Source organism: Rhodococcus sp. B7740 (assembly GCF_000954115.1).
In the GTDB taxonomy this organism is placed as follows: domain Bacteria; phylum Actinomycetota; class Actinomycetes; order Mycobacteriales; family Mycobacteriaceae; genus Rhodococcoides.
Window position 1 is genome coordinate 4706930 of record NZ_CP010797.1, and the last position, 113060, is coordinate 4819989.

Annotated in this window: 112 protein-coding genes and 3 pseudogenes (2 of these 115 running past the window's edge); 77 read left to right on the forward strand and 38 right to left on the reverse strand. The window is 64.5% G+C overall.

Going from position 1 to position 113060, the window contains the following annotated elements; translation table 11 throughout:
* The 3 genes in view from aspA to NY08_RS21995 are tightly spaced (at most 4 nt apart) and all read left to right on the forward strand, a layout consistent with a single transcriptional unit that may run on beyond the window.
* A protein-coding gene (gene aspA / locus NY08_RS21985; protein ID WP_032393800.1) for an aspartate ammonia-lyase crosses the window boundary here: on the forward strand, positions 1-103 show its final stretch. It extends 1337 nt beyond the left edge of the window; only the last 103 of its 1440 coding nucleotides appear in the window; its start codon lies beyond the left edge, outside the window; it ends in the stop codon at positions 101-103.
* A gap of 4 nt (positions 104-107) precedes the next feature.
* Positions 108-1547: an amino acid permease gene (locus tag NY08_RS21990; RefSeq protein ID WP_045198795.1), complete on the forward strand. Its 1440-nt coding sequence runs from the start codon at positions 108-110 to the stop codon at positions 1545-1547.
* A complete protein-coding gene (locus NY08_RS21995; protein WP_230596608.1) occupies positions 1540-2460 on the forward strand; it encodes an asparaginase in 921 nt (306 codons plus the stop codon). Before NY08_RS21990 ends, NY08_RS21995 begins: the two co-directional genes overlap by 8 nt.
* A gap of 54 nt (positions 2461-2514) precedes the next feature.
* Here NY08_RS21995 and NY08_RS22000 read toward each other — a convergent pair whose 3' ends face one another.
* Complete coding sequence (locus NY08_RS22000) at positions 2515-3321, reverse strand: MOSC domain-containing protein (protein ID WP_045198797.1); 807 nt, start codon at positions 3319-3321, stop codon at positions 2515-2517.
* Between the two features lie 21 nt (positions 3322-3342).
* On the opposite strand from NY08_RS22000, the gene NY08_RS22005 reads away from it, so the two are divergent.
* On the forward strand, positions 3343-3915 hold the full coding sequence (locus tag NY08_RS22005) for an isochorismatase family protein (RefSeq protein ID WP_045198798.1): 573 nt from the start codon (positions 3343-3345) through the stop codon (positions 3913-3915).
* Here the strand turns inward: NY08_RS22005 and NY08_RS22010 are convergent.
* Entirely contained in the window at positions 3912-4514 is a 603-nt protein-coding gene (locus tag NY08_RS22010; protein WP_032394139.1) for a hypothetical protein, read from the reverse strand. The two genes, NY08_RS22005 and NY08_RS22010, sit on opposite strands and share 4 nt — an antisense overlap.
* Positions 4515-4574: 60 nt before the next feature.
* On the opposite strand from NY08_RS22010, the gene NY08_RS22015 reads away from it, so the two are divergent.
* A complete protein-coding gene (locus tag NY08_RS22015) occupies positions 4575-5981 on the forward strand; it encodes a glucose-6-phosphate dehydrogenase (protein ID WP_045200952.1) in 1407 nt (468 codons plus the stop codon).
* Between the two features lie 157 nt (positions 5982-6138).
* Entirely contained in the window at positions 6139-6294 is a 156-nt protein-coding gene (locus NY08_RS26145; protein ID WP_155290781.1) for a hypothetical protein, read from the forward strand.
* Between the two features lie 57 nt (positions 6295-6351).
* Here the strand turns inward: NY08_RS26145 and NY08_RS22020 are convergent, their stop codons facing one another.
* Positions 6352-6555 carry a PspC domain-containing protein gene (locus NY08_RS22020; RefSeq protein ID WP_032393804.1) on the reverse strand — a complete coding sequence of 68 codons (204 nt, stop codon included), beginning with the start codon at positions 6553-6555 and terminating at the stop codon, positions 6352-6354.
* A gap of 298 nt (positions 6556-6853) precedes the next feature.
* Between NY08_RS22020 and ppk2 the strand changes: the two genes are divergently transcribed.
* From ppk2 to NY08_RS22035, 3 genes and pseudogenes are all read left to right on the forward strand, one after another.
* Positions 6854-7798, forward strand: a complete 945-nt coding sequence (gene ppk2 / locus NY08_RS22025; RefSeq protein WP_032393805.1) for a polyphosphate kinase 2 — start codon at positions 6854-6856, stop codon at positions 7796-7798.
* 972 nt (positions 7799-8770) lie between these two features.
* The gene (locus tag NY08_RS22030; protein WP_045198800.1) at positions 8771-9604 is read left to right on the forward strand and encodes an alpha/beta hydrolase family protein; all 834 of its coding nucleotides are present in this window, start codon (positions 8771-8773) and stop codon (positions 9602-9604) included.
* A 197-nt stretch (positions 9605-9801) separates the two neighbouring features.
* A pseudogene (locus NY08_RS22035) lies at positions 9802-10801 on the forward strand (alpha/beta hydrolase).
* Between the two features lie 3 nt (positions 10802-10804).
* Here the strand turns inward: NY08_RS22035 and NY08_RS22040 are convergent.
* Positions 10805-12838, reverse strand: coding sequence for a prolyl oligopeptidase family serine peptidase (locus tag NY08_RS22040; protein ID WP_045198802.1), 2034 nt, complete (start codon positions 12836-12838; stop codon positions 10805-10807).
* 139 nt (positions 12839-12977) lie between these two features.
* Here NY08_RS22040 and lpdA point away from each other — a divergent pair, with 139 nt between their 5' ends.
* Positions 12978-14393, forward strand: coding sequence for a dihydrolipoyl dehydrogenase (gene lpdA, locus NY08_RS22045; protein WP_032393809.1), 1416 nt, complete (start codon positions 12978-12980; stop codon positions 14391-14393).
* A gap of 77 nt (positions 14394-14470) precedes the next feature.
* Here the strand turns inward: lpdA and NY08_RS22050 are convergent, their stop codons facing one another.
* Positions 14471-15520, reverse strand: a complete 1050-nt coding sequence (locus NY08_RS22050; RefSeq protein WP_045198804.1) for a M48 family metallopeptidase — start codon at positions 15518-15520, stop codon at positions 14471-14473.
* A 233-nt stretch (positions 15521-15753) separates the two neighbouring features.
* Here NY08_RS22050 and NY08_RS22055 point away from each other — a divergent pair, with 233 nt between their 5' ends.
* From NY08_RS22055 to NY08_RS22095, 9 genes are all read left to right on the forward strand, one after another.
* Positions 15754-16596: an MlaE family ABC transporter permease gene (locus tag NY08_RS22055; RefSeq protein WP_082073912.1), complete on the forward strand. Its 843-nt coding sequence runs from the start codon at positions 15754-15756 to the stop codon at positions 16594-16596.
* A 94-nt stretch (positions 16597-16690) separates the two neighbouring features.
* Entirely contained in the window at positions 16691-17470 is a 780-nt protein-coding gene (locus NY08_RS22060; RefSeq protein WP_094629802.1) for an ABC transporter permease, read from the forward strand.
* 2 nt (positions 17471-17472) lie between these two features.
* Positions 17473-18510, forward strand: coding sequence for an MlaD family protein (locus NY08_RS22065; RefSeq protein ID WP_045198807.1), 1038 nt, complete (start codon positions 17473-17475; stop codon positions 18508-18510).
* The gene (locus tag NY08_RS22070; RefSeq protein ID WP_032393813.1) at positions 18507-19514 is read left to right on the forward strand and encodes an MlaD family protein; all 1008 of its coding nucleotides are present in this window, start codon (positions 18507-18509) and stop codon (positions 19512-19514) included. Before NY08_RS22065 ends, NY08_RS22070 begins: the two co-directional genes overlap by 4 nt.
* On the forward strand, positions 19511-20521 hold the full coding sequence (locus NY08_RS22075; RefSeq protein ID WP_045200954.1) for an MlaD family protein: 1011 nt from the start codon (positions 19511-19513) through the stop codon (positions 20519-20521). Before NY08_RS22070 ends, NY08_RS22075 begins: the two co-directional genes overlap by 4 nt.
* Positions 20521-21630: an MCE family protein gene (locus NY08_RS22080; RefSeq protein ID WP_141214788.1), complete on the forward strand. Its 1110-nt coding sequence runs from the start codon at positions 20521-20523 to the stop codon at positions 21628-21630. Before NY08_RS22075 ends, NY08_RS22080 begins: the two co-directional genes overlap by 1 nt.
* Positions 21621-22664 carry an MlaD family protein gene (locus tag NY08_RS22085; RefSeq protein ID WP_045198809.1) on the forward strand — a complete coding sequence of 348 codons (1044 nt, stop codon included), beginning with the start codon at positions 21621-21623 and terminating at the stop codon, positions 22662-22664. Before NY08_RS22080 ends, NY08_RS22085 begins: the two co-directional genes overlap by 10 nt.
* Entirely contained in the window at positions 22661-23605 is a 945-nt protein-coding gene (locus NY08_RS22090) for an MlaD family protein (RefSeq protein ID WP_045198811.1), read from the forward strand. Before NY08_RS22085 ends, NY08_RS22090 begins: the two co-directional genes overlap by 4 nt.
* Before the next feature lie 55 nt (positions 23606-23660).
* Positions 23661-24176 (forward strand): hypothetical protein, encoded by a 516-nt coding sequence (locus NY08_RS22095; RefSeq protein WP_141214787.1) that lies wholly within the window; start codon positions 23661-23663, stop codon positions 24174-24176.
* A 7-nt stretch (positions 24177-24183) separates the two neighbouring features.
* Here NY08_RS22095 and NY08_RS25690 read toward each other — a convergent pair whose 3' ends face one another.
* Positions 24184-25290 (reverse strand): DUF4873 domain-containing protein, encoded by a 1107-nt coding sequence (locus NY08_RS25690; RefSeq protein WP_158462607.1) that lies wholly within the window; start codon positions 25288-25290, stop codon positions 24184-24186.
* Positions 25287-26072 carry a TetR/AcrR family transcriptional regulator gene (locus NY08_RS22105; protein ID WP_045198814.1) on the reverse strand — a complete coding sequence of 262 codons (786 nt, stop codon included), beginning with the start codon at positions 26070-26072 and terminating at the stop codon, positions 25287-25289. Before NY08_RS22105 ends, NY08_RS25690 begins: the two co-directional genes overlap by 4 nt.
* Positions 26073-26233: 161 nt before the next feature.
* Between NY08_RS22105 and NY08_RS22110 the strand changes: the two genes are divergently transcribed.
* Genes NY08_RS22110 through NY08_RS22125 form a run of 4 tightly spaced genes read left to right on the forward strand, consistent with a single transcriptional unit; the run spans position 26234 to position 30382 of the window.
* Positions 26234-27163, forward strand: coding sequence for an AurF N-oxygenase family protein (locus tag NY08_RS22110; protein ID WP_045200960.1), 930 nt, complete (start codon positions 26234-26236; stop codon positions 27161-27163).
* Positions 27160-28023: a diiron oxygenase gene (locus NY08_RS22115; RefSeq protein WP_045198816.1), complete on the forward strand. Its 864-nt coding sequence runs from the start codon at positions 27160-27162 to the stop codon at positions 28021-28023. Before NY08_RS22110 ends, NY08_RS22115 begins: the two co-directional genes overlap by 4 nt.
* Entirely contained in the window at positions 28020-29534 is a 1515-nt protein-coding gene (locus tag NY08_RS22120; protein ID WP_045198818.1) for a flavin-containing monooxygenase, read from the forward strand. Before NY08_RS22115 ends, NY08_RS22120 begins: the two co-directional genes overlap by 4 nt.
* A complete protein-coding gene (locus tag NY08_RS22125; RefSeq protein WP_045198820.1) occupies positions 29531-30382 on the forward strand; it encodes an SDR family NAD(P)-dependent oxidoreductase in 852 nt (283 codons plus the stop codon). The genes NY08_RS22120 and NY08_RS22125 overlap by 4 nt, the downstream gene beginning before the upstream one ends.
* A gap of 10 nt (positions 30383-30392) precedes the next feature.
* On the opposite strand, the gene NY08_RS22130 is transcribed toward NY08_RS22125, so the two are convergent.
* On the reverse strand, positions 30393-31778 hold the full coding sequence (locus NY08_RS22130; protein ID WP_045198822.1) for an ABC1 kinase family protein: 1386 nt from the start codon (positions 31776-31778) through the stop codon (positions 30393-30395).
* A 3-nt stretch (positions 31779-31781) separates the two neighbouring features.
* On the reverse strand, positions 31782-32330 hold the full coding sequence (locus NY08_RS22135; RefSeq protein WP_045198824.1) for a carboxymuconolactone decarboxylase family protein: 549 nt from the start codon (positions 32328-32330) through the stop codon (positions 31782-31784).
* Between the two features lie 115 nt (positions 32331-32445).
* On the opposite strand from NY08_RS22135, the gene NY08_RS22140 reads away from it, so the two are divergent.
* A complete protein-coding gene (locus NY08_RS22140; protein WP_200893244.1) occupies positions 32446-33345 on the forward strand; it encodes an iron-siderophore ABC transporter substrate-binding protein in 900 nt (299 codons plus the stop codon).
* Between the two features lie 6 nt (positions 33346-33351).
* Here NY08_RS22140 and NY08_RS22145 read toward each other — a convergent pair whose 3' ends face one another.
* From NY08_RS22145 to urtA, 6 genes are all read right to left on the reverse strand, one after another.
* A complete protein-coding gene (locus tag NY08_RS22145) occupies positions 33352-34020 on the reverse strand; it encodes a GntR family transcriptional regulator (RefSeq protein ID WP_045198829.1) in 669 nt (222 codons plus the stop codon).
* 11 nt (positions 34021-34031) lie between these two features.
* A complete protein-coding gene (urtE, locus tag NY08_RS22150) occupies positions 34032-34724 on the reverse strand; it encodes an urea ABC transporter ATP-binding subunit UrtE (RefSeq protein WP_045198830.1) in 693 nt (230 codons plus the stop codon).
* Positions 34717-35547 (reverse strand): urea ABC transporter ATP-binding protein UrtD, encoded by an 831-nt coding sequence (urtD, locus tag NY08_RS22155; protein WP_032393822.1) that lies wholly within the window; start codon positions 35545-35547, stop codon positions 34717-34719. The genes urtE and urtD overlap by 8 nt, the downstream gene beginning before the upstream one ends.
* Positions 35544-36635 carry an urea ABC transporter permease subunit UrtC gene (gene urtC / locus NY08_RS22160; RefSeq protein ID WP_045198832.1) on the reverse strand — a complete coding sequence of 364 codons (1092 nt, stop codon included), beginning with the start codon at positions 36633-36635 and terminating at the stop codon, positions 35544-35546. The genes urtD and urtC overlap by 4 nt, the downstream gene beginning before the upstream one ends.
* Positions 36632-37516 (reverse strand): urea ABC transporter permease subunit UrtB, encoded by an 885-nt coding sequence (urtB, locus tag NY08_RS22165; RefSeq protein WP_045198834.1) that lies wholly within the window; start codon positions 37514-37516, stop codon positions 36632-36634. Before urtB ends, urtC begins: the two co-directional genes overlap by 4 nt.
* A 72-nt stretch (positions 37517-37588) precedes the next feature.
* Positions 37589-38866, reverse strand: coding sequence for an urea ABC transporter substrate-binding protein (urtA, locus tag NY08_RS22170; protein ID WP_032393825.1), 1278 nt, complete (start codon positions 38864-38866; stop codon positions 37589-37591).
* Positions 38867-39047: 181 nt separating this feature from the next.
* On the opposite strand from urtA, the gene NY08_RS22175 reads away from it, so the two are divergent.
* The 3 genes from NY08_RS22175 to NY08_RS22185 all read left to right on the forward strand — a co-directional run bounded on the left by NY08_RS22175 (position 39048) and on the right by NY08_RS22185 (position 40432).
* Positions 39048-39260, forward strand: coding sequence for a helix-turn-helix transcriptional regulator (locus NY08_RS22175; protein WP_032393826.1), 213 nt, complete (start codon positions 39048-39050; stop codon positions 39258-39260).
* Complete coding sequence (locus tag NY08_RS22180; protein WP_045198837.1) at positions 39257-39784, forward strand: hypothetical protein; 528 nt, start codon at positions 39257-39259, stop codon at positions 39782-39784. Before NY08_RS22175 ends, NY08_RS22180 begins: the two co-directional genes overlap by 4 nt.
* Before the next feature lie 321 nt (positions 39785-40105).
* Entirely contained in the window at positions 40106-40432 is a 327-nt protein-coding gene (locus NY08_RS22185) for a hypothetical protein (protein WP_045200962.1), read from the forward strand.
* Positions 40433-40442: 10 nt separating this feature from the next.
* On the opposite strand, the gene NY08_RS22190 is transcribed toward NY08_RS22185, so the two are convergent.
* Positions 40443-41489 (reverse strand): agmatine deiminase family protein, encoded by a 1047-nt coding sequence (locus NY08_RS22190; protein ID WP_045198839.1) that lies wholly within the window; start codon positions 41487-41489, stop codon positions 40443-40445.
* Complete coding sequence (locus tag NY08_RS22195) at positions 41486-42472, reverse strand: nitrilase-related carbon-nitrogen hydrolase (protein ID WP_045198841.1); 987 nt, start codon at positions 42470-42472, stop codon at positions 41486-41488. The genes NY08_RS22190 and NY08_RS22195 overlap by 4 nt, the downstream gene beginning before the upstream one ends.
* Before the next feature lie 81 nt (positions 42473-42553).
* On the opposite strand from NY08_RS22195, the gene NY08_RS22200 reads away from it, so the two are divergent.
* Positions 42554-43171, forward strand: a complete 618-nt coding sequence (locus NY08_RS22200; protein WP_045200964.1) for a TetR/AcrR family transcriptional regulator — start codon at positions 42554-42556, stop codon at positions 43169-43171.
* 52 nt (positions 43172-43223) lie between these two features.
* Here NY08_RS22200 and NY08_RS22205 read toward each other — a convergent pair whose 3' ends face one another.
* The 4 genes and pseudogenes from NY08_RS22205 to NY08_RS22220 all read right to left on the reverse strand — a co-directional run bounded on the left by NY08_RS22205 (position 43224) and on the right by NY08_RS22220 (position 48989).
* Positions 43224-44741 (reverse strand): APC family permease, encoded by a 1518-nt coding sequence (locus NY08_RS22205; protein WP_045198843.1) that lies wholly within the window; start codon positions 44739-44741, stop codon positions 43224-43226.
* Positions 44734-45588 (reverse strand): universal stress protein, encoded by an 855-nt coding sequence (locus tag NY08_RS22210; RefSeq protein WP_032393831.1) that lies wholly within the window; start codon positions 45586-45588, stop codon positions 44734-44736. The genes NY08_RS22205 and NY08_RS22210 overlap by 8 nt, the downstream gene beginning before the upstream one ends.
* Positions 45589-45616: 28 nt before the next feature.
* Entirely contained in the window at positions 45617-47554 is a 1938-nt protein-coding gene (locus tag NY08_RS22215) for a primary-amine oxidase (RefSeq protein ID WP_045198845.1), read from the reverse strand.
* A pseudogene (locus NY08_RS22220) lies at positions 47551-48989 on the reverse strand (gamma-aminobutyraldehyde dehydrogenase). The gene NY08_RS22215 and the pseudogene NY08_RS22220 overlap by 4 nt, the downstream one beginning before the upstream one ends.
* Positions 48990-49148: 159 nt before the next feature.
* Here NY08_RS22220 and NY08_RS22225 point away from each other — a divergent pair.
* The 3 genes from NY08_RS22225 (at position 49149) to NY08_RS22235 (ending at position 52139) form a co-directional block, all read left to right on the forward strand.
* Positions 49149-50159 (forward strand): MBL fold metallo-hydrolase, encoded by a 1011-nt coding sequence (locus NY08_RS22225; protein WP_235386996.1) that lies wholly within the window; start codon positions 49149-49151, stop codon positions 50157-50159.
* Between the two features lie 62 nt (positions 50160-50221).
* Complete coding sequence (locus NY08_RS22230; RefSeq protein ID WP_082073914.1) at positions 50222-51037, forward strand: NADPH-dependent oxidoreductase; 816 nt, start codon at positions 50222-50224, stop codon at positions 51035-51037.
* 4 nt (positions 51038-51041) lie between these two features.
* Positions 51042-52139, forward strand: coding sequence for an LLM class flavin-dependent oxidoreductase (locus tag NY08_RS22235; RefSeq protein ID WP_045198847.1), 1098 nt, complete (start codon positions 51042-51044; stop codon positions 52137-52139).
* Here the strand turns inward: NY08_RS22235 and NY08_RS22240 are convergent.
* Positions 52126-52899: an LLM class flavin-dependent oxidoreductase gene (locus NY08_RS22240; RefSeq protein WP_045198849.1), complete on the reverse strand. Its 774-nt coding sequence runs from the start codon at positions 52897-52899 to the stop codon at positions 52126-52128. The two genes, NY08_RS22235 and NY08_RS22240, sit on opposite strands and share 14 nt — an antisense overlap.
* An 18-nt stretch (positions 52900-52917) precedes the next feature.
* Positions 52918-54330: an acetate metabolism transcriptional regulator RamB gene (ramB, locus tag NY08_RS22245; RefSeq protein ID WP_032393837.1), complete on the reverse strand. Its 1413-nt coding sequence runs from the start codon at positions 54328-54330 to the stop codon at positions 52918-52920.
* A 147-nt stretch (positions 54331-54477) separates the two neighbouring features.
* On the opposite strand from ramB, the gene NY08_RS22250 reads away from it, so the two are divergent.
* Entirely contained in the window at positions 54478-54882 is a 405-nt protein-coding gene (locus tag NY08_RS22250) for an SPW repeat domain-containing protein (protein ID WP_032393838.1), read from the forward strand.
* A gap of 181 nt (positions 54883-55063) precedes the next feature.
* Here the strand turns inward: NY08_RS22250 and NY08_RS22255 are convergent, their stop codons facing one another.
* Complete coding sequence (locus tag NY08_RS22255) at positions 55064-55972, reverse strand: DUF559 domain-containing protein (RefSeq protein ID WP_082073915.1); 909 nt, start codon at positions 55970-55972, stop codon at positions 55064-55066.
* Positions 55973-56504: 532 nt separating this feature from the next.
* Between NY08_RS22255 and aceA the strand changes: the two genes are divergently transcribed.
* The 4 genes from aceA (at position 56505) to NY08_RS22275 (ending at position 60337) form a co-directional block, all read left to right on the forward strand.
* Complete coding sequence (aceA, locus tag NY08_RS22260; protein WP_027498404.1) at positions 56505-57794, forward strand: isocitrate lyase; 1290 nt, start codon at positions 56505-56507, stop codon at positions 57792-57794.
* Between the two features lie 164 nt (positions 57795-57958).
* A complete protein-coding gene (locus NY08_RS22265) occupies positions 57959-58834 on the forward strand; it encodes a 3-hydroxybutyryl-CoA dehydrogenase (protein WP_032393839.1) in 876 nt (291 codons plus the stop codon).
* An 84-nt stretch (positions 58835-58918) separates the two neighbouring features.
* Complete coding sequence (locus NY08_RS22270; protein ID WP_371828351.1) at positions 58919-59200, forward strand: hypothetical protein; 282 nt, start codon at positions 58919-58921, stop codon at positions 59198-59200.
* A gap of 96 nt (positions 59201-59296) precedes the next feature.
* A complete protein-coding gene (locus tag NY08_RS22275) occupies positions 59297-60337 on the forward strand; it encodes an NAD(P)-dependent alcohol dehydrogenase (RefSeq protein WP_032393841.1) in 1041 nt (346 codons plus the stop codon).
* 66 nt (positions 60338-60403) lie between these two features.
* Here the strand turns inward: NY08_RS22275 and NY08_RS22280 are convergent, their stop codons facing one another.
* The gene (locus tag NY08_RS22280; protein ID WP_045198853.1) at positions 60404-61261 is read right to left on the reverse strand and encodes a polyphosphate kinase 2 family protein; all 858 of its coding nucleotides are present in this window, start codon (positions 61259-61261) and stop codon (positions 60404-60406) included.
* A 33-nt stretch (positions 61262-61294) separates the two neighbouring features.
* Here NY08_RS22280 and NY08_RS22285 point away from each other — a divergent pair, with 33 nt between their 5' ends.
* Positions 61295-61756: a PPOX class F420-dependent oxidoreductase gene (locus NY08_RS22285; protein ID WP_032394153.1), complete on the forward strand. Its 462-nt coding sequence runs from the start codon at positions 61295-61297 to the stop codon at positions 61754-61756.
* 24 nt (positions 61757-61780) lie between these two features.
* On the opposite strand, the gene NY08_RS22290 is transcribed toward NY08_RS22285, so the two are convergent.
* On the reverse strand, positions 61781-62764 hold the full coding sequence (locus NY08_RS22290) for an iron-siderophore ABC transporter substrate-binding protein (protein ID WP_045198855.1): 984 nt from the start codon (positions 62762-62764) through the stop codon (positions 61781-61783).
* Between the two features lie 16 nt (positions 62765-62780).
* Positions 62781-63326: a type 1 glutamine amidotransferase domain-containing protein gene (locus NY08_RS22295; protein WP_032393844.1), complete on the reverse strand. Its 546-nt coding sequence runs from the start codon at positions 63324-63326 to the stop codon at positions 62781-62783.
* A gap of 62 nt (positions 63327-63388) precedes the next feature.
* Here NY08_RS22295 and NY08_RS26150 point away from each other — a divergent pair, with 62 nt between their 5' ends.
* Positions 63389-63565: a hypothetical protein gene (locus NY08_RS26150; RefSeq protein ID WP_155290782.1), complete on the forward strand. Its 177-nt coding sequence runs from the start codon at positions 63389-63391 to the stop codon at positions 63563-63565.
* Here the strand turns inward: NY08_RS26150 and NY08_RS22300 are convergent.
* Complete coding sequence (locus tag NY08_RS22300) at positions 63562-64299, reverse strand: TetR/AcrR family transcriptional regulator (RefSeq protein WP_045200971.1); 738 nt, start codon at positions 64297-64299, stop codon at positions 63562-63564. The genes NY08_RS26150 and NY08_RS22300 overlap by 4 nt on opposite strands.
* A gap of 74 nt (positions 64300-64373) precedes the next feature.
* Here NY08_RS22300 and NY08_RS22305 point away from each other — a divergent pair, with 74 nt between their 5' ends.
* From NY08_RS22305 to NY08_RS22325, 5 genes are all read left to right on the forward strand, one after another.
* Positions 64374-65648, forward strand: coding sequence for a DUF445 domain-containing protein (locus tag NY08_RS22305; protein ID WP_032393845.1), 1275 nt, complete (start codon positions 64374-64376; stop codon positions 65646-65648).
* Positions 65649-65720: 72 nt separating this feature from the next.
* Complete coding sequence (locus NY08_RS22310; RefSeq protein WP_045198858.1) at positions 65721-66188, forward strand: helix-turn-helix domain-containing protein; 468 nt, start codon at positions 65721-65723, stop codon at positions 66186-66188.
* On the forward strand, positions 66181-66969 hold the full coding sequence (locus NY08_RS22315) for a heparin-binding hemagglutinin (protein WP_045198860.1): 789 nt from the start codon (positions 66181-66183) through the stop codon (positions 66967-66969). Before NY08_RS22310 ends, NY08_RS22315 begins: the two co-directional genes overlap by 8 nt.
* Positions 66970-67041: 72 nt before the next feature.
* A complete protein-coding gene (locus tag NY08_RS22320; RefSeq protein WP_371828356.1) occupies positions 67042-67329 on the forward strand; it encodes a DUF2516 family protein in 288 nt (95 codons plus the stop codon).
* Between the two features lie 79 nt (positions 67330-67408).
* The gene (locus tag NY08_RS22325) at positions 67409-68434 is read left to right on the forward strand and encodes an alpha/beta fold hydrolase (RefSeq protein WP_032393847.1); all 1026 of its coding nucleotides are present in this window, start codon (positions 67409-67411) and stop codon (positions 68432-68434) included.
* A 1-nt stretch (position 68435) separates the two neighbouring features.
* Here NY08_RS22325 and purU read toward each other — a convergent pair whose 3' ends face one another.
* Complete coding sequence (gene purU, locus NY08_RS22330) at positions 68436-69320, reverse strand: formyltetrahydrofolate deformylase (protein ID WP_032393848.1); 885 nt, start codon at positions 69318-69320, stop codon at positions 68436-68438.
* Positions 69321-69333: 13 nt separating this feature from the next.
* A complete protein-coding gene (locus NY08_RS22335) occupies positions 69334-70176 on the reverse strand; it encodes a class I SAM-dependent methyltransferase (RefSeq protein ID WP_045198862.1) in 843 nt (280 codons plus the stop codon).
* 59 nt (positions 70177-70235) lie between these two features.
* On the opposite strand from NY08_RS22335, the gene deoC reads away from it, so the two are divergent.
* Complete coding sequence (gene deoC, locus NY08_RS22340; protein WP_045198864.1) at positions 70236-70889, forward strand: deoxyribose-phosphate aldolase; 654 nt, start codon at positions 70236-70238, stop codon at positions 70887-70889.
* A 61-nt stretch (positions 70890-70950) separates the two neighbouring features.
* Here the strand turns inward: deoC and NY08_RS22345 are convergent, their stop codons facing one another.
* Positions 70951-71697 (reverse strand): LmeA family phospholipid-binding protein, encoded by a 747-nt coding sequence (locus NY08_RS22345; protein ID WP_045198866.1) that lies wholly within the window; start codon positions 71695-71697, stop codon positions 70951-70953.
* A 109-nt stretch (positions 71698-71806) separates the two neighbouring features.
* Between NY08_RS22345 and NY08_RS22350 the strand changes: the two genes are divergently transcribed.
* Positions 71807-72394, forward strand: a complete 588-nt coding sequence (locus NY08_RS22350; protein WP_032393851.1) for a type IV toxin-antitoxin system AbiEi family antitoxin domain-containing protein — start codon at positions 71807-71809, stop codon at positions 72392-72394.
* Here NY08_RS22350 and NY08_RS22355 read toward each other — a convergent pair.
* The 3 genes from NY08_RS22355 to NY08_RS22365 form a co-directional block, all read right to left on the reverse strand.
* A complete protein-coding gene (locus NY08_RS22355) occupies positions 72391-73098 on the reverse strand; it encodes a class I SAM-dependent methyltransferase (protein WP_045198868.1) in 708 nt (235 codons plus the stop codon). The two genes, NY08_RS22350 and NY08_RS22355, sit on opposite strands and share 4 nt — an antisense overlap.
* A gap of 143 nt (positions 73099-73241) precedes the next feature.
* The gene (locus NY08_RS22360; protein WP_032393853.1) at positions 73242-73745 is read right to left on the reverse strand and encodes a DUF2505 domain-containing protein; all 504 of its coding nucleotides are present in this window, start codon (positions 73743-73745) and stop codon (positions 73242-73244) included.
* A gap of 11 nt (positions 73746-73756) precedes the next feature.
* Positions 73757-74266: a DUF2505 domain-containing protein gene (locus tag NY08_RS22365; protein ID WP_032393854.1), complete on the reverse strand. Its 510-nt coding sequence runs from the start codon at positions 74264-74266 to the stop codon at positions 73757-73759.
* A gap of 57 nt (positions 74267-74323) precedes the next feature.
* Here NY08_RS22365 and NY08_RS22370 point away from each other — a divergent pair, with 57 nt between their 5' ends.
* From NY08_RS22370 to NY08_RS22380, 3 genes are all read left to right on the forward strand, one after another.
* Entirely contained in the window at positions 74324-75340 is a 1017-nt protein-coding gene (locus tag NY08_RS22370) for a UDP-N-acetylmuramate dehydrogenase (protein WP_045198870.1), read from the forward strand.
* A gap of 62 nt (positions 75341-75402) precedes the next feature.
* Positions 75403-76953, forward strand: coding sequence for an MBL fold metallo-hydrolase (locus NY08_RS22375; RefSeq protein WP_045198872.1), 1551 nt, complete (start codon positions 75403-75405; stop codon positions 76951-76953).
* Between the two features lie 118 nt (positions 76954-77071).
* Positions 77072-78268, forward strand: coding sequence for a L,D-transpeptidase (locus NY08_RS22380; RefSeq protein WP_045198874.1), 1197 nt, complete (start codon positions 77072-77074; stop codon positions 78266-78268).
* A gap of 67 nt (positions 78269-78335) precedes the next feature.
* Here the strand turns inward: NY08_RS22380 and NY08_RS22385 are convergent, their stop codons facing one another.
* Complete coding sequence (locus NY08_RS22385; protein ID WP_032393858.1) at positions 78336-79091, reverse strand: SDR family NAD(P)-dependent oxidoreductase; 756 nt, start codon at positions 79089-79091, stop codon at positions 78336-78338.
* Positions 79092-79429: 338 nt separating this feature from the next.
* Between NY08_RS22385 and NY08_RS22390 the strand changes: the two genes are divergently transcribed.
* The 10 genes from NY08_RS22390 (at position 79430) to NY08_RS22435 (ending at position 91863) form a co-directional block, all read left to right on the forward strand.
* Positions 79430-80704 (forward strand): ROK family protein, encoded by a 1275-nt coding sequence (locus tag NY08_RS22390; RefSeq protein WP_200893145.1) that lies wholly within the window; start codon positions 79430-79432, stop codon positions 80702-80704.
* 11 nt (positions 80705-80715) lie between these two features.
* On the forward strand, positions 80716-81597 hold the full coding sequence (locus tag NY08_RS22395) for an alpha/beta fold hydrolase (RefSeq protein WP_045198878.1): 882 nt from the start codon (positions 80716-80718) through the stop codon (positions 81595-81597).
* A 38-nt stretch (positions 81598-81635) separates the two neighbouring features.
* Positions 81636-82964, forward strand: coding sequence for a D-inositol-3-phosphate glycosyltransferase (gene mshA / locus NY08_RS22400; protein WP_032393860.1), 1329 nt, complete (start codon positions 81636-81638; stop codon positions 82962-82964).
* Positions 82961-83458 carry a YbjN domain-containing protein gene (locus tag NY08_RS22405; protein ID WP_045198879.1) on the forward strand — a complete coding sequence of 166 codons (498 nt, stop codon included), beginning with the start codon at positions 82961-82963 and terminating at the stop codon, positions 83456-83458. The genes mshA and NY08_RS22405 overlap by 4 nt, the downstream gene beginning before the upstream one ends.
* Before the next feature lie 58 nt (positions 83459-83516).
* Entirely contained in the window at positions 83517-84977 is a 1461-nt protein-coding gene (locus tag NY08_RS22410; protein ID WP_032393862.1) for a nucleobase:cation symporter-2 family protein, read from the forward strand.
* 75 nt (positions 84978-85052) lie between these two features.
* Positions 85053-86144 (forward strand): BMP family lipoprotein, encoded by a 1092-nt coding sequence (locus NY08_RS22415; protein WP_230596611.1) that lies wholly within the window; start codon positions 85053-85055, stop codon positions 86142-86144.
* 22 nt (positions 86145-86166) lie between these two features.
* Positions 86167-87669: an ABC transporter ATP-binding protein gene (locus NY08_RS22420; protein WP_045198881.1), complete on the forward strand. Its 1503-nt coding sequence runs from the start codon at positions 86167-86169 to the stop codon at positions 87667-87669.
* Complete coding sequence (locus tag NY08_RS22425) at positions 87662-88900, forward strand: ABC transporter permease (RefSeq protein ID WP_045200973.1); 1239 nt, start codon at positions 87662-87664, stop codon at positions 88898-88900. Before NY08_RS22420 ends, NY08_RS22425 begins: the two co-directional genes overlap by 8 nt.
* Positions 88897-90174, forward strand: coding sequence for an ABC transporter permease (locus tag NY08_RS22430; protein ID WP_045198883.1), 1278 nt, complete (start codon positions 88897-88899; stop codon positions 90172-90174). Before NY08_RS22425 ends, NY08_RS22430 begins: the two co-directional genes overlap by 4 nt.
* A gap of 99 nt (positions 90175-90273) precedes the next feature.
* The gene (locus tag NY08_RS22435; RefSeq protein ID WP_032393865.1) at positions 90274-91863 is read left to right on the forward strand and encodes an AMP-binding protein; all 1590 of its coding nucleotides are present in this window, start codon (positions 90274-90276) and stop codon (positions 91861-91863) included.
* Positions 91864-91932: 69 nt separating this feature from the next.
* Here NY08_RS22435 and NY08_RS22440 read toward each other — a convergent pair whose 3' ends face one another.
* Both NY08_RS22440 and NY08_RS22445 read right to left on the reverse strand, forming a co-directional pair.
* The gene (locus NY08_RS22440) at positions 91933-92898 is read right to left on the reverse strand and encodes a glucosyl-3-phosphoglycerate synthase (RefSeq protein WP_045200975.1); all 966 of its coding nucleotides are present in this window, start codon (positions 92896-92898) and stop codon (positions 91933-91935) included.
* A 35-nt stretch (positions 92899-92933) separates the two neighbouring features.
* Positions 92934-93956 carry an alpha/beta hydrolase gene (locus NY08_RS22445; protein WP_045198885.1) on the reverse strand — a complete coding sequence of 341 codons (1023 nt, stop codon included), beginning with the start codon at positions 93954-93956 and terminating at the stop codon, positions 92934-92936.
* A gap of 259 nt (positions 93957-94215) precedes the next feature.
* Here NY08_RS22445 and NY08_RS22450 point away from each other — a divergent pair, with 259 nt between their 5' ends.
* The 11 genes from NY08_RS22450 (at position 94216) to NY08_RS22500 (ending at position 106641) form a co-directional block, all read left to right on the forward strand.
* Positions 94216-95670 carry a condensation domain-containing protein gene (locus NY08_RS22450; protein ID WP_045198887.1) on the forward strand — a complete coding sequence of 485 codons (1455 nt, stop codon included), beginning with the start codon at positions 94216-94218 and terminating at the stop codon, positions 95668-95670.
* Positions 95667-97118 carry an MFS transporter gene (locus tag NY08_RS22455; RefSeq protein ID WP_052683911.1) on the forward strand — a complete coding sequence of 484 codons (1452 nt, stop codon included), beginning with the start codon at positions 95667-95669 and terminating at the stop codon, positions 97116-97118. Before NY08_RS22450 ends, NY08_RS22455 begins: the two co-directional genes overlap by 4 nt.
* Positions 97119-97210: 92 nt before the next feature.
* Positions 97211-98419 (forward strand): lipase family protein, encoded by a 1209-nt coding sequence (locus NY08_RS22460; protein WP_045200979.1) that lies wholly within the window; start codon positions 97211-97213, stop codon positions 98417-98419.
* Between the two features lie 26 nt (positions 98420-98445).
* Entirely contained in the window at positions 98446-100167 is a 1722-nt protein-coding gene (locus tag NY08_RS22465) for a CocE/NonD family hydrolase (protein ID WP_052683912.1), read from the forward strand.
* Positions 100167-101402, forward strand: coding sequence for a lipase family protein (locus NY08_RS22470; RefSeq protein WP_442970852.1), 1236 nt, complete (start codon positions 100167-100169; stop codon positions 101400-101402). The genes NY08_RS22465 and NY08_RS22470 overlap by 1 nt, the downstream gene beginning before the upstream one ends.
* A gap of 158 nt (positions 101403-101560) precedes the next feature.
* Entirely contained in the window at positions 101561-102103 is a 543-nt protein-coding gene (locus tag NY08_RS22475) for a DUF3558 family protein (RefSeq protein WP_144407416.1), read from the forward strand.
* A 19-nt stretch (positions 102104-102122) separates the two neighbouring features.
* Positions 102123-102524 carry a hypothetical protein gene (locus NY08_RS22480; protein ID WP_045198893.1) on the forward strand — a complete coding sequence of 134 codons (402 nt, stop codon included), beginning with the start codon at positions 102123-102125 and terminating at the stop codon, positions 102522-102524.
* Positions 102525-102750: 226 nt separating this feature from the next.
* Positions 102751-103893 (forward strand): low temperature requirement protein A, encoded by a 1143-nt coding sequence (locus NY08_RS22485; protein ID WP_045198896.1) that lies wholly within the window; start codon positions 102751-102753, stop codon positions 103891-103893.
* Entirely contained in the window at positions 103890-104645 is a 756-nt protein-coding gene (locus NY08_RS22490; protein ID WP_045198898.1) for a phosphoglyceromutase, read from the forward strand. The genes NY08_RS22485 and NY08_RS22490 overlap by 4 nt, the downstream gene beginning before the upstream one ends.
* Before the next feature lie 137 nt (positions 104646-104782).
* Positions 104783-105955 (forward strand): sensor histidine kinase, encoded by a 1173-nt coding sequence (locus tag NY08_RS22495; protein ID WP_032393873.1) that lies wholly within the window; start codon positions 104783-104785, stop codon positions 105953-105955.
* Entirely contained in the window at positions 105952-106641 is a 690-nt protein-coding gene (locus NY08_RS22500; protein WP_032393874.1) for a response regulator transcription factor, read from the forward strand. The genes NY08_RS22495 and NY08_RS22500 overlap by 4 nt, the downstream gene beginning before the upstream one ends.
* A gap of 70 nt (positions 106642-106711) precedes the next feature.
* Here NY08_RS22500 and NY08_RS22505 read toward each other — a convergent pair whose 3' ends face one another.
* The gene (locus tag NY08_RS22505; RefSeq protein WP_179272857.1) at positions 106712-107473 is read right to left on the reverse strand and encodes a hypothetical protein; all 762 of its coding nucleotides are present in this window, start codon (positions 107471-107473) and stop codon (positions 106712-106714) included.
* A 111-nt stretch (positions 107474-107584) separates the two neighbouring features.
* On the opposite strand from NY08_RS22505, the pseudogene NY08_RS22510 reads away from it, so the two are divergent.
* The 8 genes and pseudogenes from NY08_RS22510 to NY08_RS22540 form a co-directional block, all read left to right on the forward strand.
* Positions 107585-107839, forward strand: a pseudogene (locus tag NY08_RS22510) (Ppx/GppA phosphatase family protein); the annotation flags it as partial.
* The gene (locus NY08_RS22515; protein WP_045198900.1) at positions 107836-108990 is read left to right on the forward strand and encodes a hypothetical protein; all 1155 of its coding nucleotides are present in this window, start codon (positions 107836-107838) and stop codon (positions 108988-108990) included. The pseudogene NY08_RS22510 and the gene NY08_RS22515, both read left to right, overlap by 4 nt.
* A gap of 12 nt (positions 108991-109002) precedes the next feature.
* Positions 109003-109845 carry a sugar phosphate isomerase/epimerase family protein gene (locus NY08_RS22520; protein WP_045198902.1) on the forward strand — a complete coding sequence of 281 codons (843 nt, stop codon included), beginning with the start codon at positions 109003-109005 and terminating at the stop codon, positions 109843-109845.
* 22 nt (positions 109846-109867) lie between these two features.
* Positions 109868-110725: a thioesterase family protein gene (locus NY08_RS22525; protein WP_045198904.1), complete on the forward strand. Its 858-nt coding sequence runs from the start codon at positions 109868-109870 to the stop codon at positions 110723-110725.
* A 19-nt stretch (positions 110726-110744) separates the two neighbouring features.
* Positions 110745-111560: a pyrroline-5-carboxylate reductase gene (gene proC, locus NY08_RS22530; RefSeq protein ID WP_045200984.1), complete on the forward strand. Its 816-nt coding sequence runs from the start codon at positions 110745-110747 to the stop codon at positions 111558-111560.
* A gap of 127 nt (positions 111561-111687) precedes the next feature.
* Positions 111688-111924 carry a helix-turn-helix domain-containing protein gene (locus tag NY08_RS22535; RefSeq protein WP_008713658.1) on the forward strand — a complete coding sequence of 79 codons (237 nt, stop codon included), beginning with the start codon at positions 111688-111690 and terminating at the stop codon, positions 111922-111924.
* 204 nt (positions 111925-112128) lie between these two features.
* Positions 112129-112230, forward strand: coding sequence for a 30S ribosomal protein bS22 (locus tag NY08_RS25695; RefSeq protein ID WP_003402602.1), 102 nt, complete (start codon positions 112129-112131; stop codon positions 112228-112230).
* A 144-nt stretch (positions 112231-112374) separates the two neighbouring features.
* Positions 112375-113060, forward strand: partial view of an NAD-dependent epimerase/dehydratase family protein gene (locus NY08_RS22540; protein ID WP_256981153.1) — the 5' portion only. 442 nt of this gene lie beyond the right edge of the window; the window shows 686 of its 1128 coding nt (coding positions 1-686); it begins with the start codon at positions 112375-112377; the stop codon falls past the right edge of the window.

Genomic DNA, 113060 nt, shown 5'->3' on the forward strand with positions numbered 1-113060 from the left:
GGCCCGGGACGAACTGGATCGACTCCTGAGCCCCGAGCACCTCGCGAATCTGCGGGTGGCTCCCACCGAGCATTCCGTTGCTCCCGAGACGTCGACGAGGTAACGCGATGAGTACAGAGAAGAGGAGTGTCGACACCGCCAAGGCCTTCAGTGAAGAAGACCTGGGCTACCGGAAAGAGCTGGCCCCTCGCCAGATCCAGATGATCGCCATCGGCGGCGCGATCGGCACCGGACTGTTCATGGGCGCGGGCGGGCGACTGCGCGACGCCGGACCTGCCCTGGTTCTGGTGTACGCGCTGTGCGGATTCTTCGCCTTCCTGATTCTGCGCGCACTGGGTGAACTGGTGATGCACCGCCCGTCGTCGGGATCCTTCGTCTCGTATTCGCGCGAATTCTTCGGCGAGAAAGTCGCTTTCGCGGCCGGCTGGCTGTACTGGATGAACTGGGCGATGACAGCGGTGGTCGACGTGACGGCCGTGGCGCTCTACATGAACTTCTTCAAGAAATACTGGGCTCCACTCGGCAACGTCGATCAATGGGTCTTCGCGCTCGCAGGCCTGGTGCTCGTGCTCGGGCTGAACCTGGTGTCGGTCAAGGTGTTCGGTGAGCTGGAGTTCTGGTTCGCGCTCATCAAGGTCGTCGCACTGGTGACTTTCTTGGCCATCGGCACCTATTACGTCATCTTCGGCACTCCCATCGACGGACAAGAGCCGGGTCTGAGCGTGCTCACCGACAACGGCGGGCTGATTCCCAACGGACTGCTGCCTGCCATCGTGGTGATCCAGGGAGTGGTGTTCGCCTACGCCTCGATCGAGCTGGTCGGCACGGCGGCCGGTGAGACGCAGAATCCCGAGAAGGTGATACCGAAGGCGATCAACACCGTCATCATCCGTATCGTCGTGTTCTACGTCGGCTCGGTGCTGCTGCTGTCACTGCTGTTGCCGTACACCGCCTATCGGGCCGGTGAGAGTCCGTTCGTGACGTTCTTCGGAGCGATCGACGTCGAAGGCGCGGACGCGATCATGAACCTCGTCGTCCTCACCGCAGCGTTGTCCTCCCTCAATGCCGGGCTGTACTCGACCGGACGCATCCTGCATTCGATGGCGGTCGCCGGCTCGGCCCCCTCGTTCGCCGCGCGGATGAACAAGTCGGGTGTGCCGTACGGCGGCATCGCACTGACGTCGGTGGTGACGCTGCTCGGCGTCGTGCTCAACGCCGTGGTTCCGGCGCAGGCATTCGAGATCGTGCTGAACCTTGCTGCTCTGGGCATCATCAGCGCCTGGGCCGTCATCGTGGCGTGTCAGTTGAAGTTCTGGTCGCTGTCGAGAACCGGTGCGGTCACCCGACCTGCGTTCAAGCTCTTCGGTGCCCCGTACACCGGATACGCAACGCTAGGCTTCCTGGCGTGTGTACTCGTGCTGATGGCCTTCGACAAACCGGTCGGTACCTGGACGGTGGCGTCGATCCTGCTCATCGCGCCGATGCTCGTCGGAGGATGGTTTCTGTGCCGCAAGCGAATTCGAGAGGTGGCGGCGCGCAGTGACTGAGGAGTGGAGCCTGCAGGAACGACCGGAGAGCGCCGAGCATGTCGCCTTGTTGACCACAGGCGGCACGATTGCCAGCAGTCGCGACGAGCACGGTGTCTCTCGTCCGGTCGCCGGCATCGGGGTCGATGTCGACGGTGTTCGGGTGCACGAGGTGATGTCGAAGGACAGCTCGGCGTTGGACTTCGCCGATCTCGACACCATTCGCACTGCGGTCGCGGACGCGCTGGCCGAGGACGGATGCGCCGGAGTGGTGGTGTTGCACGGCACCGACACCATGGAGGAGTCGGCGCTCTACGTCGATCTGTTCCACGACGACGAACGTCCGGTGGTGTTCACCGGTGCACAGCGCACGGCCGATCATCCAGATCCGGACGGCCCGAGCAACATCGCCGCGGCGGTGGCGGCCGCGCAGTCCGAGCCCGGTGTTCTGATCGCGTTCGGCGGTCGCTTGCTGCCGGCGCGCGGCGCGATCAAGAAGCACACCACCGAACTCGATGCCTTTCGGTCGGCGGCGCTGCCTCGGCCGAAACCCCTGCAGTGGAAGCCCATTGCCGGGATTCGCGTCGACATCGTCGCCCTCTATCCCGGGGCCGACGGACTGCAGATCGACACGTGCCGCGAGGCCGGGGCGTCGGGCATCGTGCTCGAGGCGACGGGTTCGGGCAACACCAACGCCCGCGTCGTGCATGCGGTGAAGGAGGCAGTGGCCGCCGGGGTGCACGTGGTGGTAACGACGCGGGTTCCGTTCGGCGAGACCTCGCCGACGTACGGCGGCGGTGGGGGTGGCCACGATCTCCTCGATGCGGGTGCGGTGTTCTCCCGCGAACTGCGGGCGGGGCAGGCGCGGATCCAGTTGGCGGCGCTGATTGCCACCGGAGCGAGTGACGTGGTTGTCCACAATTCCTTCGCGTGAGCGGAAACCCGCCCACGGAACCGAAAAGTGGACACTCAGCACACCACAGCCGAGCTACAGCTCCGACTCGCCCCAACTCGCGACGTGTAGCTCGTCCCCGACGGTCACCGTGCCGTCCTGCACCACCGAGAACTTCGACCCGAAAGCGACGCCCTTCTGCCGACCGCGGCGGTAGTCGCCGAGCGTGCGCAGCGGTTCCGGACCGGTGCGTACACCGGTGGACTGCTCGACCGTGGTGACGGCGCAGCGGATGGCGAGTTTGGTGTAGGCCAATCGCGCCCCGCCGATGGTCACCTCCCGCACCTCGTCTTCCCGGTGCGGGGAGTCCCAGCCGTCGACGACGATGTTGGGGCGGAAGCGATCCATCGGCAGCGGGACGTCGAGGCGGGAATTTAGCCCGGCCAAGGTGGCGGTCGAGAGGATGTGCACCGCAGAGCTGTCGGCGAATTGTGCTGATCCTGGCCGGGTTCCATCGGTGACGCGGTCGAGGTCGCGCGGTGCGGCGACGAGGCGTGACGGTTCTCCGATGACGTCGGTGAGCCAGTCGGCGACGTCGTCGCCCTGATCGATCCCGCGCATCGGGCTGCGGAACATCGTGATGTCTCGCGCCTCGGAATCGCGGTCCACCGACACGGTCACCGAGCCGGACGTGTCGTGCTCGAGCGTCAACGTTCCGTCGCCCACCGAACAGCGGACGACCGCGAGCACGGGGTCGGTGCGTTGACTGCGGAATGCGCCGTCCGCATCGACGATCATGAACGATCGATCGTGTTCGAGGCCGGTGGCACTCACCTGGGCCGCATCGAGCACGGCACCGGCACATCCTTTGACGGGGTAGGTCACCAGAGACGACACGCGCACCCGTCGAGGATACTGGGATCCATGACTCGTGCTCTGTTGGTAGTGGATGTGCAGAACGACTTCACCGAGGGCGGCGCGCTTGCGGTGACCGGCGGCGCGGAAGTCGCGCGCAGGATCAGCGCGTACCTCGCGCGCCACGGTGACGAGTACGACCTCGTGGTCTCCTCGCGAGATTGGCACGACGCGGAAGGCGACAACGGCGGGCACTTCGCCACCGACGCCGCCCCGGACTTCGTCACCACGTGGCCGGTGCACTGCGTCGCGGGCACCGTCGGAGCCGAGTATCACCCGGATTACGCGACCGGTTCGGTGGACGTCCACGTCTACAAGGGGCAGGGCAAACCGTCGTACTCGGCGTTCGAGGGTGTCACCGACGACGGGACGTCCCTCGCCGAGATACTCACCGCCAACGAGGTCACCGACATCGACGTCGTCGGGCTTGCGACCGACTACTGCGTTCTGGCTTCGGCGAAAGACGCTGTGGCCGAGAAGCTCGACGTCCGTGTTCTCACGGACCTCGTCGCGGGAGTTGCGCCGGAGTCGTCGGCCGCTGCCCTCGACGATCTGCGGGCGTCCGGCGCCGTGGTGGTCTAACTGTCGATCGTCGTGGTGATGGATGTGACCGACGGTGCCGCCGGGGTGCTGCCGAATCCGAAGGTCACCGGGGGAGTGACCGGGGTCAGTGAACCGAGGTCCTCGCCCTGCCACGAGGCCTGCACGTCGGTGACGCGGTGTTGGTGCCTGGCACCGTAGTACTCACGTCGGCCCCCGCCCGCGCTGCCGCGGGTGCGGACTCCGCGCAGTATCACTCGGGCGATGGGATCGCTGATCGCGCAGAACCACGGTGCTGTCGACACCACGTCGGGGACGAGGCTCAGCGCGCGGCCGAGCACGGTGGGTCCGGCAACGCGGATTCTCACGGACAGGTCACCCGCTGTCACCGACCGCCAACCGTCCTGCTGAGCGGTGAATGTCACCGGTACGAGTTCGGTGGCGTCGAAGGTGTATGTGGCGGTGACGAATTCCCGAACGTCCTCGTCGGGCGCGACGAGCAGGCGTCTGCCGTCCGCGAATTGGATCATGACGTCGGTGAATTCGCCCAGCGGCGATCGCGTCCAATGCCCGACGACGATGCGCACGCCGGACGTTGTGCCTACCCCGTAGATCTCACCGTGAAACCGTGATCTGGTCATCATGCACTCTCACTCGTCGGCACTGTGCGCGCCCAAACTGTGCGGTGCATAGTGGAGGTCATGGCGTCCTCGCAACCCACTGTATTCGTCCTTTTCGGCGCAACCGGAGACCTCGCGAAGCGAATGGTCCTGCCGTCGTTCTACCAACTCCATCTCGAAGGCCTGCTCCCGGAGAAATGGGTCCTGATCGGCAACGGCCGCAAGGACACCTCCGACGACGAGTTCCGCGATCACGTACGCAGCGTTCTCGACGAATTCGCCGAGAACGTGGCCGAGGACGATTGGACGACGTTCTCCGAGCGAATCCGCTTCGCGGGCAACGGCTTCACCGTCGACGATCCCGGTAAGTTGCCCGAGGTCGTCGCGGACGCGAAGAAAGACGTCGGCGACGACGCCCAGCTGGTGCATTACATCGCTCTGCCGCCGAGCACCTTCGTCGACTACACGAAGGCCTTGGGAGCACACGATCTGGCCGACGGCTCCCGGGTGGTCTACGAAAAGCCCTTCGGTACCTCGCAGAGCAACTTCGAGGAACTCGACAAGGCCGTGCACGAGGTGGTCGAGGAAAACCAGGTCTATCGCATCGATCACTTCCTCGGCAAGGAGGCGACGCAGAACCTCCACGTGCTGCGGTTCGCGAACGGCATGATCAGCGGAATCTGGAACTCCGAACACGTCACGCAGGTTCAGATCGACGTCCCCGAGACGCTCGACATCGACGACCGCGCCGAGTTCTACGACGCCACCGGTGCCGTGTTGGACATGCTCGTCACCCACCTGTTCCAGGTCGCCGCGGAGGTCGCGATGGAGCCGCCCGCATCGCTGAAGGCCGAGGATCTGCAATCGGCGCGTGAGACCGTGATCGGGCGGTTCCGGCCGCTGGACACCGGCGAGGTGGTACTCGGTCAGTACGACGGCTACCGCGATGTCGAGGGCGTCGCCGACGATTCGAAGGTCGACACGTTCGTCGCGGCGAAGTTGTGGGTCGACACCGACCGGTGGCGCGGAGTCCCGTTTCTGCTCCGCACCGGAAAGATGTTGGGCGTGAGCCAGCAGCGCGTGTCGTTGGTGTTCGGTAAACCGGCCGACAGTCCGCTCACCGAACTGCCCGAGGACGGCACTGTGCTCTCGCTCGACCTCTCGGGTGACGGCAGCATCGACATCGCCGTGACGGTCAAGGAACCGGGCCCGGATTTCGATCTGTCGGTGGGGCATCTGACGCTGCCGCTGAAGTCGGTGCCCGACGCCGAGCCGCTGAGCCCGTACGCGCGCTTGATCCTCGATGTGCTCAGTGGAGACCGGTCGTTGTTCACCAGGCCGGACGGTCTGGCGCACGTCTGGGACGTCGCCGCCCCGTTGCTGAGCAACCCGCCCGAGGTGAAGAGCTACGCGCCCGGTTCGATGGGACCCGCCGAGGCCGACGAGCTCGCCGGACCGTGCGGCTGGTTGATCACCGGACAGGAGTAGTTCGCGCGCAACCGCGCGGAAGTTTTTTCCGGCAACAAACGGGGAGTGGGACTTTTTCGGGCAAACGGCGGATCGGACAGAACGGGCGCGTTATATTTCTGCCGCCCGGTCCAATCTTCAACCAGGCCTCGTCGTTTCTCCGAAAGGTGCTCACTCCATGCTTCTCGATCTCATCACCGGTCTGCTCGGCGGCGGCACCGAAGGCGGCGGCCTCGGCGGAATCATCACCGACGGCATCGCTGCAGGCATCTCCGACGCGATCACCGAACTCTTCACCGGAAGCGCCGAAGGACTCTCCAGCGTCGCCGAGTAGTCGGTCGCGGGGCCCCGGACCTGTTGTCGAGGTCCGGGGCTTCGTCGCGTTCGGGCTTCATCGGAGCGGCATCAACATCAACGCCGCGAGGTAGATCAGCACGACGGTGCCGCCGGTCAGGACTGCGCCGGCAACGGTCGCGAGTCGGACGATGTTGACGTCCCAGCCGAAATATTCGGCAACTCCGCCGCATACACCTCCCATCATCTTCTGCGAACTCGACCTGGTGAACTCTCTGGGGGAACCGCTCTCGAATGTCATGCTGAAAAGTCTGCATCAGCAACACCTTTCGGCGCATCGGGGATTTCACCCATATCGACCCCGACAAACGAACGGTCCGAAAACGGCGCTCGAACAAGATCGTCGACTTTTCCGGGTAGACCCCTGGACCTACCGCTGTGACGGCCGATACGGTCGCACGAGATCGGCGAGTTCACGAGCAGGCACTACCCGGTCCGTCCCCCTTGCGGACCGGGTAGTGCCTGCGGTGAAACCGGATGCATCGGGTGTTCACCGAACCGACATGGATCGGTCACCGATGAGCACTAACTTTCGGCCCATGACCGACAACGATCTCCGCAACGGAACGGCTGCGCGTACCAACCTGAGCGACCTGCTCGACATCACGACAGCCGTGGATCTTGCCGACACGTCGGGCTTCACCGTCGACGACTCCGATGACGATGATCCGGTACTGCTGACCGTCCCCGACGGCCACGTCGTCGACACCTGGCGCGAGAACTACCCGTACGACGAGCGTATGACGCGTGCCGAGTACGAACTGGAGAAGCGTCTTCTGCAGATCGAACTCCTCAAGTTGCAGATGTGGACCAAGGAGACCGGGCGACGGCACGTCATCATCTTCGAGGGCCGAGATGCCGCCGGTAAGGGCGGCACGATCAAGCGATTCATGGAACATCTCAACCCGCGCGGTGCCAGCGTGGTCGCGCTGGAGAAGCCGTCGGCTCGTGAGTCGACCGAGTGGTACTTTCAGCGCTACATCGCACATCTGCCCGCGGCCGGGGAGATCGTCATGTTCGACAGGTCCTGGTACAACCGGGCGGGCGTCGAGCGGGTCATGGGGTTCTGCACCGACGAGCAGCACGCTCAGTTCGTTCGGCAGGCACCGCTGTTCGAGCAGATGCTCGTCGACGAGGGCATCAGCTTGACCAAGTTCTGGTTCTCGGTGTCGCAGCACGAGCAACGCACCCGCTTCGCCATCCGGCAGGTCGACCCGGTACGGCAATGGAAGCTCTCGCCCATGGACCTTGCCTCGCTGGACAAGTGGGATGCCTACACCGCGGCGAAGGAGGAGAACTTCCGTGCCACCGACACCGATGTCGCGCCGTGGACGGTCGTCAAGAGCAACGACAAGAAGCGGGCTCGCATCAACGCCATGCGCTTCGTGCTCAACAAATTCGACTACGCGAACAAGGATTCCGAAATAGTCGGTGAAACAGACCCTCTGCTCGTGGGGCGCGCGAAAGACGTGATCGGCGAGTAGTTTTGCCGCGTAGTATGGTGCAATCTCCGGTAAGTCGTTGCGGTAGTGGATCTTCGATGTCTCGAGTTGGTACCGGGCTATGCACCGTCATCGTCGGTGCGGTAGGAACGAACGAGGTCGTATTGCCTACGGCTGTCCTTGCACACGAGTAACAGGAGTTCTCATGGGTTCAGCAGCGCAGTTCATCTCCGACATCGCCACCGGCGTCTACGACGGCATCGTCGACGCGATCGTCGATCAGATCGTCGGCGTGCTGACGTCGGGTAGCGCGGCGTAGTTCGTCCGTGTCGACCGTGGCCGTGACCGTTCGTCGGGGGCGGCCACGGTCGGTACCGTCACCGTTTTGTGACACCGCACCAAGATTTTCGACTTTTACTGTTGTTTCCGTGTACAAACCGAGACCGACTGCGGTACAAATCTTCTTGCAGAGATCATCGCGTGACATCCGTCACAGGCGATCTGCACACCCCCCTCGAAGAAGGAGTATTTCGCATGTCCGCTGAACTCGGTGACCTCCTCGCAATTTTCCTCCAGCTCTTCTCGGGAATCAGCTCCTCCTCGGACTGACCGACCGCCGCGCCGTTGGGCCTGCGGCCCAACGGCTGCACGGATCTCTACGTCCGATGAACTCGTGACGGTTCGCGATGCTGTCCAGGCATCGAATCCCCCTCTCTCGAAGGAGTTTTCATGGAGTTGCTCGCAATCCTGCTGCAGTTGCTCGCTCTCGGTAGCTCGGAAGGTAGCGGCTCGGCCGTCGAAATCCCCGGCCTGCCCTCCTGACTCATGACTTCCTGATTCACGGCTTCGAGCCGGGTCCGCATCGTCGGGCCCGGCTCTCGTCGTTCGACGTGCATTCGTTGGAGATGTCATTCGTTCGACCGAAAAGATCTGCACCACTCGATGATTGGCCGGCGATCCGGTGAACACGAGCCCTGGGGGGAGGCATGGGTGCACCCGTCATAGGGTGAGCCGATGCAGACGGTTCCGATTCAGATGCCCGACGGTTCGACCGTGCCGGTGTCACTGTTCCCCGGTGAGGGCCGTGACGATGCACCCGTGATCGTCGTTCTTCCCGGCCTCGGCATTCCCGGTGGCTACTACCGGCTGTTCGCCGAGGCTCTCGTCGCGCGCGGTTTCCATGCTGCGATCGGCGACCTCCGGGGTCAGGGGGACAGCGTGCCGAAGCCGAGTTCGGCGAGTCGCTACGGCTACCAGGAACTGGTTTCGGTCGACTTCCCGGCGATATTCGAGGTGGTTCGCGAGCAGTTCCCGGAAGCGACGCCGTTCCTGCTCGGCCACAGCATGGGCGGCCAGCTCGGTGCGATGTACGCCGCCCGCATCAGGGGCAGGCTCGGCGGACTGATCCTGGTGGCGTCGGGTTCGCCCTACCACCGCGGATTCGGCACCACCCGCGGCGTCCCGCTCTACGTGGGTGCCGCAGCGATGGCGATCACCAGCAGCATCGCCGGGTTCTGGCCGGGAGATCGGATCGGTATCGGCGGCTTCGGCCGTCAGTCGAGGGTTCTGATCGACGACTGGTCCCGGTTCGCGCGGAACGGGACAATCGAACCGACGGGAGCGGACATGGACTACGAGGAACGGATGGGCCGTCTGACGCTTCCCGTGCTCGCAGTCACCATCGAAGGTGACGACCTCGCACCCCGTGGCTCGATGGACAACCTCGTACGCAAGCTTGCCCGTGCCGAAGTCACCTCGGTGCACGTCGACGAGCCACTCGGACACAACGGGTGGATCCGTAGCCCCACGGCGGTCGCCGACCTCGTGGCGGAGTGGATGCATCGCTGACGGGTTCGGATCCGAACTGGGTAATGCACAGGTTTTCGTACGTTTGCACATGCTACTGGTTCGTTTTGGTGTACAAAGTTTTTGAACCAACAATTGTGTGAACGACGATAGCGAGCACGACTATGAGCGGCCTGGGGGATTCTGTTCGTCGAATAGGTGGTGGGGAGCAGTTTCTCCGATCGAGGGCGCTGCGCAGAGTGGTCGTCGTATGCGTGGTGGCCTGCGCCGCGGCGGTGGCGCACCCGCTCGCCTCCGCGACCCCGGCCGAGGAGACGTCCGGTCCGACGGAGTCGTACGTGGTGCGCACCGAGGTGACCGACGACGCCGCCATGACGGCATTCGTTCACTCGGCCGCGATGGACCGGACGATCCCACTGAAGATTCTGCGATCTCCCGATCGGACGGCTCCGAGCCCCACGCTGTACCTGCTCAACGGCGCGGGCGGCGGACTCGACGGAATGGACTGGTACACCCAGACCGACCGATGTCGTGTCGTTCTTCGCCGACAAGAACGTCAATGTGGTGACTCCGGTCGGAGGGGCCTACTCCTACTACACGGACTGGCAGCAGGACGATCCGAGGCTCGGGCGCAACAAGTGGGAGACCTTCCTGACCGCCGAACTCCCACCGCTCGTCGACGATCTGCTCGATACCAACGGCCGCAACGCAATTGCCGGTATCTCGATGGCCGCGACCTCGGTCCTGAACCTGGCCGCTCACCACCAGGGGCTCTACCGTGCCGTCGGTTCCTACAGTGGATGCGCGTCGACCACCGACGCGTTGGGCCGGGCATACGTCAAGACGGTCGTGTCCATGGCGCTCGGCGCGAACGTCACGAACATGTGGGGGCCGGACGATCATCAGGACTGGGTACGCAACGATGCGGTGATCAATGCCGAAAAGTTGCGTGGCACAGCGCTGTACATCTCGAACGGCAGCGGGTTGGCGGGGGCGTCGGACACCCTCGACGGTACGAACCCCAACGGAACCGGCTTCGTGTTGCTCAACCAGATGGTCGTGGGCGGTGCTATCGAGGTGGCAACCGGAGACTGCACTCGCAGGCTGAAGACGGCCCTCGAGCAACTCGACATCCCGGCCCACTTCGAGTTGCGTGACCGCGGCACCCACTCGTGGGGTTACTGGCAGAACGATCTGCACGATTCCTGGCCGATGTTCGAGGACGCTCTCGCTGCCTGACCGTCAGCTACGAGCGAGGTGTCGCCACAGAAACTCGTAGGTCAACGCGGTCTTGAACGCCAACTGCGCGTTGTCCGACGCCCCGCCGTGCCCACCTTCGATGTTCTCGTAGTAGCTGACGTCGTGGCGGAGTTCGGCCAATCGAGCCGCCATCTTGCGTGCATGTCCGGGATGGACGCGATCGTCGCGGGTCGACGTGGCGATCAGAATCGGCGGATACCGACGTTCGGATGCGGCGACGACGTTCTGGTAGGGGGAGTACTGCGAGATGAACTCCCACTCGTCCGCGTCGTCGGGGTTGCCGTACTCGGCCACCCAGGACGCCCCCGCGAGCAACAGGTGGTACCGCTTCATGTCCAGCAGCGGGACCTGACATACCAACGCGCCGAACAGTTCCGGGTACTTCGTCACCATGATGCCCATCAACAGACCGCCGTTGCTCCCGCCTTGCGCGGCCAACTGCTCGGTGGTGGTGATGCCGCGGGTGACGAGGTCGCGCGCGACGGCGGCGAAGTCCTCGTGCACCAGATGGCGTCCGGCGCGCAGGACCTGGGTGTGCCAGGACGGCCCGTACTCTCCGCCGCCGCGGATGTTCGCGACGACGTAGGTGCCGCCACGTTCGAGCCACGCCCGTCCGGTCGCACCGCTGTAGCCGGGCGTCATCGAGATCTCGAAGCCGCCGTAACCGTAGAGCAGTGTCGGTCCGGGACCGGAATCGGCGCGTCGGACGACGAAGTAGGGGATGTCGGTACCGTCGTCGGACCGTGCGAAGAACTGTTCCACCGTCAGGCCGTCGGCGTCGAAGAACGCCGGAGCCTGCTTGAGAACTTCGAGTTCACCGCCCACGGTGCCCACCAGCAATGTCGCCGGAGTGAGATAGCCGGACGAGGAGAGGAAGAACTCGTCACCGTTCTCCTCGGCGTCGGTTCCGATGATCTCGGTGGAGGTCAGATCCGACAACCCGTCGATCGTGCCGGTTGCCCACTCCTTCTCGCCGGGGGTGAGGACGTGCAACTGCGTCCGTACGTCCTGCAAGGTCACCAGCAGCAGGTGATTCTCGGTCCAGGCGTACTGGTGCAGGGAGGTGTGCGCATCGGGAGCGAAGAGAACGGTGAGAGCGATCGTGCCGGAGACGAACTCGTCGAAATCCGCAGCGAGCAGTGCGCCGGCCGGATAGGTTTCGTCGCCCACCGTCCACGGCGTCATCGTGCGAACCAGCAACCAGTTCTCGTGCACCGAGGTCGACGCGTCGGTGGGCGTCGGGATCCGGGTCAACGTGGACCCGTCGAGCACGTAGGTCTCGGAGTTGTAGAAGTCGGTGGCGCGCTGGACGAAGTCGCGTTCGAAGCCGGGGGTGCGATCGTGCCAGGCGGAGATCGAGATGTCCTGTGCCGCACCCTCGTACACGGTCTCGGCCTCGTCGACCGAGGTACCGCGATGCCACCGCTTCGTGATGCGCGGATAGCCCGACTCGGTGAGCGAGCCCGGTCCGAAATCCGTTCCGACGAAGACGGTGTCAGCGTCGATCCACCCGATGTCCGTCTTTGCCTCGGGTAGGGCGAATCCGCCGTTCTCCGGGGCGCGGAAGGTGCGGGAGTCCAGATCGAACTCGCGGACCACCGTTGCATCGGCGCCGCCGCGAGAGAGCGTCACCAGAGCCAGCCGTTGATCGGGGCGCAGCACCTGAGCGCCACCCCACACCCAGTTCTCGTCCTCGCTCGCGGCCAGCGTATCGAGATCGAGCAGCACGTCCCACGCCGGATTCTCGGTTCGGTACTCGTCCATCGTGGTTCGACGCCACAGGCCGCGGACGTGTTCGGCGTCGCGCCAGAAGTTGTACAGAAATCGCCCGCGCCGACGGGCGTACGGAATGCGCGCGTCGGTGTCGAGAATTTCTCGGATGCTCGCCTCGGTGGCCTCGAACGCCGTCCCGCTCAGCGCCTCGACCGTCACCTCGTTCCTCTCGCGCACCCACGCGAGCGCAGCGTCGCCGGTGACGTCTTCGAGCCAGAGGTACGGGTCGTCCGAGATTGCCATTCCACAGTTCTAGCAGCACTCGGGCCGTCGGGGTGGTCGGCGCTCGCGTGGCTACCGGCTGGTAACGAAGACCAGGTCGAGACAGCGTCGGACGGCACGACTACGCTGGGGACTCGTGACCTCACACTATGACGTCCTCGTGACCTCACACTATGACGTCGTTGTCCTCGGAGCCGGTCCCGGTGGGTACGTCGCTGCTATCCGCGCGGCACAACTCGGACTCAGCACTGCCATCATCGAGAAGAAGTACTGGGGCGGTGTGTGCCTGAACGTCGGCTGCATCCCCTCGAAGGCCCTTCTCCGTAACGCCGAGCTGGCGCACCTCTTCACCAAAGAGGCCAAGCTGTTCGGCATCTCGGGTGAAGCCTCCTTCGACTTCGGCGCAGCCTTCGATCGGAGCCGCAAGGTTGCCGACGGCCGCGTCAAGGGCATCCACTTCCTGATGAAGAAGAACAAGATCCCCGAGTACGACGGCAAGGGCACGTTCACCGATGCCAACACCATCGAGGTCGAGCTGACCAAGGGTGGTACCGAGACGATCACGTTCGACAACGCGATCATCGCGACGGGCAGCACCACCAAGCTGCTTCCCGGCACGGAACTGAGCGAGAACGTCGTCACGTACGAAGAGCAGATCATGACGAAGGATCTGCCGGGTTCGATCCTCATCGTCGGTGCCGGCGCGATCGGCATGGAGTTCGGCTACGTCCTCAAGAACTACGGAGTCGACGTCACCATCGTCGAGTTCCTCGATCGCGCGCTCCCCAACGAGGACAAGGACGTCTCGAAGGAAATCGAGAAGCAGTACAAGAAGCTCGGCGTCAAGGTCATCACCGGCGCAGGCGTGCAGAGCATCGACGACGACGGCTCCAAGGTCACCGTCGCGATCAAGCACAACAAGTCCGGTGAGAGCGAGACCTTCACCGTCGACAAGGTGATGCAGTCCGTCGGCTTCGCGCCTCGCGTCGAAGGATTCGGCCTGGAGAAGACCGGCGTCGAGCTCACCGATCGCGGTGCCATCGGCATCACGAACACGATGCAGACCAATGTGCCGCACATCTACGCCATCGGCGACGTCACCGCCAAGCTGCAGCTCGCCCACGTGGCCGAGGCCCAGGCCGTCGTGGCTGCCGAAACCATCGGCGGCGCAGAGACATTGCCGATCGACGACTACCGCATGATGCCGCGTGCGACGTTCTGCCAGCCGCAGGTCGCCAGCTTCGGTCTCACCGAGGACCAGGCCCGCGAGGAGGCTCAGGCCCGCGGGTCCGACATCAAGGTTGCGAACTTCCCGTTCGCCGCCAACGGCAAGGCACACGGACTGGGCGACGCCACCGGCTTCGTCAAGCTCATCGCCGACACCGAGCACGGCGAACTGCTCGGCGGACACCTCATCGGACCGGACGTCTCCGAGCTGCTGCCCGAGCTGACCCTCGCCCAGAAATGGGACCTCACGGTCAACGAACTGGCACGCAACGTGCACACACACCCGACGCTGTCGGAGGCACTGCAGGAGGCCATCCACGGCCTCGCGGGGCACATGATCAACTTCTGATCCCAGCCGAACGACGACGAGGGCGGCGACCACTTCGGTGGTCGCCGCCCTCGTCGTTCTTGGGTCCTGCTCCGGCGCTACGACTTTCGCCAGTGATCGAAGCGTCCCTTGATGTCCGACGCCACGTCGCCGATTCCGTTGCCGACGGCGTCGACGGCTCCGGTGAAGCCACTTCCGATGTCTCGCACCGTCTTGATCAGCGGGTCCTCGGAGGTGTCGAAGTTGTTCTTGTACGTGCGCGCTGCGTTACGGAACTCCTCCGAGACCTTGGCCTCGTGGTCGGTGGACCTGCGTGGGTAGTCGCCGCGAAGTACGGCCGCGTACTCGCCGTCGTCGACCCACTTCTTCAACTCTGCGGCGCGGAGCACCGAGAACGGGTGCGAGAGGAGTTCGAGATTGAGCAGCTTGAGTACGCCGTCGCGCAGATCTCCGCTGGCCTCGTACTCGGCGGCCTGAGCGAGGAAGGCATCGACGTCGATTTCGCTGATGCGTGCGCCGCCGGCCAGCTTCAATTGCAAGCGGATCGCGGTGTGCACGTCCTGTCCGCACAGCAAACCTGCTCTGTCACCGGATAGTTCGGACTTTCGCTGCCATTCCATCAATCCTGCGATGACCGCGCGTAGGGCCCAGCCGCCCACCGGAACCCAGCCGACCGTGCCGGCGAGCCGCATCAGATGCATGAGCACGGTGCGATACACCGCGTGCCCGGACAGCGCGTGGCCCAGCTCGTGACCGACGACGAAACGCTGCTCCTCGTAGGTCATGATGTCGAGCATGCCCGTGGTCAGCACGATGAACGGGCGGTCCATTCCGATGGTGAACGCATTGACCATCGGTGACTGCACGACGAACAACTCGGGTGTCTCCTCGGCACCGAGAATGTTCACGCAGTCGGTGCGCAGGTCGTTCAGGTCCTTGAACTGGCGCTCGTCGACGCGTACCGCTGTGGCGAGGTACATCAGGCGATGCTGCCGTTCGCGTAGCAGCCCGGACAGCGTGCGCAGAACGGTGTCGAAACCTTTGAGGGTGCGCAGGGTGACCAGCGCAGCTCGATCCGACGGGTGTTCCCACGTGCGAGAGGAGATGTCGGGGAATTCGATGCGGGTGCGATCCGGAGCGCTTGTCAATCTTTTCTCCCAGCGTCGATGAGAATCCAAAGTATCAGTAAAGCGGGGCGAACGGTCCGTACTGGAGGCGAGCGACGCCCGTACGACGCTGCGCGCACCCGAGCGCTCGGTCGCAACGGAACCTCAGGCAGCCCGGCCGAAGTCTGTGATTTCTCATAGGTCGGTAAGTGAGGAAAACGTCACTTGGTCGACTGGCGGCTGGTACTTTTCGTTTTCGGCGCGGGGGAGTCGCCATGAACACGAGTTTGGGGGGTGGGGAATTGTCGTCGCCGGTATCGACGCTCGCACGCGTCAGCGACGGGGTTTCCGGTGGATTCAGGACTTTCGGTCAGACACTGGAGCTGGGCGTGCTGGCCTTCGTTCATCTCTTTCGCGACATCGTCACGCTTCGTCATCCGTGGCGTGACACCATCGATCAGGCCTGGTTCGTCGTGACTGTCACAGTGATTCCCGCGGTACTGGTGTCCATCCCGTTCGGCGTCATCGTCTCCGTCCAGGTCGGCAGTCTCACAGATCAGATCGGCGCGACATCCATCGCGGGAGCCGCAGGCGGTCTCGGAGTGATCCGCCAAGGTGCCCCCATCGTCGCAGCGTTGTTGTTGGGAGGTGCCGCGGGCGCGGCGGTTGCTGCCGATCTGGGTGCGCGCACCATTCGGGACGAGATCGATGCGCTCTCGACCATGGGAATCGACCCGGTGCGCAGGCTCGTGGCCCCGCGGCTGGCGGCCATCCTGCTGGTGGCGCCGTTTCTGTGCATTCTGATCATCTTCATGGGTCTGGCCGCCGGCTACGCGATCAACGTCGGCTTCCAGAGTGGCACGCCCGGCAGTTACATCAGCTCGTTCGCCTCCTTCGCCTCGGTGGCAGACCTCGTCGTCGCCTTGGTGAAGACCGAGATATTCGGGGTCATCGTCATCGTTGTTGCGTGCCACCGCGGTTTGTCCGCCTCGCACGGTCCGCGTGGGGTGGCCAACGCGGTCAATGCGTCGGTGGTACTGGGGGTGGTGTCGGCGTTCGCGGTCAACGTGGTGATCACCCAGCTGGTCGCCATGTTCATGCCGCAGAGATTGGGCTGACGTGGCCACTCCTTCTCGATACACAGTGCACGGCACCGCTCATCTGACCCGCGGTGCCAGATACCTCGGACGTAAGCCGTTCGAGGTACTCGAGATGCTGGGCCATCAGCTGACGTTCTGCGTCAAGGTGCTCGTGGCGATACCTCACACGGTTCGTGCCTACCGACGTCAGATGCTGCTGATCCTCAGTGACATCACCTGGGGCAGTGGACGACTGATCGTCGGTGGCGGAACGGTGTCGGTTCTCGTCGTCCTGGGTGTCGCGGTGGGTGCATCCGTGGGAATAGAAGGGTTCAATTCACTGGGCATGGTGGGGATGGAGCCGCTGACGGGCTTCATCTCCGCGTACGCCAGCACTCGTGAGCTCGCCCCGATGATCGCGGCCATCGGGTTCGCGACGCAAGCAGGATGTCGGATGACGGCCGAGATCGGCGCAATGCGGATCTCCGAGGAGATCGACGCCCTCGAAGCTCAGGGAATCCAGTCGATGCCGTTCGTGGTGACCACCCGGGTGATCGCGGGAATCGTCACGATCGTGCCGCTCTATCTGCTGACGCTGATCCTGAGCTACCTGTCGTGCGCGTTCGTGGTCCGGGTCGTCGGTGGACAGTCGTCCGGCACCTACGACCACTACTTCAGTGCCTTTCTGCAACCGATCGACGTGCTGTTCTCCCTGCTCAAGGCTGCTGTGTTCGTCGTGACGATCATTCTGATCCACGGCTACCAGGGGTACTACGCCTCGGGCGGTCCGGAAGGTGTGGGGCGAGCGTCGGGCCGCGCCATCAGAGCCAGCCTCGTCGCGGTGGTGGTGCTGGACATGATCATGACCTTGGTTCTGTGGGGATTCGACTCGGGGATAAGGATTTCGGGGTAGAGATGGCAGTGTTCGATGATCTGACCGGTCGATCGGCCGGTCCTGCAACCCTTCGCATGCGCGGACTGGCGGTTGCTGTCGCCGCTGCCGTTCTCGCCTGCGGCCTCACTGCGTACGCGCGGGGTACCTTCGAGTCGCCCTTCGAGCTCACGCTGGACGCGGCGTCGGTCGGCGACGGTCTCACCCCCGGCTCGGAGGTGAAGTTCCGGGGCCTGTCGATCGGCACGGTGGACCACATCGAGACCGTCGGCTTCGGCCATCAGAGGCTGGAACTGGAGATCGACCCGAGCCAGGCGGGCGAGCTGACCGACACCATGCAGGCCCAGTTCTCCTCGTCCAACGTATTCGGTTCCACTGCAATCGAATTGGTCTCCGACGGTACCGGCAATCCACTCGCCTCGAATTCGACCCTGGTAGTGTCGAGCGAACTGCGCGGTGCAACGGTGACCGGAGTGTTCCGGCGAGTCGCCGAACTGACCGAGGTACTCGACTCCGAACAAGTGCAGAACCTTCTCGATCTCATCGCGAACACGTCCGTCGAGGTGAGTCGAAACCTGAAGCCGTACTTCGATACTGCGCAAATGATGGCGAACAATCAGATCGATCCGCTCGCCTGGAAGCTGCACCGAGGGGCGGAACTCGGTGACGGTATCGCCAACTTGATTCCACCTCTTCTCGATCTGGTGGTGGGAGTGGTGGACAAGAGTGCGTACGTCGAAGCGCCCGCCGACAGGGCCAGGACCATCGCGGCCAACGACGGTCTGAGCGATCAGCTGATGGTTCCGGTGGGCGACCTGCTGAAGAAGAACAATCCGAACCTGACTCCGCTTCTGTCGACCGTGCTCGATCTGCTGGTGCCGATCACGGCATCGATCGGCACGTTCGCGCCCAGCTACAACAGGGTCCCGCAGGTGATCGACGGCATTTCCGACGCATTCCCCATCGTCGACGGCAAGCCGCAACTCCAGCTCGACCTGATAGTTCGGACCATGCCCAATCTGGCCGGAGCCGTTGCCGCGCACGAGGAGGCGAACGGGTGAAGAAGGTAACCGGACCTGTGCTCAAATTGCTCGTCTTCTTCACGGTGACCGCGGTGTGCGCCGTGATCATCGTGGCTGCACTCCGTACCCCGGTCGGTGGTCCGCTGTCGTCGTACGGCGCGGAGTTCGACGACGTATCGGGTCTGTACGTGGGCGACGATGTGCGCATGTCCGGGGTGCAGATCGGCAAGGTCTCCTCGGTCGACCTCGACGGAGGCATTGCGCGCGTCGGATTCGAAATCGAGGACAGGCGACCGATTTTCGCGAACACTCAGGCAGCTGTCCGCTACCAGAACCTTCTCGGCCAGCGTTACGTCGAGTTGATCCAGAAGGATGCGGCTACCGGTGCTCCCCTGGCGTCGGGTGAGACGATCCCGGTGGATCGCACGATTCCGTCGTTCGATATTTCCACGCTGTTCAACGGATTCAAACCGATCTTCGACACGCTCGACACCGCACAGCTCAATCAGTTCACCGAGAACATTCTGCGCATGGTGCAGGGCGACGGGTCCGGCCTGGGTCCGGTGCTCCGCGACGTGGATCGCATCACCCAGTTCGCGGTTCAACGGGAGTCGATCATCGGTCTGCTCATCGACAATCTCGGCCAGATCTCGGATTCGATCGGCGGCCAGTCCTCCTCCGTGGCCGACCTGCTCGAACAACTACACGGTCTGGTGTCCAAGCTCAGTACACAGATGGACGGGGTCTTGGCCTCGTTGGATCAGGCGAACTACGGGCTCACTCCGTTGGTCGGTTTGATGGAGGGACTGGAAAGCGCGTACGACAACAGTTATGCGCCGGTCGACGGAGCGCTGCGGCGAATGCTTCCGCAGACGGAGCAGGTGACCGAGATGCTCGCCCTTGCCCCCGCATTGTTGACCGGCCTCAACGCGAGTATTCCCGCGCCGGGTGCCAAGACCTACACGTGTAGTCAGGGCCAACAAGATATCCCGGGGATCGGGCAGATCGTGCTCGGCGGACAGAATTTGGTGGTGTGTCGATGAAACGCGTGCTGCGCCGGGGCGTTCGTGACGAGCAGTCGGAGAACAAGACACATTTCTTCTGGGGTGCAGTCGGTGTCGCCTTCTCCTTGGTACTCCTCCTCGTCGCGGCCGTTCTGTACACGGTTCCGTTCGGCGATCGCACCTACACCGCGGAGTTCGGCTCGGCCGCAGGGGTGAAGCCGGGTGACGAAATCAGGATCGCCGGAATTCCCGTCGGCTCCGTGCGCTCGGTCGAGCTCGCGGGCGATCACGTCGATGTCGAATTCAGTGTTCGATCGGACGTTTTCGTGGGGGACGCATCGACGCTGACGGTCAAGTTGCTCACGCCGATCGGTGGTCATTACGTGATGCTCAGCTCTCATGGCGACGGCGCGCTCGACTCGGCACCGATTCCGTCGGAGCGGGTCGCGCTTCCGTACGAGCTGTCCGACGCGATCCAGCAGGCAACTCCGTTGGTCCGCGATATCGACGGACCGACGTTGCGACAGACCGTGGCCGAACTGGACCGGGCAGTGAGTACGCAGCCGCAGTCGACCCGTGCCATCGTGGACAATCTGTCTTCGCTCACCGACGTCATCGCGACCCGCTCCGAACAGCTCGAACGTGGGCTCGTGGTGTCGGACGAGTACGTCGGCGCGTTGGCAGCCGATCGAGTGATGCTCGTGGAGCTGGTTCACGAACTCGGCACTTTGACAAAGGGATTCGGAGACAAGCGCGCAGAAGTGGTCAATGCCTTCGACCTGCTCGGGCGGATGTTCAAGCTCTTCCATCGGCCTGTGGTCGCATTCGAGAAGGGGCTCGAGCCGTCGATCGTCCAGCTCGAGGAGATCACACAGAAGCTCTTCGCGCAGTTGGGTGATTTCGACGGGGCGATCACGACCATGAAGCAGAGTACGGACGGTCTCGCCGCACTGATCGGGGGCGGTCAAGGTCCGGTGATCGATCAGTCGCAGGACACGGTCGTCGGTGTCGGTGTCTGCATTCCGCTGCCGGGGAAGGCGTGCTGATGAGGCGCAGAATCGTGAAGGTCGCTGTGGCAGCGGCTGTGGTGATCACTCTCGTCGGTTCCGTCGCGTCGGCTACCGCCGTCATCGATTCGGGGGCGAGCAGCTCGTCGGTGTGCGCCGAGTTCACCGATACGGTCGGGTTGTACGAGGGCAATTCGGTCATGATGTTGGGTGTGGTCGTCGGGACGGTGACGCACATCGAGAACACCGACGCCTCCGTGATGGTCACGATGGATGTCGACGACAGCCTGGTGTTGCCTGCGGAAGTCGGTGCCGTGACACTGTCGAGTTCGATCGTCACCGACCGGCACGTGGAATTCACCGAGCCGTACACCGGCGGAGCCGAATTCGATCGCGCGCAGTGCATTCCGTTGGAGCGCACCAGAACTCCGTTGGGAATCAGCGATACTCTCGATGCCGTATCGGGCCTCACTGCTGATCTGCTGGGCCCGGCCGACGCCGACGGCAAGCACGACGAAGTCCTGGGCGACACACTTCGTTCGGTCGACGGTTCGCTCCGTGGGTCCGGTGCCCAGCTGAACGAGAGCCTCCAGCAGTTGGCCCAGCTGGTCGGCGATCCGGCCGACCGAGACACCACCGTGCGACGCCTGATCGACAATCTCGACGGCCTGATCGACACGTTCGTGGTGAGCTGGCCCGAGGTGGCGAAGCTACTCGACAACCTGAAGCGGGGAATGATCACGCTGTCGGAGTTCACCCAGTCGTTCGGGACCACGGTCGCTTTGACCACCGAATTCATGCCGCCACTCGCGCGCAACGTCGCGAAGTACGACGACAAGGTCTACGCATTTCTCGACCAGGCGGCCCCTGTGGTCGACGTCCTGCTCGGGCGAGTGGGCGATATCAAGGACATTCTCGAGCAGGTGCCGACCGTCGGGCAGAACCTGATGACGATGTACGACAACGATTCCAAGAGCGGGCGCCTGATCTATCACCCGCCACAGTTCGAGATCGACACCAACTCGCCGAACGAGGTCTGCGCTCTGCTCAACAAGTACCGCCCGACGTGTTCGGCCGATCAGCAACGAGGCGATGTCATCGACGTCGGATTGGTGCAGCTGGTACTCGGTTCGGCGGGATGGCGATGAGGCGGGCGGTGATCGGCTTGTGCTGCGTCGCTCTGCTGTCGGCGTGCAGCGTCGACCCGGCCGAACTTCCGATTCCCGGCAGCTACGTGTCCGGTGAGAAATACTCGCTGAAGATCGAATTCGCCAGTGTGCTCAACCTTCCCGAGAAGGCGAAGGTCATCGTCGAGGGCGTGGACGCCGGTGTTCTGGACACCGTGGATTTGGTCGGTTCCACCGCAGTGGCGACCGTCGATCTGTCGGCCGATGTTCAGCTGCCGACCGATACCGTCGCCGAGCTTCGACAGTCGTCGATCCTGGGCGAGATCTACATCTCGCTGCAACCGCCGTCCGACGCGAACGCGAGTGCGGGTTCGGGTTCGAGTTCGAGCGGGCCTTATCTTCGCGACGGTGACGTCATTCCCGTGGAGCGGACGGTACCGGCAGACAACGTCGAGGACGTGCTGCGAGGATTGTCGAACATCGTGACCGGCGGTCACTATGTGGAACTGCAGGAGGCGGTGAACAACGTCAATGCGGCCATTCCTCCGGATCCGGCCCAGGTCGACAAGATCAATTCCGCCGCTCGGGCTGCGCTGACCGACATCGGCGACAACACCGGCGAGATCGATCGGATTCTCGCGGCGGCGGAGAGTGTGTCGAATACCGTTGTGACGCAACGTGACGGCGTCGAGCGTGTTCTCGAGCTGGGCCCGAGACGATCGGACGGGTTGTCCGAGGTCCTGTTCAGCGTCGTACACATGATCTTCATGCTGGGATACATGTCGCAGAACGTCGGTGACGTTCTCGCCGGCCCGTATCCGGAACTCAGAGGTGCCGTCGACATCATCGCGCCTGCATTGATCACGATTTCGAATGCCGACACCACGGTGCCCATGAACATGGAGAAAGCGAACACCCTCTTGCGCGAGCGCCTCATCCCGTACTTCGAGTCCACTCCGAACATTGCGGTGCGGTCGGTGTCGACCGATCAGGGGGCCGGCGCATTGGCCGACGACATGATCGGGATCCTGCGCGGCATCGGTATCGTCCGATGAAGCGGGGCACACTCGTCTCCCTCGTGGCACTGACGGCCATGACCGTTGCGAGCATCGGGTACCTGGTCGTTGGCGTGCTCGACGTGAACCCGACCAGAACGATCGATCGTGTCGTGGTGCACATGGAATCCTCCGGCGGGCTGATGGATACCTCGCAGGTCACCTCGAGAGGCATCAAGGTGGGCCGGGTCGAGTCCATCGCGGTGGTGCCGGGCGGCCTCGACGTCACACTCGCGCTCGACGCCGCGAACCGGATCCCGGCCGACTCCGAGGTCGTGGTGGCGAACCTGTCCGCAGCAGGCGAGCAGTTCCTCGACCTTCGGCCTCGAAGCGTCGGAGGGCCGTATCTCACGGACGGAGATGTCCTCGGCAGCGAGCACGTACGCCCGTCGGTCACCGTCAGCGAGGCCCTCAGCCTGGGTGATTCGCTCGCCTCGCAACTCGATACGAATGCTTTGAGGGGTTTGACCGATACCGCGTCGGCAGCCGTCGAAGGCCGTGGTGCGGATATCGATCGTCTCGTGGAGGCATTCCGATTCCTCGCAGCGACGTTGCGGGACAAGAGCGGAGAGATTCGTCGCCTGTACGACAATGCGCAACAAGGTGGGCGCCTCGCCTACGGGTACGGTCCGGTGATGACCGACGCGGCACCGTGGGTCGGCGCGACGGGTTCGGGTGTGGCAAACCTGCTCGAGGGCTTCAACGACTACTCGTACGTCGGCGCGGACGTCTGGGACGATCCGCTGGGCAAGATCGGGCCGAAGATCGATCAGTACCTCACGCCGCTGTCGCCCGATCTCGAACTGATTGCGACACTGCTCAAGCCGTACACCGCACCGATCAAGCCGATGCGGATCGACGCAGGCTCGATCGTCGACGTGATGCAGACCGTCTTCCCTCCCGGCGGGCCGGCGAGGCTTTCCGTAGAAATTCCGAATTGATTGGAGTGACCCCCTCATGGTCGAAGTAGAAGAATCCCGGACCGAGGAGACACCGGTGTCCGCCGAGACCCCCCGGCGGCGCCGCATTCGGTGGTCCGTGGTCGCTGCCGCGGTACCGGGCATCGCGCTCGCGGCGGTGTTCGGAGTGCTGTGGCATTCCGCAGCAGGCGATCTGGCCGACGAGCGTGCGCACGATCAGGATCGACAGATGGCGTTGAACACCGCCACCGACTACACGGCGCGGTCGCTGACCTACGATTACCGCAACCTCGACGCGTTCTTCGACGGCGTCGACCAGGGCGCATCGCAGTCGCTGCAGGATCGCTACAGCGGTGTTCGTGAGGCCCTCACTGCCATCATGAACGAGTCCCAGGTGGTCGCCAACGGCGAGGTACTTTCTGCCGCAATCGATTCCGAGTCCGGAGGCGAGTACAAGGTGGCGGTGTTCGCGCAGCAGACCACGCAGAACGTGCAGCAACCGGACCCCGGCAAGGTGCCCAACCTCCTGCTCGTGACGGTCACCGAGCAGGACGGTCAGTGGATCGTCAGCGACTACGGCCCCAAGACCTGACCCGGGGTCAGGAAGCGTTCGTGGCGCTGACGAACTGGGCGAGCCCGCGCACCTCCTGTTCGATTTCGGTCATCCCACATGCCTCGAAGATCGACGTGAACTGTTCTTTCTCGAACATGCGGACCCCGATACGCCCCGACGCTGCACCCACCACCGACCGCACCGGAGCGGTCTCACGGCCGTAGCTCGTCATGATCGCGATTCGACCACCCGGCCGGAGCACCCGGACGAGTTCGTCGACCACGGTCAGCGGGTTCGGGATCAGGTACAGGGCGGCGAAGCAGCACACGGCGTCGAAGGCGTTGTCGGCGAACGGCAGTGACTGAGCATCACCGCGCATGTACGCGGCGTGGGGCCCGCGGTTGTCTCGAACGGCGCGGCGAATCATCTGCTCCGAGATGTCGAATCCGATGGCGATGCCGTCTCCGCTCAGGTGCTCCGACAGGTTCCTGGTGAAGTTTCCCGGTCCCGATGCCACGTCCAGCACCTTCATGTCGCCGGTCAGTCGCAGGTCCGAGGCGGCCTTGGCGCGTTCGGCGGACATGGACAGGCCACCGACCCCCATCATGGCGATACCGGCGGGACGCCAGAGCTTTTCGTAGATCGAGGCAACCAGGCTGTTGTTCATCGCCTTGCTCGCGGTGGTCGGTGACGGCGCAGGCGTACCGCCGAGCAGTTCCACGTAGCCCTCGGTCGTGTCCGCGCTCGCGCGGAATTCGGGTTCGAGCAGTGCGGCCGCTCTCGCGAGCGCTCGGTCCTCGGCCGATGGTGTGCTTGCGGCCGGTGTGTCGTCCCAGTCTTCCTCGGGTTCGAGCGGGTAGGGCGGATTTCCTTTGCCCTGCAGCCGGTATCGACCCCAGAAGTCCACGTCGTCCACCGTGACGGGTGCGGTACCGCTGTCGGTGCTCAGCAGGCCCTTGCGGCTACTGGCCGCGGCCTCCATGAATTCCTGGAGTCCTTCGTGTGGCCGGACGCGTCCGTACCAACGGAAGATGCCGTCGATGGGTTGGGAGTGCCCGCGCAGATCGATCCGGACGTCGAATTCGGCCGCCGGATCGTCGAAAGTCAATGTGGCAGGACCGCGGTAGTCGGGCTTGCCGGAGAGATCACTCACGGGTTTCCTCTTCCCTCCTCGCGTACGAACGCGACATGCATGGGTTGATCGGATTCGATGCGGACGCCGACGAGCGCACACGAGGATTCGACGATCCCCCGCACGATGGCTGCCAGATGGGCGGTGAAAGCTTCGATCGGTATGACGAGCTCGTGGTCGTCCGAACTGCCGAGCCACCAGTCCGTGGCGGTGGCCACCGCGCCGAATGCAGAATAGGAAACCATCTCGACCGTCGAATTGTCCACTGCTGGTCCGTGAATGGCGCCGGCGAGCATCTGAGCAACCGTGTCGGATGCGGCACGCGCAGAGGCCAGCGCTGGGTCCGTTGCGGACTCGGTCGTGGTCTGCCGGCCACTCGTGCGGGCCAGGAAGTGGCCGTGGACGAGAAATCGGAACAGGTTGGGATGTTCCGACACGACTGCCGCGTATCCGGCGGCGCTGCGATCGATGAGGTCGGTCACCGAATCCTCGAACAGGTTGACCGTGCCGACTATCCGATCCCACAGCATCTGTTGGACGTGCTCGACGATGGCCGAGTACAGATCGGACCGGTCGGCGAAGTGTCGATAGAGCTTGGGTTTGGCGGTACCGGCCGCTTTCGCGATATCGCCCATGCTGACGCTCGGGCCGTGCATGTCGATCGCGACCAGTGCCGCCGCGACGAACTTCCGTCGCACCTCGAGGCGGTGTTCGCGCCAGCGTTCGGTGCGAGCATCGATCTTCTTGCACGGGGTCGAGTGCCGCCCATCCTCGGGGTTGACACGTCCGGTGAGTTGAACCACACTCGACACAGTACCTACTACCGCCGGTACTGGCTACCGTGAGTTCGGGGTAGTCGGAGGGGCCGGGGGGCCGTCGATCACAAGGGGGATCGGTTGTGAAGCGTGCAATTGTCGATGAGCGAGTCGGTGGCGGGGATGCCGGATCGTCGCCGGGTCGGCTGATGACCGAGGACCAGTCGACCTCGCGTGCGAAGACAGTCGGACCGAGAGACAAAACGGCGCGAAGACTGCTGAAGTCGACTGCGAACAAGTTCTACGACGGCGAGGCCGACATCGATTGGGATGCTCCGATGGTCGACGGTATGCGCTGGATGCCCGAGCACCGAATCTCGCTGTATCGAACCAAGTTGTGGGACAAACTGACCGAAGAACAGCGTCGCGAACTGGGCCGCCACGAGATCGTCAGCATTCTGTCGTTCGGGATCTACGCCGAGGGCATTCTCAGTGCGAACCTGCTCCGGGTGTTCGGCAAGGGCACGTTCTCCGATCATTCGATGTACTCGATAGCCGAGGTCGGCGAGGAATCACGGCACTCGATCATGTTCGGCAAGCTCATCGAGAAGACCGGCTTGAAGCCGTACACGATGCCCAAAGCGGGTCTGCTGGTCTCGAAGATCGCGCAGTTCCTTCCGCTCGGTCCTGCCTCCTACGGCGGGACGCTCCTCATCGAGGAGGTTCTCGATCGTGCGCAGCGAGAGGCGCAGAACGATCCGGAGATGCAGCCTCACCTGCGCCAGATGATGCGAATCCACGTAATCGAGGAATCTCGGCACATCACGTACGCCCGCGAGGAAATGGTGCGGTCGATGCAGGCGACGAACCGGATCAATCGCGCGATCCATCGGGTGATCCTGGCGACCGTTGCCAACTTCACGTACATCGCACTGATCAATCCCCGGGTGTACCGATCGGTCGGAATCAATCCGATTCGTGGGATCGTGACCGCGATGGCGAGTCCCACCTACAAGACCAACATGCAGTTCTTCTCCGAACCGATGATCCGTTTCTTCGCCGAGGCCGGCATGTGCGAGGGCGTGGTGACCAGTCGCCTGTGGAAGATGACCCGTGCCATGCCGGACGATCTGGCATGACCGCACGCTCATCCGCTGTACAGTACGATCCGCATGTCGACATAGATTGGGAATCGTCCTGGGGCAGCGATGAATTCGCGCTTCCCCTCGAATCCGTGACCCTGTACGGAACACGCCGGTGGGAGAGGCTGTCCGACGAGAGTCGTCGCACCCTTGCTCTACACGAGGCAGTGAGCAGATGGAGCACCGTCGCGTACCTGACCGCGATGTTGACCGGGAATCAGCTCAGGCGCGTAGCGGAGGACGGTCTCAACACCGAGGCATGTCGCAATGCTCTCGAGGAGGTGGCCGGAAGTTCGCGCACCACGATCACCTTCGGGCGACTCGTTCGTGCCACGGCTCTCCCACCGTACAGGCCCCCGAGGGGAACGACGACGGCCGTCAAACTGCTGGGATTCCTGCCTCTGGGTGCGGCGTCGCATGCGTCGATCCTGCTGGTCGAAGAGACCTTCGCGCGGTCGATGCAGGGCGCGGTGACCGACCCGGGTATCGAAACCCATGTTCGCCAGGCCGTGAAATTGCATCGACTCGAGAGTGTCGGCCGTTTCGCTTCCGCTCGATCGGAAGTGCTTGCGGCCCAGCAGGGATCGAATAGAATCGTCCGTGCGTACAACCGATTTCTGCTGGCTATTCTTGCGAACGCGATTCTCCGTCTCGGTGTCTCGTTCGAGGTGTACCGAGCCGTCGGGATGAGTCCGCTTCGTGGTGCGCTCGCGTCCCGTCACCGGCGGGCCGCGCTCAGACGGCGGGATGCCGCCAGTGCCGTCGCGTTCTTCGAGTCGGCCGGGTTGCTCGAGGGGACGATCACCGCTGTGTTGTGGAGGATGACCGGCGTCGTGCCCTCGGAGGATCGGCGATGACGGTCCATCACACCGGGGTTCTGGTCATCGGCAGTGGCTTCTCCGGGTTGGGGATGGCGATCTCGCTCCGCACCCGCGGTCGCGACGACTTCCTCGTTCTGGAGAAGGCACAGTCCGTCGGGGGCACCTGGCGAGACAACACCTATCCGGGTTGCGCGTGCGACGTCCCGTCGCACATGTATTCGTACTCGTTCGAGCCCAACCCCGAATGGTCGCAGATGTGGTCTGCCCAACCGGAGATCCTGAGCTATCTACAACAGCTCTCGGTCAAGTATCGCCTGGACGACAACATTCGGTTCGGTGTCGAGTGCGACGGTGGCTTCTGGGACGAGAACGAGCACCGATGGCACATCACGACGACGAACGGTGACGAATACGTCGCTCAGTTCATCGTCTCCGGCATCGGAGCGCTGCACGTTCCCAACACTCCGGAGCTGCCGGGCATCGAGTCGTTCACGGGCACGGCCTTTCACTCGGCGCGGTGGGACCACGAGGTGGATCTGACCGGCAGGAAAGTGGCAGTCATCGGAACCGGTGCGAGCGCAGTGCAGTTCGTCCCGCAGATCGCAGAGACCGTCGGCGAACTACACCTGTATCAACGATCTCCCGCGTGGGTGCTCCCGAGGCGGAATTTTGACATCCCGACCGGTCTCCGACGACTCTTTCGTCGATCGGCGCTGGCGCGCAAGGTGTTCCGAAATTCGATCTACTGGTCTGCGGAGTCTCTCGCGATAGGCCTCAACGGGCATTCCAATCTCCTGCGTCCGGTCGAGGCAGCTGCACGCAGGTTCATCGAGCGAGAGGTATCGGATCCGGAGCTGCGCAAGAAATTGACCCCGAACTATCGCATCGGGTGCAAGCGATTGCTCGGATCCAACACGTATTACCGGGCGTTGACTCGGCCCGACACGGACGTGATCACCGACTCGATCGCGGAGGTACGCGAACGGTCGATCGTCGCCGCAGACGGGACCGAACGCGAGGTGGACGTCATCATCTACGCCACCGGTTTTCATGTCACCGATGGGTTCGACGGTCTGAACGTGGCCGGTATAGGTGGCCGGAAGCTGGTGCAGCACTGGCAAGAACACGGAATCGAGACTCATCTGGGAATCGTGGCCGCGGGATACCCCAACGCATTCTTCCTGCTCGGTCCCAACACCGGGCTCGGGCACAACTCCGTGGTGTTCATGATCGAACAACAGATCCGGTACGCCCTCTCGGTGATGGACTTCGTCCGGTCCAGTGCCGCCGACGCGGTGACGGTTCGGCAGCAGACACAGGACCGCTTCAACGCCGAGATCCAGGCGAAGCTGAACAAGGGCGTATGGAGCACGGGCGGCTGCACCAGTTGGTACCTCGATTCGCACGGTGCCAACCGGACGGTGTGGCCCGGATTCACCTGGCAGTACTGGCTTCGCACAAAGAAATTCGATCCGGCACAGTACGAATTCCTGCTCCCGACCGGAGCAGGAACCGACAGCGAGAATGTGGAAGAAGTGCGTATATGAAGAATTTCGAGAACAAGGTCGCCGTCGTGTCCGGTGCCGGTTCGGGGATCGGTCGCGCCCTCGCGCTCGATCTGGCGGAGCGTGGAGCGCAGCTTGCGCTGTCCGATATCGACGGCGAAGGACTCGGCGAAACCCTCGTTCTGTGCGAGAAGGTCGGAGCCCGCACGGTGACGTACGAGCTGGACGTGTCGGACCGGTCCGCCGTCCACACGCACGCGGATGCAGTGCTGAGCGAATTCGGACGCGTCAATTTCGTCGCCAACAATGCCGGCGTCGCGTTGGGTGCCGATGTGGTCGACATGACCTGGGACGATTTCGAGTGGGTCATGAACATCGACTTCTGGGGAGTTGCCAACGGTACCAAGGCTTTTCTGCCTGCCCTGATCGAGTCGGGTGAGGGTCACCTCGTCAACGTCTCCAGCGTGTTCGGCCTGATGGGCATTCCAGGTCAGAGTGCCTACAATTCCGCGAAATTCGCTGTTCGGGGATTCACCGAAGCATTGCGTCAGGAAATGAAGATCGCTCGACACCCTGTCGGAGTGACGTGCGTGCATCCGGGCGGCATCAAGACCAACATCGTGGCCAACGCCCGCGGAATGGACGACCTCGGCACACCCGACGAAGCCTCGCGTCGATTCCAACAGATCGCGCTGACCACACCGACGAGGGCCGCCAAGGTGATCCTCGCGGGAGTGGAGAAGAACAAGCCGCGCGTTCTGATCGGCCCCGACGCCCGCGCTTTCGATCTGATTCCGAGACTCGTGGGTCCGCGCTATCAGGACATCCTGGCCCCGCTCGGTCGGCTCGGCCGGTCGGCGGGAAACAAGCGCGCCGGGGTGACGAAGTAGCGGCGCAGCGTCAGCGGTTCTGCTCGCCCCGCCACCGCAACTCGGCAACACCGAGTTCGGTGACCGGGGCGTCGCCGTAGATCCATTCGCGAGCGATTCCGTGCCAGTTGGCCGTCGCCTCGAGCTGCCCCAGAACGCCGAACGTCATGAAATCGGCTCGACGGGAGAACAGGTGCTCGGCAGGAAGGTTCTGCCGCTTCATTCCGGTGAATTGTCCACCGCGTGGGTCGATCGCGAGCATCAGCCCACTCGACGCCAACGACGGTGTCACCGTCATGACCCGATCGACGAGATTCCATTCCGACGCCGCGAAGACGTACTCCAGACATTCGTCCGCGGTGACGCCGGCGGTGGCGTCGACGATACCCCGGGCGATCATCGCGGCGAGCAGGTCCACGCCGCGTTCTTCCGACGCCATCCTCAGACAGTCGAGCTCGAACTCGACGTGCTCTCGTCGCATGCGGTTGAAGAGACCGAAGTCGATGAACCCGACGCGACCGTCGTTGCCGAGCAACATGTTTCCCGGATGCGGATCACCGCAGAATTCGTCGTACCGATACAGCGAACCGATGTAGAAGCGGTAGACGATCTCGCCGATGCGATCGCGTTCGGCGGCGGGTAGTGACCGAATTCGATCGAACGCGATGCCGTCGAAGAACTCGGTGACGAGAACTCGGCGGGTACACATGCCCTCGATCGCGTCGGGCACAGCGAGAAACGGGTGGTTGCGGAATCGATCGGCCAGGATCGATTGGGTGCGCGCCTCTTCCAGGTAGTCGAGTTCGCGTTCGAAATTCAGACGCAATTCCTCGACGAGCTCCGGCTCGGCCACCGCGGGAAGAGCGTTGCGCCAGAACTTCAGAAACAGTGCGAGGTTCTTCATGTCGGCGCGCACCGCGTCGTCGACTCCGGGGTACTGGACCTTGACGGCGACGACTCGGCCGTCGTGCAGGCGAGCGCGGTAGACCTGGCCGATCGAGGCGGCGGCGATCGGATCTCGGTCGAACTCGGCGAAGAGGTTGGCGACGGTGTCGCCCAGATCCGTTTCGACGACGGCGCGCATCGCGTCGAAGTCGACTTCCGGGGCTCGGTCGCGAAGTGCGGCGAGCTTGTCCTGGAACCGTTGTCGATGGTGCTCGGGGACCAGGGCGGGATCGAGTACCGAGAACATCTGGCCCAGCTTCATCGCTGCGCCCTTCATGCTGCCGAGCACGGTCACCAGCTGATCGGCCGCCTGCACCGAGGCTTTCTCCGAGATCCGATCGCGCACCGCTTCCGACCGTCCGACCATCGACATGCGGGCTCCCGCGGTGCGGACCGCCTGGCCGGCCGCTGCGCGTCCCAGCGCGGCACCCCGTGCGGTACGCGAGGTGGGGATCGGGCGGTCGGCGGACACCCTCTACCGTTCGGTGTAGTCGCGTTCGACGCGCAGGGTCGCGAGAGTGGTTGCCAGCCCGTCGTATTGGGTGACCAGCAGGACGAATTCGATGAGCCTGCGCTCGTCGAACTGGGTGGCGAGTTCGTTCCAGGTCGCGTCGGAGAGAATCTTGGTGGCGATGAGTTCGTCGACCGCGGTCAGGATGGTCCGATACCGCGTCGACAGGCCTGGTGCGTCGGGTCCGGTCTTGATCAGCTCGAGCAGATCGCGGTCGATACCCGCGCGCTTGCCGAGCCGGATGTGATGATCCATCTCGTAGGCGGACTCTCGTATGTGAGCCACGCGCAGGATCACCATCTCGGTTTCCTTGCGGGAGATCTTGCCGGCCGGCATCAGGTGCCCGCTGTAGAACAGCCAGGCTCGGAACAGTCCGCCGGTGCGCCCGAGGGTGGTGAACAGATGAGGATTGGGCACCCCCGCACCTTTGGCGATCACCTTGCAGATGACCCAGTTGACGGGTCCGAGAGTTCTGGCGGTACCGGACGGAATGCGTGGAGTGGTCACAGCCACACCGTACCCACTGGACGGCCGGGCGTCACCGGGTCGACAAAGGATAGGCTAGCCTCTTTGTGATTCCAGACAATGCAGCCATGGAGGACCCTTGACCAAGTCTCACAACCGCATCATGACCCTCGCTCTGGCCGTCGCCCTCGGCGTGGCTGCGACGGCGTGTTCGTCCACCGAGGCCGGCTCCGACGCCGACGGCGGCGCGACGCGCTCGGTCGAGACCGTCCGGGGAACGGTCGAGGTTCCCGAGAACCCGCTGCGCATCGTCACGCTCGAGCCGGTCGAACTCGACACCACCGTCGCCCTCGGCGTCGTACCCGTCGGGACCGCGGTGCTCAGCGAGGCGAGCGGCGTGCCGTCGTACCTCGGTACCGAAGCCGCGAACATCGCCACCGTCGGCACCGTTGCCGAACCGACCATCGAGGACATCGCGGCTCTGCAACCGGATCTCATCCTGGGCACGGAGACTCGGCATGCCGACTACTACGACCAACTCGCCGCCGTGGCGCCGACGGTGTTCATGGCCTCCCAATCCGATCCGTGGCGCGACAACGTCCGGTTCGTCGGACGCACTCTCGGCAAGGAGGACACTGCGGAGCAACTGCTCACCGCGTACGACGATCGGTGTGCCGAGATCGCCGAGAAACACGACACCGCTGGGAAAACGGCACAGTTGATCCGCCCCCGCGCGGGCGAACTGACCCTCTACGGGCCGACGTCGTTCGCCGGGAGCACGCTCGAGTGCGCAGGCTTCACCACCCCGCCGAGGCCGGAATGGGCCGACGAGATCTCGGTCGACCTCTCGCCCGAGCTGGCAGCTCAGGCGGCCGCGGATCTGATCGTCGTCACCGCCTCGGACCCGTCGGACCCCGCAGCGATACCGGAGTCGATCACCGCCAACGCGGCCGTACTGCCGAATCCACACGCGGTGGACCTGTCGTACTGGATCACCGGCGTCGGACCCAAGGGCGGACAGACCGTGCTCGACGACATCGATCGGATTCTCTCGGAGAATTGATCCGAGTCACATCCGGACCGCGCCCGCCAGCGCCGCAGCTTGCTCGGCCCGCTCGACCACCAGGTCGCGTGAGGAATCGATATGTGCCAGTAGCAGTTCCAGTGCCGAGTCCAAGGTCCCGGCGAGGACACGTTCGACGATGTCGATGTGTTGATCGATCGCCGAGACGACGGCTGCGGCGGTGAGTCCGCCGAGTATCCGAACCGGACGCACCTTGGCATTCACGGTGCACAGTGCCTCGGTCAGAGCAGGGTTGCCCGAGGCAGCCAACAAGGTGACGTGGAAGTTCTCGTCGAGCGAGACCAGATCGTCGGTGGTGTCGGGTGGGTCGGCCCGCAAACCGATCCAGGTGTCCAACAGGTGCGACAACGACGACCGATCGACCGGGTGCGACATCGATCGGATGATGCCCCGGGCTTCGAGAGTCGACCGGAGCTCGTAGAGATCGGGGAGATCGCCGATCCGGGGGCGATAGGCGTGCAGGCCGGCCTCGTCGCGGGTGACGAGGCCGTCGGCCTGCAGCCGCGCCAGCGCCTCGCGCACCGGAGTGCGTGAGACACCGTACAGCTCGGCGAGACGCTCCTCGCCGAGCCGTTCGGTGGAGCTGATGGCACCGGAGATCAGATCCCGGCGCAGTGACGAATAGACCTTCTCGCGAAGGTCCTTGCGCGGCACGATGGGTCCGGTCAGATCGCCATGGCTGCGCGGACGTCCGCCTCGGACTCGCTCCCGCCCACGCCGGTGGACGTGATGCGGCCGGCCTCGAGGATGTAGTAGTTCTGCGCCGACTCGAGGGCGAAGCCGATGTGCTGCTCCACCAACAACACTCCCAATCCTCCGCGTCGAGTGAGTTCGATGACGGTTCGTTCGATCTCGGCGACGACCGACGGCTGAATGCCCTCGGTCGGCTCGTCCAGAATCAACATCCGCGGTTCGGTGATCAGTGCCCGTGCGATCGCGAGCTGTTGGCGCTGACCACCCGAGAGCAATCCCGCTCTGCGACCGAGCAACTCCTTCAACGCCGGAAACAGATCGAGTGCCTCGTCGACGAGTGCCTTGCCACGCTTGCGACCGTCGGCGACGACCTGCAGATTCTCGGCCGTCGTCAACTGGCCGAACGACTGCTGACCCTGCGGCACATACGCGAGTCCGCGGGCGACGCGGGCGCTGGGACGCAACGCGCTCACGTCTTCGCCGTCGAACATGACCTTGCCGGAGTCGACCTTGAGCAACCCCACCGCAGCCCGCAGCAGAGTGGTCTTGCCCGCACCGTTGTGTCCCATCACCGCCGCGACACCGTCGGCCGGAACCGTCAGCGACGCACCGTGAATCACTTCGCTGCGTCCGTAGCCGGTACGCACATCGACCAGTTCAAGCATGGTCGGCTCCTTCCTCTGCGATCTGGTCGAGTTCCTCGCCCGCAGCTGCGGTGCCGAGATAGACCTCTTGGACTTTCGGATCTGCCTGTACCTCGGCCACCGTGCCCTCGGCCAGAACACGTCCGGCAGCCAACACCGTCACCGAGGTGGCGAACATACGCATGAAGTCCATGTCGTGCTCGACGACGACGACGGTCCGCTCACCACCGATTCGCTGCAGCAGTTGGCCGGTTTCCTCGCGCTCCTCGTGGCTCATGCCTGCGACCGGCTCGTCGAGCAGGAGCACGTCTGCGTTCTGCACCAACAGCATTCCGATCTCGAGCCACTGCTTCTGCCCGTGCGCGAGAATTCCCGCGGGCTTGTCGCGCTCGGCCGTCAGGCCGGTGGTCTCGAGGGCCTCCTCGATCTGGGGGAGTACCGATCCTCGACGACGCAGCATCGTCAGCACGGACCGACCGGATCCGGCGGCGATATCCAGGTTCTGCAATACCGTCAGATTCTCGAAGATGCTGGCGGTCTGGAAGGTTCGGCCGATGCCGAGGCGGGCGATCTGATGCACCTTCTTGCCGAGCAGTTCGACCCCGGACTTGGTGACCGAGCCGGTGGCCGGGACGAGGCCGGTGATGGCGTCGATCAGGGTGGTCTTGCCTGCACCGTTGGGCCCGATGAGGAAGCGCAGATCGCCCTGCATCAGCGTCAGGTCGACGTTGGTGTTGGCTTTGAAACCGTCGAAACTGACTGTCAGATCTCGTACTTCGAGATACTGACTCGACATGCCGGCGTTGCCGCCGAACGTGGGTTGCGGACCTTCGACATGAATCATCGCGTCAGTTCCTTCTCTGGCTCTTCGCTCGGTTCGGGAACCGGTTCGGATTCCTGCTTTCGTTTGCGCAGCGCGAACAGTCCCGCGATACCGGCGGGGAAGAACCCGACGACCACCACGAACAGCAGACCCTGCGCGTACGTCCAGCCGGACGGGAACTGCTCGGACAGTGTGGTCTGAGCCCAGGCGACGCCGAGCGCGCCGAGGACCGGGCCGAGCAGGGTGGTGCGACCGCCGATCGCCACACCGATGAGGAACGCGATGGACGGGACGATGCCGACGTCGTTGGGGGAGATGATGCCGACGATCGGAACGAACAGTGCGCCTGCGAGACCCGCGAAGAACGCCGCGGCCACGTAGGCCACGATCTTGACGTTGGCGGGGTCGTATCCGAGGAACCGCACGCGCTCCTCCTGATCCCGCACCGCGACCAGCAGTTCGCCGTAGCGCGAGTACATGAGCTGGCGGGTGATGGCGACGACCACGAGCAGTACGCCTGCGGCGATGAAGAACAGCATCTGCTTGTTCGCGGGGTCGTTGAGATTGAACCCGAAGAACGTGCGGAACCTGTTGAGGCCGTTGGAGCCGCCCGTGGTCTGCTGACCGATGAGCAGAATCGCGAACGCGGCGGCGAGTGCCTGGCTGAGGATCGCGAAGTACGCGCCCTTGACCCGACGCTTGAACACGCCGAGACCGAGTACCAGTGCCACCAGGGCCGGCAGGAACAGAATGCCCAGGATCGTGGTGATCGGTGAGGTGAACGGCACCCAGTACGACGGCAGTTCACGGATGCCTGCGATCGACATGAAGTCCGGTACGTCGTCGCCGCGGAGATCGGCGTCGGAGATCTTCAGATGCATGGCCATGATGTAGGCCCCGATGCCGAAGAAGACGCCCTGACCGAGAGTGAGCATTCCGCCTCGGCCACAGGCCAATCCGATACCGACGGCCACGATCGCGTAACAGATGAACTTGCCCAGCAGGTTCAGCCGGAAGTCGCTGAGAACGGCCGGAGCGACGGCGAACAGCAGGATCGCGGCGAGCGCGAATCCCAGTAGGGCACCGCGCTTGGCGATGAACTCGCTCATACCAGGCTCCTTGTCTTGACGGCGAACAAGCCTTGCGGGCGGGCCTGCAGGAAGATCACGATGAGCACGAACACGATGACCTTGGCGATCGAGGCCGTGGTGCTGTACTCGATGAACGAGTTGAGAATCCCGAGGGCGAAGGCCGCGATGACCGCACCCTTGATCTGGCCGAGTCCGCCGACCACTACCACCAGGAAGGCGTCGATCAGATAGCTCTGTCCCACAGTGGAACTGGTGGAACCGATCAGGGTGAGCGCGACGCCCGCGACACCGGCGAGACCGGAACCGAGGAAGAACGTCGAGATATCCGTCCTACGGCTCGAGATACCCGAGGTCTCCGCGAGATCACGGTTCTGCACCACCGCACGGATGCGTCGACCCATTGCGGTCTTCTTCAGTGCCATCGACAGTGCGAGAACGGCGACGATCGCGAGCACGAGGATGAAGATTCTGGTCTTGGGAACCACGGCACCGAAAATGTCGACGCCGCCGCTGAGCCATCCCGGGGAGACGACGTTGACCGCGGGTGCTCCGAAGATGTCGCGAGCGAGCTGCTGCAGGATGAGCCCGACGCCGAACGTGACGAGCAGGGTGTCGAGTGGTCGGTGGTACATGCGCTGAATCAGCGTGACCTCCAACAAGACTCCCATTGCACCGCCGACGAGGAAGCCGACGATCAGAGAGATGAACAGTGATGCGCCGCCGGTGGAGACGATCTGCTGCACCACGTAGGCCGTGTACGAGCCGGCCATGATGAACTCGCCGTGCGCCATGTTGATGACGCCCATCTGACCGAATGTCAGTGAGAGCCCGAGGGCGGCGAGGAGAAGAATGGATCCGATCGACAGGCCGGTGAACAACTGTCCGATCACGACGTCCATAGGGGAGCTCCTTCGGAGCATGTGAGTGGAACTTCGTAGCAGGCTACGAAGTTCCACTCACATGGGTGGTGGTCAGTTGAGGTCGGCGGCCCAGTCGTAGGTCTCCAGGAACGGGTCGGGTGCGATCGCTTCGGGGGATTCCCACACCGTGTAGATCAGTCCGTCGGGGCGGATCTCACCGATGCGAGCGGTCTTGGAGATGTGGTGGTTGTCCCCGTCGATGACGACCTCGCCCTCGGGAGCGGCGAAGCTGACGCCGTCGGCCGCAGCCTGAATGTCGGCCACGGCAAAGGAATCGGCCTTCTCGACGGTGTTCTTCCACAGGTAGACCGAGGTGTACGCGGCTTCCATGGGGTCCGAGGTCGGCTTGTCGGCACCGTACTTCGCCTTGTAGTCGGCGACGAACTTGTTGTTCTCCGGGGTGTCGACGGTCTGGTAGTAGTTCCAGGCGGTCAGCTGACCCTCGATGTTGGCCGCACCGATACCGGCGACTTCCTCTTCGGCGATGGAGACCGAGATGACCGGCATGTCAGCAGCTTTGAGGCCGGCGTTGGTGTACTCGCGGAAGAACGCGACGTTCGAATCGCCGTTGAGGGTGTTGAACACCGCATCGGCGTCGGCGGAGCGCACCTTGTTGACGATGGTGGAGAAATCCGTCGAACCGAGCGGGGTGTAGTCCTCACCCTTGATCTCGATACCGTTCGCGGCAGCGTATGCCTTGATCTCGCGGTTGGCGGTCTGCGGGAAGACGTAGTCGCTGCCCACCAGGTAGAGGGACTTGACGCCCTTCTCCTTCAGGTAGTCCAGCGCCGGAATGATCTGCTGGTTGGTGGTGGCACCGGTGTAGAAGATGTTCTTCGACGCCTCGAGTCCCTCGTACTGCACCGGGTAGTAGAGGAGAGCGTCGTTGTCCTCGAACACGGGCAGCATGGCCTTACGGCTCGACGAGGTCCAGCCGCCGAATACCGCTGCGACACAGTCGCTGCTGATCAGCTTCTCGGCCTTCTCGGCGAACACCGTCGGCTCGGATGCGCCGTCCTCGGCGACGATCTCGATCTGCTTGCCGTTGACTCCGCCGGCCGCGTTGATCTGTTCGACGGCCAGTGCGATCGAATCGCGAACAGTCACTTCGCTGATCGCCATGGTGCCGGACAGGGAGTTGAGCGAGCCGACCTTGATGGTGTCACCGGAGGTGTCGACACACGAGGTGGCAGAACCGCCGCCGCCGTCGGCAGAGGTGGTGTCGCTGGCCTTGCTCCCGCATGCGGTGGCGACCAGGCTCAATGCAGCCAGCGCTGCGGGAACGACCATGACGCGCTTGACGGACATGCGCTTCGAGACAGCAGGCATCTACGGCCCTTTCGGAAGTTTTGTATACGGAGTTGTATTCGCGATTGCGAACAGTAAAGGCCGCGTATTGCGTTGGTATTTTCTGCGGTGACGAGTCTGTTTCCCGCGTTACGCAGACGTAAATGCCTTCAAATGACAAGCAGGCTTGACAAAAAATGACAAGCAGAGTTGACTTTCACGTATGTCCGGAACGAACAACGTTCGCGCACATCGCAAACAGGCACGCATCACCCAAGCCGAACTCGGCAGCATCTGCGGCGTGAGCCGTCAGAGCATCGTCTCCGTCGAAGGCGGCGACTATGCGCCGAGCGTCTACCTGGCGCTGCGATTGGCCCGCGCACTCGATACGACAGTGGAGACACTGTTCGGAGACGAAGGAGAGGAAGAATCATGAGCGCATTCGTCAGAGCCGCTCGATTCGTCGGCGACCTCGACGACGAGTTCTACACCGACGAACTCCAACGCGACGCCTGGAACGAAGCCTCGGCCGTCGGATTCCAATCGCTGCTGTGGATCGGACTTATCGCCGCGGCGATCCTGCCCTACGCGGCGGGAGTCACCGGGGCGTGGATTGCGATCGGGATCATCGTCGCGCTCCTCACTGTCGCCTTCGTGGTCATCGGGTATGCCCGGGCTCGGGGGGTCGACATGTACACGGTGCAGAAGCTTCGGCGGCCGCGGATGGCGATCGTCGGCGTTCTGTATCTCTTGGGCTTCGGTGGTGTGCTGGTGCGATTGCTCGTTCAGGGCGGTGACGTCGGTGTGTCGACCTGGATCGGCGTGGCCGCCGGAGCGGCTCTGGGAGCAACGGCCGCTGCGCTCGGTGTCAAAGGGCACCAGCGTCGGAAGCACAACGCCGAGCTCGCCGCCGAGAAGGCCGAACTGCTCGGCTTCGAGGAAACGGACAGACCTCACTAGCCGGACGGCGCGTACGCGGATTACAGGGTGCAAAGATACGTAAAGATATCGGTTCGATCAGTCCGCTCGCAGATCCGCGGTCCGGGGGGTATGTTCTGACCGGTGACATCGAGATTCCCTGGATGTGCGCGGCTGTGGGTGGGCTGGTCGGAGGCGGGTTCGTAACGCGGACGGTTCGGCCCTCGATGTAAAGAGAGGCTCGGGGCGAGGCCGATGACGGCGTGTGAAACCAATCCGTCTTCAACCGCGCCACGAACTACCGTTGAGACCACGTCGGGCGTTCACCTCAGGGTGGAGTACACAAACAGGGAAGTCGAGGCCGTGCGCAGAGACAAGAGTTACCTCAGACTCGTCGGATCGAGCACGCCGGAGCCCACCATCGAGGTTGTCGGCGGACCGAAGGCCATCACCGTTCACGTCGAGAACGTTCTGCCGGGTCAGATGTGCGAAGTTCTTCACAACGGGATGCTGTCGCTGAGTCAGCGCGTGATCGTGGGCGAGAACGCCACCGGCATCACCATCACCACGTTCAACCTCAAGCAGGGTGAATACAACGTCTCCCTGCGTCTCGACGGACGCCTGGATTGCGTGACCGAAGCGCACACCGTCACCGTCGGCGAGCAGCTCGAGGTTCGTCGCAGCTCGTAGGACCCGACTGTCAGCCGAGATTCCTCGCCGAAGGCTGGTGCTGGGTGATGCAGTGGATCCCACCGCCTCGCTCGAACAGTGGCCTCGCGTCCACGGTCACCACGTCCCGGCCCGGGTACGCCTCGCGCAGGATCGCTGCCGCGTCGGCGTCGGACGGGTCGTCGTAACTGCAGGCGATCACGCCGCCGTTGACCACCAGATGATTGATGTAGCTGTAGTCGACGAAGCCGTCGGCATCTCGCAGCGTCCGCGGAGCAGGCACCTCCACGATGTTCCAATCCTCACCCGAGCCGTCGTGGGTGGCACGCAAGGCGTCGACGATCAGTGAACTGACCTCGTAGTCGGGGTGAGCCCTGTCGTGTTGCCGATGCACCAGCACCGTTCCCGGCGACGGGACGGCCGCGACGATGTCGACATGCCCGCGAGTACCGAAACGCATGGAATCGCGCGTCAGTCCGCGCGGCAGCCAGATGACGTGCCGCGCACCGATGGTTCGTGCGAGTTCCGCTTCGACGTCGGCTTTCGACAGTCCGGGGTTGCGGCCCGGATCGAGTTGCACGGTTTCGGTCACCAGCACCGTGCCCGCGCCGTCGACCGCGATGCCGCCGCCCTCGTTGACCATCGGCGACGTGATTCGCTGTACTGCAGCCTGATTCGCCACGAACTCGCCGATACGGCTGTCCTTGTCCCACTGCGCCCAGTCCTGTGCACCCCAGCCGTTGAAGACCCAGTCGACGGCGGCGACCGAACCGTCCTGTGCATGAACGAATGTCGGACCGATATCGCGCATCCAGGCGTCGTTCAACGGTGCTTCGACGATGTCGATGTCACGCGAGAGGTACGTCGATGCGACGGCGCGTTCGGCCGGATCGACGACGACGGTCACCGGCTCGAATTCGGCAACGGCGTGGGCGACGGCAGCCCACGTCGAGCGGGCCTCGTGCTTGGCCTCCGGGTCGTCGCCGAGTGAGTATCCCTCGCAGGGGAACGCCATCCACACCTTGTCCTGCGGCGCGGTCTCCGACGGCATCGTGAACGTCGTTGCGGCGGTGTTCATTTGACCACTGGTGTCGCGGCGTGTCCGTCACCGTACGGTGCGTCGGCGTTCACCGGCTCGGTGAGGCGGCCGTACGTGTCGGGTCTGCGTGTGAGGAGGAAGGGGAACAGCTCCAACCATTCTCGACGCTGATCGAGGTCGAGATCCGCGACGAGGACGGCCGATTCGTCGCGGGGTGCCTGAACCAGGATGCGGCCGTAGGGATCGGAGATGAACGACGAACCGTAGAAGGTGATCTCGCCTTCGTCGCCGCAGCGGTTGGGTACCACCATGAACAGGCCGTTCGAGATGCCGTGGCCGACGATGACGTGTTGCCACAGCGGTTGGGTGTCGAAGGCCGGGAACGAGGGCTCGGACCCGATGGCCGTCGGATACGCGAGAATTTCCGCGCCGCCGAGTGCGTAACTGCGCGCGACCTCGGGGAACCACTCGTCCCAGCAGGTGGGCAGGCCCACTCTGGCACCGCCGAGTTCCGCCGGGGAGTACACGGGATACGGGTCCTCGGCCGGACCGGCGCGGAAGTAGGTGTCCTCGTAGTACCCGGCCGAGATGGGGATGTGCAGCTTTCTGGTTCGCGCCAGCAGTTCGCCCGTCGGTGAGACCATGATGGCGGAATTGAAGCCCAATCCGTCCGCTGCTTCGGACTTCTCGTACAGCGAAGCATGGATCACGATGCCGTTCGCGGCTGCGGCCTCGGCAGCGAGTGTGAACGTGGGCCCGGTCAGCAGATCCTCGGCTTCTTTGCCCGGGTTGGCTCCGGCACGGGTGTCCGCAGGGTAGCGCAGCAGGGTGATCTCGGGCAGGAAGACGACCTTCGCCCCGAGGTTCGCGGCGGCGGAGATGGCCTCGAGCAATTCGGCTTTCAACGCCGCGGCATCGGGGTTCCAGCGATGCTGAACCAACCCCACGCGGAGCGGTGCCCGATCGGTCGGGGTGGTGCGGGTCAGGGCCTCGGGCGCGGTGAGTGCGGTGATCGTCAGCATGGGACCTCCGATAAAACGAATGTGATTCGTTAAGTATTGTCGACTGCGATCGGAACCGCAAGAGGAAGAAGGGTGCGCACCGTGGGGAGACCGTCCGTGTCACTGTTGGACACCGAACGAATCACCACTGCAGCCCTCGCGCTGGTGGCCGATACCGGTGGCTTCACCATCCCGCTCCTCGCCAAGAAACTCGGCGTCAGCCCGTCGTCGCTGTACAACCATGTGTCGGGACGCGAAGAGATAGTCGAGTTGTTGCGCGAACGCGCGATGTCCGAGGTCGCGCTACCGGGACACGGGCTCGATTGGCGTGAGACCGTCGCGCAGATCGCCCGCGCGTACCGCGACAGCTACGCCCGCTATCCACGTCTGATTCCGTTGCTCACCGAGCATGCCGTCAACAGTGCTCACGCCTTCGGCATGTACAACGCGCTGGCAGATGCCCTCACAGCGGCGGAATTCGGACCCGCCGACGTGCTGAACATCATCACTGTTCTCGACAGCTTCGTCCTCGGCTCGGCACTCGACCTGGCGGCACCGGAGGCCCCGTGGCGACCGAGTGTCGAAGTCGGTCACGCACTGCGCGCAGCCCTCGACACCGCGTCCTCCAAGTCCTCCCGCTCCGACGAGGCCTTCGAGTACGGACTCCGCGCGCTGTTGGCCGGATTCGATCCGGCGCCCGCGAACATGCTCGACGGCTGATCGCCGGAAGCGACATCGTGGCCCCGGGCATCGGTGAAGTCCAGGTGGGTCGTCAGTCCTCGACGATCAGTGACGGAGTGTCGCGCCGGAGAATGTTGCCCTTGAAGAACTCCGGCTTGCGCAGTGCCACCACTGCCATGACGACGATGCCGAGAACGATGATGCCGACGCCGATGAGGAACACCATGCCGATACCGAACAGTGATGAGCCGCTGCCGAATTCGGGGTCCCAGGCGTCGACCGAGGTCTGCACGAACACCACGGCCATCCCGACGCCACCGAGTAGCGGGGCCAGGAACTTGAAGAAGAAGTTGCGGGTGCTGGTGAACAGCTCCTCGCGGAAGTACCAGACACAGGCGAATGCCGTGATGCCGTAGTAGAAGCAGATCATCAGTCCCAGAGCGGCAATGGTGTCGGTGAGAACGTTGTCGCTCACCACCCGCATCACGGCGTAGAAGCCGGCGGACGCCCCGCCTGCCACGAGCGTCGCGAAGCCCGGAGTGCTGAATCTCGGTGTGATGGAGGCGAACCGCTTCGGTAGGGCCTGGTAGTGACCCATCGCGAGCAGAGTACGCGCCGGTGAGATGAACGTGGCCTGCAGCGAACTGGCGGAGCTGCTCAACACGGCCAGGGACAGCAGGATCGCGAAGGGGCCCATCACCGGCCCGGCGAGGGCGGCGAACACGTTGTCGGTGGTGTCGGGATTCTGCAGTCCGTTTCCGGTGTCACCGGTGCCGGCGAAGAGCAGAGTTGCCACTGCGGTGAGCAAGTACAGCACGATGATGAAGAACACCGTGACCAGCGCTGCACGCCCGGGAATCTTTGCGCTGCCCGAGGTCTCCTCGTTGACCGTCAGGCAGACGTCCCAACCCCAGTACATGAATATCGACAGCGACAGTCCGGCAGTGAAGGCGGAGAAGCTCGGGATCCCGAACGGGTCGAACCAGTCCAGGCTGAACGAGATGTCCTCGGCCCCATCGCCGGAACCGACCTTGACGAACGCGGCAACGATGAACCACGCCATCACCAGCAGCTGGAAGCCGAGCATCGTGTACTGCACGCGCTTGGTCTCCTGCATGCCGCGATAGCAGAGCCACGCCGCCAACGCCATGAACACCAGGCACGTGACGATGTTGACGAGCTTGTTGCCGGTCAGGTCGGCCAAGGAGTCGTTGCTGGTGACCTGGGCGAGAAAGAGATAGAAGAAGTCGACGGCCACTCCGGCCAGGTTCGAGAGCACGATGATGGTGGCCGCGATCAGGCCCCAGCCACCCATCCATCCGACGTACGGGCCGAAGGCCTTCGACGCCCACGTGAACGACGTGCCGCTGTCGGGCTCCGCCGCGTTGAGCTCTCGGTAGCCCAAGGCCACCAGCAACATCGGGATGAAGCCGACGATGAAGATCGCGGGCAGATGTACTCCGACTTCGGTGACCGTCGGCCCGAGCGACGCAGTGAGTGCGTAAGCGGGTGCGATGGTCGAGATGCCCAGCACCACACTGGCGAGCAACCCGAGCTGGCCGGCGGACAGGCCCTTGGACTCGACGTCGACTACCTTGTGCTCATTCATCGTCGGCCTCTCTCGGAACAACGATCATCGGAACGGGAACGACCCGAAGCATCTTGGCGGCAACCGATCCCAGGAAGAGGCGGTGAGGCTGGGCGAGTCGAGACGACCCCACCATCAACACGTCGCCGTCGTGCCAGTCGAGCGAAGAAGCGGCCTTCTCGATGCCGGAGCCCTCCGCCACCGTCAACTGCACGTCCGATCCGGCGGGCAGTTCCGCTTGCACGGTCCGCAGCACCTCCTCGGCCTTGGCGAGACCGTCCGGACCCCGTGCCGATTGCTCTTCTGCGGACACGAGGGAGAGCAGCCGCAGCGGCAACTCGGCGGTGACGGACAGGTCGGTGGCTGCCCGCACGAGTTCGGCTGCCCCCGGCCGATTTCCGATTGCACAGGTGATCTCCCGGATGCGCTGCGGCGGCGAGTGCCGATACCCCCGCGGAGCCAGCGCGAGCGGCACATGCGACACATGCAGAAGATCGCTGGTGACGGTGCCGATCGAATGGCGTCCGAGCAGACCGTCACCGGCCGCACCGACGACGATCATGTAGGCGTCACACTCGTCCACACAGTCGAGCAGGCCCTGTGCGAAGGACTCGTCGAACAACAGGTGTGCGCGTGCCTGTACGTCCTCGGGTACCAGGGTCAGTGCCTCGTCGAGCCAGCCGGTGGCCCGATCGATCAGGATGTCGTCGTATCCGGCCTCGACCGGAGCCTTGGACGGCACCGGCCGCTCCTGCGGCAGTACCAGACAGATGTCCAGTGATGCCTGTAGCGAACGCGCGAGCGTTGCCCCCAGGGCGATTCCGTCTGCTCCACTCGGTGTTGCCTGGTACCCCACGATCAGACGCATGGGCGGACCTTCCCTGAGGTTGGGCGAGCTAATGGCAGGTGCTACCGGGATCGGTGTGGCACGACTTCGGTTCCGACGGTGTGACGTCGAGCGATGGATTTCGATCGAAGAACCCGAACGGCTTGAGCCAGAACGAGACCGTGTCCGCGGGCATCACCGGCCAGTCCTCCGGCCGCGTGATGTGGTGGATGCCGAAGGTGTACCAGACGACGACGTCGGTGTTCTCGATGCTGCGATCCTTCTCGGTCCACTCCGGTAGCCCGTGGTCGATGCCGCTCTGGTTCACGAACTCGCCGCTGGGCCAACGCTCGTCGGGTGAGTTGGGGGTGACCCAGACGGTGTGGCCGATCACCTGGGCGCGCTGGAAGATCGGCGATGCGGGATCGAACATCGACGGGATGGCCGCTCCCGGAACCAACTTGTAGGCGGGCCGGGTGCCGAGGCCGTTGGTGACGTTGTCGTTGACGACTTTCCACGCCTTCTGGGTGTTCCAGTCGTAATCCTGCTTGCCTTCGGACTCGGTGGTCAGCGGAGTGTTGACCTGAGTCAGCGCGAGACCGTAAGGGTTGTCCGGTCCCATCGGAACACGTTGGGTTTCACTGGAATACACGGTGTTCTCGGTGCCGTCGATGTCCAGATCCAGCCGGGCGACCAGGAAGTGCTGATGGTAGGGCGCGTACGTGCGGTTGTCGACCAGCGTTCCGGACGGATGGGTGCCGCCCTCGTCGAAGTGGGTGACGACCATGATGCCCGTCGCGCGGACCTCGCACTCGATGTTGCCGTCCTGATAGAACCGCCAGTAGACGAGGTACTCGTAGTTGGCAACCGTTGCATGGAAGCTGACCGTGAGCCGACGCATCCGTCGCACCTCGGCTCCGGCGTCGTGATCGACGTGCTTCCACAGCACGGCGTTGTCTTCCTCGTGAATGCAGATCGCGTTGGTGATCGTGTACGGCTCACCCTTGCTGTTGTGCAGCACTGCATCGAGGTACCGGATCTCGCCGAGGCAATCGCAGCCGAGCTCGAGCGAGGTGGTCATGAAGCCCAGGCCCCATTCGCCGATGTCGAACGCGGTGCGTCGGTAGTGGTCCTCGGTGTGATCGCGATACGGAACGACCATCTCCGCGAACGACATTCGATTGGCAACGGACCGCACGTTCCCGTTGTCGTTGTAGCTGACGGCGTGCAGCGTCATGCCCTCGCGATAGTTGAACCCCACGCGCAGCGACCAGTTCTGCCACGTCAGCTTGTTGCCGTCGAGCTCGAACGACGGCCCGTCGGTCTGAGTGATCTCGAGGGGCTTCAGGGGTGGGCGTGTGCTCGCGTTCCTGATTCGCTCCGGGATGTGGCGGGGCACGTACTCACCCATGATCTCCGGCCGCTCGACGCGATACGTGTCCTCGATCTCGAGCAGTTCCATCGTGTTGACGTCGATGACGCAGTGGAAACCGCCGACCGGCCCGGCATAGGGATTGGCACCCTCCGAGGCCTTGACCCACGTGTCGGACCAGCCCAGGCGTCGACCCTTGTACTTCTCGGGCGTCACTGCCTCGCCGTAGGTCCAGGTGTCCATGAACACCAGATCCAGATCGGTGATACCGCGATCGGCAAGGGCGGCAATCACATCGGGGTGGGCACGCAGGGTCGCGTCGGCCTCCTCCCACTCGTCGACGGTGAAGTTGGGCTGCACATCCGGAATGTGCGTCCACGATTCGGTGGTGCGATCGTCGAGTGACACCACGGCCTTGAACGTCGTGTTCTCGTTGCGGTTCAACACCACCGAGACTGCTCGACGCGCAGGCACGGTACCGTCCGCGTCGAATGCGGCGATCTCGGACTTGGCCGGTTCGATCATCTCGATCGAGGCGTAGCGCCAGCCGTCGCCGACTCCGTGGTCGCGACCGAGAACCTCGGCTACGGTGGCGAATTCGTCGCTGGACAGGGGATCGAGGGGGTGAAAGGTCATCGAAGAGTCTCCGTCGAGCTCATGACGTGCTTGATGCGGGTGTAGTCCTCGACCCCGTAGGCCGAGAGATCCTTGCCGTAGCCGGAGTACTTGAATCCTCCGTGCGGCATTTCGGCCACCAACGGGATGTGGCAGTTGACCCATACGGCTCCGAAGTCCAGAGCTGCCGAGATGCGCAGTGTGCGTGCGTGATCGGAAGTCCAGACGCTCGATGCGAGACCGAAGTCGACGTCGTTGGCCAGCGCGATCGCCTCCGCCTCGTCGCCGAATTTCTGCACCGTGAGCACCGGGCCGAAGGTCTCCTCCTGCACGATGGGATCGGACTGCTGCACGCCGGTGATGATGGTCGGCTCGAAGAAGAAGCCCGTATCGCCGATGCGCTTGCCACCGGTGACGATGGTGGCGTGTTCGCCGATACCCGCGACCTTGGCGCTCACCTGACCGAAGTGGTTGACGTTGTTCAGTGGCCCGAGGAAGGTATCGGGGTCGTCGGGCAGGCCGACTTTCAGCGTCTTCGCCTTGGCGACAAGGGCATCGACGAGTCCGTCGTGCGCCGACTCGTGGACCAGGACGCGGGTGACAGCGGTGCAGTCCTGGCCGGCGTTGAAGAACGCGGCCTCGGCGATACCGTCGGCGGCTTTGGCGATGTCGACGTCGTCGAACACGATTGCCGGTGCCTTGCCGCCGAGTTCGAGGTGCGCCCGCTTGAGTTGCTTGGCGGCGGCCACGGCAACAGCGATGCCGGCGCGAACGGATCCGGTGATCGAGACCAGGCCGGGAGTCTTGTGTTCCACGATCGCCGCACCGGTGCCGCCGTTCCCGAGCACGACGTTGAACACCCCGTCGGGCACGATGCCCTTCGAGAGCTTCGCGAGCACCAGCGTGCTCTCGGGGTGGTGTCACTCGGCTTGAGCACGATGGTGTTTCCCGCGGCCAGCGCGGGACCGATCTTCCAGATCGCCATCATGAACGGGTAGTTCCACGGGGTCACCTGCCCGACGACGCCGATCGGTTCGCGGCGCACGTACGAGGTGAAGCCGTCCATGTACTCGCCCGCAGATTTGCCCTCGAGCATCCGTGCCGCGCCTGCGAAGAATCGGATCTGATCGGCACCGACAGTGACTTCCTCGGCCGCGATGGTGGCCTTGGGCTGACCGGTGTTGCGGCTCTGCGCCTCGACGATCTCGTCGCTGTGCGCTTCGATGGCGTCGGCGAGCTTCAACAGCACCTTCTGCCGTTCGGTCGGCGTCGTCTTGCCCCAGGTCTCGAATGCTCTGGCAGCGGCCGACATCGCGGCATCGACATCGGCGGCGTCGGAGATGGGGGAGTGGGCGACGATCGACTCGTCCACCGGATTCACCACATCGAGCATCTCGGTGCCCGACGGCGTCACGAACGCCCCGTCGATGTAGTTCTGCAGGACAGGCACCGTCATCACTGAACCCCTAGCGTCGACTGTTTCGGTTCTGCAAAGCCTGCACCTACGGACGAGACTTCGCCACCCGACAAGATGTCCAACTCCCCCGCATCGATCAGGACCGAATGTCGGTCCAACTCGAGCCCGCAGGAGCTGCTCACCGGCTAGCCTGTGGCGGTGGCAGACACAGAGGTGGGGTATCGACAGATCGCCGACGACACCTGGGCATTCATGCGGCCGCCCGGCAGCTGGGGACAGACCAACACCGGACTGATCGTGGCACCGGGTTCGGCGTCGATGCTGATCGACACCGTCTGGGATGTGAACTGGGCGCAGCGAGTCGTCGCCGACACCGCCGAACTGGTCGCCGACGCACCGATCACCGAGGTGCTCAACACCCACTCCGACGGCGATCATTGGTGGGGAAACGACACCGTCCCTGCCACCGCCCGCATCACCACCAGTACCGCGTCGCTGCACGCGATGAAAGAGGAAACACCGCCGAAAGGGGTGGACGCGTTCGCATCTGTCGGCGCGAAGATCGGTTGGGTGCCGGGGCCGGTCGGGGCAATGGGCTCCTACATGGACCGAGTTCGCGGCGAGGCCACCTTCCCCACGAGTCTGCCGAGACTGCCCGACCACACCTTCGACACCACCGAGACCATCGACGTGGCGGGGCGACCGGTCCACCTGCGGTACCTGGGCCCAGCACACACCGAAGGCGACCTCATCGCCCATCTCCCCGACGTCGGAGTCGTGTTCGCCGGCGACCTGCTCTTCATCGACGCCACCCCGGTGCTCTGGCACGGACCTCTGCAGAACTGGATCGACGCGCTCGACCACCTTCTCGAACTCGATGCCGACGTCTACGTTCCCGGCCACGGACCCCTGTGCGGCACCGGCGAGATCCGGGCGCTCCACAACTATTGGACCTGGGTATCCGAGGCCGGACGCAGCTGCTTCGACGCCGGGCTCGGTCCAACCGAAGCCGCCCTCAACCTGCTGAAATCTCCTGAATTCGGGCAGTACTCACACTGGGACTCACCGGAACGACTCATCCTGAGCATGAGCACCCTGTACCGCCTGTGGCGAGGTGAGAAGCCCGCCCCACCCGCACTGACGCGTCGAGCACGCGCGTTCGCCGACGCGGGACGCTACCTCCGGCAGCATCGGCACCGAAAGCCCTAGCCTTCGAATCACGGCGAGCGCAACTGTGGCGCGTCGGCGTCCTTCGGAGGAGCGTGGGACACGTGACCTCCCTTTCGGCCTCGTGGGTTCAGCAGCGCTACCGCGATCCTGCTCTGACGGCATTGGCGTACACGAACGAGACGATCGACGTTCTGCTGTCGCATCACTCGGTGCGGACGTTCACAGACGATCCGATCGACACCGAGACGATCGAGACCATCGTCGCCGCAGCCCAATCCGCGCCGACGTCATCGAACCTGCAGGCCTGGAGCGTGATCGCGGTACGAGACCCGGCGCGCAAGAAGCGTCTGGCGGCGCTGGCCGGGAACCAGGCGTTCGTCGCCGAGGCTGCGGTGTTCCTGGTGTTCGTGGCCGATCTCGGGCGGGCCCGACGGCTCGCCGCAGCGCACGACGCCGAACTCGGCGGTGCCGACTACTTCGACAGTACGATTCTCGGTGCCATCGATGCAGCGTTGGCCGCGCAGAACGCCGTCGTCGCTGCGGAGTCGCTGGGATGGGGGACGGTGTATGTCGGGGCGGTGCGCAACGCACCCGACGAGATTGCTGCCGAGCTGGCACTGGCCGAACAATCGGTTCCGGTGGTGGGCTTGGCGCTGGGCCGAGCGGGCGAGGATACGGCTGGGGTGAAGCCGCGATTGCCCATCTCCTCGGTGCTCCATCACGAAAACTACGACGCCGTGGTGGCCGACGCTGCGGTGCCTGTCTACGAGCAACGATTATCGGAATACTATGTGACACAAGGGCGTACGTCATCCTGGATCTCGTCGGTACTGTCGCGCCTGCGCAGCGGTGAGGCGATCGGTTCGCGTGTGACGCTCAGGCAATCGTTCGAGTCCCTCGGCTGGAAGTCCCGGTAGAACTATGCGCTTTCAGGTTCTCGACATCGTCTTCAACCCTCCGCACCCGGCCACCGGTGCAGTCGTGCACCCGGCCGACCGATTCGACCGGTTGATCGAACTCGCCGTTCTTGCAGAAGAACTGGGCATCGATTCGTTCTCTGTCGGAGAACGGCACGCGGGAGACGTGCTCTCGTCCGCTCCCACGGTGCTTCTCGGCGCGCTCGCCCAGGCGACACATCGCATTCTGTTGTCCACCGGCGTCACCGTCCTGTCGGTGTTGGATCCGATTCGCGTCGCCGAAGACCTCGGCACCGTCGATCAACTGAGTCGAGGCCGCCTCGAAGTCGTCATCGGCAAAGGCAACGAAGTACTGCAGTACCCACTGTTCGGACTCGACATCGCGCGCCAGTACGAGTACCTCACCGAGAACTACGAACTGCTCCGCAGGCTGATCCGTGAGGAGCACGTGGATTGGACCGGGCGCCACCGACATCCGTTGTCCGACGCCACCACACTGCCCAGGCCCTTCGACGGGCCGTTTCGAATCTGGCACGGTTCGGCCACGTCGATCGAGGCGGTCGATCTGGCGGCCGAGTGGGGAGACCCCATCGTGACAGCCAACGCACTGCAGCCGAGGGAGAACTACAAGGAACTCATCGACCGCTACCGCGAGCAGTATCGCAATCACGGTCATGACCCGGACAAGGCGTACGTGGGTGCTGGCTCCGGGGGGTTGTTCCTCGGCACGACGACCGAGGCTGCCGTTGCCGATTATCGGCCGATCTACGAGGGCATCGTCGCGCAGCAGGACAAGCGCAAACACGATCCGGCGGCCAAGGGCAAGGTGACGAGCTTTCGGACCATCGACGACGCGGTAGCGCGGGGGCCCGCACTGGTGGGCTCGTCCGAACGCGTCGCGGCGAAGATACTCGACTACCACGACGCGTACGGCCATGATCTGCAATCGGTTTCGATCAACCACGTACTGGACTTCGAGCGTCAGAAGGACACGTTACGACAGTTCGCCGAAGAAGTGATTCCATTGGTGCGGGCCGAGGTGACGACCACACTGTGGACGACCGAGGACAAAGATCGTGCCAGGGGATTCACGGCGAGTTGACCTGTGCCGTCATTGCCGCGGCGTGGGTGAACAACGTGGTCGGATCCGCTCGGTCCGCAGGGGGTTCGAGTACGACGGTGGTGGCACCGGCATCGATCCAGCGTTGCAGGTTGCTCAGCGCGGCATCGGAATCGGTCGCGGCGGCAATGTAGACGACGATCTCGTGGTCCGGCCCACCATCGATGTGCTCGATGGCCGTTCGCACCTGATCCGGTGACGTCTCGCTCGTGAGGATGGTTCCCACACCGGTGCGTCCGCTCAGGGCCAGAGTCTTCGGCCCCGTCGCACCGACGAGCAGCGGCGGCGGTTGCAGCGGAGGCCAATTCAGCTGCACGTTGTCGAGTGAGACGTACCGCCCCTGCACGGTGACGCTCTCGCCCGCCAACAGTGCGGTGAGCGCTGTCATCTGTTCGGTCAGCAACGTCAGAGGCGACTGCACTCGCGCCCCGATCTGCCCCATCCACGATTGAACTCCGTGTCCGAGCCCCACGCGGAGCCGCCCCGGATGGACACGGGCCACGGTAGCGATCTCCATGGCTGTGGCTGCCACGTTCCGCATCGGAGTCGGTAGCACCCCGATGCCGACGCTCACGTGTTCGGTGTTCGCGAGAACCAGTGCAGCAGCCGACAATCCACCGGAGTAGAAGCAGTCCTCCCACAACCACACCTCGTCGACGCCTGCGCGGTCGGCCGCACGAGCCGCGTCGACGAGATCCTCCGGCGCAAGTTCGGGTCGCAGTACAACGCCGATGCGTGTCATTGCAGTCTTCCTTTCTTCTCAGCGAACGAGATACGGCGACACCGAACTTCGGTGCTCGTCGATGTCGAGGTCCTTACCCAGTGGCGGAAACGCGCGTTGCGGGCAGTTGGAACGCTCGCACACCCGGCAGCCCGCTCCGATCGGTGTCGCCGCCGCCGAGCCCTGTACGTCCAGACCGTCGGCGTACACCAGCCGACCGGCGTGGCGCAGTTCGCATCCGAGGCCGATGGCGAAGGTCTTGCCGGGCTGTCCGTATCGCGCGGCACGTCGCTCCACGGTGCGTGCGATCCACAGGTAACTGCGGCCGTCGGGCATCTCGGCGATCTGCGTCATGATCTTGCCCGGATAGGCGAAGGTCTCGTACACGTTCCACAGCGGGCACGTGCCACCACTGGACGAGAAGTGAAAGCCCGTGGCGGACTGGCGCTTCGACATGTTCCCGGCGCGATCGACGCGCACGAACGAGAACGGAACACCCCGTAACTCGGGTCTCTGCAAGGTGGACAGGCGATGGCAGATGGTCTCGTAGCTGACCGAGAAGAAGGCCGAGAGCCGCTCGATGTCGTACCGGAAATCCTCGGCGACGTCGTGGAACTGGTGATACGGCAACACCGTCGCGGCCGCGAAGTAGTTCGCGAAACCGAGCACCGCCAACTTCTTCGACGACTCACTGGTGAAGTTGCCCTCGTCGGCCATCTTCTTCAGCAGATCCCCGCATTCGAGATAGGCGAGTTCGGCGGCGTACCTGAACACCTTCTGCCCGCCGGACAGATGCGGTGAGATCTCCAGCACTCGCGTCTGCGGATCGAACCGATGCAGCACGTTCTCGCCGAGGTCGATGCGATTGACGATCTGCACGTCGTGAACCGTCCGCAGCCGCTTGGCGATCTCGCCACCGACGTCGGCGCGATGGAACCGGATTCTCGAGGTCAGAGCCTCTGCCGCAGTGTCCAATTCGTGCAGATAGTTCTGTCGCTGATAGAAGTAGTCACGCACTTCCTCGTGCGGCTTGCTGATCGAACCACTGCCACTGCCGTCGGAGAACCGCTCCTCGGTAGCGGCCAACAGCTGAGCCGTCGTATTGCGGTATCGGCGGTGCATGTTGACCATCGCCCGCGCCAACTGCGGGTGAGAGCTGACCATCTGCGCGATCTCGTGGGCATCGGCATCGATCCCCATATCCTGATCGAGCGCCACCTCGCGGAGTTCGGCAACCAGCCTGGTGTCGTCCTCGGAGGAGAAGAACGACGTGTCGACGCCGAACACCTCGGAGATCCGCAGCAACACCGGCACCGTCAGTGGACGCACGTCGTGCTCGATCTGGTTGAGATAACTGGCGGAGATTCCGAGCTTCTGCGCCAGTGACACCTGGCTCATGCTGCGTTCGCTGCGGAGCTGCCGAAGCCGCACGCCGACGAAGGTTTTCGACATATCGCCAGGCTACGCCTGCGAAGAATCGGGTTAACACCGTTCGCAATCGGCTACTGGGTCACAATTCGACAGCCAACGGGAACATTAGCCGAAGTAAGGGCGTATACCGGTGTACGAGCTATTCACCACGCACCACGAGGAGCGGTCATGTCCAATCGTCAACGCACATCGGAAATCGTCAGGGACGTCGTCGTCTTCGTCACCGGAGCCGTGCTCGTCGCATCGACCGTCTGGCTTCCCGTCCAGGGAGACCAGGAAGTCACCGGTGCCATCCTCGTGCTCGGCATCCTTGCGGCGTCGTCTGCACTCTGGGCCATCGGATCCTCGTCGAGACAGAGTCATTGGACCCACGTCGGCCTCGGGTTGCTGCTTGCTGTCTCGCCCGCGCTGATGGTGTTCCCGTCCGGATTGCTCGCCGCCGACCTGTTCGCGATCGTCGGAGGACTCGTCATCGCCGCGATGGGCGGCCTCGGTGTGCTGGCCTCGCGTCGGACGCCGATCACGTCGCAGGTGATTGCACACAGCGACGACCGAACCGGCGTTCGCATCTGATCTCGGCAACCGGTGCGCCACTCCCGGGGCCGCGTGCGAAAAATGTCATACGCGGGTCCGGGAGTGGAGCATTTTCTGCTCTGTGGGTTCATCGCGGCGCCTGATGCAATGGGTGCTCCACTCGGCGCGGTGGATCCGGTAAATCCCTCGTGCGGACCGGCGAGTGGAGCATTGTGTGCTCTCATCGCCGCGATTCCCGACGCCGCCTGACAACCGACGCGATTTCGGCAGCCACCACATCCGGCGCGGCAAGCACATCGAACGCCGAGTAGCGCAGCACCAACCAGCCACCCAGTACCAGGGCGTTCTGTCTATGTCGATCCTTGCTGAACACCTCTGCTGCACTGTGGAATTCGCGTCCGTCCACCTCGATGATCGTTCGGCTGCGACGGTCGACGAGGTCGCAGACGAACGAGCCGACTGTCGCATTCATCTCCAGATACAGGCCGATCCGATGCAATGCCCGGCCGAGGGCCCGCTCCGGTTCCGAGGCGAACCTCGTCACTGCCAACCGGACCTGACGGGCCAACTCTGCGTTGCCGCGTCGACCCGGGAATCGCTCGAGTAGGCAGATGAGCGACGCAGGGTCGAGTCCGAACTTCAGACGCTCGTCGATCAGCAACTCGGCCTCTTCGCGAGGGAGTGCCGCCAGGCAATCGAGCATCGTCTGCGCAGGAGTGGTGCAAGGCAGTGACTCGACCTCGTCGACGAGCCGGGAATCGAGTGCGCGACGGTGCAGTCGGAGCCATGGCGGTGGTCGCAACCGGGCCGAGCGGGGGACGGTTGCATCGAGAGTGGACGGCTCGGTCGTCCAGCCGCGTAGGTATGCGGCCGAACGGTGACTGAGTACGGCATCGGGTCGCCACAGGGCGATGGCCCGACACCGATCCATCGTCGACGGCTCCCCGCGCATATGGACCGTCGGCAGAACGCGGGTGAAGCGTCGCGAGACGGTGCTGGGATGGAGTCCGGAGGAGACGAGCTGTCGGAATGTGGAGGGGCCGGGAGTGGAGCCTTCGGAATGACCGGGTTGGGCGGGAGTGGAGTCTGCGGAATGACCGGGTTGGGCGGGAGTGGAGTTGGCTGTCATGGGTGCAGCGTCGGCGATGGCGTGGGTGGTCTTCGATGCTCGACCTGGGGAAATCGAAAGCCCTGTGGACAGGTGCCAGCCTGTGGATGAGTGCAACTTCTGCTCCACTCGGTGGCGTCGGTCGGGGGATCCCCGCGAAAGTGGTGTCGAGGGGAGCAACCCGTGCCATGTTCACATCGTGAGATCGGAGTACTGTGATGTCGATCACAAAGTGCTCGGTTTCTGACTCGATTCAGACGCCCTCGTCAAACCGTACAAGCGTCCGGTAAAGAATTTTGTTCATTCCGTTCATCAACTGGGGATTCATCGCTACTGGCGAGTAACCACGCTGTCCGATCGGAGAGGTTTGTGTCGACCAAAAATTTGCAACATTAGCAACGACGCCCGTAAAGCTAGCCAAGATTGGCACTAACAACTGGTAGACGCATGTTTTCGGGTGTGCCATTGTTCTGGAGTACACCAGAAGGGCCTGGCAACGATGTGAAGATTCGTCTCGAGGCAGGCCGAGAAGCAGAAGAGACTGGAGCTGAAGATGTCGACCACCGGCACCCCGAAGACCACCGCCGAGATCCAGCAGGATTGGGACACCAACCCCCGCTGGAAGGGCGTCACCCGTAACTTCACCGCACAGCAGGTCTCCGACCTCCAGGGCACCGTCGTCGAAGAAGCGACCCTCGCTCGCCGCGGCAGCGAGATCCTGTGGGACCTCGTCAACAACGAGGACTACATCAACTCGCTCGGAGCCCTCACCGGCAACCAGGCCGTGCAGCAGATTCGCGCCGGCCTCCAGGCGATCTACCTCTCCGGCTGGCAGGTCGCAGGCGACGCCAACCTCTCGGGCCACACCTACCCGGACCAGAGCCTCTACCCGGCCAACTCGGTGCCGTCCGTCGTCCGTCGCATCAACAACGCACTCCTGCGCGCCGACGAGATCGCCAAGATCGAGGGCGATACCTCCGTCAAGAACTGGGTCGCACCGATCGTCGCCGACGCCGAAGCCGGCTTCGGTGGCGCACTGAACGCCTACGAGCTGCAGAAGGCCATGATCGTGGCCGGCGCCGCAGGCGTGCACTGGGAGGACCAGCTCGCATCGGAGAAGAAGTGCGGCCACCTCGGCGGCAAGGTGCTCATCCCCACCCAGCAGCACATCCGCACCCTGACCTCGGCACGCCTCGCGTCCGACGTCGCCGACGTCCCGTCGGTCATCATCGCCCGCACCGACGCCGAGGCAGCCACGCTGATCACCTCCGACGTCGACGAGCGTGACCGTGAATTCCTCGACGGAACCCGCACCGCAGAAGGATTCTTCGGCGTCAAGAACGGCATCGAGCCCTGCATCGCCCGTGCGAAGGCCTACGCCCCGTACGCCGACCTCATCTGGATGGAGACCGGCGTGCCGGATCTCGAGGTCGCCAAGAAGTTCTCCGAGTCGGTTCGCAGCGAGTTCCCGGACCAGCTGCTCGCCTACAACTGCTCGCCTTCGTTCAACTGGAAGGCGCACCTGGACGACGCGACCATCGCGAAGTTCCAGAAGGAACTCGGTGCCATGGGCTTCAAGTTCCAGTTCATCACCCTCGCAGGCTTCCACTCGCTCAACTACGGCATGTTCGACCTGGCACACGGCTACGCCCGCGAAGGCATGACCGCGTTCGTCGACCTGCAGGAGCGCGAATTCAAGGCTGCCGAAGAGCGCGGCTTCACCGCCATCAAGCACCAGCGTGAGGTCGGTGCAGGCTACTTCGACCGCATCGCCACCACCGTCGACCCCAACACCTCGACGGCAGCACTGAAGGGCTCCACCGAAGAAGGCCAGTTCCACTAAGCAGTTCCGCCTCTCCGGATTTTCAGCGCACTAGTCAGGCGGTCCGCAACATTCGTTGCGGGCCGCCTGTTCTGTACGACGAAGGTTTTGGGCGTACCCGGTAAGAGTTACCCGCATCTCACTTCAACCTGTTGTGCCGCAACATCAATGACTAGGAGCCTCCTGTGACGGTCGAGAGGGTGGGGATCGTCGGAGCGGGGCAGATGGGTGCAGGAATCGCGGAGGTCTGCGCCCGTGCGCACGTCGACGTGTTGGTCCACGAACAGACCCGCGAACTGGCGACGGCCGGTCGCAGCCGCATTCTGCAATCGCTGGACCGCGGCGTCAGCAGCGGCAAGATCACCGAACGTGAGCGTGAGCAAGCGGCATGCAGGCTGCGATTCACCGCCGACCTCGCCGACTTCGGCGACCGCCAACTGGTCGTCGAAGCAGTGCTCGAAGACGAGAAGATCAAGACCGACATCTTCGCCGAACTCGACTCGGTGGTGACCGACCCAAATGCCGTCATCGCCTCCAACACCTCCTCCATTCCCATCGTGAGCCTGGGAGCCGCCACGACGGCACCCGGCCGAGTCGTGGGTCTGCACTTCTTCAACCCGGTCCCGGTACTGCCACTCGTCGAGCTCGTCACCACCGACCTGACGTCACCGGCAGTGGCAGACCGGGCCGAGCGCTTCGCGGGCGATGTTCTCGGCAAACAGGTCGTGCGCTCGGCAGATCGATCGGGCTTCGTCGTCAACGCGTTGCTCGTGCCGTATCTGCTCTCCGCGATTCGCATGGTCGAATCCGGGTTCGCCACCAAGGAAGACGTCGACAAGGCGACGGTGCTGGGTCTGGCGCACCCCATGGGGCCGCTCGCACTCGCCGATCTGATCGGCCTCGACACGGTCAAAGCCATTGCAGATTCGATGTACTCGGAGTTCGAGGAACCCCTCTTCCTAGCACCGCCGCTGCTGCTGCGAATGGTCGAATCCGGGCACATGGGCAAGAAGGCCGGAGCCGGTTTCTACCGCTACGAGAACGGCCGAATCGCAAAGTAGACACCGCCGCGGGCGGGTTGCCCCGCGACGGTCACCGGACCGCTATTGTCGGTCTGCGAATGCAGTCACTTCGATCACAGGAGCATGTCAGTGAGCAAGTCCACGAAGTCGAACAGTGTGGTTCCCAAGGCATTCGGGATCGGGTTGGCGGCCACCGGCGCCGCCCACTTCGTGGTGCCCGAGGCGTTCGAGGGAATCACCAAGCTTCCGTTCCCCAAGGACACTCGGACCTGGATCAGTCGCAACGGAGCCACCGAACTGGCGGTCGGTGCCGCGATCGCATACCCCAAGACTCGCAAGATCGGACTGATCGGTCTGGGCGCATACGTTCTGTGGCTCGGCGGCAACATCGCCAAGAACAGCTGACGTTACTGTTGCGAACGACTCGTTTAGAGTAGGAATAGCCTGGTCGAGGCGGTAGCTGCCTTGCGCTTGCACCGATGCGTAGGTAGCAATGTACTTATGACTTCAGCTACCGCTTACCAGGCCACCGCTCCTGACGCCCCGCTCGAGAAGGCGACGATCGAGCGACGCGCTGTCGGACCGCACGACATCCTCATCGACGTCAAGTTCGCCGGCATCTGTCACTCCGATATCCACACCGCCCGTAACGAGTGGGGTGGCACCACGTACCCCGTCGTTCCCGGGCACGAGATCGCAGGCATCGTGGCCGAGGTCGGCTCCGAGGTGACCAGCCGCAAGGTGGGCGACCGCGTCGGCGTCGGCTGCTTCGTGGACTCCTGTGGCGAGTGCGAGGCGTGCAAGGACGGCGACGAGCAGTACTGCACCAAGGGCGTCGTCCAGACGTACAACTCGAAGACCTACGAGGGCGAGTTCACCCACGGCGGCTACTCCACCCAGATCGTCGTGACGGAGAAGTTCGTTCTCGGAATCCCGGAGGGCGTCGAGCTCGACGTCGCCGCACCTCTGCTGTGCGCAGGCATCACCCTGTACTCGCCGCTCAAGCACTGGGGCGCAGGACCGGGCAAGAAGGTCGCCATCATCGGCATGGGCGGCCTCGGCCACATAGGCGTCAAGATCGCGCACGCACTCGGAGCACACGTCACCGTGCTGAGCCAGACCGACGCCAAGGAAGCCGACGGCAAGGCCTACGGTGCCGACGAGTACTACGCCACCAAGGACACCACCGCCCTCAAGGATCTGCAGGGCAAGTTCGACCTGATCCTCAACACGGTCTCCGCGAACCTGCCGATGGGCAAGTACCTCGGACTGCTCGCCCGCAACGGCACCCTCGTCGAGCTCGGTGTTCCCGAGAAGCCCCTCGAGGTGCCCGCGTTCAACCTGCTGGCCAACCGTCGCTCCTTCGCCGGTTCGATGGTCGGTGGCATCGCCGAGACCCAGGAAATGCTCGACTTCTGCGCCGAGCACCACATCGGTGCCGAGATCGAGGTCATCCCGGCCGAGAAGATCAACGAGGCATACGACCGCGTCGTCAAGTCCGACGTGCGCTACCGCTTCGTGATCGACGCAGCCACGCTGTAAATCTTCACCCAGCTGTACCCAGCATGAGAGAAGGGCCCGCGACGCAGTGTCGCGGGCCCTTCTCGTTCAGCTCTCGGCGAGACGCTTCTTCTCGTGTTCGACGTCGAAATCGGCTGCGGGCCAATCGAGATCGAGTTTCTCCAACGTGTCGATCAGGATCTCCGTGACAGCCAGGCGGCTGTACCATTTCCGATCGGCCGGTACGACGTACCACGGTGCATGATCGACGTCGGTCCGATCCAGCACCCGCTGATACGCCGCCCGGTACTGCGGTAGGAAGCCACGCTCGGTGACGTCGCCCGGGTTGTACTTCCAATGCTTGTCGGGCCGATCGAGCCGCTCCTGCAACCGCTTCTTCTGCTCGTCTGCAGAGACGAACAACGCGACCTTCACCACGACGGTTCCCTGTTCGGTCAATTCCTTCTCGAAGGCGTTGATCTCGTCGAATCGCTTCTCCCACACCTGCCGTGGCACCAAGTCGTGGACCGCGACGACGAGGACGTCCTCGTAGTGGGAGCGATCGAACACCCCGATGCGGCCGGCCCGCGGAAGTGCTTTGCGGATTCGCCACAGGTAGTGGTGTTGTTTCTCTTCCTGAGTCGGCACCCCGAACGACGCCAGGTCCACGCCCTGCGGATCGACCATGCCGATGACGTGCTTGACCATTCCGCCCTTGCCTGCGGTGTCCATGCCCTGGAGTACCAGCAGAACCGACCTGGTTCCACCCGCGCGCCCATGGGCGTAGAGCTTCTCCTGCAGCGCGGCCAGTACCGCACCCCGCTGTTCGAGGACGTCGTTGCCGTGGGCCTTCTTGCCGTCGAATCCCGGAGTTGCGGTGAAATCGATGTCCTCCACGCGTGGAGACGCGCCGGCACGCAGCACGTCGACGGGAGAGAGCGTCCACAATTTCGAGTTGTCGGCCATGACCGATGAGACTACTTCTCTACCATGGGGATCATGGCCCCTACCATCGCAAAAGCCGAGACCGTGTCGCGTGAGGAATTGCTCGAATTCGTCTCTCCGCGGCACCATCACACCCTGATCACCCGCAAGCGCGACGACGGCCTGCAGGTCTCCCCGGTTTCGGCCGGGGTCGACTCGGAAGGCCGCATCGTCATCGCCACGTACCCCGAGCGCGCGAAGGTGCACAACATTCGCCGCAACTCCGCCGTCACGGTGTTGGTGCACAGTGATGATTGGAATGGCGACTACGTCCAGGTCGACGGTACCGCCGAAATCATCGATCTTCCCGACGCGGTCGAGCCTCTGGTGGAGTACTTCCGCAGCATCGCCGGCGAGCACTCGGACTGGGACGAGTACCGCGCGGCGATGGTGAAGCAGGGAAAGTCGTTGATACGCATCGTGATCGACACCTGGGGACCGATCGCCGCGGGTGGCTTCCCTCCAGGGAGAGTGTGACAAGCCCCCCAGGGAGGGTGTGATCTAGCCCTTCAGTGGTGCCGCGAAGAGCGGCACTGCGTTCTCCAGTGCGTATCGGGTGCCTGCGACCGAGGCTGCCGAGAATGCGTTGGAGAGGTTCTGATCTCCGAGCACCACGAGGCGTCCGTCGCGTGCCGACGGCAGGCCCTGGATCGACGGGTTGTCGGTGATCACCTCGGGTCCGGTGCCGATGGGGAACATGACGGTGAGGTCGGCATCGAGCGCGGAGATGTTCTCCTCGGAGAGTTCGATGCTGAATGCTCCCGGCTGCGCGAGGTTCTGGACGGCCGGGGTGTTCTCCATGCCCAACGACTCGAGGAAGTCGACGCGGGTGTCGCCGCGGACGTAGGCACCGACCTGTCCGCTGTAGAGCGTGCCGACGGCGACGGTCTTGCCGGCGAATTCGGGGTTGGCGGCGATGGTGTCGTCGACCAGTGCCTGGGTGTCGTCGACGAGCTTCTTGCCCTCGTCGACCTTTCCGAGCGCTTGGGCAACGATCTCGGTCTGGCCGTCCCACGTGGTGCCGTAGGCGACGTCGGTTCCCGGCGGCGCGGCGACAGTCGGGGCGATCTCGGACAGGTCGTCGTAGACGGCTTTGTCGTTGGTGCTACGAGTCCACAGGATCAGATCCGGTGCCAGCGCCGCCACCGACTCCATGTCGACGTCGAAGGTGCCGACGATCGTGGGGTCGGTGTCGTAGGTTTCGTCGACCCACGGGCCGAGGCCGTTTCCGCCGACTCCGAGCCAGTCACTCGCTCCGACAGGTTGGACGCCGAGCGCCAGTGCGGTCTCGGCGTCCGACCAGCCGAGTGCAACCACGCGCTGCGGATTCGCCGGGACCTCGACGTCGCCGAACATGTCGGTGACGACGACACCACCGGCCTCCGAGGGGTCGGTGGTGTCGCCGTTGTCGGAGCTGCATGCGGTCAGAGTGAGGGCGAGGGCGAGGGTTGCCGCAGGCAGAGCCAACGAACGAGAAATGTGCATAGGGCACGCTAACCTATCAAGCGCTGAAATGCTCCACGATCTTCGCGCAGAAGGCCGGCAGGTCGTCCGGATTGCGGCTCGACACCAGGTTGCCGTCGACGACCACTTCCTCGTCGACGACGGTTCCTCCCGCGTTGCGAATGTCGGTTCGGATGCTCGGGTAGGACGTCAACGTCCGGCCCTTCACGACGTCCGCCTCGACGAGAGTCCAGGCACCGTGGCAGATGACGCCGACCGGTTTGCGGGCTTGTACGAATGCGCGCACGAACGCCACCGCGTCCGCGTCGACGCGAAGTTGGTCGGGGTTGGTGGTGCCGCCGGGCAGGATCAGCGCATCGAAGTCGTCCGCGGAGACATCGGCGACGACGCGGTCGACCGTGAAGGTGTCGGCGGCATTGACGTCGCTCTCCATCGCTTGGATGTCACCATGGTCGAGTGCCACCAATGTGACTGTGGCTCCGGCATTTTCGACGGCTTCACGAGGCTGAACCAGTTCGACCTGCTCGACGCCGTCTGTAGCGAGAATGGCGATGCGGCGTCCGGTCAATGTATCGGTAGTCATACCTGTTCGAATGTCCGACCGGACCGGATCTCAAACTGACGAGTGATGGTACGAATGGAGACATGAGCGAATCACCCATCGAAACGCCCACCGAGGATCGGGTCGAGCAGAGTCTGCCGATCGTCGACGAGTCCGGCGAGCCGAGTACGAGTGATCTGCCCGTCGAGGCCGACGTCCGGGACGTGCTGGATCAACGAGCCGAGGTCCCGCTCGACGACGACGGGTACGACGAGCGCTAGGGCGTGCCTGGTTCGACGACGAGAGGGTGCGGCTGCGACTTGAACTTCGCGGGGGAGCCGTCGGCCATGGCGACTCCGTGGATGCCGCCCCACATCATCATGCAGAGATAGTCGATCAGATCGTCCGCGGACATGGACTTGTTGGAGATCCACCAGTGCGTGGCCAACTGAACCGCGCCGACGATCGCGAAGGCCCACGGAACCGAACCGCCCGAGTCCATCTCGCGTTGCCGTAGGCGCTCACCCAACACGGTGGAAAGCAACTCGGCGATCATGCGCTCGGACTCGGCGACGACGTCGCGATTGTTGCCGGCGTTGTTCGCCATGACGTACAGGTACACCTCGGGATCGGTGGCCACCGTCTCGACATAGGCGGTCACGACGACGCGGGTGAGTTCGTACTCGTCGAGCTCGTGCGAGATGGCCGCGTAGATGCGAGGTGCCAGGGTCGTCTCGACGTACCGCGACATGGTCGCGCTCGTCAGGTCGTTCTTGTCGGTGAAGTAGCGGTAGAGCACCGTCTTGGAGATACCGATCTCCGACGCGATCTCGTCCATTCCGATCTCGCGGCCCCGCAACCGGATCGCAGCCAGCGTGCCGTCGACCAACTCCTCGCGTCGCGCGATCTTGTGCTCACGCCACCGACGTTTGCGGCCGTCCGGCTTCTCGGCCTTGGGCTTGTCCTCGCTCGGCTCGGACTCGTCCAGCTTTGCCTCCGTCGTATTTCTTGCCACGACCACCACCCTATGCGCCTGCTCGGACACCGTCGCAGGGTGCGTCCGGTTGGTCCGAGGTATTTCTGGGCACAATGTCGGTTGTGCAGCTGATGAACTTCGACGACGACACCAAACGCCGCGACCTCCGCAAGATGAAGACGGTCGCGACGGGCTTTCTCGTCTTCGCATCGATCGTCTACATCTTCTGCCGCTGGCAGGAGTCGACGGGTGCAGGTGCCTGGGTGGGCTACGTGCGCGCGGCATCGGAAGCGGGAATGGTGGGCGCACTCGCGGACTGGTTCGCGGTGACGGCCCTGTTCAAGCACCCGCTCGGCATCCCGATTCCGCACACGGCCTTGATCAAGAAGAAGAAGGACCAGCTGGGTGCGAGCCTGAGTTCGTTCGTCGGCAGCAACTTCCTCGCCCCCGAGGTCGTGTCGGAGAAGGTCGCGTCCGCGCAGGTTCCCCTGCGGTTGGGGACCTGGCTCGCTCAGCCGGACAACGCCGAACGGGTCGCGGCCGAGGCGGCGACCGTGTTGCACGGCGTTGTCGACGTCCTCAACGACGAGGACATCACCGCCGTCATCGACAGCACCATCGTGCGTCGACTCGCCGACCCGCAGTGGGGACCGCCGATCGGCCGGATTCTCGACGAACTGCTCCGCGAGAATCGCCAGCTGCCGTTGATCGACATGCTCGCCGAGCGCGCTCACCAGTGGGCGCTCGGCAGCCAGGAGATGATCGATCGCGTCGTCGCGCGGGACTCCCCGAACTGGTCGCCGAAGTTCGTCGACACCCTGTTGGGCGAGAAGGTCTACAAGGAGCTCGTCGAGTTCACCTGGAAGATTCGCTCCAACCCCGAACACGACGTACGCCTGGCCGCCAACAAGTTCCTCGTCGATTACGCCAACGACCTGCAGCACGACCCGGTCACCATCGAGAAGGCCGAGAAGCTCAAGGCGCAGATCATGGGGCGCGAGGAGATCACCGGCCTCGCCGCGGCGACGTGGAAGGTGGCCAAGCGGCTGATCACCGAGTCGGTGGACGATCCGACGAGCACGCTGCGCACCAAGATCAAGGAGAACACCGCCAACCTCGGGGTGCGCTTGCGCGACGACGAGGAATTGCGCGGCAAGGTCGACGGCTGGCTCCTCGGTGGGGCGAGTTACATCGCCGCGAACTACGCGGACGAGATCACCACGATCATCGGGGACACCGTCGCGCGGTGGGATGCCGAGGAGGCGAGCAAGAAGATCGAACTGCAGGTCGGACGCGATCTGCAATTCATTCGCATCAACGGAACCGTCGTCGGTTCCATCGCCGGTCTCGCCATCTACACGATCTCGGATCTGATCTTCGGGCACTAGTGCTAGCAGAGTGCTTGCAATAGTTAGCACCCTTCGGTACCGTCCAGTAGGACACCGAAACAGGAGGCCGATATGGCCGAGAACGAGGGGGATCTGGTCGCCAAAGCGACCGAGGCGACGCAGGTCGTCGCCGAGGCGGGGGATCTGGTCGCTGCAGTGGTCACCACTGCGGCCCAGGACATCGGCAGCTACATCCGGTCCCAACGAGAAGCCGCGCAGGTATCCATGCGGCAACTCGCCAGCCGGGCCGGAGTGAGCAACCCCTACCTGAGCCAGATCGAACGCGGACTGCGCAACCCGTCCGCAGAAGTGCTAGCGCAGATAGCCAAGGGTCTGCGCGTCTCCTCCGAGGTGCTGTACGTCCGGGCCGGGATCTTGGAAGCGCGTCCCCACGGTCCGGTGCGCGAAGCTCTGCTCGGCGATGAGCACATCACCGAACGGCAGAAGCAAGTGCTGATCGAGATCTACGACTCGTTCTGTCGTGAGAACGAGTCGACGCAGGAGCCCGAACCCGACGAACAGGAGACACCCGATGTCTGATTCCAAGAACTTCGAGAACGTCAAGACCCCGATCTTCGCAGCCGTCGGTGCAGGCGACGCCGTCGTCCAGGCCGTGGCCGACGTCGTCGCTCAGGTGCGCTCGCGCGCCGAGAGCCGCACCAGCGAGGTCAACGCCCGCATCGCCGACATCTCCGAAGACGTCACCGAGGGCGTCGAGAGCCTGCGCGAGCGGCTGGCGAACCTGCCCGCAGAGCTCCCCGACGAGATCGCCGAGCTGCGCGAGCGCTTCACCCCCGAAGAGCTGCGCAAGGTTGCCGAGGCATACCTGAAGGTGGCATCCGACCTCTACACCTCGCTCGCCGAGCGCGGCGAAGAGACCGTCGAGCGCATCCGCCGCACGCCCGCCGTCGAAGAACGCCTCGAACGCGCCAACGCCGCTGCAAACGACGTCGTCGACCTCACCGAGCAGGCCCTCGGAACCGTCGCCTCGCAGACCCGCGCAGTGGGTGAGCGTGCCGCTGCACTGGCCGGTCTCGCATCGGACAAGGTCCGCGAGGGTGCCGAGGAGATCTCCGACGCCGCCGACGAGCTCGCCGAGAACATCGACGAAGCAGGCGACGAGGCCAAGGACAAGGCCATCAAGGCGTCCGACAAGGTGAGCGGCGCGGCGGGCACGGTCGAGGCCAAGACCCGCAGCAACGCCAACTCGCCGATCAAGAAGACCCCGGCACCGGCCAAGAAGACCGCACCGGCACCGGCAGCCAAGAAGTCCACCCCGGCTCCGGCCAAGAAGGCTCCGGCGAAGAAGACCACTCGCTAAAGCACTCGTAAAGAAAACGACCCCTGCGCCGAGCGGCGCGGGGGTCGTTTCTCGTACACTGACCGCGTGAGCATCGCCGGCAGCTTCAGCTACTACATCCTGACCTTTCTGCAGATCCTCGGAGTGGTAGGTGCAGGATTCGCGATCTTCCACGCATTGCGTCAGCGCGCCGACGCCTTTCCTGCCGTGGACAAGCTCACCAAGAACGCGTGGCTGGCCATCCTGTTCGTCGGCCTGCTCCTCATCCTCGTCTCCGGAGTGATCGGATTCCTGGGCATCATCGGCGTCGTCGCCGTGTGCGTGTACCTCGTCGACGTACGGCCCAAGATCGACAGCATCCAGCGCGGACCTCGCTGGTAACCAGCCGCGTCGACGCCCGTTCGGTTCTGGGCGTAGCCTCTACCGCACCCGCTCGGGGGATACAGGTGGAGGGGAATCAGTGGTTTCACGCAAGGTAATCGAACGCGCGCTGTTCGGAGTCGGCAGTGCGGCCGTCGCGGCAGGCATCGGTACGTTCGTCGTTCGGCGGCGTCGCCTGCACTCGTTCACCAAGACGACCGACGTCCAGCCCGACGAGCTGCTGCAGTACCCCACCTTCGAGCCGCACATCACCGAGGTGGTCACCGACGACGGTGCCCACCTGCACGTCCGTAGCTACGGTGACTCCGATGCCGCGCCGATCGTCTTCAGCCACGGCTGGACCTGCTCGGCGGACTACTGGTACCCGCAGATCAACGCCCTCGCCGGCCGCTACCGCGTCATCGCGTACGACCAGCGCGGCCACGGCCGCAGCGACGTGGGAACGCGACCACTGAGCCCCGACGTGCTGGCCGACGACCTCGCTGCGGTCCTCACCGCCACCGTCGACGAGGACAACAAAGCTGTGCTGGTGGGTCACAGCATGGGCGGCATGTCGATCATGGCCTGGGCCGGAAACTATCCCGAACAGGTCGATCGCCTGGTCAGTGCCGTCCTGCTCGCCAGCACCGCGACCGACTCACTCGTCCGCGAAACCACCGTCATCCCACTGCCGCAGCGCTTCCCGCGCCTCCCGACCCCCGTGGGCAAAGCCGTGCTCAGCTCGGCGCTTCCGCTGCGGCCGTCGCCGGTGACCCGCCAGGCCATCAAGTACATCTCCATGGCACCAGGAGCGACACCGGCCGAGGTGGCGTTCTGCGAGAAGATCGTGCTCGAATGCGCCCCGCGCACCCGCGGCATCTGGGGTGCCGCGCTCAGCGACCTCGACATCCACGAAGCGCTCGAGAACATGTCCGTTCCCACCAGCGTGCTCGTCGGATCGGCCGACCGACTGACCCCACCCGTGCACGCCCGCAAACTCGCCCGCGCCCTCGACGATCACGACCACCTGAGCAGACTGATCGTGATCCCCGGCATCGGACACATGAGCTCCGTCGAGGCAATCGACGAATTCAACACCGAAGTGGTTCGGCTCCGGAACTTGTGATCTAGCTGAACACCACGGTCTTGCGGCCGTGCACCAGGACGCGATCCTCCAGGTGCCACCGCAGGCCACGGGAGAGCACCAGCTTCTCGATGTCGCGGCCCTGACGCACCATGTCGGCCACCTCGTCGGAATGGTCGACGCGGATGACGTCCTGCTCGATGATCGGACCCGCGTCGAGCTCGGCCGTCACGTAGTGGCACGTCGCGCCGATCAGCTTCACGCCCCGCGCGAACGCCTGGTGGTACGGACGCGCGCCGACGAACGACGGCAGGAAGCTGTGGTGGATGTTGATGGCCCGGCCCGCCCAGTGTGCGCACAGCGACTCGGGCAGAACCTGCATGAAGCGTGCCAGCACAACCGCGTGCGGATCGTAGGAATCGACCAGCGACCGCACCTCCTCGAAGGCGGGCCCGCGCTCGGCCGGATCCTTGGCGAACTCGACGTGATGGAACGGGGTGCCGTGCGCCGCGGCGATCGGCTCGAGCGACTTGTGGTTGCCGATCACCGCGGAGATCTGAGCGGGCAGTTCGCCGCCCGCAGCGCGCCCGAGGAGGTCGTGCAAGCAGTGCGCCTCCTTGCTGACGAGTAGGACCACGCGCTTGGGCTCACCCGAATCGTGAAGTGTCCATTCGGTTTCCGGGCCGAGCTCGGCAGCCACCACCGCGAAGCGCGTCCTCAGCTCCTCGATGCTCATGTCCACCGACGACGCGCGCACCGCCTGCCGGGTGAAGAACCAACCGGTGTCGGGATCGGCGTGATAAGCGGCCTCGACGATCCATCCACCGACCTCGGCGAGGAAGGTCGAGATGCGGGCGACGATGCCCGTCTTGTCGGGGCAACCGAGCGACAGAACGTAACGGCGATCCTCGGATACGGAAGAACTCATACCGCCGATTGTCTCAGGGCGTCCGCACCCCGGTTGCCACCAGTGTCCCCAGATCGATCGAATCGATTCCGCGCTCGGTGAGCAGCTCCGAGAACTCGGCACGGATCTGCGTCCGGGTCGCATCGTCGAACGGTGTCAGCGCTCCCCGCATGGCGCTGCCCAGCACGAGATCCCACACGAACGACTCCGTCGCGGGAACGTGATTGGACAGCTCCACGACCTCGACATCGGTGGTGCCGGCCGCGGCGAGCCATGCCGACAGAAGATCCGCCGTCTCCATCCGCCGGATCGGGTGCTTGTCGTAACCGTCCTGCGTGAGTGGCCCGTCGTGTTCGCTCGGCGGCGAATGCGCACCGATCACCTCGAAGAACGAGCCCGCGAACGCCTCGAACGCACCCTTGCGCCACACCGTCACCCCGACGCGACCGCCCGGACGAACCAACGACACCAGACGAGCGAAGTCCCCCTCGGGATCGGGCAGAAAGAAGATGCCGTACGAACAGGCCAACGCGTCGTATCCGGCATCGGGAACCGTCGACGGCGGCTCCCATTCGGTGGCGTCGGCGAGCACGAAGTCGATGTTGCGCAGGGCCCGTTCGGTGGCTTTCACCCGCCCGACCTCGAGCAGGTCGTCGGCGAGATCGATGGCGTGCACGAGGCCGTCCGGGCCGACGGCGGCCGCCGCGGGGATCGCCGATGCCCCGGTGCCGGAGCACACGTCCAGGACGGTGTCCCCGGTCGCCAACCCGAGCGCGAAGGCGAGCGACTGCCCGGCCGGCCCCCAGACCTGTGGCGTCACCGCGTCGAACTCCCTGCTGGTGGCGTTGAAGGTGGCGGCGAGCGAGGCTGCGGTCATGAACGAAAATCGTAGACCGACAGGGCTACGAAAGGGCGTGCTGTGAAAAGCTGGAACGCATGACACTCACCCGCTCCGCCCTCGCCGGAATGGTCGACCACACGCTGCTCAAGCCCGAAGCCACGACGGCCGACGTGGCCGCCCTCATCGAGGAAGGCCGCGAACTCGGAGTGCTCGCGGTGTGCGTATCGCCGTCGATGCTGCCGATTCAGGCCGAGGGAATGCTCACTGCCGTCGTCGCCGGGTTCCCGTCGGGCAAGCATCACTCGCTGATCAAGGGTTCCGAGGCCAGGCTCGCGGTGCAGCAAGGCGCCGACGAGGTCGACATGGTGATCGACGTCGGCGCGGCCATCGCGGGGGACTACAACGCGGTACTGGCCGACATCGTCACCGTCCGCGAGGGGATCGCCGGAACCGCGGTCCTGAAGGTCATCATCGAATCGGCCGCACTGTCCGACGACGCGATCGTCGAGGTGTGCCGCGCCGCCGAGAAAGCCGGTGCCGACTTCGTCAAGACATCCACCGGATTCCACCCCGCAGGCGGCGCGAGCGTCGAAGCGGTGCGCTTGATGGCGGAGACCGTCGGCGGACGACTGGGCGTCAAGGCCAGTGGCGGCATCCGCACCACGGAGGCCGCCCTGGCCATGATCGACGCGGGCGCAACACGATTGGGGCTTTCGGGAACGCGCGCGGTGCTCGACGGTCTGAGCTAGAGCGACTGCGTCGCACGTGCACGGTAATTCGTAGCCTGCTACGAATTACCGCTCACGTGGGTTACGCGACCAGCGAGCAACCCTCGGGTGTCGGCTGATTCTGATCCTGCTGAGTCACCGGAATCGTGTACTGCCCGCCTTCGAGGGCGAGCTCGATGCCGCTGTCGGTGACGGTCAGCGACGTCGGAGCCATGTCCAGCGGGTAGGCCTGCAGACTGTCGGTCAGCACACCGACGACGGAGTCGACCAGATCGGTCGGGATGCCGAGACCCAGAATCGATGCGTCGACGGTCTGGAAGTCGACCCTGCCGTCTGCAACCTGCGGCTTGACGGTCAGATTCGCCAGTGCTCCGACGGCGAAGTCGAGGGTGCCCGCCGACGCGTCCGAGGTGACGCCCGAGACGATCGCGCCGATGCCCTGGCTCTGCAGGGTGCGGGTGATGCCGTCGGTCGACCACGAGATGTCGGCACTGGAGCTGCCGATGGTGCCGCCGGAGTCGGCGGTCTGCGTCAGGTTCAGGTCACGTGCCTCGGCGTGCACGACCATGCCCTCGGCGGGACCGAAGCGCGCGTCGTCGCTGTCGACGGTGACCGAGGAGACCTTCTTGTCCACCAGTGACAGCAGGACCGGCTTCAGGCCGAGACCGACCTCGACCTGGCTGCCGAGCTCGGACTCGAGCTGGCCGGCGAGGCAGGATTTGATCTGCTGACGGACGAACAACTCGCCACCGATGGCGGCGACGAGGAGGACGACGACGACGGAGACTGCGATCAGCGGTGCGGTGCTCCGCCTGGCTGTGGATGACATTCCTGGCAGTCTTCCCGATGATTCTGAGCAAGCTCTGTGAAACTCGCCGAACCTGCGTTCTCGATCGAAACTTTGTGACCTGTAACACATTGTGACGTAGGCTTGCGTCATGAGTACGACAGGACCGAGCGTGCACGAATTGCACTCGCTGGCCACTCGCCAGGACGGTTACTTCACGGCCGAGCAGGCCGGCGAGCTCGGCTTCGATTCTGCGATGGCGCGCGTCAATCTGGCCACCAACACGTGGACTCGCGTCGAGCGCAACCTGTTCCGACTCGGCCAGTGGCCACACAGCGAACTCGAAGTGTTCGCCATGTGGTGTGCCTGGTTCGGCGGCGAGGCCGTGATCTCGCACCAGAGCGCAGCGGAGCTACACGGATTCGGGCACCTGCACCCGCAATTCGTCCACGTCTGCGCATTCGGCGACCTACGACTGACCGACACCAGACTGGCGGTTCATCGCCTACGACTCGAGCCCCGGGACGTCGAATCGGCAGGCACGTTCAACCTCACCACCCCGGTGCGGACCGTGCTCGACCTCGCCGCAGGCGGCATCTCCCAGATCACCCTCGACGAGGTGGTGTGCGACGCCGTGGCGATCGGTCGCGTCGACCCGCAGGCGCTGTACTCCGAGGCCGGAAACAGCACCGACCGAGTGGCCGAACGCGTCGAACTGGCACTGTCCGCCTGCACCTAGTCGATTCTCTTTGCCGGTGCGACCGTCGACCACGGGACCGTGAGTACGTTGTCTCGCATCCGTCGGCGCGGGAGTGTGATCGGAAGACCCTGTTCGACAAGAACTTTCATGGCTGCGCGCCACCGAATTCGAGGTCCGAACGGGGCCAGCGGGGCCGAGACCGACCACGCTCTGTCGGCCCGTCGAAGCAGATCGTGGATCAGCTCGCCCTCGATGTTGCGATGTATCAACACCTTCGGAAGCCGCTCCGCGATGTCCGACGGCATCTCGACGTCGAACGGATCCCATGCCAGCGTCAGGGAAAGGGGGCCCTCGGCGTCGAGCAACACCCAGGCGCACCGTCGGCCGAGCTCGTCGCAGGTGCCGTCCATCAGCAGGCCACCGGGTGCCAGGCCCGACAGAATGCGTTGCCAGGCAGCGGGTACCGCATCCTCGGGATACTGGCGCAGTACGTTGAACGCCCGCACCAGGTCGGGGCGCAGGCCCGCCAGCTCGAAACCGCCGCGGGCGAACTGCACGCCGTCACTTCCGGGGACGACGCGAGCGGGGTCGATCTCGAGACCGATGACTCGGAGGTCGGGCCGGACGGTGCGCAATCGACCGGCCAGCTCGAGCGTCGTGTTCGGCATCGCCCCGTACCCGAGGTCGACGACGAGGGGATTCGCCGAGCTCTGCAGAACGCGTCGAACATCGGGGTGGTGCATCAGCCACCGGTCGCTACGACGCAACCGATTGATGCCGGTGGTGCCGCGAGTGATGACACCTTCGGGGGCAGGAGTGGAGCCTGCGGAACGACTCAGATGGGGAATGGAGCCTGCGGAACGACCTCTGTGGACCGGGCTCAGGGCTAGGCGTTCTTCTCGAGCCAGTCGGCGGTCACTTCGCCCTCACCGCGCCACAGGTCGATGAGGTTGACGAGCATCAGCTGCTCGAGTTTGCCGCCGATGAACGGCAGGAAGACCTTGGCCTCGGAGGAGGTGCGCAGGGTCGATCCGCCGTTCGTGGGGAAGAGCGAGGTGGTGCCCTTGAGCGAGCCCGGTCCGGCCGGAATCGACGCGTCGTAGTGGCCCGCGGTGACTTCCTCGAAGGCATCGAAGTGCACGTTGCGGGTGATGATCATGTCCTTCTTCATCACCGTCTGCGCGATGTCGGGCAGTTCGGTGCGCGGGATGACGTGGTGCATCACGATGTCGATTCCGGCGTCGGACACCTCGAAGCTCTTCAGCTCGTTCTCCGAGTACTTACGCATCTCCTCGATGCGCGCATCCCAGTGATCGCGACTGGAGAGCGCTGCATAGACCTGCTGCGTCGAGTGGGTGAACCGGGCGGAGTAGTTCATTCGGCGAGCCATAGTGCGCCAGGTTAGCCGTTCGGGTTCGCGGCGATCCAGTTACCGGTGAAGTCCTGTTCGTTGTCGATGAGGGAGAGCACCTGCTCGCTGATCATCGCTTCGATCTTGCCGCCGAAGATCGGGACCTTGACCTCGGTGGTGCCTGCCAACGCGATGGTGGTTGTGTCGCCGCCGGCGTCGAGCGTGGTGGTGCCGGTGATGCGCGCCGGTGCGCCTTCGACGGTCGCTCCGAACGTGCCGTCGGCGTGGGTGCCGTCGAACGGTCCCCAGCTCTCGGTGCGTTCGATGATGAGGTCGCCCTTCTTGAAGGCGGTCACCGCGGACGGCAGCTCCTCTTCGGGAACTGACTGGGTCATGACGACGTCGATGGTTCCGTTGCCGACCGTGACGCTCTTCAGGCTGGCACCCGGTCCGCCGATCTGCTCGATGCGGTCCTTCCAGTACTGCTCGGACGTCAGCGCGGCGTGGACCTTGTCGGCGGAGGCGGGCACAGTCGAGCTGTGCTCAATGGGGCGAGGCATCCCCGCAGGTTACCGGGTGACCGAAGACCCGGTGCGCGACCGGTAGCGTGAGAGTCCGTGCCTACTGCAATTTCGGAGCTCACCACCATCCGGGTGGGCGGCCCGGCCCGGGAATTCACTGTCGCGACGAACGCCGACGAGTTGGTCTCGCTGGTGCGTGACGCGGACCGCTCGGGGACGGATGTGCTGGTCATCGGCGGCGGATCCAACCTGGTCGTCGGCGACGACGGCTTCGACGGCCGGGTGGTTCGGGTGACCGGGTCCCGGCTGGACATCGACGGCGAGATGGTGACGGTCGATGCGGGCGTCGAGTGGGATGCCGTCGTGCAGGCGACGATCGACGCGGGACTGTCGGGCATGGAAGCGCTCTCGGGTATCCCCGGAACCACCGGCGCGACGCCGATCCAGAACGTCGGCGCGTACGGCGCGTCGACGTCGGAGCTGCTGCACAGCCTCACCGTCTACGACCGCGAGACCGATCGGACGGCGGTGTGGACGCCGGAGCAGTGCGGTTTCGGAACGCATCGGTCGTCGGTGTTCAAGCGATCCTCGCGCTACGTGATTCTGGACGTGACGTTCGCACTGAAGAAGACGACCGAGTCGCTTCCGGTGCGCTACGCGGCGTTGTCGGAGCGTCTCGACGTGCAGATCGGCGACGTCGTACCGGTGCCGGACGTGCGCGCTGCCGTGCTGGCTCTGCGCGGCGAACGCGGCATGGTGCTCGATGCCGGCGACCACGACACGTGGAGCGTCGGATCGTTCTTCCTCAACCCGGTACTGCCCGATGTGCCCGAGGCCGCCGCACACGCGCCCAACTTCCCCGACCCCGCGGGCACCAAGATCCCGGCCGCCTGGCTGATCCAGAACGCGGGCTTCCCACGCGGATACGGCACCGAATTCGGGCGCGGCACCGCGGCGCTCTCCTCGAAACACGTGCTGGCGATCACCAACAGGGGTGGGGCGACCGCGTCGGACATCATGGCGCTGGCCGCGCACGTCCGCGACGGGGTTCAGGAGAAGTTCGGCATCACGCTCACGCCCGAGTGTGACCTCGTCAACTGCGCACTGGGTTAGGGCCGGTCGAAACGGCGCATACGATGAAGCTTTGCAAGTGAAGGCTCCAGGGAGGTAAATCAGTGCAGGTCACCAGCGTGGGACATGCGGGATTCCATATTCGGACCGACGCCGGAAGCATCCTGTGCGACCCGTGGGTCAACCCGTCGTTCTACGCGTCGTGGTTCCCGTTCCCCGACAACTCGGGTCTGGACTGGTACGCCCTCGGTGATTGCGACTACCTCTACGTCTCGCACCTGCACAAGGACCATTTCGACCCGAAGAACCTGGCCGAGCACGTCAACAAGGACGCCACGGTCCTGCTGCCGGACTACCCGGTGCTCGATCTCAAGCACGAGCTGGAGAAGCTCGGCTTCCACAAGTTCTACGAGACGACGGACTCGGTCAAGCACACGATCTCCGGTCCCAAGGGCGATCTGGACATCATGATCATCGCGTTGCGTGCGCCCGCCGACGGGCCGATCGGCGACTCGGGTCTGGTCGTCTCGGACGGCAAGACCGTCGCGTTCAACATGAACGACGCGAGGCCGGTGGACCTGGACGTGATGACCGAGAATTTCGGTCCCGTGGACGTGCACATGCTGCAGTACTCGGGCGCGATCTGGTACCCGATGGTCTACGACATGGTCTCGCGCGCGAAGAAGAACTTCGGCATCCAGAAGCGTCAACGGCAGATGGATCGGGCGCGCCAGTACATCGAGCAGGTCGGCTCCACCTGGGTCGTCCCGTCGGCAGGCCCGCCGTGTTTCCTCGACGACGAACTGCGCTCGCTCAACGACGTCTACGGCGACCCGGCGAACGTGTTCCCGGACCAGATGGTGTTTCTCGAGCAGATGCGACTGCACGGGCACGACAAGGGCCTGCTGATGATGCCGGGCACCGCCGCCACGTTCGACGGCTCCGAGCTGATCTCCCACGAGCACCCGATTCCGACGGCCGAGGCCGAGGCCATCTTCACCACCGGTAAGGCCGAGTACATCGAGGCCTATGCCCAGCGTCAGGCATCGGTCATCGCAGCGGAGAAGGCGGCGTGGGCTCCGGCCGAGGGCGAGCCACTGCTCGACCCGATGAGGGGCCTGTTCGAGCCGATCATGGCGCAGACGGACCTGATCTGCGACGGCATCGGCTATCCCGTCGGAATCACCATGGGCGACGAAACCGTCGTGCTGGACTTTCCGAAAAGGATTGTGCGCGAACCGATCTCGAACGAGAAGTTCCGCTACAGCTTCACCATCCCGCCGGAACTGGTGCGCACCGCGATACGTGACCGAGAGCCGGACTGGGTCAACTCGATCTTCCTGTCCACCCGCTTCCGAGCCCGACGCGTCGGCGGCTACAACGAATTCCTCTACACGTTCTTCAAGTGCCTCACCGACGAGCGCATCGCCTACGCCGACGGCTGGTTCGCCGAGGCGCACGACGACACCGCCACGATCACGATGGGCGGCTACGAGATCCAACGCCGCTGCCCGCACCTGAAAGCGGACCTGACGAAGTTCGGCATCGTCGAGGGCAACAAGCTCACCTGCAATCTGCACGGGTGGGACTGGAGCCTCGATTCCGGGCGCTGTCTGACGTCCAAGGGGCACGAACTGCGCACGCGCAAACTCTGAGTCGTTCCGCGGAACTCCACTCCTGCAGCTGTGAGTCATTCCGCGGGCTCCACTCCTGCAGCTGTGAGACTGCCCCCAAAAATCGGGGTAGTTCGCCGACGCAGGTACGTTGGATAACGTGCATGAGCAGGTAGAACAGACAAAACGGACTCGCACGGTGTGGTTGATCGCCGTGCTGGTCGCCTTGGTGGCACTCGTGGCAGGCTGCACCGTCGGATCGGGCGATGCCGGATCGGGCACGGCAGCCCCGACCACCGAGGCAGCGCCCGTCGCACGGGTGACCGAGAACCCGGTCGCGGGTGCCGTCGACGTCAGTCCCGTCGCACCGATCTCGGTCTCCGTTGCCGACGGAACGCTCACCCAGGTCGCGTTGACCAACCCCGACGGCAAGGTCGTCCAGGGCGCGCTCTCGCCCGACAAGACCTCATACGCCATCACCGAGCCTCTCGGCTACGGCGTGCAGTACACGTGGTCCGGCTCGGCCGTGGGCAGCGACGACAAGGCCGTCGAGATCACCGGTGCCTTCACCACCGTCGAACCCGCCAGCCGCACGTCGGTGAGCACCAACATCGGCGACGGCCAGGAGGTCGGCATCGCTGCCCCGATCATCCTGCAGTTCGACTCGGCGATCGCCGACAAGGCCGCCGTCGAGAAGGCGTTGACGGTGACCACCAACCCGCCGACTCCCGGCGCGTGGGCATGGTTTCCGGACGACAACGGCTCGCGCATCCACTGGCGTCCCACCAACTACTGGGCTCCCGGCACGACCGTCTCGGTGGTAGCCAACCTGTACGGCGTGAACTACGGCGACGGTGCATACGGAGCCGACGATGTCACCCTGAACTTCAGCATCGGACGCAGTCAGGTCGTCGTCGCCGACGCCACCAGCCACCGCATGCAGGTGGTCCGCGACGGCGCGACGATCATGGACATACCGGTCAGCTACGGCGAGGGCAACGAGGACCGCAACGTCACCCGCAGCGGTATCCACGTCGTCACCGAGAAGCACGAGGACTTCCTGATGTCCAACCCGCCGTTCTACGAGAACGTCCGCGAACGCTGGGCTGTGCGCATCTCCAACAACGGCGAGTTCATCCACGCCAATCCGCTGACCACCGGAGTGCAGGGGGCCTCGAACGTCACCAACGGATGCATCAATCTCTCCGACGCCGACGCTCAGCAGTACTTCCAGACGGCGATGTACGGCGATCCCGTCGAGGTCACCGGCACGCGCATCGACCTCTCGGCCGCAGACGGCGACCTGTACGACTGGGCCATCGACTGGCCGACGTGGGAGTCGATGTCGGCGCTGTGAGCACTACGCGCAGGTGAGCGGAACTTCGTAGCCCACTACGAAGTTCCGCTCACCTGCGGCGAAGCCGCTACTTGCGGGAGAAGCGCCCCGGACCGGCCTGATCCCGGGGCTTGATGATGATCTGGTCCAGGTTGACGTGCGACGGGCGCGATGCGACGAAGCCGATGACCTCGGCGATATCGCTCGCCACGAGTGGTGTGATGCCCTGGTAGACCGCGTCGGCCTTGGCGGCGTCGCCGTCGAACCGGACGAGCGAGAACTCGGTTTCCACGGCGCCCGGCGCGACCTCGGTCAACCGCACCGGCTTGCCCAGCAACTCGCCGCGCAACGTCCGATGCAGCACTGCCTGAGCGTGTTTGGCCGAGGTGTAGCCCGATCCGTTGTCGTAGGCCTCGAATGCCGCCACGGACGTGATGGTGACGATCAGACCGTCCCCGGAGTCGATCAGCTTGGGCAGCAACGACTTCGTCACCCGCAATGTACCGAGCACGTTGGTCTCCCACATCCAGCGCCAGTCGTCGAGGTCGGCGTCGATCACCGGGGCCAAGCCCTTCGCGCCCCCGGCATTGTTGATCAACACATCGACACGGGGAACGACCGCGGTGAAGGCGGCGACCGAATCCTCGTCCGTCACATCGAGTTCCAGGGCAGTGCCACCGATCTCCGACGCCAACTCCTCGAGCCGGTCGAGTCGGCGGGCACCGATCACGACGTGGAAGCCGTCGGCGGCGAGTTGGCGGGCGGTGGCCGCGCCGATGCCGGAGCTCGCTCCGGTCACGACGGCGATTCGGGCATCGGGGGAAATGTGTTCGGACGAGGTCATGGCGAAATTCTATGCCCGGCGTGCCCCGTGCTGTCCGATGCCCGATTGGACATCGGACGCAAGGGTGCTAATTTTGATTCCATGTCCGCCAGTGAGACCACCGCGATGCGGGTCACCTATGTGACCGCATCTCTCGGCTCTCGCTTGCCGCTTCCTCGGGAACTGTGTTGTCCCGGCCAAGGAATCCGTCTCTAGCTCTCCGTTTCGAGCTGCAGACAGTCGATTCGCGCGTCGTGGTTCCGTACGACCACCGCGCCCCTTCCTTGACCTGCATCACTTCGCACTTCCGTCGTTGTCCATTCACGACGGAAATCTGCCACTGCTGAGGATCACAACGGATGTCTGTATCAACCCTGCACCACCACACCGGCCCTACCTCTCGGCGGTCTCTCCCGAGGCCTCGATCGCGCGTCCAACTCGTCGCACCGGATCTGCGGATCGCCGACAGTCCCGCCGCGTCGGTGCTTCGGGTGGCCTGCGTCGAGGGGCCCATCTCGCGCGAGCGTGCCGCTCGCGCAACCGGATCGAGCATCGCCACCGTCAATCGGCAGGTGTCGGCCCTGCTCACCGTCGGGCTGCTCCGTGAGCGCGCAGACCTGACGGCACCGGGGGCGATCGGCCGTCCGCGGGTGCCCTTCGAGGTCAATCACGAACCGTTCTCGACCATCGGCATCCACATCGGAGCCGTCGTCACCGGCATCATCGTGAGCGATCTGCGGGGACGCATCCTCGGTGCCATCGAGATACCAACGCCCGCCGGGTCTTCGGAGACAGCGTTGGCGTCGATCACCCGCAGTGCCGGTGCCTTCGCCGGACGCTGGCACCGCCGCACCCCACTGTGGGTCGGGGTGGCGATCGGTGGACGTGTCGACACCGCGACCGGCACCGTCGACCATCCGCGGCTGGGATGGGAGAACGGCCGCGTCGCCGGAATCATCGGCGGTGGACTCGGACTGCCGATCTCGGTCTCCGGGCACGTCGAGGCCATGGCGGCCTCGGAGCTGCTCCTCGCACCGCGCCTGTCGGACAGTGTTGCGTCGCAGAGCAACAGCGGAACTTCTCTGTACTTCTACGCACGCGAGACCGCAGGCATGGCGCTGACCATCGACGGCCGCGTGCACACCCCCACGAGCGGCCCGGGGTCCATCGCACACCTGCCCACCGGATCGTCGGCGCTGTGCAGCTGCGGCAATCGGGGATGCCTCGAGGCCTCCGTCAGCGATCGAGCCGTGGTCGCCGCCGCCGTCGATCGCAAAATAGTCGGACCGCAGCCTCACCCGAGTATCGGCGCGGTGTATCAGGCGGCGCATGCAGGCTCCGAGGCCGCGCGGGAGTTGCTCGTCGAGCGAGCGCAGATTCTGGGGCGGACGGTGGCGCTGCTGCGCGACATGTTCAATCCGGACCGCGTGGTACTCGGAGGCCAGGCGTTCACCGCGTACCCGGCCGGAATTCCGCACGTGGGGGAGGCCTTCGCGACGCATTCGACGTTGGAGCGCAGGGATATTCGGGTGAGCGGTTTCGGCGACAAAGTGCAGGAGTACGCCGCAACCGTGGTCTCTCTGAGCGCCCTGTACTCCGATCCGCTCGCCTCGATGCGCAAGGCTGCCGCGTAGGTTGACCCACTATGAGCCAGCCCGATACGAGCACCCGTGCAGCAGGACCGATTCGCCAGGCCACCGGCATCGACGGAGCCAACATCGTCTACCGCGTCAGCGGTGACCCAGCGGCGCGGCCACTGATCCTGCTGCACGGGTGGGCGCAGAGCTCGGCCTGCTGGGGCGAGGGACTGCTGGCCGACCTGGCGGAGCGTTACCGCGTCGTCGCCGTCGATCTGCGCGGACACGGCTATTCCGACGCCCCGCCTGCCGGTTACGACGATCCCAGGACATGGGCAGGCGATGTCGACGCGGTACTCGCCGCCGAGGGCATCACATCCGACGCGGTGCTGCTGGGTTGGTCGTACGGCGGACTGGTGATCTGCGACTACCTCGCCGAACACGGCACGGGCGCGGTGGCGGGCATCGTGCTCGTCGGTGCGATCACCAGCATCGGCAGGGGAGAGGCAGGCGGCCGCGTCGGAACGGCCATGCGCGCTGCGATCCCCGGTGCGATGGCCGAGGAGCCCCGCGTCGCGATCAAAGCGCTCGGGAGTTTCGGGCACGCGCTGACCGGGCCGACAGAAGGCAAGGGCACGGAGGCGCAGGCGTTGTTCGGGTTGACGCTGTCCACGAGGCCACGGGTTCGCGCAGCCCTGTTCGATCGAGCGGTCGGCCACGACGACCTGCTGCGCAGCCTCGACATCCCGGCGTTGGTGCTGCACGGGACCGAGGACACCGTCGTCGACGTCTCCGCCGGACGGCACGCTGCGGAGCTGATTCCCACGGCGGTCGCGTCGTACTGGGAGGGTGTGGACCACGGGCCGTTCGTCGCCGATCCGCAGCGCTTCTTCACCGAGGTGACCGAGTTCGTGGATGGTCCGAGTCTGCCCGGTCGTCGGAAGGGGTAGTTATCGAGACGTAATGTGGAGGCGTGCACACTGAAGAAGTGACTGGACGCCAGCTGAACAGGGTCGCTGTGTTGTCCTTGCATACCTCCCCGCTGGCGCAGCCGGGAACGGGCGATGCGGGCGGCATGAACGTCTACGTGCTGCAGAGCGCGAAAGAGCTGGCCAAGCGCGGCGTGGAGGTCGAGATCTTCACCCGTGCGACGGCGTCGACCGACGCGCCCGTCGTCGAGGCAGCTCCCGGAGTGCTGGTGCGCAACATCGTCGCCGGTCCGTTCGAGGGGTTGGACAAGCACGATCTACCCACTCAGCTGTGCGCATTCGCAGCCGGGGTGCTGCGAGAAGAAGCTCGCCACGAACCCGGTTACTACGATCTGGTGCACTCGCACTACTGGCTCTCGGGTCAGGTCGGCTGGCTCGCGCGCGATCGCTGGGGAGTGCCGCTGGTACACACCGCGCACACTCTCGCCGCCGTCAAGAACGCGTCTCTGGCGCAGGGCGACTCGCCCGAACCCGCCGCGCGTCAGATCGGTGAGCAGCAGGTGGTGGCCGAGGCGGACCGGCTGATCGCCAACACCACCGAGGAAGCGAAGTCTCTCGTCGAGATCTACGGGGCGTCGCAGGGTTCGATCGACGTCGTTGCGCCGGGAGCCGATCTGGCGCAATACAATCCGGGTGACAAGCGTGCGGCGCGCGCCGAGCTCGGATTGAATCCCGACGAGTCGATCGTCGCATTCGTCGGACGCATCCAACCGCTCAAGGCCCCCGACGTGCTGATCGCCGCGGCTGCCGAAGTGCTGCAACGCAATCCGACGACACCGCTGCGCGTCCTCATCGTCGGCGGCCCGTCCGGCAGCGGACTGGATCGACCGGACGCCCTCATCGATCTGGCCGAGAACCTGGGGATAACTGCCCGAGTGACGTTCATGCCGCCGCAACCGTCGGCGCGCCTGGCCCAGGTCTACCGCGCCGCGGACATCGTCGCCGTGCCGAGCTACAACGAATCGTTCGGCCTTGTCGCGATCGAAGCCCAGGCCTGCGGCACTCCGGTCCTGGCCGCGGACGTCGGCGGACTCGGCGTGGCGGTGCGATCGGGCGAGACCGGACGCCTGGTTCAGGGCCACCGCACCGAGGACTGGGCCGATGCGCTCTCGTCGATGCTGGCGGATCCAGTTGCCTTGGCAGACATGGCGACCGCGGCACCGCAGCACGCCCGCAACTTCTCGTGGGAGCACACCGCCGACGGACTCATCGAGAGCTACCGCAAGGCCAAGTTCCACTTCGACCGAGGCGAGGGACCGAGCGAGTTCTCTCCGCGACGCGTCCGAGGATTGTCGAAACTACGCAGATCAGGAGCTGTGACTGCATGAGCGAGACCGCCGAACTGATCGACCGGGCACTGAAGGACCGCGAGCTGGACTACACCCGGCGGGGCGAGGTGTTCACCGTGGAACTGCCCGGGGAACGCAAACTCAAGACCACGACGATGCTGACCGTCGGGCATCACGGGGTGCGGATCGAGGCGTTCGTCTGCCGCAAACCCGACGAGAACTTCGAGGGCGTCTACAAATACCTGCTCCGACGCAACCGTCGCCTGTACGGGGTTCACTACACGATCGACAAGGTCGGCGACATCTACCTCGTCGGCCGAATGTCGTTGCACGCCGTCAACGGTGACGAACTCGACCGCATTCTCGGCCAGACCCTCGAGGCCGCCGACGGTGACTTCAACGTGCTGCTCGAGCTGGGCTTCGCCGAATCCATCAAACGGGAATGGGCGTGGCGGGTATCGCGCGGCGAATCGTTGGCGAGCCTGAAGGCGTTCGAGCATCTGGTGGAGGCCGGTAAGGCCGAGCAAGCGTAACTCGCCGGAAATGGGTGGGTGCCGCTGCCCGTAACGTCCGGTTCCTAGCCTGACATTCATGACCAGGCCCGAGGACGCTCGCCCACCGGTGCTGCAGATGTTCGGTTACGGTCTGCAACACATCCTCTCGATGTTCGGCGGCGTCATCGCCGTCCCGATCATCGTCGGTGGAGCGGCCGGACTCTCCGGGGCCGATCAGGCCCTGCTGATCTCCTGCGCGCTGTTCGTCAGTGGCGTGGCCACCGTGCTGCAAACGATCGGCATCCCGTTCTTCGGCTCGCAACTGCCGCTGGTACAGGGCATTTCGTTCGCATCGGTCTCGACGGTTCTGACGATCATCGCCGGCGCGGACGACGGGCGAACCGGACTGCGCACCGTGCTCGGAGCCGTTCTCGTGGCCGCGCTGATCGGATTGGCGATCGCCCCGTTCTTCTCCAAGATCGTTCGGTTCTTCCCGCCGCTGGTGACCGGCAGCATCATCACCGTCATCGGACTGTCGCTGATGCCGGTGGCCGCCCGCTGGATCACCGGCCAGGAACTGGTGGGCGGTGCCCCGAACCCGAACTACCTGGACCCCGGCAACATCGGGCTGGCGATGTTCACCCTCCTCGCCGTACTGGTGATGACCAAGATCCCCGGACTGTCGCGGCTGTCGATCCTGCTCGGACTCGTCGTCGGCACCATCGCGGCACTGATCGTCGGCAAGACCGACTTCGACGGCGTCGCCGACGCGTCCGTCGTGGCCGTCCCGACACCCTTCGCCTTCGGCTCCCCGATCTTCGCAATCGGCGCGATCGTGTCGATGACCATCGTGATCCTGGTGATCATGGTCGAGACCACCGCCGACATCCTCGCCGTCGGCGAAGTGGTCGGAACCGACGTCGACTCCAAGCGTGTCGGCGACGGCCTGCGCGCCGACATGGTCTCCTCAGCCGTCGCCCCGATCTTCAACACCTTCCCGGCCACGGCCTTCGCGCAGAACGTCGGCCTGGTGGCGATGACCGGCATCAAGAGCCGCTTCGTCGTGGCGACGGGCGGTGGCGTGCTTGCACTGCTGGGCCTTTCGCCGATTCTCGCAGCCGTCGTCGGGGTCGTCCCGCTTCCGGTTCTCGGCGGCGCAGGCATCGCGCTGTTCGGAACCGTCGCCGCGAGCGGTATCCGCACCCTCGGCAAGGTGAACTACGACAACAACTCCAACGTCGTCATCGTGGCGGTGACCTTGGCGTTCGGCCTCATACCTGTTGTCGCGAGCGACTTCTGGGACGAGTTCCCGGACTGGTTCGTCACGATCTTCCACTCCGGAATCAGTGCCGCCAGCATCGTCGCGGTGGTACTCAACGTATTCTTCAACGTGTTCAAGCCCGGAACTCCGCCGAACCCCTCGGTGGTGGCAGCGGGGCCGGCAGTGATGGTGCGTGAGGACGAAGCACGAATACTCCGTGAAGGCGGCAGCTTGCCCGACGATGTCTCCACCGCGAAGGCCGAGCCGCACAAGGCCGAGCCCGACAGGGATGCCTGACCGAAATCCTGCGCACCCTCGCCCGCGCGAGTAGCGTCCCGACCCAGACGAAGTACACCTAAATTGGAGGACATCTTGTCATTCGTTACCCGCACGAGTACGCGGAAGGCAGCACTCGGCGGCGTCGCGTCGCTCGGTGCCATCGCCCTGATCGCAGGCTGTGGATCCGCCCCCGAAGACGAAGGATCGGGCGGAGGCGGATCGAGTGACTTCCTGCCCTGCATGGTCTCCGACAGTGGCGGATTCGACGACAAGTCGTTCAACCAGCTCGGGTTCGAGGGCTTGACCGAAGCCTCCGAAGAACTCGGCGTCGAGCCACGCACCGTCGAGTCCGCATCGCCCACCGACTACGGCCCCAACATCAACAACCTCGTCGATCAGGGCTGCAACCTCATCGTCACCGTCGGATTCGATCTGGCCGACGCCACCAAGGTGGCCGCCGAGGCCAACTCCGACATCGACTTCGCGATCATCGACGACTCCACGATCGATCTGCCGAACGTCAAGCCGCTGACCTACGACGCGTCGCAGTCCGCATTCCTCGCCGGCTACGCGGCCGCGAGCTACAGCACCACCGGCGTGGTCGGTACGTTCGGTGGCTCCCAGCTGCCGACCGTCACCATCTTCATGGACGGCTTCGCAGACGGCGTGAACTACTTCAACGAGCAGAAGGGCGAAGCGGTCCGCGTCATCGGCTGGGACGTACCCTCGCAGAACGGCTCGTTCACCGGCGGATTCACCGCCAACGAGGTCGCGAAGAACACCGCCCAGGGTCTGATCGACCAGAACGCGGACGTCATCTTCCCGGTCGGCGGTCCCATCTATCAGAGTGCGGCACAGGCCATTCGCGACTCCTCGCGCCCGGTCGCCCTCATCGGTGCCGACGCCGACGTGTTCGAGTCCGACCCCTCGGTCGGTGACCTGCTGCTCACCTCGGTGACCAAGGGACTCAAGACCAGCGTCGACGAGGTCGTCGCCAACTCCGGTGCCGATGCGTTCGACAACACCCCGTACGTGGGCACTCTCGAGAACGACGGAGTCGGTATCGCACCGTTCCACGACTTCGAGTCCAAGGTCGACCCCGCGCTGCAGGGCGAGCTGGACACGATCAAGGCCGGCATCATCGACGGGTCCATCACCGTCGAGTCGCCGTCGGCACCCAAGTAGCAACAAGCGGTCGTAAAGGGATATGAAGCTCGAACTTCGCGGTATCACCAAACGATTCGGCTCGTTGATCGCCAACGACCACATCGATCTGAGCGTCGAATCCGGCGAGATCCACTGTCTCCTCGGCGAGAACGGTGCAGGCAAGTCCACGTTGATGAACGTGCTCAGTGGCCTGTATCGCGCCGAGGAGGGCCAGATTCTGCTCGACGACGTCGAGCAGAACTTCGCCGGACCGGGCGAGGCGATGACCGCCGGAATCGGCATGGTGCATCAGCACTTCATGTTGATTCCGGTGTTCACCGTCGCCGAGAACATCGTGCTCGGCAACGAAACCACCTCGCTCGGTGGACGACTCGACCTCGTGGCAGCTCGGAAGCTGGTGCGGGAGATATCCGCGAGGTTCGGCTTCGACCTCGATCCCGATGCTCTCGTCGACGACCTTCCCGTCGGCGTGCAGCAGCGGGTCGAGATCGTCAAAGCACTCTCTCGTGAGGCCAAGGTGCTCGTGTTCGACGAGCCGACAGCCGTCCTGACGCCGCAGGAGACCGACGATCTGATGCGGATCATGCGCGAACTCGCGGCGTCGGGCACCACGATCGTCTTCATCACCCACAAGCTGCGCGAAGTACGCGAAGTGGCCGACAAGATCACCGTCATCCGGCTCGGCAAGGTCGTCGGCGAAGCGAAGCCGACCGCCAGCAACACCGAGCTCGCGGCACTGATGGTGGGACGCGATGTGCAGCTGACCGTCTCGAAGGACCCGGCCACGCCCGGGGACGCGGCACTGGTGATCGAGAACCTGTCCGTGTTCGACGCCCAGGGCAACAAGACCGTCGACGACGTCAGCCTCGAAGTCGCGGCGGGAGAGATCCTCGCGATCGCCGGCGTGCAGGGCAACGGTCAGACCGAATTCGTCGAAGCCCTACTCGGGTTGCAGGACAACGTATCCGGCAAGATCAGCCTCGACGGCAACTCGCTCGTCGGGTCGACGGTGCAGGACGTGCTCGACGCAGGCGTCGGCTTCGTCCCCGAGGACCGCACCGTCGACGGACTGGTGGGCGAATTCTCCATCGCCGAGAACCTGATGCTCGATCGCTCAAACAGCATGCCGTTCGTGCGACGCGGCGCGGTGCAACGCGACTATCTGGAGAAGTTCGCATCGGACAAGCTCAGCGAATTCGACGTTCGCGCACCGGGAATCGGCACCGCCGTCGGACGCCTCTCCGGTGGCAACCAGCAGAAGGTGGTGCTCGCGCGAGAACTGAGCCGCGATCTGCGACTGTTCGTCGCTGCGCAGCCGACTCGCGGAATCGACGTCGGATCCATCGAATTCGTGCACAAACGCATTGTCGCCACCCGGGATTCGGGGATCCCGGTCATCGTGGTGTCGAGCGAACTGGACGAGGTTGCCGCACTGGCCGACCGCATCGCCGTCATGTATCGAGGAGCAATCGTGGGAATCGTCCCCGGGGATACGTCCCGCGAAACACTCGGATTGATGATGGGCGGTGAACGCGGTGAGTGAGGCCGAGCGGCCGTCGGTATCTCAGGAGCCGTCGAAGTCGCATGTCGTGTTGCGGCAGATCTTCACCGGCAGCGCGATCATCTCGGTTCTCGCGGTGTTGCTCGCGTTGATCGTCGGTGCCGTGCTCATCGCCGCCACCAACTCGGCCGTGCAGGAATCGGCCGGGTACTTCTTCTCCCGTCCCTCGGACATGCTCGAGGCGGTCTGGGATTCCGTTGCCGGAGCGTACTCGTCGTTGTTCCAGGGCTCGGTGTACAACTTCCGGCGTCCAGGATTCGAGAACGGCATCCGTCCGCTGACCGAGACGCTGACCTTCGCCACTCCGCTGATCGTCGCGGGACTCGGTGTGGCACTGGCCTTCCGCGTCGGAATGTTCAACATCGGTGGCCGCGGCCAGATGCTCATCGCATCGGCGTGCGCAGGCTGGGTCGGCTTCGGAGTGAACCTGCCGGCCGGGATCCACCTCCTCGTGGCCGTCGTCGCCGGAGTCCTGGGCGGCGCAGTGTGGGGCGGTATCGCCGGATTCCTCAAGGCACGCACCGGCGCTCACGAAGTGATCGTCACCATCATGCTCAACTACATCGCGTTCTACCTCGTCGCGTATCTGCTGCGTACCCCCGGTGCTCTGCAGGCACCGGGATCGAACAACCCCAAGACCCCGCCCATCGCGTCGACTGCGGTGTTCCCCAAGCTCTTCGGCGACCGCTACAGTCTGCACCTCGGATTCGTGCTGGTGATCGTCGTGACCGTCGCGGTGTGGTGGCTGCTCGAACGGTCCAGTCTCGGATTCCGCTTCCGCGCCGTCGGCGAGAATCCGCACGCGTCGCGCGTCGCGGGCATGAACGTCAATCGGATCTACCTGTACGCGATGATCCTGTCGGGCGCGCTGGTCGGCTTGGCCGGAGTGGCGCAGGTGCTCGGCACCGTCACCACCGGCTTCAGCGCCGACATCGACGCCGGAATCGGGTTCGACGCCATCACCGTCGCACTGCTCGGCCGATCGAAACCCTGGGGCGTGTTCTTCGCGGGAATCCTGTTCGGCGCGTTCAAGGCCGGCGGGTTCGCCATGCAGGCAGCCGAGGGCGTACCGATCGACATCGTGCTGGTCGTGCAGTCGGTGATCGTGTTGTTCATCGCCGCGCCGCCACTGGTGCGAGCGGTGTTCCGATTGCCAAAACCAGGTGAAGAGAAACTCGCGAAAGCCGAGACCGCGAAGGTGAGTGCACTGTGACCACCTCAACCGACGCCGTCGGTGCCCCCGCCGAGGCGGTGCTGGGTCGCAGCTGGAAGGTGCCCACGATCCTCGGGGTCGTGACCCTGCTCGCTCTGGTGCTGTTCGTCGTCAAGAAGGGTTCGGGCACAAGCACATTCGCGTTGGCCTCGGAGGGCGACTTCTTCGCGTTGCCCGCCGTGGGCGTGCCGTCGTTCGGCACCGGTCTCGCAGTGGTCGTCGCGCTGGCCGTCATCACCGCATACGCGGCGTTCCTGGCCTCGCAGTACCGCTCGGCACCGCTGTGGCTGCTCGCAGTGTTCGCCGTGCTGTTCGTCTTCGGGTTCCTGGCCTGGGCCGCGGACGGTGAGACCATTCCCGTTCCCGGATTGCTCATCGGCGCGGTCGCTCTGAGTACCCCGCTGATCTTCGGTGCCATGGGCGGCGTGATCTCCGAACGCGTCGGCGTCATCAACATCGCCATCGAAGGACAGTTGCTGGCAGGTGCGTTCGTCAGCGCCGTCGTCGCGTCGATCACCGGCTCCACGTACGTCGCGCTACTCGCGGCACTGATCGCCGGAGCGTTGACCGCGTCCCTGTTGGCCGTGTTTTCCATTCGCTACTTCGTGAACCAGGTCATCGTGGGTGTGGTGCTCAACGTGCTGGTGGTCGGACTGACCAGCTTCCTGTATTCGGTGGTGCTCACCAAGAACGCCGAGACACTCAACTCACCACCGCGCTTCGCGCGCATCGACATTCCGGTGCTCTCGCAGATTCCGATTCTCGGTCCGGTGCTGTTCCGGCAGACGCTCATCGTGTACCTGATGTACGTCGCGGTAGCTCTGGTTTTCCTCGGGTTGTTCCACACCAAGTGGGGCCTGCGACTGCGCGCCGTGGGTGAACACCCGCAAGCTGCCGACACCGTCGGAATCAATGTCGCCCGCACCCGATTCTGGAACGTCTGCCTCGCCGGTGCCATCGCCGGCCTCGGTGGTGCGTACTTCACCCTGGGTTCGGTCGGAGCGTTCGGCAAGGAGATGACGGCCGGTGCCGGCTACATCGCTCTCGCCGCCGTGATCTTCGGGCGCTGGGATCCGGTACGCGCGACGCTGGCCGCACTGTTGTTCGGATTCGCGTCGAACCTGCAGAACGTACTGGGCATCATCGGCTCGCCGGTACCCAGTGAGTTCATGCTGATGCTGCCCTACGTGGTGACCATTTTCGCCGTCGCGGGCCTGGTGGGCCACGTCCGGGGACCGGCCGCAGCGGGCAAACCGTACGCGTCGCGAAGTTAGCCCTCCACTACCTGACTCGGCGGTAGGGTCGTACGTCCGTTGTGACCGCTTTCACTGTAGGGTTCGATCATTGTTGCCGCAGTTTTTCGAAGGAGAGCCATGAGCTTCCGCAGTCCCTTTCCCGATGTCGAGATTCCCGAACTCAGCGTCTACGACTTCCTGTTCGGATCGATCGCCGAGTCCGACCTCGACAAGCCTGCACTGATCGACGGAACGTCGGGTGCGGTCACCACCTACAAGACGCTGATCGGCCAGATCGACGCCATCGCAGGCGCTCTGGCCGCACGCGGACTCGAGGTCGGCGACGTCGTCGGACTCCACTCGCCGAACGTGCCCGCGTTCGCGTCGGTGCTGCACGGCATCCTGCGCGCGGGTGGAACTGCGACGACGATCAACGCGCTGTACACGGCAGAGGACATCGCCAAGCAACTCACCGGCTCGGGCGCGAAGTTCCTGTTCACCGTCTCCCCGCTGTACCCGCAGGCCAAGGCCGCCGCGGAGAAGGTCGGCCTCGACGCAGATCACGTCATCGTGCTCGACGGCGCAGAGGGCCACCCGAACCTGCGCGACCTGCTCACCCAGGGCGCACCCGCCCCCGAGGTCTCGTTCGATCCGGCCACCCACGTTGCAGTGCTGCCGTACTCCTCCGGCACGACGGGTGTGCCGAAGGGCGTCATCCTCACCCACCGCAACCTCGTCGCGAACGTGGCACAGATGGAACCGCGCGTCGGAATCGACAGCGACGACGCGATCCTGGCGCTGCTGCCGTTCTTCCACATCTACGGCCTGACGGTACTGCTCAACATCGCGCTCAAGCTGCGCGCGCACCTGGTGACGATGCCGAAGTTCGACCTCGTCGAATTCCTGCGGATCATCCAGGATCAGAAGCTCACGTACCTGTTCATCGCACCGCCGGTGGCCGTCGCGCTCGCCAAGCACCCGATGATCGATCAGTACGACCTCTCCAGCGTGCACACCATCTTCTCGGGCGCGGCACCGCTGGACGAGGAACTCGGCAAGGCCGTCGCGAAGCGTCTGAACACGCGGGTGCGTCAGGGCTACGGCATGAGCGAACTCAGCCCCGTCAGCCACGCCATTCCGTTCGATCGCGACGACATGCCGCTCAGCTCGGTGGGCCAGCCGCTGGCGAACACCGAGAACAAGCTCGTCGACCCGGGCACCCTCGAGGAGATCGAGCTGCCCACAGAGGGATTGAGCAAGCCAGGCGAGCTGTGGGTCAAGGGACCGAACGTGATGGTCGGGTACCTCAACAACCCCACCGCCACCGCAGAAACCCTCGATTCCGACGGTTACCTGCACACCGGCGACATCGCCGTCGTCGATCCCGAGGGTGTCGTCTACATCGTCGACCGCCTCAAGGAACTGATCAAGTACAAGGGTTACCAGGTGCCCCCGGCCGAGCTCGAGGCATTGCTGCTCACGCACGAGGAGATCGCCGACGCCGCCGTCATCGGAGTGCTCGACGACGAGGGCGAGGAAATCCCCAAGGCATTCGTCGTCCGCCAGCAGGGTGCCACGATCGACGAAGAGGGCGTCATCGCCTTCGTCGCCGAGCGCGTGTCGCCGCACAAGAAGGTGCGACGCGTCGAGTTCATCGACATCGTCCCCAAGTCTGCGGCGGGCAAGATTCTGCGCAAGGACCTCCGTGCCGCGGAGACAGGCAAGTAGCTCGTTTCTCGAAAGCCCCAGCCGCGCCCTCCACCGTGCTCGACGGTGGAGGGCGCGGCTGGCTTCGTCTCACACCGGGGCGCTCACCGAGTTCCGGCGAGTGGCACGGAGGTAGTGGTCGACGGTGATCAGCGGGGGACGGTCGACAAGAGACAAGGGTGCCACGCTCATCGAGACCTGAGACCCGGTGGTCGAGAATGTGGTGAACTCGGCTCCGGAATCGTTCAGGCCGAGGCGCGAGAACATCGTGGCGATGATCTGCCGACTCATGACCGCCAGCTCCGAGGTCGGTCGATTTCGATGCCGTCGGGTTCCCAGTCCGACCTGACCGATCGCGCCGATACCCAACCGGTCGCACGTATCGAGCAGGACACCGATCTCGACGCCGTAGCCGGGCGCGAACGGAAGTGCCTCCAAGAGGCGACGAGTCGCGGCGTATTCTCCGCCCAAGGGTTGGAAGACACCGGCGAGCTCGGGCCGAAGTGCCGTCAGCAGCGGCCGTACCGTCAGCTGCGTGACGCGGCCGCCGCCGTCCTCGTCGGTGGTGTCACCGATCGTCAGGGGTCGACGAAAGAAGCCTTTGACCAACTCGGCGTCGTCGTCCATGACCAGCGGGCCGACGAGGGAGGGAACGAAGTGCGAACCGGGATCGACCAGATCGGAGTCGACGAACACCACGATGTCCCCCGAGGTCGCAGCCACGCCGCGCCACAGCGCTTCACCTTTGCCGCGGACCACGGGTGTGCCGGGTAGTGCGTCCTCCCTGGAGACGACGGTGGCACCGGCGCAGCGGGCCCGCGCGGCGGTGGCGTCGGTCGATCCCGAATCCAGCACCACCAGTTCGTCGATCAGGCTGCCCATATGAGGAGTCATCGAGGCGATGACGCCGGCAACGGTCTCCTCCTCGTCGAGAGCGGGTAGCACGACCGAGACGGTCCGGCCACGTTTGGCCCGAATGATGTCGGCGAGTGGCCACGGTGAGCGGGCCCAGGTGGCAGCCAGAGCCGGAGTGCCCGCAGCGTCGGTTCGGTTCATCGCTTTTCCTTCGTCATCGCTCGAGGAGTCACGGGTCAGGACGTGCCGGTCGGCAGCCCCAACGACGGTGCGATCACCGACCACGAGTCGTGCAGATCCTGTTGCCAATAGGCCCAGGAGTGGGTCCCGTTGGGTCGGAAGTTGTAGGTGGCCTCGATGTCGAGCTCCTGCAAGCGTTTCTGCATCTGTTGCGAGCACACATCGGTCGTCGCCTCGATCACGGCACCGACGGCGAGTTGCTGGGCGAGCTTGCCGTAATCGCTGCCGATACCGGGACCACCCGGTACGTCGAATGCCCCGGGCGCTCCCGTTCCGGACGAGATGTACACGTCGATGCCGCGCAACCCCTCGGCATTGACGTAGGGGTCGTTGGCAATCCAGTCGGCGCTTCCCTGGGGTCCCCACATGTTGGTGGTCGACCCACCGCCGCGGGCTTCTACCACCGACCTGACGTACATGGCACCCACCGGGTCGCTGGTACGCGCGCATCCGCTGAACGCCGCGACGGATCGATACACCGACGGGTGGGCGATCGCCAACTGCAGGACGGACGTGCCTGCCATCGAGATACCGGCGACCGAATTGGCCCCGTTGCCGTCGAGCAGAGCATCCATCAACGGAGGAAGTTCCCGACCGAGGAAGGTGGACCACATGTTTCGGCCCAGAACCGGATCGTCGTGCAGCCAGTCGGTGTAGTAGCTCGCTGCGCCGCCGCGCGGGACGACCACGTTGACGTTCTTGTCTCCGAAGAAGCCGGCGATGTCGGTCTGATCGAACCAGCTGCTTCCCCCGTCGCCGCCCGCCGCTCCGTTGAGTAGGTAGAGCGTCGGTGAACCGGGTTGTGCCGACCGAAATACGTCGACCTGGATATCGCGGTCCATGGCTGCCGAATGCACCCACACGATGTCTCGTCGGTCGGCAATGCCCTCGACGCCGACCACCGACGAGGTGGTTTCGGCGGTAGCCGGTGCCGCCGTGCTCGACAGGAGAACGACGGCGGTAGCGAGCGCGCTCAGAGCCGACGAGGTCGCCTGACCGAGGCGAAATCGACTGGGCATCAATGGTTCCTGACATCGTGGGAGCAATGCGCGAGCGGCCCGTGTCCGACGCGGTACGACCTCAGACGGTAGATCGGAACACTGTCATCGACAACAATGCTGACGATTGTTCAGTTTTGACACAGATATCCCGCGGATCGTTGTCAATTTTCCAAAATGCTCGTCGGCGGGTTTCTCGGCCTCGGCCCGGATGATGCACTGGCTCCTCCGACGCACTTCTCCGCGTCGAATCGCTCTGTCTCCTTCGAAAGGTTGTGTCGTGGTCGCATTCGGACTCATCGACGAGTGGAAACCCGCTCCAGGACCGCTCACCACGTGGTCACCCACCGTCGCTTCACGAGCTGCTGCCGCGGCCGCACCCGTTCACCCGGCACCGCCCTCGCACATCCAGCAGGCGTATCTCGAAGCCGCGTACCGCAACCGGGGATCGTCGTTCCGATTCTCCCGGCTGTGCCTGGTGACGTTCGAGATCGAAGGCGCACTGGACCGCGCCGCGATGGGGCGCGCATTCAACACGTTCGTCACCCGGCACGATTCGTTCCGCAGCTGGTTCTCCACCACAGCAGAAGGTTCTACGCGCCACCTCGTCGACATCGCCGACATCGCGCTCGAACCGACCGATTTCGGAGTGCCGGCGGACTCCGAGGCCATCCGGCGTCACGTGCAGGACAGCACGCCCGGTCCCGAGAGCTGGGATTGCTTCTCGTTCGGAACGATCGAACACGACGATCACTTCGTGGTGTACGCGGCGGTCGATCACCTCGACACCGACGGCATCTCGCAGGCTCTGACCTACTACGAACTGCGCCAGCTCTACCGCAATGCGGTGACAGGGGAGTCCGACGGCCTGTTCACCCCGGGCAGCTACCTCGAATACTGCCGGCGTGAACGTCTCGAGAGCGACGCCACAACCCTGGACAGTCCTGCCGTTCGGACCTGGATCGATCTGGTCACCGACAACGGAGGTGATCTTCCGACGTTCCCACTTCCGTTGGGACGCAGCAGTGTCGACTACACACGGACCTCGCACAGCTCGTTCCCGTTGTTCGACGGTGCCACGGCGCGGGCAGTGGACGAGGCGTGTACAGCCGTGGGAGTCAAGTTCATCGGCGGAATCTTCGCCGCCGCAGCCCTGGCGGAGTACGAGCTCGCCGGCCGGGACAGCTACCTCGGGCTGACACCCAAGAGCACTCGGTCGACGCCGGGTGAATTCGCGTCGATCGGGTGGTACTCGAGCCTGATTCCGGTGCAATTCGACCTCGGTGAGCAGCCGACGTTCCGTACTCTCGCGGTGCTCGCGCAAGAGGCATTCGACTCCGGAAAGCTGCTGGCGAACACCTCGTACCACCGGGTGCTGGAGCTGGCCTTGCCGGAACACGGAATCACGACGCAGCCGGGATGGACCGCGCCGATGATCTCCTACGTCGACGTTCGCAAGCTACCGGGCGAAGCCGAATTGGACGCGGCGGGAGCCGGTCTCTACGGCAACCGCGGCAGCTCCGAGGAAGTCTTCATGTGGATCAACCGCTTCGAGGACCACACCGGCGTCGAGTTCCTGTACCCGGGCACGGACGAGGCCGATCGTTCGATCGACCTGTACTTCTCCAAGATCTCCGAGATCTACTCCGCCGTGGTCGACAAGGGTGACTACATTCCACAGCCGCCCGAGGCTCACGTGTTCGCCCACGAGCTTCCGGACGTCAGCCGGGTATGACGCACCCTCGCAGCGGCTCGTGGCTGACGCTGGGTGCCTGTCTGCTGGCCGTCACGATGCAGATGATCGACGTCACCGCCGTCACCGTGGCGTTGCCGACGATCGCGCGTGACCTCGACGCGTCGGGCACCGGGCAGGTCTGGATCCCGACGGCGTACCTGCTCGCGTTCGCCTGCGCGCTGCTCACGATGGCACGCGCCGGTGAGGTCTTCGGTCGCAGAACGGTATTCGTCACCGGCACTGTGCTGTTCGCCGTGACATCGGTGCTCTGTGCGTACGCGCCGACGGTCGAACTGCTCGTCCTCGCTCGCGTGTTGCAAGGGCTCGCGGGAGCGGCGATGTCGGCCCAGACGGTGGCGATCGTGACAGCGGCCTACTCCGGCACCCGGCGCACCACCGCGTTCGCGCTGTACGGTGGCACCGCGGGGCTGACCGGACTCGCCGGGCCGTCGATCGGCGCAGCGCTGTTGCACCTCGACATCCTCGGAACCGGTTGGCGCGCACTGTTTCTGATCAACATCCCGATCTCTGCGGCTGCAGTCGTTCTCGGTCGCAGGTTCGTCGCACCGGGTACCGAGCAGGTCCCGGCAGGACACGGAGGACGGTTCGACGCGGTCGGTGCCGCCCTGTGGTCGATCGGGGCTCTGCTGATCGTCTGCCCCGTCATGATCAGCTCGAGTGCCCTCGCTGCCATGCCCGCGGTTGCGCTCGGTCTGACGACCCTGGCCGGGTTCGTGGTGTGGGAGCGTCGTCGACGTGCAGCGGGAGCGCACGCCATGGTGAACATCGGTGTCTTCGGTGCACGCGGATTCTCCGTGGGATGTGCCGTGTCGGCCCTCGTGTACGGCACTTTCACCGGATTCGTTCTGACGATGTCGGTGACACTGCAATCCGGACTGAGTGAGAGCGCGTCGACGGTGGCAGCGATCACCGTTCCCTTCGCGCTCGGAGCCGTGCTCGCCTCCGCGGCTGCGCCGATCTCGTTCCGCCACTGGGATTGTCGAGTCGTTGTGGCCGGTGCGGGGGCTATGGGACTGGCTCTGCTCGTTCTCGGCGTCACCACCGAGTATCTCGACAGTGCAGGCTTCCCCTGGTGGGCGGTCGTCCCGCTCGGTGTGCTCGGCGCGGGTCTCGGGTCGGTGATCGCGCCGCTGCAGAGCACCATCGTCGCCGGGGTGGCCCCGCACGCCATCGGCTCGGCGTCGGGGATCATGCCGACCGTCCAGCAAGTGGGATCTGCTGTGGGTACTGCGGTCACCGGTGCCGTGTACTTCAACCTGCTTCCCGCGGAGCCGGTCGCCGCGGACTACCTGACGTCGCAGCGGGCGGTGCTGTTCGGGCTGGCCGCGACCATGGGGTTGGCCACCGCAGTCGCGGCCGCGCTGCCCCGCGGCGATCGCGAGTCGGTCGACCGCAACTCGCCGATGGTCTCCCAGGGTGCGCCGTGACTGTTTCGAAGTCGATTGTCCGTCAACGGTATCCGAATATCTCTCACCCGAACCTTGCGTTCGGGCCGATCGAAATCGAGAAGAATTTCGCCATGCTTCGCACCCTCGTGACCCTCACACTCGTCGTCGGGCTGATGTCGCTGTTGTTCGCTTCGGCTCCCCACGCGTCGGCAGCGCCCGGTGATCCGGCCCCGGTACCAGGCACGTTGTACGCGGCGGCTGCAGACCTGAACGGAAAGAACAACGGTGATGTCGTTGCCAGTCGGCGGTTTTCGAGCCCCCTGTATCCCGGCGCCGACATCTGGCAGCTCCAGTACCGGTCGTCCGATTCCCGAGGCGACGCCATCGCCGCAGTGGCAACCGTTCTGGCACCGATGAACCGCGCCTCGGGCGGACCATTGCTGTCCTATCAACCCTTCGTCAACGCGCTCGGGTTGCAATGCGCTCCGTCGGAGTCTCTGTTCGGTGCCGACCCGACGACCGGCGTGCAGGAACGTGAATTTCTCAATCTCGCGCTGATGCGTGGATGGACCGTGGCGGTACCGGACCACCTCGGGCCGAAAAGTGCCTACGGCGCAGCCAAATTGGGCGGACAGATCACGCTCGACGGCGTCCGCGCCGCACAGCGCGTGCCGGAACTCGGTTTGGCAGCGAGCCCGGTGGGTATGGCCGGCTACTCCGGTGGCGGAATGGCGACGGCGTGGGCCGCGGCGCTCGCTCCCAGCTACGCACCGGAGCTGAACATCGTCGGTGCCGCAGCCGGAGGTGTGCCCGCAGATCTGGACAACATCGCCCGCGCATTGGGTTTTCAGCCCCACCAGGCATTCGGTCTCGCGTTCGCTGCCGCCCTCGGACTCGAACGCGAGTACCCGGATCGCTTGCCGATCACCGCACAACTCAATTCCACCGGTCTGGCGTTGAAGGATCAGGTGTCGAATGCGTGCACGCCGGTGATCCTGGCGACCGGAGCGTTCAAGAGTGCGCTGGCCGTGTCGACCACCACCTCTTTGGTGGACAGCCCCGAGGCACAGCAGATCATCGACGAGAACAGTCTGGTCAAGTACGCAGGTGTGCCGACGGCACCCACACTTCTGTGGGGAAGCGACAACGATCCGCTGATTCCGATCGGTGCGCTGCGTGACACTGCTGCGCGGTACTGCGCGAGTGGGGCCACGTTGCAGTTCGACGTCGTCCATGCACCGCAGCACATCCAGGCGGCATTCGAGGGGCTTCCCGCCGCACTGACATTCCTGGACAACAGGTTTCGGGGCGTCGCGCCGCCGACCAACTGCCTCCGATGAGACGGTGGGCAACTGTCGTCGCTGCTGTGACGACAGCTCTGGTTGCGGCGTCGGTGCCCGGATACGCAGCGGATCTTCCGGTCCTGGCACCGCAGACGCTCGGCGGCTTCTCGGTGCAGACTCGGTACTTCGACATCGCAGTGGGACCCGAACGCGATCAGCACTGCACCGTCGTCGGAGATATCTATGTTCCTGCCGGGCTCGGACCGGCACACCGAGCCCCGGCCATTCTGACCAGCAACGGTTTCGGCGGGTCCAAGGACGACCAGGCAGGTGCCGCTGCCAGATTCGCCACCCACGGCTACGTGGTGCTGTCCTACTCGGCCCTGGGTTTCGGCGGCTCGACGTGCAAGATCTACTTCGCCGATCCTGATTACGACGGGATGGCCGCGTCGGCTCTCGTCGGCTACCTCGCAGGCGAGAGCGGCGGAGTGTTCACCGACCCCGCACGGACGGTGGCCGCTCCGGCACTCGACGTGGTTCGACTCGACGGACCCGGTGACCCGCGCGTCGGCTACCTCGGCGGTTCCTACGCCGGCGCAACAGGATTGGCCACGGCATCGGTCGATCCACGATTGGACACCGTGGCGTCGATGATCACCTGGAACGATCTGGCGCGGTCGATGGCACCGGACGGGGCGGGCCGCAGATCCGTCGGACCGGTCAAGAGCGTGTTCGGGTCGGCGTTTCTGGCGGCGGGCGCAATTCTGACCGGCCCGGGCGGATACGCAGTCGATCCGGCACGGGCGCAGGGGTGCCCGAACTACGCCCAGTGGGTGTGCGACGCCGCGTCCGCCTTCGCTGCCAATCGCGAACCCGGCCCGGAAACTCTGGCGGCGATGCGTCACGTATCGCCGGTGGACTACCTCGATCGCGTCGATGTCCCGGTGTTGCTCACGCAGGGCCAGAAGGATTCACTGTTCAGCCTCGACGAGGCGGCCGGCACCTACGAGACCTTGCGTTCGCGTGGCGTCGAGACGTCGATGATCTGGCACTCGTGGGGACACAACGATCGCAAGGGTTATCCGGGAGAGTTCGACATCAAGGCACCCGACCCGTTCACTCAGCACGAAGCGGCACTGGTGGGCAACTGGCTCGACCGACACCTCAAAGATCGTGACGTCGACCCGGGGCCGGCATTCACCTATTTCCGAGATTGGGTGCCCTACAGCGGCGTCGCGTCGCCCGCGTACGTCGAATCCGAGACATTTCCGGTAGGTGCCCGGCGCACGTTTCAGTTGTCGAATGGATCGCTGTCCGAGGGTGATTCGACGAATGGTGTTTGGAAACAGACGATTCGGGGCGCAGGTGCGTCGATGCCCACCACGTTCGGACTGCCGAATCTCCCGGGCGAGTTGCCCGTGCCGCGGGTCTCGTTACCCGGTTCTGCCGCGAATTGGACGACCCCGCCACTGACCGAACCCATCGATGTCGTCGGCGCACCGACGTTGTCCATCAGTCCCACGGTGTCCGGTCCCGCGACCGTCTTCGTCACCGTGCTCGACGTAGCACCCGACGGTGCGCGCAGTCCGATCCACGGACTGGTTGCACCTGCCGTACTCACCGGATCCGGCGAGCCGGTGACCATCTCGCTACCGAGCATCGTCCATCGATTCGACCTCGGACACCGCATCGCCGTCGAGATCACCGCGTCGGATCCGTCCTTCGCGGGTGGGCCGGGCCCAGCGGACGTCACCGTGTCCTCGACGGATCCGATCAACCAGTTCTCTCTTCCCGTAGTTCCGTGATCTTCGATCTTGCTCACTCCGAAAGGCGCACCGTGATCCGAAAGCTCTCGACCCTGGGGTCCATCCTGGTGGCACTCTGCGTGTACCTGTTCGCAACGGGCACAACAGCGTCGGCGGCTCCTGCGCCGACGGCCCCCGATCCGGACGTCTTCTATGCGGCACCGGCCGACATCGCCGATCACGCGCCGGGTGACATCCTGGCCAGCCGTCGTGCGGACGCCTGGATGTACCCCAACACCGACATCTGGCAACTGAAGTACCGGTCCACCAACTCCGCAGGTGCACCGGTTGCCGCAGTGACCACGGTGCTGATGCCCCGAGGTAGAGGCGCGGGAACCCCACTGGTGTCCTACCAGGCCGTCATCAATGCTCTGGGCGTCAAATGTGCCCCTTCGCACGGACTTTTCACCTACGAGATCGGTGAAGCGCCGAGCCTGTACCTCGGTATGGTCGCCCGCGGTTGGGCGGTTGCGGTGCCGGACTACCTCGGACCGACCGGTGCCTACGGCGCTGCCGAATACGAAGGTCGGTTGACGCTCGACGGGGTTCGAGCCGTGCAGAACTTCGAGCAGTTGCCGCTGAAGGACAGTCCTGTTGCATTGCTGGGTTACTCGGGAGGTGCCCTGGCGACGTCGTGGGCCGGTGCCATGGCACCCACCTACGCGCCGGAGCTGAACATCGTGGCCAGTGTGCACGGCGGAACTCCCGCCGACCTGGGCTTGATCGCAAAGAACCTGGGCTACAGCGCGATTCCGCATCCGGCCTTCGGAATGGCGCTGGCGGCATCCCTCGGACTCGAACGTGAATACCCCATCGAGTTCCCCGTCTCGGAGAACCTCAATGCGGCGGGTCTGGCCCTGCGAGATCGTGTGAGCAACGAATGCAGGCGTCCCATCATCATCGGCGGAGCGTTCAAGAGCGCCCGGGACCTGTCGAATGTCGACATTGCCTCGCTGCCTTCTGCGCAGGCGGTTCTGAAGAAGAACAGTCTCGTGGAGTACGAGGGCGTTCCCACCGCCCCGGTGTACATCTGGCATGGGATCAACGACTTCATCACTCCGTTCGCGCCGGTGAAAGAGACGGTCGACCGCTACTGCGCAGCGGGCGCAACGGTGCAGTTCCGGGCGTACCCACTCGCCGAACACTTCAGCGGATCGCTCGTCGGACTGCCCGAGGCCTACGCCTACGTGGACGCGCGATTCCGAGGGGAGCCGGCTCCGTCGAATTGCGGCTGACCTCTGCTCGATGGTGACCTCACACCTTTTCTGACGACTGCGCGCCCCCACTCTGAAGTGAGCGGTGGCGCGCACTCGTCAGTAGGTGTGTGAGGTCGTCGCGGAACCGAACCGACATTCGCCGCGTCCAACAAGAGGTGAGGGCAACGCGGTGGTGGGTGGCGGGTCTGGTCGGCGTGATGGTGTCGGTCTCCGGATGCGGCGGGGCGACCCAGAGCGCGCCGGTTGCAGAGCCGACGAGCTCGGCGGTCGCGACACCGGTGGAAGACGAGCCATGGGATCCCTGCACCATCCCGAACGACGCCATCGAGGCAGCAGGATTGGATGTGGACAGCAAGAGCACGAACCTGTTCGGAGACGCGCCGTTGTCCACCGACTGGAAGACGTGTATCTGGACAGACCCCGATCCGGGGTCGTGGTATTTCCTGGGAGTGTTCTCCTCTTACCACGATCTGGCTTATCTGCAGTCGAACGAGCAGTTCGGTGACTTCACGGCACCCGATAGTGCTGGTGCTGTGCAGTTTCGGCGAACTGCGAGTTACGACGAGGTCAGCTGCGGTGTCGCGTACGAAGTGGTCGGAGGAATCGTGTACTTCATTCTCGACGGTAGGGCCGGGCGCGAGGCGAAGGGCGAACCTTGTTCGGAAATCGGTCGAGTCACGGAATCCTTGCGGGCAAACCTACCGGCGCGGGCACGGTAGATCGAAAGATAGAGGTTCGATGACATCTGGAAACGGAGACCTGTTCGAGTCGATGCAGTATTGGCAGAACCTTTCGGAACGTGCCGAGGCGGGGTTGATGGAAATCCCGGAGGGCGTTGCTGCCCAGTGCGACCGGGTCTGCGCCGAATACATCGACCATCTTGCCGAAATGCTGGTGAAGACCAAGTTCCTCGTCGACTTCGACGCATTCGGCACGCTTCCTTCGGCTCAGCAGCTGGGTCGAAAGTTCAAGCGACTTGCCGATGGGGAAGAGCGGTCGGCGGCTGTCGCGATTAGGCAACATATCGAAGTCATCGAATTGATGCGCTCGGTGTTTCGTCGCTATTTCGTCGAGACCGAGGAGCTCGATGAGAGTGTGAGAGCTCGAATCGGCGCGATCGGGGCGGACCTGGGGGAGTGAGCCGGTAACCTCACACCCTTTCTGTCGACCTCACACACCAGCCAGGACTCGAACCCCGGCGCGCAGTCGGGAAAAGGGGTGAGGTGTCGACAGTCCCGGCGGCGAAGCGTCGAACAATGTCCGAAATGTCCGCAATATCAACCCTCGCAACACAATCGAGACAACGCTCACGAATGGGATGACCTAGTCTGCGATCGTGAACCCTTCCGCTGCCCGTTTGGTGCCGATGCGACCTCGTGATCCGAACGAGCCGCATCGCTCCGCGAGCCCACTCGAATTGTTCTTCGACCTGGTGTTCGTGGTGGCCGTCAGCATTGCGTCGGTTCAACTCCATCACGACCTCACCGAGAACCACATCGCCGACGGTTTGCTCGGCTATGCGCTCGTGTTCTTCGCGATCTGGTGGGCGTGGATGAACTTCACGTGGTTCGCGACGTCCTTCGACACCGACGACTGGCTGTATCGGACGCTGACCGTCGTACAGATGGCCGGGGTGTTGGTGCTCTCCGCAGGAATCGAATCGGCGTTCGTGGACCAGGATTTCACCATCGTGGTGATCGGGTACGTGGTGATGCGCGTGGCGATGGTGACTCAGTGGCTGCGGGCATCGCGAAGCCCCGAACATCGACAGACCGCGCTGACCTATGCGATAGGCATTGCGGGAGTGCAGGTTCTGTGGATTCTCTGGGTACTGCTGCTCGACGGCACCGCCGCGATCGTCGTGTTCGTCGTACTCGCGGGCGTCGAGATGTCGGTACCGCTGATCGCCGAGCGGCGGGGCACGACACCGTGGCATCCGCACCACATCACCGAACGCTACGGACTGTTCACACTGATTCTGCTCGGCGAATCCCTCCTCGCGTCGGCCAACGCGATCATCGAGGCAATTCACGACGAGACCGCCCTCGCACCATTGATCTCGATCTCCGTCCTCACTCTCGTCGTCACCGCGAGCCTGTGGTGGATCTACTTCTGGCCCCCGCATCACCGAGCGATCGGAAAATTCGGCAACTCGGTGATCTACGGCTACGCCCACTACTTCATCTTCGCGGCAGCAGGCGCGTTCTCGGCCGGCATCGAGGTCGAGATCGACGTACTGACCGAGCACAGCAAGCTCGGCGACACCGCCGCGTCGTTCACGGTCACGATCCCGATCGCGGTGTTCGTGTTCGGGGTCTGGCTGATCGCTATCCGTGCCCACGCCGATCGAGTGGTCAACGTCGTCGTCCCCACCGGTGCCGTGCTCGTGCTGTTCGACCCCGTCATTCCCATCCCGATCACCCTCACCGCCGTCGTGATGATCGTCGTCGTCGGCGTGCTCGTCGTACGCGGGCCGGCGCAGCCGGAGCATGAGAAACTGACCACATGAGTATCGGAACCTTGATTCTGCTTCGTCACGGCGAGAGCGAATGGAACGCGTCCAACCAGTTCACCGGTTGGGTGGACGTGCGACTTACCGAGAAGGGTGAGGCCGAGGGCAAGCGCGCAGGCCAGCTCCTCGCCGAGGCGGGCACCCTGCCCGACCTGCTGTACACCTCGCTGCTGCGTCGCGCGATCAGCACCGCCAACCTCGCACTCGACGCGGCCGACCGGCACTGGATACCCGTCGTCCGCGACTGGCGTCTGAACGAACGGCACTACGGCGCACTACAGGGACTGAACAAGGCCGAGACCAAGGACAAGTACGGCAACGAGCAGTTCATGCTGTGGCGTCGTAGCTACGACACCCCGCCGCCGCCCATCGAGATCGGCAGCGAGCACAGCCAGGACGCCGATCCGCGTTACGCCGATCTGGACAGCGTTCCGCTGACCGAGTGCCTCGCCGACGTCGTCGAGCGCCTGATCCCGTACTTCGAGGAGACGATCGTCGCCGACCTCAAGGCAGGCAAGAACGTCCTCGTCGCCGCGCACGGCAACTCGCTGCGCGCTCTCGTGAAGTACCTCGACGAGATCTCCGACGCGGACATCGCCGAACTGAACATCCCCACCGGCATTCCGCTGCAGTACGACCTCGAGGAGGTCGACGGAAAGCTGAAGCCCACCAACCCGGGCGGCACCTACCTCGATCCGGAAGCAGCGGCGGCAGGCGCAGCTGCCGTGGCAAACCAGGGCGGCAAGTAGCGCCACCTCCCGCAAACCGACGTTTTGTCGTAACTGCAGGTGAACGATCGAAGAACACTGCCGACGGGGACTATGACGACCAGGGAAATGCCTGCACCCTGCGTATGTGAGCTGTCCATCGAACGTACGATTCCGGTGTGAGTGTCGCATCGGCCGTACTACTGGCTATCGCCGCGGCCTTCGTGGGATACCTCGTCGGCGGTGTTCTGATCCCGTACCTCAACACTCGACACTCGGAGCGTCGCCGAGCCAGCTCCGGCCTGACGATGTCGCAGGTACTGGACCTGATCGTCCTCGCATCGGAGAGCGGCATCGCCGTCGTCGACCAGTTTCACGACGTGGTGCTGTTCAACCCGCGCGCCGAGGAGCTGGGACTGGTGCGTAACCGTCTGATCGACGATCGTGCCTGGGAGACCGTTCTCAAGGTCCTGGCCGACGGAAACCCCGTCGAGGTCGACCTCAGCTCGAAGAACCCGAGAACCGGCCGCGACAAGATCGCCGTCCGCTGCGTCGCGCGCCTGCTGAGCAAAGAAGACAAGCGCTTCGTGGTGCTGTTCGCCGACGACGACTCGGAGCAGGTCCGGATGGAGGCGACGCGTCGGGACTTCGTCGCCAACGTCAGCCACGAACTGAAGACCCCCGTCGGCGCAATGAGCCTGCTGGCCGAGGCGCTGCTCGAATCGGCCGACGATCCGGACTCCGTCCGGCACTTCGGCGGCAAGGTCGTCGCCGAATCCAAACGGCTCGGCAACATGGTGACCGAACTGATCGCGCTCTCGCGACTCCAGGGAGCCGAGAAGCTACCCGACCTCGAGGTGGTCGACGTCGACACCGTCGTCAACGAGGCGATGGATCGATCCAAGCTCGCCGCCGAGAACGCCGGAATCTCCGTCACCACCGACCACCCGAGCGGCCTCGAGGTCCTCGGAGACCAAGCTCTGTTGGTGACGGCCCTGGCCAACCTCATCCAGAACGCCATCGCCTACTCCTCGGACGGCTCGCCCGTCTCGGTGAGCCGAGCTCTGCGCGGAGACAACGTGGCGTTCGCCGTCACCGACCGCGGCATCGGCATCGCCAAGGCAGACCAGGAACGCGTCTTCGAGAGATTCTTCCGCGTCGACAAAGCTCGGTCGCGGGCCACCGGTGGCACGGGCCTCGGCCTGGCCATCGCCAAACACGTCGCAGCCAACCACAACGGCAGCATCTCGCTGTGGAGCAAGCTGGGCACCGGATCCACCTTCACCCTCCAGATCCCTGCGTACTTCGAAGAAGAAGACGACGCTTCGGTTACAGAAAGAGAGAATCAGTGACCAACGTTCTGATCGTGGAAGACGAAGAGTCGTTGGCCGATCCACTGGCCTTCCTGCTCCGCAAGGAAGGCTTCGAGGCCACCGTCGTCGGAGACGGACCGTCGGCACTGGCGGAATTCGACCGCGCAGGAGCCGACATCGTGTTGCTCGACCTCATGCTCCCCGGCATGAGCGGAACCGACGTGTGCAAGCAATTGCGTTCGCGCTCAGGGGTTCCCGTCATCATGGTGACCGCACGCGACAGTGAGATCGACAAGGTCGTAGGGCTCGAACTCGGTGCCGACGACTACGTCACCAAGCCGTACTCGGCACGCGAGCTCATCGCCCGCATCCGCGCAGTTCTTCGGCGCGGCTCCGACGCCGAGGTCGACGGTGGAGTCGACACCGGAGTGCTCGAAGCCGGACCGGTGCGCATGGACGTCGAACGCCACGTGGTGATGGTCGGATCCGAGCAGATCACGTTGCCGCTCAAGGAATTCGACCTACTCGAGTATCTGCTGCGCAACTCCGGTCGAGTGCTGACCCGCGGGCAGTTGATCGACCGCGTGTGGGGAGCCGACTACGTGGGCGACACCAAGACACTCGACGTGCACGTCAAGCGACTGCGCTCGAAGATCGAATCCGATCCGGCCAAGCCGGAACACCTGGTGACCGTGCGCGGACTGGGCTACAAGCTCGAGGGGTAGAGCCTGCGGCAGGTGAGCGCTGAGCCTGCGGCATGTGAGCGGAAATTCGTAGTGGGCTACGAAGTTTCGCTCACGTGCGGCGCAGCCGCTCCGCCTCACGAGTGGCGGGATGCACCGCGATCAGACCGAGACCCCGGCGACGCTTGCACAGCGACGCCAGTTCGTCGTACGCAGCCTTGCCGAGCAGCTCGGTCAACTCCGGCTTGTAGGACTCGAACACCTGCTTCGATCCGACGTGCGCGTCGGGCGAGCCCGAGCAGTACCAGTGCAGATCGAGACCACCCTCGCCCCAGCCGCGTCGGTCGTACTCACCGATCGTGGTCTTGAGAATCTCGGAGCCGTCCGGCCGCGTCACCCAGTCCTGAGTACGCCGGATCGGCAGCTGCCAGCACACGTCGGGTTTGACCTCGAGCGGTTCGATGCCCTTGCGCAGTGCCATCGAGTGCAGCGCGCACCCGATTCCGCCCTCGAACCCGGGTCGGTTCTGGAAGATGCAGGCACCTTTGTAGCGCCGCGTACGCAGCGACTGCTCGTCGTCGAGATCGTCGTATTCGACGTACCCCTTCTTGCCGAGACCCTTGTCCATGAGCTGCCAGTCCTGGGGGGTGAGCAACTTCACCGACTCGTCGAGCTTGCGCTTGTCGTCGTCGTCGGACAGGAACGCGCCGTGGGAGCAGCACCCGTCGTCGGGCCTGCCCTCGACGGTTCCCTGACATGCCGGAGTCCCGAACACGCAGGTCCAGTTGGACAACAACCACGTCAGATCCGCGACGATGAGGTGTTCCGAATTGTCGGGGTCGGGGAACTCGACCCATTCTCGAGGGAAATCCATCTCGACCTCTGCAGCGAACGGCTGCTGCTCACGACCTGCTGTCACAAACGACGACGGTAGACCCAGTACCGTGGGCATGTGCGAATAGGGGTGCTCGACGTCGGTGCAGACGCGGCTCGAGTCAACTCCTCGAGGCAACTCGTAGCGTTCGTATCGCGGATCATGGCGGCCGACCGTGCAGAATCGGTAGGTGTCAGCGCCGACGGGTCGCCACAACTGGCGGCCGGGGCTCTGGTCGCGGAGGCGAGCATGCGGGCATCGACAACGGAGTCACTCGAGATATGCCCGTGGGCGCTGAAGGAAGGTTTGATGTTGAGGAAGCTGGACCCCGAAACCGACGGCGATCTGGTGGGGAGTTCGAGATGAGCGACACCAACCCGGAGGACACCGGACAGATCTCGGTTGCCGAACTCTTGGCCCGAAACGGTCAGAAGACGAACCTGAGCGCGGGCGGTCGCCGTCGCCGTGGCGTCAAGGGCGGCATCTCCGTCGCCGAGCTGACCGGTGAGATCCCCGTCGTTCGTGACGAGCCCGGCAACCGCAGCGCCCCGGTTGTCGAGACCCCGGCCCCCGACGAGCCCGAGCCGGAGACGTCCGACGTCGCTCCGGCAGCGCCGCAGAGCAACGATGCGGCCGAGGACTCTGCACCCGCCGCCGTCTCCTCGCGGCCACAGCCGGCTCGGCCGCAGAGCACTCGCCCCACCCCGTTCCAACCGGCAGGCAAGCGCGAGAAGCAGCAGCCGGAGCCGGAACTGTTGTCCGGTTCCACCACGGTTGCCGGTGACCTGCTGAACCGCTCGCACGACGACACCGAACGCGCCAGGCACCCGGTGGCACCGACGTCGGCTGCGACGCCGACGTCGGATCGGCTTCCGTACGGATCCACCCCGGCCGAGCAGGGTCGGACCCGCAAGCCGGTTGGCTTCCGCGCACCGCGGCAGGTCGAGGTGGCCGAGCCGAACACCGATGTCGCTCCGCGAGCAGCGGTCGTCGACGTCGACGACCTGACCAAGACCGTGGTGTCGCCGCGCCTCGCGCGCGTCGAGGACACGACAGCTGAGTCGGCGGGGGTCGAGACGTCCGCCGCCACCGAGGTCGTCGATCTCGTGAAGCCGGGGATCGACGACGAGCCGAAGACCGCGACCGATGTCGAGACCGACACGGCAACCGACGACGCACCGGACGCGGAGGCCGACAGCGCGACTGCGGCCTCGCGCACCGATCGCCGGGCAGCGGCGGTCAAGGGCAAGGGCGGTGCCGTCCGGCAATGGCTGGTGCTGATCGGTCAGGCCGTGGTGTCGATCGCTGTCGGCGCGCTGCTGTTCAAGGGCTTCGAGCAACTGTGGGACGTGCTGCCGTGGGTCGCGCTGGTGCTGTCGGTCCTGGTCATCGTCGGGCTCGTCGCAGTGGTGAGAATTCTGCGGCGCACCGACGATCTGATGTCGATCGTCATCGCGATCGCCGTCGGTGTCTTCGTCACGCTCGGTCCGCTCGCCTTCCAGCTCAGTACCGGCTGAGCCGGCACGCCGATGGGTGCGCAGCGAATTCGGGTGGGACTGTCCACGGCCTCGGTCTACCCGCAGAACACCGAGGCGGCGTTCCGGTACGCGGCTGAGCTCGGGTACGACGGCATCGAGCTGATGGTGTGGGCCGAGTCGGTCAGTCAGGACGTCGACGCGGTGGCCGCGCTCTCGCGGGAGTACTCGATGCCGGTGCAGGCCATCCACGCGCCGTGCCTGCTGATCTCGCAGCGAGTGTGGGGATCGGATCCGGTCGCCAAACTCGCCCGTTCGGTCGAGGCGGCCGAGAAGCTGGACTCGGCGACGGTCGTGGTGCACCCACCGTTCCGGTGGCAGCGCAAGTACAGCGACGGCTTCGCCGATCAGGTCGCCGAACTCGAAGCGAACTCCCACGTTGTGGTCGCCGTCGAGAACATGTTCCCGATGCGGGCCGACCGCTTCTTCGGGCGCAAGGAGAAATCCGCACAGCGACTCGAACGACGCGGTGGTCCGGGCGCAGCCCTGTCGGCGTTCTCGCCGTCGTACGACCCGACCGACGTCGGCCACGATCACTACACGCTCGACCTCTCGCACACCGCCACCGCAGGCTCGGACGCGCTCGAGATGCTCGACCGGATGGGCGAGGGCATCGCGCACCTGCATCTGGCCGACGGCCGGGGCGCATCGGTCGACGAGCATCTGATCCCCGGTCACGGCAGCCAGCCGTGTGTCGAGGTGTGCACCGAACTGGTGCGCCGCGGCTTCGAAGGTCAGGCAGTGATCGAGATCAACACGCAGAACGCGCGCACGGTCCCCGAACGATCGTCGATGCTCGGACAAGCACTGCAGTTCTCCCGCGCACACCTGTCCTGAGGCCGCCGGTAAGTTGTCGTCAATGAGTTCCGCCAGCCCCTTCAAGGCCGCCACCACCCTGACCGCGCTCGAGGTCGACGCCGACACCGCATCGTTCGCGGGCGCGATCGACTCCACCTGGACCATCGGTCCCAAGGTGCACGGCGGCGCGATGCTCGCGGTCTGCGCCGCAGCAGCGCGTCAGCAGATCGTAGGGACCGACCCGGAGCAGGCCGAGATCCAGCCGCTCGCAGTGAGCGTCAGCTACCTGGCCGCACCCGATCCCGGCGAGGTAGCGCTGACGACCATCGTGCGCAAGCGCGGTCGCCAGGTCTCCCACGTCGACGTCGAGCTCACCCAGGCCGGACGCGTTGCCGTGCGGGCGGTGGTGACCCTCGGTCGTCCGGACTCCGACGAACCCCACCACGAGACACCGACGTCGTTGTCGTCGATGGCCGTCGAACCTCCCGCCGAGACACTCGCGGTGGCAGGCGATCATCCGATGGCGTCCGTCGTGCACGTCGCCAAGGGCTGCGAAATGCGTATCGACGCATCGTCGGCGTCGTTCCTGACCGGTCAGCAGGGCGAGGCGGAGATTCGATTGTGGGTGCGCCCCTTCGCGGGCGACGAGGCCGACGTCGACACCGCCGTGCTGTTCGCGCTGATGACCGGAGACATCTCGGCCCCAGTGACCATGAACCGCGGAATGTTCGGTTGGGCTCCGACCGTGCAGCTGACGACCTACCTGCGACGCCGTCCGGCACCGGGGTGGCTGCGCGTGGCGGCGACCAGCACCGTCATCGGCAGCACCTGGTTCGAGGAGGACCACGTGGTGCTGGATTCGACCGGTGCCGTCGTGGTGCAGAGCAGACAGTTGGCGATGGTGCCGCGCTCGAACTGACATGGCAGGCTTGGCGTCCATGACGAGAATTGCAGTGATCGGCGGCGGACGGATCGGCGAGGCGTTGATTGCGGGACTCCTCGAGTCCGGCCACGCTGTGCGCGATCTGGTGGTCGCCGAGAAGTCCGAGGCCCGCGCCAAGGAGATCGCCGAGGAATTCGGAGTACTGACCACCACCGTCGGCGACGCATCCGAGGGTGCCGACGTGATCGTGCTGGCGGTCAAGCCGGCCGACGTCGAAGCGGCACTGAACGAGATCACGAAGATCGAACTCGACGGCGATCGCGAACAACTCATCGTCTCGCTGGCCGCAGGCGTCCCCACCGCCAAGTTCGAGCCCAAGCTCCCCGCCGGTTTCCCGGTCGTTCGGGTCATGCCCAACACCCCGATGTTGGTGGGGGAGGGCGTCAGCGTGTTGGCACCGGGCAAGTACGCCCGCGCCGAGCACCTCGAACTGGTGCGCTCGATCCTCTCGGCCGTCGGCAAGGTAATCGTGGTCAAGGAGAATCAGCTCGACGCCGTGACGGCCGTGTCCGGCTCCGGCCCGGCCTATTTCTTCCTGGTGGCCGAGGCCATGATCGACGCGGGAGTAGGCCTGGGATTGAGCCGCGACGTGGCGTCGGCGCTCGTGGTTCAGACGATGGTGGGGTCGGGGGCGATGCTCGATCGCTCCGACGAGAGCGCGAGCGAGCTCCGATACGCCGTGACTTCTCCGGGCGGAACCACCGCCGCTGCGGTGCGCGAACTGGAGAGAAACGGCCTCCGAGCAGCGTTTTTCGATGCCCTCGGTGCCGCGAATGCCCGATCCGTTGAGATGGGCATCACAGCAGAATAAAAAATCTTTTCCCCACTCCCGTCGCAGTAACCCCATCTGTCCCTATAGGCTCGGGGGCAGCACGTGCGTGTCTGTTCGGCAGGAGGGGAAGCCTGCCGCATGAGACGTGCCGGAGGTATGTGGATTGATGGCGTCTATAAACAAGCCGTCCAAGGGTTCGTCCCCGGACGGTCAACCGGCTCTGGCCGGAACGCAGTTCCTCACGGTCGCCGAAGTGGCGACGCTGATGAGGGTTTCGAAAATGACCGTGTACCGACTGGTGCACGGCGGAGAATTGCCCGCCGTACGAGTGGGTCGATCTTTTCGTGTGCACGCCAAGGCGGTCCACGACTATCTCGAGACCTCGTACTTCGACGCAGGCTAGTAGTGCACGTGGGGCCGGTTTCGTAAGTCCTGGTTCACACCGGTAGGATTGGCGCTCGTCGTGCCAGCCAGCCGGTGTGTAGCCGTGGGCGAGTACGTGGCCCCAGCGCCAGCTCGGTGACCGCAGCCCCAGGGCTTGGTTGTCAGGTAGGCGTACGCAAACGGCGTGCGCGAAAACGCTAGAGAAGAACGTGAGGACACCCGCATGGGTTCAGTGATCAAGAAGCGTCGCAAGCGCATGTCGAAGAAGAAGCACCGCAAGCTGCTTCGTCGTACCCGCGTGCAGCGCAGGAAACTCGGCAAATAAGCCTGCCGTCATCTGCTTCACGAAGAAGCCCGTCACCGTCGGTGGCGGGCTTCTTCCGTTCGAAGAACGGGCTTTGCTTCTCACCCACCCGGACACCTGCTGATCCAGTAGGCTTTGCAGCGGAACCGACGTTGGGGGTGCGCAGTGAGTCCGAGCGATCGTGGATCGACCGCGCCCCGAGTGGTCCTCGTGACCGGAGCGAGTCGATTCCTCGGCGGTTACCTCGTCACCAGGCTGGCCCAGAATCCGAACGTCGAGCGCGTCATCGCCGTCGACGCCGTGTCTCCGAGCAAGGATCTGCTGCGCCGGATGGGTCGCGCAGAATTCGTCCGCGCCGACATTCGTAATCCGCTGATCGGCAAAGTGATTCGCAATGCTGGCGTCGATACCGTCGTGCACGCAGCGACCGTCGCCAAGCCTCCGAAATCCGGTGGCCGCGCGACGATGAAGGACCTCAACGTCATCGGCGCGATGCAGCTGTTCGCGGTCTGCCAGAAGTCACCGACCGTCGAGAGGGTCGTACTGCGTTCGTCGTCCTCGGTGTACGGCTGCAGCGCGAAGGACCCCGTGCAATTCACCGAGGAGATGAGTGCCCGACGCCCCCCGAGCGGTGCGTACGCGCGGGACACGATCGACATCGAGGGATACCTACGTGGCCTCGGCCGTCGACGACCGGACATCGCGGTGTCGATCCTGCGCATGGCACCGCTGATCGGTCCGCGACTGAACGGCACCATCTCGCGCTACATGACCTCGCCGCTGATCCCCAGCATCGTCGGTCGCGACGCCCGCATGCAGTTGCTGCACGAAGAGGACGCCCTGGCTGCCCT

What these genes read in the sequence shown, in the direction of transcription:
- NY08_RS21990 (WP_045198795.1), top strand. Translation starts at nt 108, where the DNA reads ATGAGTACAGAGAAGAGGAGTGTCGACACCGCCAAGGCCTTCAGTGAA.
- NY08_RS22005 (WP_045198798.1), top strand. Translation starts at nt 3,343, where the DNA reads ATGACTCGTGCTCTGTTGGTAGTGGATGTGCAGAACGACTTCACCGAG.
- NY08_RS22010 (WP_032394139.1), bottom strand. Translation starts at nt 4,514, where the DNA reads ATGACCAGATCACGGTTTCACGGTGAGATCTACGGGGTAGGCACAACG.
- NY08_RS22015 (WP_045200952.1), top strand. Translation starts at nt 4,575, where the DNA reads ATGGCGTCCTCGCAACCCACTGTATTCGTCCTTTTCGGCGCAACCGGA.
- NY08_RS26145 (WP_155290781.1), top strand. Translation starts at nt 6,139, where the DNA reads ATGCTTCTCGATCTCATCACCGGTCTGCTCGGCGGCGGCACCGAAGGC.
- NY08_RS22020 (WP_032393804.1), bottom strand. Translation starts at nt 6,555, where the DNA reads ATGACATTCGAGAGCGGTTCCCCCAGAGAGTTCACCAGGTCGAGTTCG.
- ppk2 (WP_032393805.1), top strand. Translation starts at nt 6,854, where the DNA reads ATGACCGACAACGATCTCCGCAACGGAACGGCTGCGCGTACCAACCTG.
- NY08_RS22030 (WP_045198800.1), top strand. Translation starts at nt 8,771, where the DNA reads ATGCAGACGGTTCCGATTCAGATGCCCGACGGTTCGACCGTGCCGGTG.
- NY08_RS22040 (WP_045198802.1), bottom strand. Translation starts at nt 12,838, where the DNA reads ATGGCAATCTCGGACGACCCGTACCTCTGGCTCGAAGACGTCACCGGC.
- NY08_RS22055 (WP_082073912.1), top strand. Translation starts at nt 15,754, where the DNA reads ATGAACACGAGTTTGGGGGGTGGGGAATTGTCGTCGCCGGTATCGACG.
- NY08_RS22060 (WP_094629802.1), top strand. Translation starts at nt 16,691, where the DNA reads ATGCTGGGCCATCAGCTGACGTTCTGCGTCAAGGTGCTCGTGGCGATA.
- NY08_RS22065 (WP_045198807.1), top strand. Translation starts at nt 17,473, where the DNA reads ATGGCAGTGTTCGATGATCTGACCGGTCGATCGGCCGGTCCTGCAACC.
- NY08_RS22075 (WP_045200954.1), top strand. Translation starts at nt 19,511, where the DNA reads ATGAAACGCGTGCTGCGCCGGGGCGTTCGTGACGAGCAGTCGGAGAAC.
- NY08_RS22080 (WP_141214788.1), top strand. Translation starts at nt 20,521, where the DNA reads ATGAGGCGCAGAATCGTGAAGGTCGCTGTGGCAGCGGCTGTGGTGATC.
- NY08_RS22085 (WP_045198809.1), top strand. Translation starts at nt 21,621, where the DNA reads ATGGCGATGAGGCGGGCGGTGATCGGCTTGTGCTGCGTCGCTCTGCTG.
- NY08_RS22090 (WP_045198811.1), top strand. Translation starts at nt 22,661, where the DNA reads ATGAAGCGGGGCACACTCGTCTCCCTCGTGGCACTGACGGCCATGACC.
- NY08_RS22110 (WP_045200960.1), top strand. Translation starts at nt 26,234, where the DNA reads ATGACCGAGGACCAGTCGACCTCGCGTGCGAAGACAGTCGGACCGAGA.
- NY08_RS22115 (WP_045198816.1), top strand. Translation starts at nt 27,160, where the DNA reads ATGACCGCACGCTCATCCGCTGTACAGTACGATCCGCATGTCGACATA.
- NY08_RS22120 (WP_045198818.1), top strand. Translation starts at nt 28,020, where the DNA reads ATGACGGTCCATCACACCGGGGTTCTGGTCATCGGCAGTGGCTTCTCC.
- NY08_RS22125 (WP_045198820.1), top strand. Translation starts at nt 29,531, where the DNA reads ATGAAGAATTTCGAGAACAAGGTCGCCGTCGTGTCCGGTGCCGGTTCG.
- NY08_RS22140 (WP_200893244.1), top strand. Translation starts at nt 32,446, where the DNA reads ATGACCCTCGCTCTGGCCGTCGCCCTCGGCGTGGCTGCGACGGCGTGT.
- urtE (WP_045198830.1), bottom strand. Translation starts at nt 34,724, where the DNA reads ATGCTTGAACTGGTCGATGTGCGTACCGGCTACGGACGCAGCGAAGTG.
- urtD (WP_032393822.1), bottom strand. Translation starts at nt 35,547, where the DNA reads ATGATTCATGTCGAAGGTCCGCAACCCACGTTCGGCGGCAACGCCGGC.
- urtC (WP_045198832.1), bottom strand. Translation starts at nt 36,635, where the DNA reads ATGAGCGAGTTCATCGCCAAGCGCGGTGCCCTACTGGGATTCGCGCTC.
- urtB (WP_045198834.1), bottom strand. Translation starts at nt 37,516, where the DNA reads ATGGACGTCGTGATCGGACAGTTGTTCACCGGCCTGTCGATCGGATCC.
- urtA (WP_032393825.1), bottom strand. Translation starts at nt 38,866, where the DNA reads ATGCCTGCTGTCTCGAAGCGCATGTCCGTCAAGCGCGTCATGGTCGTT.
- NY08_RS22175 (WP_032393826.1), top strand. Translation starts at nt 39,048, where the DNA reads ATGTCCGGAACGAACAACGTTCGCGCACATCGCAAACAGGCACGCATC.
- NY08_RS22180 (WP_045198837.1), top strand. Translation starts at nt 39,257, where the DNA reads ATGAGCGCATTCGTCAGAGCCGCTCGATTCGTCGGCGACCTCGACGAC.
- NY08_RS22190 (WP_045198839.1), bottom strand. Translation starts at nt 41,489, where the DNA reads ATGAACACCGCCGCAACGACGTTCACGATGCCGTCGGAGACCGCGCCG.
- NY08_RS22195 (WP_045198841.1), bottom strand. Translation starts at nt 42,472, where the DNA reads ATGCTGACGATCACCGCACTCACCGCGCCCGAGGCCCTGACCCGCACC.
- NY08_RS22205 (WP_045198843.1), bottom strand. Translation starts at nt 44,741, where the DNA reads ATGAATGAGCACAAGGTAGTCGACGTCGAGTCCAAGGGCCTGTCCGCC.
- NY08_RS22210 (WP_032393831.1), bottom strand. Translation starts at nt 45,588, where the DNA reads ATGCGTCTGATCGTGGGGTACCAGGCAACACCGAGTGGAGCAGACGGA.
- NY08_RS22215 (WP_045198845.1), bottom strand. Translation starts at nt 47,554, where the DNA reads ATGACCTTTCACCCCCTCGATCCCCTGTCCAGCGACGAATTCGCCACC.
- NY08_RS22235 (WP_045198847.1), top strand. Translation starts at nt 51,042, where the DNA reads ATGCGCTTTCAGGTTCTCGACATCGTCTTCAACCCTCCGCACCCGGCC.
- NY08_RS22240 (WP_045198849.1), bottom strand. Translation starts at nt 52,899, where the DNA reads ATGACACGCATCGGCGTTGTACTGCGACCCGAACTTGCGCCGGAGGAT.
- ramB (WP_032393837.1), bottom strand. Translation starts at nt 54,330, where the DNA reads ATGTCGAAAACCTTCGTCGGCGTGCGGCTTCGGCAGCTCCGCAGCGAA.
- NY08_RS22250 (WP_032393838.1), top strand. Translation starts at nt 54,478, where the DNA reads ATGTCCAATCGTCAACGCACATCGGAAATCGTCAGGGACGTCGTCGTC.
- NY08_RS22255 (WP_082073915.1), bottom strand. Translation starts at nt 55,972, where the DNA reads ATGACAGCCAACTCCACTCCCGCCCAACCCGGTCATTCCGCAGACTCC.
- aceA (WP_027498404.1), top strand. Translation starts at nt 56,505, where the DNA reads ATGTCGACCACCGGCACCCCGAAGACCACCGCCGAGATCCAGCAGGAT.
- NY08_RS22270 (WP_371828351.1), top strand. Translation starts at nt 58,919, where the DNA reads ATGTCAGTGAGCAAGTCCACGAAGTCGAACAGTGTGGTTCCCAAGGCA.
- NY08_RS22275 (WP_032393841.1), top strand. Translation starts at nt 59,297, where the DNA reads ATGACTTCAGCTACCGCTTACCAGGCCACCGCTCCTGACGCCCCGCTC.
- NY08_RS22280 (WP_045198853.1), bottom strand. Translation starts at nt 61,261, where the DNA reads ATGGCCGACAACTCGAAATTGTGGACGCTCTCTCCCGTCGACGTGCTG.
- NY08_RS22285 (WP_032394153.1), top strand. Translation starts at nt 61,295, where the DNA reads ATGGCCCCTACCATCGCAAAAGCCGAGACCGTGTCGCGTGAGGAATTG.
- NY08_RS22290 (WP_045198855.1), bottom strand. Translation starts at nt 62,764, where the DNA reads ATGCACATTTCTCGTTCGTTGGCTCTGCCTGCGGCAACCCTCGCCCTC.
- NY08_RS22295 (WP_032393844.1), bottom strand. Translation starts at nt 63,326, where the DNA reads ATGACTACCGATACATTGACCGGACGCCGCATCGCCATTCTCGCTACA.
- NY08_RS26150 (WP_155290782.1), top strand. Translation starts at nt 63,389, where the DNA reads ATGAGCGAATCACCCATCGAAACGCCCACCGAGGATCGGGTCGAGCAG.
- NY08_RS22305 (WP_032393845.1), top strand. Translation starts at nt 64,374, where the DNA reads ATGTCGGTTGTGCAGCTGATGAACTTCGACGACGACACCAAACGCCGC.
- NY08_RS22310 (WP_045198858.1), top strand. Translation starts at nt 65,721, where the DNA reads ATGGCCGAGAACGAGGGGGATCTGGTCGCCAAAGCGACCGAGGCGACG.
- NY08_RS22315 (WP_045198860.1), top strand. Translation starts at nt 66,181, where the DNA reads ATGTCTGATTCCAAGAACTTCGAGAACGTCAAGACCCCGATCTTCGCA.
- purU (WP_032393848.1), bottom strand. Translation starts at nt 69,320, where the DNA reads ATGAGTTCTTCCGTATCCGAGGATCGCCGTTACGTTCTGTCGCTCGGT.
- NY08_RS22335 (WP_045198862.1), bottom strand. Translation starts at nt 70,176, where the DNA reads ATGACCGCAGCCTCGCTCGCCGCCACCTTCAACGCCACCAGCAGGGAG.
- deoC (WP_045198864.1), top strand. Translation starts at nt 70,236, where the DNA reads ATGACACTCACCCGCTCCGCCCTCGCCGGAATGGTCGACCACACGCTG.
- NY08_RS22345 (WP_045198866.1), bottom strand. Translation starts at nt 71,697, where the DNA reads ATGTCATCCACAGCCAGGCGGAGCACCGCACCGCTGATCGCAGTCTCC.
- NY08_RS22350 (WP_032393851.1), top strand. Translation starts at nt 71,807, where the DNA reads ATGAGTACGACAGGACCGAGCGTGCACGAATTGCACTCGCTGGCCACT.
- NY08_RS22355 (WP_045198868.1), bottom strand. Translation starts at nt 73,098, where the DNA reads ATGCACCACCCCGATGTTCGACGCGTTCTGCAGAGCTCGGCGAATCCC.
- NY08_RS22360 (WP_032393853.1), bottom strand. Translation starts at nt 73,745, where the DNA reads ATGGCTCGCCGAATGAACTACTCCGCCCGGTTCACCCACTCGACGCAG.
- NY08_RS22365 (WP_032393854.1), bottom strand. Translation starts at nt 74,266, where the DNA reads ATGCCTCGCCCCATTGAGCACAGCTCGACTGTGCCCGCCTCCGCCGAC.
- NY08_RS22385 (WP_032393858.1), bottom strand. Translation starts at nt 79,091, where the DNA reads ATGACCTCGTCCGAACACATTTCCCCCGATGCCCGAATCGCCGTCGTG.
- NY08_RS22390 (WP_200893145.1), top strand. Translation starts at nt 79,430, where the DNA reads ATGTCTGTATCAACCCTGCACCACCACACCGGCCCTACCTCTCGGCGG.
- NY08_RS22395 (WP_045198878.1), top strand. Translation starts at nt 80,716, where the DNA reads ATGAGCCAGCCCGATACGAGCACCCGTGCAGCAGGACCGATTCGCCAG.
- NY08_RS22405 (WP_045198879.1), top strand. Translation starts at nt 82,961, where the DNA reads ATGAGCGAGACCGCCGAACTGATCGACCGGGCACTGAAGGACCGCGAG.
- NY08_RS22410 (WP_032393862.1), top strand. Translation starts at nt 83,517, where the DNA reads ATGACCAGGCCCGAGGACGCTCGCCCACCGGTGCTGCAGATGTTCGGT.
- NY08_RS22420 (WP_045198881.1), top strand. Translation starts at nt 86,167, where the DNA reads ATGAAGCTCGAACTTCGCGGTATCACCAAACGATTCGGCTCGTTGATC.
- NY08_RS22435 (WP_032393865.1), top strand. Translation starts at nt 90,274, where the DNA reads ATGAGCTTCCGCAGTCCCTTTCCCGATGTCGAGATTCCCGAACTCAGC.
- NY08_RS22440 (WP_045200975.1), bottom strand. Translation starts at nt 92,898, where the DNA reads ATGAACCGAACCGACGCTGCGGGCACTCCGGCTCTGGCTGCCACCTGG.
- NY08_RS22445 (WP_045198885.1), bottom strand. Translation starts at nt 93,956, where the DNA reads ATGCCCAGTCGATTTCGCCTCGGTCAGGCGACCTCGTCGGCTCTGAGC.
- NY08_RS22455 (WP_052683911.1), top strand. Translation starts at nt 95,667, where the DNA reads ATGACGCACCCTCGCAGCGGCTCGTGGCTGACGCTGGGTGCCTGTCTG.
- NY08_RS22460 (WP_045200979.1), top strand. Translation starts at nt 97,211, where the DNA reads ATGCTTCGCACCCTCGTGACCCTCACACTCGTCGTCGGGCTGATGTCG.
- NY08_RS22480 (WP_045198893.1), top strand. Translation starts at nt 102,123, where the DNA reads ATGACATCTGGAAACGGAGACCTGTTCGAGTCGATGCAGTATTGGCAG.
- NY08_RS22485 (WP_045198896.1), top strand. Translation starts at nt 102,751, where the DNA reads ATGCGACCTCGTGATCCGAACGAGCCGCATCGCTCCGCGAGCCCACTC.
- NY08_RS22490 (WP_045198898.1), top strand. Translation starts at nt 103,890, where the DNA reads ATGAGTATCGGAACCTTGATTCTGCTTCGTCACGGCGAGAGCGAATGG.
- NY08_RS22505 (WP_179272857.1), bottom strand. Translation starts at nt 107,473, where the DNA reads ATGGATTTCCCTCGAGAATGGGTCGAGTTCCCCGACCCCGACAATTCG.
- NY08_RS22515 (WP_045198900.1), top strand. Translation starts at nt 107,836, where the DNA reads ATGAGCGACACCAACCCGGAGGACACCGGACAGATCTCGGTTGCCGAA.
- NY08_RS22520 (WP_045198902.1), top strand. Translation starts at nt 109,003, where the DNA reads ATGGGTGCGCAGCGAATTCGGGTGGGACTGTCCACGGCCTCGGTCTAC.
- NY08_RS22525 (WP_045198904.1), top strand. Translation starts at nt 109,868, where the DNA reads ATGAGTTCCGCCAGCCCCTTCAAGGCCGCCACCACCCTGACCGCGCTC.
- proC (WP_045200984.1), top strand. Translation starts at nt 110,745, where the DNA reads ATGACGAGAATTGCAGTGATCGGCGGCGGACGGATCGGCGAGGCGTTG.
- NY08_RS22535 (WP_008713658.1), top strand. Translation starts at nt 111,688, where the DNA reads ATGGCGTCTATAAACAAGCCGTCCAAGGGTTCGTCCCCGGACGGTCAA.
- NY08_RS25695 (WP_003402602.1), top strand. Translation starts at nt 112,129, where the DNA reads ATGGGTTCAGTGATCAAGAAGCGTCGCAAGCGCATGTCGAAGAAGAAG.